Annotated in this window: 81 protein-coding genes (2 of these 81 only partly in view); 37 read left to right on the top strand and 44 right to left on the bottom strand. The window is 64.6% G+C overall.

All coding sequences use genetic code 11. The annotated features are described in order from the left end of the window. The 5 genes in view from V474_RS08810 to V474_RS08790 are tightly spaced (at most 44 nt apart) and all read right to left on the bottom strand, a layout consistent with a single transcriptional unit that may run on beyond the window. Positions 1 to 649 carry the 5' portion of an aldose 1-epimerase gene (locus V474_RS08810; RefSeq protein ID WP_059151137.1) on the bottom strand. The gene continues 218 nt to the left of window position 1, outside the view, so only the first 649 of its 867 coding nucleotides appear in the window; the start codon lies at positions 647 to 649; its stop codon lies off the left edge, out of view. Beyond that, the gene (locus V474_RS08805) at positions 646 to 2,067 is read right to left on the bottom strand and encodes a sugar porter family MFS transporter (RefSeq protein ID WP_059151136.1); all 1,422 of its coding nucleotides are present in this window, start codon (positions 2,065 to 2,067) and stop codon (positions 646 to 648) included. The genes V474_RS08810 and V474_RS08805 overlap by 4 nt, the downstream gene beginning before the upstream one ends. Positions 2,068 to 2,111: 44 nt before the next feature. Then, a complete protein-coding gene (locus tag V474_RS08800) occupies positions 2,112 to 2,867 on the bottom strand; it encodes an SDR family NAD(P)-dependent oxidoreductase (RefSeq protein ID WP_059151135.1) in 756 nt (251 codons plus the stop codon). Positions 2,868 to 2,878: 11 nt separating this feature from the next. Beyond that, positions 2,879 to 4,006: a fumarylacetoacetate hydrolase family protein gene (locus tag V474_RS08795; protein WP_059151134.1), complete on the bottom strand. Its 1,128-nt coding sequence runs from the start codon at positions 4,004 to 4,006 to the stop codon at positions 2,879 to 2,881. Positions 4,007 to 4,017: 11 nt separating this feature from the next. After that, a complete protein-coding gene (locus tag V474_RS08790; RefSeq protein WP_407938327.1) occupies positions 4,018 to 5,628 on the bottom strand; it encodes a family 43 glycosylhydrolase in 1,611 nt (536 codons plus the stop codon). Positions 5,629 to 5,797: 169 nt separating this feature from the next. Between V474_RS08790 and V474_RS08785 the strand changes: the two genes are divergently transcribed. Further along, entirely contained in the window at positions 5,798 to 6,832 is a 1,035-nt protein-coding gene (locus V474_RS08785) for a LacI family DNA-binding transcriptional regulator (protein ID WP_059151133.1), read from the top strand. A 22-nt stretch (positions 6,833 to 6,854) separates the two neighbouring features. Here the strand turns inward: V474_RS08785 and V474_RS08780 are convergent, their stop codons facing one another. After that, positions 6,855 to 8,285, bottom strand: coding sequence for a mannitol dehydrogenase family protein (locus V474_RS08780; RefSeq protein WP_059151132.1), 1,431 nt, complete (start codon positions 8,283 to 8,285; stop codon positions 6,855 to 6,857). Continuing rightward, positions 8,282 to 9,730: a glucuronate isomerase gene (uxaC, locus tag V474_RS08775; RefSeq protein ID WP_059151131.1), complete on the bottom strand. Its 1,449-nt coding sequence runs from the start codon at positions 9,728 to 9,730 to the stop codon at positions 8,282 to 8,284. The genes V474_RS08780 and uxaC overlap by 4 nt, the downstream gene beginning before the upstream one ends. 85 nt (positions 9,731 to 9,815) lie before the next feature. Here uxaC and V474_RS08770 point away from each other — a divergent pair, with 85 nt between their 5' ends. Then, complete coding sequence (locus V474_RS08770; RefSeq protein WP_059151475.1) at positions 9,816 to 11,342, top strand: UxaA family hydrolase; 1,527 nt, start codon at positions 9,816 to 9,818, stop codon at positions 11,340 to 11,342. Between the two features lie 13 nt (positions 11,343 to 11,355). On the opposite strand, the gene V474_RS08765 is transcribed toward V474_RS08770, so the two are convergent. The 4 genes from V474_RS08765 to ptsP are packed head-to-tail and all read right to left on the bottom strand — an operon-like array spanning position 11,356 to position 17,960. After that, a complete protein-coding gene (locus V474_RS08765) occupies positions 11,356 to 12,735 on the bottom strand; it encodes a carbohydrate porin (protein WP_059151130.1) in 1,380 nt (459 codons plus the stop codon). Between the two features lie 52 nt (positions 12,736 to 12,787). Next, a complete protein-coding gene (locus tag V474_RS08760; RefSeq protein ID WP_059151129.1) occupies positions 12,788 to 14,500 on the bottom strand; it encodes a fructose-specific PTS transporter subunit EIIC in 1,713 nt (570 codons plus the stop codon). Further along, positions 14,497 to 15,447 carry a 1-phosphofructokinase gene (pfkB, locus tag V474_RS08755; RefSeq protein WP_059151128.1) on the bottom strand — a complete coding sequence of 317 codons (951 nt, stop codon included), beginning with the start codon at positions 15,445 to 15,447 and terminating at the stop codon, positions 14,497 to 14,499. The genes V474_RS08760 and pfkB overlap by 4 nt, the downstream gene beginning before the upstream one ends. After that, positions 15,447 to 17,960 carry a phosphoenolpyruvate--protein phosphotransferase gene (gene ptsP / locus V474_RS08750; RefSeq protein WP_059151127.1) on the bottom strand — a complete coding sequence of 838 codons (2,514 nt, stop codon included), beginning with the start codon at positions 17,958 to 17,960 and terminating at the stop codon, positions 15,447 to 15,449. The genes pfkB and ptsP overlap by 1 nt, the downstream gene beginning before the upstream one ends. A 147-nt stretch (positions 17,961 to 18,107) precedes the next feature. Here ptsP and V474_RS08745 point away from each other — a divergent pair, with 147 nt between their 5' ends. The 3 genes from V474_RS08745 to V474_RS08735 all read left to right on the top strand — a co-directional run bounded on the left by V474_RS08745 (position 18,108) and on the right by V474_RS08735 (position 21,130). Beyond that, complete coding sequence (locus V474_RS08745; protein WP_059151126.1) at positions 18,108 to 19,127, top strand: LacI family DNA-binding transcriptional regulator; 1,020 nt, start codon at positions 18,108 to 18,110, stop codon at positions 19,125 to 19,127. Further along, positions 19,124 to 19,966 (top strand): shikimate 5-dehydrogenase, encoded by an 843-nt coding sequence (locus V474_RS08740; RefSeq protein WP_082699685.1) that lies wholly within the window; start codon positions 19,124 to 19,126, stop codon positions 19,964 to 19,966. The genes V474_RS08745 and V474_RS08740 overlap by 4 nt, the downstream gene beginning before the upstream one ends. Before the next feature lie 138 nt (positions 19,967 to 20,104). Continuing rightward, on the top strand, positions 20,105 to 21,130 hold the full coding sequence (locus V474_RS08735; protein WP_059151125.1) for a class 1 fructose-bisphosphatase: 1,026 nt from the start codon (positions 20,105 to 20,107) through the stop codon (positions 21,128 to 21,130). Positions 21,131 to 21,247: 117 nt separating this feature from the next. Here the strand turns inward: V474_RS08735 and V474_RS08730 are convergent, their stop codons facing one another. Together V474_RS08730 and V474_RS08725 are read right to left on the bottom strand one after the other, a co-directional pair. Beyond that, positions 21,248 to 22,435 (bottom strand): M24 family metallopeptidase, encoded by a 1,188-nt coding sequence (locus V474_RS08730; RefSeq protein ID WP_059151124.1) that lies wholly within the window; start codon positions 22,433 to 22,435, stop codon positions 21,248 to 21,250. A gap of 8 nt (positions 22,436 to 22,443) precedes the next feature. Next, on the bottom strand, positions 22,444 to 23,664 hold the full coding sequence (locus V474_RS08725) for an NAD(P)/FAD-dependent oxidoreductase (RefSeq protein WP_059151123.1): 1,221 nt from the start codon (positions 23,662 to 23,664) through the stop codon (positions 22,444 to 22,446). A 258-nt stretch (positions 23,665 to 23,922) separates the two neighbouring features. On the opposite strand from V474_RS08725, the gene V474_RS08720 reads away from it, so the two are divergent. The 3 genes from V474_RS08720 to V474_RS08710 are packed head-to-tail and all read left to right on the top strand — an operon-like array spanning position 23,923 to position 27,595. Next, a complete protein-coding gene (locus V474_RS08720) occupies positions 23,923 to 24,579 on the top strand; it encodes a GntR family transcriptional regulator (RefSeq protein WP_059151122.1) in 657 nt (218 codons plus the stop codon). Between the two features lie 21 nt (positions 24,580 to 24,600). Next, positions 24,601 to 26,022, top strand: a complete 1,422-nt coding sequence (locus V474_RS08715; RefSeq protein WP_059151121.1) for an amino acid permease — start codon at positions 24,601 to 24,603, stop codon at positions 26,020 to 26,022. Positions 26,023 to 26,077: 55 nt separating this feature from the next. After that, entirely contained in the window at positions 26,078 to 27,595 is a 1,518-nt protein-coding gene (locus V474_RS08710; protein WP_059151473.1) for a glycoside hydrolase family 27 protein, read from the top strand. 209 nt (positions 27,596 to 27,804) lie between these two features. Here the strand turns inward: V474_RS08710 and V474_RS08705 are convergent, their stop codons facing one another. The 8 genes from V474_RS08705 to V474_RS08670 form a co-directional block, all read right to left on the bottom strand. After that, positions 27,805 to 28,803, bottom strand: coding sequence for a 4-hydroxyproline epimerase (locus V474_RS08705; RefSeq protein ID WP_059151120.1), 999 nt, complete (start codon positions 28,801 to 28,803; stop codon positions 27,805 to 27,807). 10 nt (positions 28,804 to 28,813) lie between these two features. Next, a complete protein-coding gene (locus V474_RS08700) occupies positions 28,814 to 29,728 on the bottom strand; it encodes a dihydrodipicolinate synthase family protein (RefSeq protein WP_059151119.1) in 915 nt (304 codons plus the stop codon). Positions 29,729 to 29,818: 90 nt separating this feature from the next. Next, positions 29,819 to 30,244 carry a hypothetical protein gene (locus V474_RS08695; RefSeq protein WP_059151118.1) on the bottom strand — a complete coding sequence of 142 codons (426 nt, stop codon included), beginning with the start codon at positions 30,242 to 30,244 and terminating at the stop codon, positions 29,819 to 29,821. A gap of 101 nt (positions 30,245 to 30,345) precedes the next feature. After that, positions 30,346 to 33,015 carry a TonB-dependent receptor gene (locus V474_RS08690; RefSeq protein WP_169795044.1) on the bottom strand — a complete coding sequence of 890 codons (2,670 nt, stop codon included), beginning with the start codon at positions 33,013 to 33,015 and terminating at the stop codon, positions 30,346 to 30,348. Between the two features lie 275 nt (positions 33,016 to 33,290). Continuing rightward, positions 33,291 to 34,847 carry a family 43 glycosylhydrolase gene (locus tag V474_RS08685; protein ID WP_082699683.1) on the bottom strand — a complete coding sequence of 519 codons (1,557 nt, stop codon included), beginning with the start codon at positions 34,845 to 34,847 and terminating at the stop codon, positions 33,291 to 33,293. 4 nt (positions 34,848 to 34,851) lie between these two features. Beyond that, entirely contained in the window at positions 34,852 to 37,674 is a 2,823-nt protein-coding gene (locus V474_RS26530; protein WP_082699682.1) for a DUF885 family protein, read from the bottom strand. After that, positions 37,671 to 40,028, bottom strand: coding sequence for a glycoside hydrolase family 127 protein (locus V474_RS08675; RefSeq protein WP_059151115.1), 2,358 nt, complete (start codon positions 40,026 to 40,028; stop codon positions 37,671 to 37,673). Before V474_RS08675 ends, V474_RS26530 begins: the two co-directional genes overlap by 4 nt. An 84-nt stretch (positions 40,029 to 40,112) precedes the next feature. Then, complete coding sequence (locus tag V474_RS08670; protein WP_059151114.1) at positions 40,113 to 40,850, bottom strand: FadR/GntR family transcriptional regulator; 738 nt, start codon at positions 40,848 to 40,850, stop codon at positions 40,113 to 40,115. A 179-nt stretch (positions 40,851 to 41,029) separates the two neighbouring features. Here V474_RS08670 and V474_RS08665 point away from each other — a divergent pair, with 179 nt between their 5' ends. The 3 genes from V474_RS08665 to V474_RS08655 are packed head-to-tail and all read left to right on the top strand — an operon-like array spanning position 41,030 to position 48,034. Next, a complete protein-coding gene (locus tag V474_RS08665) occupies positions 41,030 to 43,387 on the top strand; it encodes a S9 family peptidase (RefSeq protein ID WP_059151113.1) in 2,358 nt (785 codons plus the stop codon). 23 nt (positions 43,388 to 43,410) lie between these two features. Further along, the gene (locus V474_RS08660) at positions 43,411 to 46,167 is read left to right on the top strand and encodes a DUF5695 domain-containing protein (RefSeq protein ID WP_059151112.1); all 2,757 of its coding nucleotides are present in this window, start codon (positions 43,411 to 43,413) and stop codon (positions 46,165 to 46,167) included. Position 46,168: 1 nt separating this feature from the next. Continuing rightward, on the top strand, positions 46,169 to 48,034 hold the full coding sequence (locus V474_RS08655; RefSeq protein ID WP_059151111.1) for an Svx/AvrXca family virulence/avirulence protein: 1,866 nt from the start codon (positions 46,169 to 46,171) through the stop codon (positions 48,032 to 48,034). Positions 48,035 to 48,050: 16 nt separating this feature from the next. On the opposite strand, the gene V474_RS08650 is transcribed toward V474_RS08655, so the two are convergent. Continuing rightward, positions 48,051 to 49,241, bottom strand: a complete 1,191-nt coding sequence (locus tag V474_RS08650; protein WP_082699680.1) for a TetR family transcriptional regulator — start codon at positions 49,239 to 49,241, stop codon at positions 48,051 to 48,053. A gap of 194 nt (positions 49,242 to 49,435) precedes the next feature. Between V474_RS08650 and V474_RS08645 the strand changes: the two genes are divergently transcribed. Together V474_RS08645 and V474_RS08640 are read left to right on the top strand one after the other, a co-directional pair. Beyond that, positions 49,436 to 51,973 (top strand): TonB-dependent receptor, encoded by a 2,538-nt coding sequence (locus tag V474_RS08645; protein ID WP_082699679.1) that lies wholly within the window; start codon positions 49,436 to 49,438, stop codon positions 51,971 to 51,973. A gap of 16 nt (positions 51,974 to 51,989) precedes the next feature. Further along, entirely contained in the window at positions 51,990 to 53,042 is a 1,053-nt protein-coding gene (locus tag V474_RS08640; protein WP_059151108.1) for a tyrosine-protein phosphatase, read from the top strand. 53 nt (positions 53,043 to 53,095) lie between these two features. On the opposite strand, the gene V474_RS08635 is transcribed toward V474_RS08640, so the two are convergent. Together V474_RS08635 and V474_RS25540 are read right to left on the bottom strand one after the other, a co-directional pair. Beyond that, entirely contained in the window at positions 53,096 to 53,887 is a 792-nt protein-coding gene (locus tag V474_RS08635; RefSeq protein WP_059151107.1) for a transporter, read from the bottom strand. 258 nt (positions 53,888 to 54,145) lie between these two features. After that, positions 54,146 to 54,388 carry a hypothetical protein gene (locus V474_RS25540; protein ID WP_148649332.1) on the bottom strand — a complete coding sequence of 81 codons (243 nt, stop codon included), beginning with the start codon at positions 54,386 to 54,388 and terminating at the stop codon, positions 54,146 to 54,148. Positions 54,389 to 54,703: 315 nt separating this feature from the next. On the opposite strand from V474_RS25540, the gene V474_RS08630 reads away from it, so the two are divergent. The 12 genes from V474_RS08630 (at position 54,704) to V474_RS08575 (ending at position 73,463) form a co-directional block, all read left to right on the top strand. Continuing rightward, positions 54,704 to 56,869: a polysaccharide lyase 6 family protein gene (locus V474_RS08630; protein WP_236710974.1), complete on the top strand. Its 2,166-nt coding sequence runs from the start codon at positions 54,704 to 54,706 to the stop codon at positions 56,867 to 56,869. Further along, positions 56,866 to 59,073: an alginate lyase family protein gene (locus V474_RS08625; protein ID WP_059151106.1), complete on the top strand. Its 2,208-nt coding sequence runs from the start codon at positions 56,866 to 56,868 to the stop codon at positions 59,071 to 59,073. Before V474_RS08630 ends, V474_RS08625 begins: the two co-directional genes overlap by 4 nt. 5 nt (positions 59,074 to 59,078) lie before the next feature. Beyond that, positions 59,079 to 60,350: an MFS transporter gene (locus V474_RS08620; RefSeq protein ID WP_059151470.1), complete on the top strand. Its 1,272-nt coding sequence runs from the start codon at positions 59,079 to 59,081 to the stop codon at positions 60,348 to 60,350. A 4-nt stretch (positions 60,351 to 60,354) separates the two neighbouring features. After that, on the top strand, positions 60,355 to 61,107 hold the full coding sequence (locus V474_RS08615; protein WP_059151105.1) for an SDR family NAD(P)-dependent oxidoreductase: 753 nt from the start codon (positions 60,355 to 60,357) through the stop codon (positions 61,105 to 61,107). Between the two features lie 8 nt (positions 61,108 to 61,115). Beyond that, positions 61,116 to 62,015: a rhamnogalacturonan acetylesterase gene (locus V474_RS08610; RefSeq protein WP_236710971.1), complete on the top strand. Its 900-nt coding sequence runs from the start codon at positions 61,116 to 61,118 to the stop codon at positions 62,013 to 62,015. A 202-nt stretch (positions 62,016 to 62,217) separates the two neighbouring features. After that, complete coding sequence (locus tag V474_RS08605) at positions 62,218 to 65,091, top strand: TonB-dependent receptor (RefSeq protein ID WP_201786013.1); 2,874 nt, start codon at positions 62,218 to 62,220, stop codon at positions 65,089 to 65,091. 84 nt (positions 65,092 to 65,175) lie between these two features. Continuing rightward, entirely contained in the window at positions 65,176 to 65,916 is a 741-nt protein-coding gene (locus V474_RS08600; RefSeq protein ID WP_059151104.1) for a FadR/GntR family transcriptional regulator, read from the top strand. Positions 65,917 to 65,941: 25 nt separating this feature from the next. Beyond that, positions 65,942 to 66,952: a sugar kinase gene (locus tag V474_RS08595; protein WP_059151103.1), complete on the top strand. Its 1,011-nt coding sequence runs from the start codon at positions 65,942 to 65,944 to the stop codon at positions 66,950 to 66,952. A 47-nt stretch (positions 66,953 to 66,999) separates the two neighbouring features. After that, positions 67,000 to 67,710, top strand: coding sequence for a dienelactone hydrolase family protein (locus tag V474_RS08590; RefSeq protein ID WP_059151102.1), 711 nt, complete (start codon positions 67,000 to 67,002; stop codon positions 67,708 to 67,710). 142 nt (positions 67,711 to 67,852) lie between these two features. Next, a complete protein-coding gene (locus V474_RS08585; protein ID WP_059151101.1) occupies positions 67,853 to 68,980 on the top strand; it encodes a metallophosphoesterase family protein in 1,128 nt (375 codons plus the stop codon). After that, entirely contained in the window at positions 68,977 to 71,595 is a 2,619-nt protein-coding gene (locus V474_RS08580; RefSeq protein WP_059151100.1) for an AAA family ATPase, read from the top strand. Before V474_RS08585 ends, V474_RS08580 begins: the two co-directional genes overlap by 4 nt. A 560-nt stretch (positions 71,596 to 72,155) precedes the next feature. After that, positions 72,156 to 73,463 carry a M20/M25/M40 family metallo-hydrolase gene (locus tag V474_RS08575; protein WP_059151099.1) on the top strand — a complete coding sequence of 436 codons (1,308 nt, stop codon included), beginning with the start codon at positions 72,156 to 72,158 and terminating at the stop codon, positions 73,461 to 73,463. Positions 73,464 to 73,470: 7 nt separating this feature from the next. Here the strand turns inward: V474_RS08575 and V474_RS08570 are convergent, their stop codons facing one another. Both V474_RS08570 and V474_RS08565 read right to left on the bottom strand, forming a co-directional pair. Further along, positions 73,471 to 73,854: an OsmC family protein gene (locus V474_RS08570; RefSeq protein ID WP_059151098.1), complete on the bottom strand. Its 384-nt coding sequence runs from the start codon at positions 73,852 to 73,854 to the stop codon at positions 73,471 to 73,473. 11 nt (positions 73,855 to 73,865) lie between these two features. Next, positions 73,866 to 74,762, bottom strand: coding sequence for a pirin family protein (locus V474_RS08565; RefSeq protein ID WP_059151097.1), 897 nt, complete (start codon positions 74,760 to 74,762; stop codon positions 73,866 to 73,868). Between the two features lie 241 nt (positions 74,763 to 75,003). On the opposite strand from V474_RS08565, the gene V474_RS08560 reads away from it, so the two are divergent. Beyond that, positions 75,004 to 75,888, top strand: coding sequence for a toxic anion resistance protein (locus V474_RS08560; protein ID WP_169795043.1), 885 nt, complete (start codon positions 75,004 to 75,006; stop codon positions 75,886 to 75,888). Between the two features lie 56 nt (positions 75,889 to 75,944). Further along, positions 75,945 to 76,415: a hypothetical protein gene (locus V474_RS08555; protein WP_236710968.1), complete on the top strand. Its 471-nt coding sequence runs from the start codon at positions 75,945 to 75,947 to the stop codon at positions 76,413 to 76,415. Positions 76,416 to 76,417: 2 nt separating this feature from the next. On the opposite strand, the gene V474_RS08550 is transcribed toward V474_RS08555, so the two are convergent. The 12 genes from V474_RS08550 to V474_RS08495 all read right to left on the bottom strand — a co-directional run bounded on the left by V474_RS08550 (position 76,418) and on the right by V474_RS08495 (position 87,968). Further along, the gene (locus V474_RS08550) at positions 76,418 to 77,209 is read right to left on the bottom strand and encodes an AIM24 family protein (RefSeq protein WP_059151095.1); all 792 of its coding nucleotides are present in this window, start codon (positions 77,207 to 77,209) and stop codon (positions 76,418 to 76,420) included. Between the two features lie 43 nt (positions 77,210 to 77,252). After that, positions 77,253 to 78,176: an HpcH/HpaI aldolase/citrate lyase family protein gene (locus V474_RS08545; RefSeq protein ID WP_059151094.1), complete on the bottom strand. Its 924-nt coding sequence runs from the start codon at positions 78,174 to 78,176 to the stop codon at positions 77,253 to 77,255. Further along, the gene (locus tag V474_RS08540) at positions 78,173 to 79,279 is read right to left on the bottom strand and encodes a cysteine protease StiP domain-containing protein (protein WP_236710960.1); all 1,107 of its coding nucleotides are present in this window, start codon (positions 79,277 to 79,279) and stop codon (positions 78,173 to 78,175) included. Before V474_RS08540 ends, V474_RS08545 begins: the two co-directional genes overlap by 4 nt. Further along, positions 79,269 to 80,015, bottom strand: coding sequence for an HAD family hydrolase (locus V474_RS08535; protein ID WP_236710959.1), 747 nt, complete (start codon positions 80,013 to 80,015; stop codon positions 79,269 to 79,271). Before V474_RS08535 ends, V474_RS08540 begins: the two co-directional genes overlap by 11 nt. Then, complete coding sequence (locus tag V474_RS08530) at positions 80,015 to 81,133, bottom strand: phosphoribosyltransferase domain-containing protein (protein WP_059151092.1); 1,119 nt, start codon at positions 81,131 to 81,133, stop codon at positions 80,015 to 80,017. The genes V474_RS08535 and V474_RS08530 overlap by 1 nt, the downstream gene beginning before the upstream one ends. After that, on the bottom strand, positions 81,127 to 82,317 hold the full coding sequence (locus V474_RS08525) for a trypsin-like peptidase domain-containing protein (RefSeq protein ID WP_059151091.1): 1,191 nt from the start codon (positions 82,315 to 82,317) through the stop codon (positions 81,127 to 81,129). The genes V474_RS08530 and V474_RS08525 overlap by 7 nt, the downstream gene beginning before the upstream one ends. A 22-nt stretch (positions 82,318 to 82,339) precedes the next feature. After that, positions 82,340 to 82,915, bottom strand: coding sequence for a TerD family protein (locus tag V474_RS08520; RefSeq protein ID WP_043970109.1), 576 nt, complete (start codon positions 82,913 to 82,915; stop codon positions 82,340 to 82,342). Positions 82,916 to 82,939: 24 nt separating this feature from the next. Continuing rightward, positions 82,940 to 83,518: a TerD family protein gene (locus V474_RS08515; protein WP_059151090.1), complete on the bottom strand. Its 579-nt coding sequence runs from the start codon at positions 83,516 to 83,518 to the stop codon at positions 82,940 to 82,942. Between the two features lie 46 nt (positions 83,519 to 83,564). After that, the gene (locus tag V474_RS08510) at positions 83,565 to 84,620 is read right to left on the bottom strand and encodes a DUF475 domain-containing protein (RefSeq protein ID WP_059151089.1); all 1,056 of its coding nucleotides are present in this window, start codon (positions 84,618 to 84,620) and stop codon (positions 83,565 to 83,567) included. Between the two features lie 26 nt (positions 84,621 to 84,646). Further along, positions 84,647 to 85,822 carry a TerD family protein gene (locus V474_RS08505; protein ID WP_059151088.1) on the bottom strand — a complete coding sequence of 392 codons (1,176 nt, stop codon included), beginning with the start codon at positions 85,820 to 85,822 and terminating at the stop codon, positions 84,647 to 84,649. Between the two features lie 48 nt (positions 85,823 to 85,870). Further along, complete coding sequence (locus V474_RS08500) at positions 85,871 to 86,455, bottom strand: TerD family protein (protein ID WP_059151087.1); 585 nt, start codon at positions 86,453 to 86,455, stop codon at positions 85,871 to 85,873. Positions 86,456 to 86,954: 499 nt separating this feature from the next. Then, positions 86,955 to 87,968 carry an ATP-grasp domain-containing protein gene (locus V474_RS08495; protein ID WP_059151086.1) on the bottom strand — a complete coding sequence of 338 codons (1,014 nt, stop codon included), beginning with the start codon at positions 87,966 to 87,968 and terminating at the stop codon, positions 86,955 to 86,957. A 236-nt stretch (positions 87,969 to 88,204) separates the two neighbouring features. Here V474_RS08495 and V474_RS08490 point away from each other — a divergent pair, with 236 nt between their 5' ends. From V474_RS08490 to V474_RS08475, 4 genes are all read left to right on the top strand, one after another. Next, positions 88,205 to 90,268, top strand: a complete 2,064-nt coding sequence (locus V474_RS08490) for a prolyl oligopeptidase family serine peptidase (protein ID WP_059151466.1) — start codon at positions 88,205 to 88,207, stop codon at positions 90,266 to 90,268. Between the two features lie 770 nt (positions 90,269 to 91,038). Next, positions 91,039 to 93,702, top strand: a complete 2,664-nt coding sequence (locus V474_RS08485) for a TonB-dependent receptor (protein ID WP_236710956.1) — start codon at positions 91,039 to 91,041, stop codon at positions 93,700 to 93,702. An 86-nt stretch (positions 93,703 to 93,788) separates the two neighbouring features. Beyond that, positions 93,789 to 94,880, top strand: coding sequence for a glycoside hydrolase family 43 protein (locus V474_RS08480; RefSeq protein ID WP_236710955.1), 1,092 nt, complete (start codon positions 93,789 to 93,791; stop codon positions 94,878 to 94,880). Continuing rightward, complete coding sequence (locus V474_RS08475; protein ID WP_169795042.1) at positions 94,877 to 95,629, top strand: ThuA domain-containing protein; 753 nt, start codon at positions 94,877 to 94,879, stop codon at positions 95,627 to 95,629. Before V474_RS08480 ends, V474_RS08475 begins: the two co-directional genes overlap by 4 nt. A gap of 217 nt (positions 95,630 to 95,846) precedes the next feature. On the opposite strand, the gene V474_RS08470 is transcribed toward V474_RS08475, so the two are convergent. After that, entirely contained in the window at positions 95,847 to 96,935 is a 1,089-nt protein-coding gene (locus tag V474_RS08470; protein ID WP_082699675.1) for a LacI family DNA-binding transcriptional regulator, read from the bottom strand. Positions 96,936 to 97,081: 146 nt separating this feature from the next. On the opposite strand from V474_RS08470, the gene V474_RS08465 reads away from it, so the two are divergent. Beyond that, positions 97,082 to 99,667, top strand: coding sequence for a glycoside hydrolase family 3 C-terminal domain-containing protein (locus V474_RS08465; protein ID WP_059151082.1), 2,586 nt, complete (start codon positions 97,082 to 97,084; stop codon positions 99,665 to 99,667). 276 nt (positions 99,668 to 99,943) lie between these two features. Here V474_RS08465 and V474_RS08460 read toward each other — a convergent pair whose 3' ends face one another. The 4 genes from V474_RS08460 to V474_RS26170 all read right to left on the bottom strand — a co-directional run bounded on the left by V474_RS08460 (position 99,944) and on the right by V474_RS26170 (position 108,392). Then, positions 99,944 to 100,606, bottom strand: coding sequence for a LamG domain-containing protein (locus V474_RS08460; protein WP_059151081.1), 663 nt, complete (start codon positions 100,604 to 100,606; stop codon positions 99,944 to 99,946). Continuing rightward, a complete protein-coding gene (locus tag V474_RS08455) occupies positions 100,606 to 104,460 on the bottom strand; it encodes a LamG-like jellyroll fold domain-containing protein (RefSeq protein ID WP_082699673.1) in 3,855 nt (1,284 codons plus the stop codon). The genes V474_RS08460 and V474_RS08455 overlap by 1 nt, the downstream gene beginning before the upstream one ends. An 805-nt stretch (positions 104,461 to 105,265) precedes the next feature. Next, complete coding sequence (locus V474_RS08450) at positions 105,266 to 108,055, bottom strand: bifunctional aconitate hydratase 2/2-methylisocitrate dehydratase (protein ID WP_059151080.1); 2,790 nt, start codon at positions 108,053 to 108,055, stop codon at positions 105,266 to 105,268. Positions 108,056 to 108,254: 199 nt separating this feature from the next. Then, the gene (locus V474_RS26170; RefSeq protein WP_169795041.1) at positions 108,255 to 108,392 is read right to left on the bottom strand and encodes a hypothetical protein; all 138 of its coding nucleotides are present in this window, start codon (positions 108,390 to 108,392) and stop codon (positions 108,255 to 108,257) included. A 307-nt stretch (positions 108,393 to 108,699) separates the two neighbouring features. Here V474_RS26170 and V474_RS08440 point away from each other — a divergent pair, with 307 nt between their 5' ends. Beyond that, the gene (locus V474_RS08440; RefSeq protein ID WP_148649331.1) at positions 108,700 to 110,016 is read left to right on the top strand and encodes an NAD(P)/FAD-dependent oxidoreductase; all 1,317 of its coding nucleotides are present in this window, start codon (positions 108,700 to 108,702) and stop codon (positions 110,014 to 110,016) included. On the opposite strand, the gene V474_RS08435 is transcribed toward V474_RS08440, so the two are convergent. Beyond that, a complete protein-coding gene (locus tag V474_RS08435; protein WP_082699671.1) occupies positions 109,979 to 110,926 on the bottom strand; it encodes a LysR family transcriptional regulator in 948 nt (315 codons plus the stop codon). The two genes, V474_RS08440 and V474_RS08435, sit on opposite strands and share 38 nt — an antisense overlap. A 274-nt stretch (positions 110,927 to 111,200) precedes the next feature. Here V474_RS08435 and V474_RS08430 point away from each other — a divergent pair, with 274 nt between their 5' ends. The 4 genes in view from V474_RS08430 to V474_RS08415 are tightly spaced (each overlapping or abutting the next) and all read left to right on the top strand, a layout consistent with a single transcriptional unit that may run on beyond the window. Continuing rightward, on the top strand, positions 111,201 to 111,806 hold the full coding sequence (locus V474_RS08430; RefSeq protein WP_201786012.1) for a sugar dehydrogenase complex small subunit: 606 nt from the start codon (positions 111,201 to 111,203) through the stop codon (positions 111,804 to 111,806). Beyond that, positions 111,803 to 113,449, top strand: coding sequence for a GMC family oxidoreductase (locus V474_RS08425; protein ID WP_059151077.1), 1,647 nt, complete (start codon positions 111,803 to 111,805; stop codon positions 113,447 to 113,449). Before V474_RS08430 ends, V474_RS08425 begins: the two co-directional genes overlap by 4 nt. Beyond that, positions 113,446 to 114,873: a cytochrome c gene (locus V474_RS08420; protein ID WP_082699670.1), complete on the top strand. Its 1,428-nt coding sequence runs from the start codon at positions 113,446 to 113,448 to the stop codon at positions 114,871 to 114,873. Before V474_RS08425 ends, V474_RS08420 begins: the two co-directional genes overlap by 4 nt. After that, positions 114,870 to 115,343, top strand: partial view of a carbohydrate porin gene (locus V474_RS08415; RefSeq protein ID WP_059151076.1) — the beginning only. It continues 861 nt past the right edge of the window; the window shows 474 of its 1,335 coding nt (coding positions 1–474); the start codon lies at positions 114,870 to 114,872; its stop codon lies off the right edge, out of view. Before V474_RS08420 ends, V474_RS08415 begins: the two co-directional genes overlap by 4 nt.

Below are 115,343 nucleotides of genomic sequence, written 5' to 3'. Positions count from 1 at the left end.
GCGCTTCGCCGCGCCAGCCAAAGTAGCAATTGTCGATCAGCCGATGGTTATCGGGGACATGCCCTTGCGCAAAATCGCCGAACGCCTCGGCGGGAAGCGTCTGCACCGGGATCATCGCCTCGTCATTTTCCCAGACACCGGCAGCCGAGAACGCCAGCTTTTGGGCCACCCCCCGCACGAAATAGGGATGCTGCCCCAGCCCGGACGGCATCGCTTCGGCCGAAGTATTGATCAGTTCGAGCGAGACATTCAGCCCCGCGCCATCAAGCGAAAAGTGCTGGGTCGCGGACCAGCTCCATGGCCAGTGTTCGTCCGCCAAATGCGAACAGGTGATCGCGGCGCTCGCCGAAGTCGCTTCCGTCACGTCCCATCGCTTGACCCAGCCCAGGCCGTGCAGCGGATGCACGAACCCTGCGAAGTTGGACGGCAGCACATGCTCGGCCCCAGCGAAAGTGAAACGGCCCCCGGCGATGCGGTTGGCATAGGGCACCAGCGGGAAGGACGCCGTTTCCAGCACGTTCGCTGTACCTTGCGGCGTCGGACGCAGGATGGGGCGGCCCGCCACATCGAAACGTCCGATAGCGCCGCCTAGCCGGGGCAGGATCTCCAGTTCATAGCTACCCTGCCGCAGGACAAGCGTATCGCTCATCCCGCCATTTCCTCCAGCGAGCGGCCGCGTGTTTCACGCACCATGGCGCGCACGAAGAAGAACGAGAGGAACGCGCTGGCGGCGTAAAAACCGTAAGTGACCATCAGGCCCAGCCCCGCCGCCATGGCGGGAAAGCTGACCGAGATGCCGAAATTGGCGATCCACTGCGCAAAACCCGACACGGCCAGCGCCGACCCCCGAATCTGGTTGGGGAACATCTCCCCCAGCATCACCCACATTACCGGCCCCCAGCTCAGGTTGAAGAATACGACGTAGGCGTTGGCGGCGATCAGGGCAACGACGCCCACGTTGTCAGAAAGGACAAGGTGTCCGCCCGCGAAAGTGCCGGTGCCGAAACAGACGGCCATCGTTCCCAGCGTCACCGCCATGCCCGCCGAGCCGACAAGCAGCAGAGGCTTGCGGCCCAGTTTGTCGATCAACGCCACCGTCACGAAGCACGCGAGGATCGAAAGCGTGCCCGAGAGGATGTTGATAAGCAACGCGTCGCTCTCGCTGAAGCCCACCGACTGCCACAGCACCGCGCCGTAGTAGAAGACGATGTTGATGCCTACCAGCTGCTGAAACACGGCGATGCCGATGCCCGCCCAGACCAGCCTGCGCAGGCGGCCGGTGGCAGGATCGACCAGATCGGCGAAACGCGGGCGGTGGTGGTCGGCGGCGAGGCTCGCCCGGATTTCCGCAACCAGCGCGGTGGCGCGCGGTGGCCCGAAGATACGGGTCAGGGTCGCCAGTGCCTCGGCGTCGCGGCCACGCGCGACCAGATAGCGCGGGCTTTCCGGGATCATCATCAGCGCGAAAAGGTAGATCAGCGCCGGGATCACCTGCATCCAGAACATCCAGCGCCACGCAGGCAGGTCGAACCACAAGGGAGCGGTGCTGCTGCCCGCGTTCCGCGCCAGCAGGTAGTTGGCGACGAAAGCCCCCGTCAGCCCGGTGATGATCATGATCTGCTGCAGGCTGGACAGGCGCCCCCGGATCGAGGCGGGCGTCACCTCGCTGATATAGACCGGTGCCAATACGCTCGCCGCGCCGACGCCCACGCCGCCGATGAAGCGGGCGATGATGAACATTAGCGAACTGCCCGCCGCGCCCGCGCCGATGGCGCTCGCCACGAACAGGGCCGCGCCGATCATCATGACGCTGCGCCGGCCAATGAGGTCCGCCAGCCTTGCCGCCACGAAAGCACCCACCGCGCAGCCCAGCAGGATCGCGCCCACGTTCAGCCCGGTGCCCAGCTTGGAGAGGCCGAACGCACTTTCCAGGCCGTCCTGCGTGCCATTGATGACGCCGCTGTCATAGCCGAACATGAAGCCACCGATCGTCGCCACGACCACGATCATGGCGACGAAGGCGAGGTTAACCCTGCCCTCTTCGCCGCCTGCCTGCGCATCACTCATCCCATTGATCCTCTTTTTGTTTTTGATCGGGCCAGGTGGCCGCGTCAGCGCCAGCCGGCGTCGACGAAGTATTCGTGGCCCGTACACATGCGCGCATCGTCGGAGGCCAGGAACAGGGTCAGTGCCGCCACGTCATCGGGCTGGACGCGGCTTTTTAGGCACTGTGCATCGAGAATTTCGCGCTCACCCTCGGGGGTGTACCATTTCTCCTGACGCGGGGTCTGGACGTTGCCCGGCACGATCGCGCAGACGCGGATACCCTTGCCGCCCAGTTCGCGGGCCATCGCGCGGGTCATGCCCTCGATCCCGGCCTTGGCGGTCTGGTAGAGCGAGAGCTGGTCCAGCGCGAGGTGCCAGCTGATCGACCCGAAGTTCAGGATCACCCCGCCGCCTGCCGCCTCCATCAAGGGCACTGCGGCCTGCGCGGCGAAAAACAGATGCCGCAGGTTCACCGCCATGCGCTCATCCCAGTATTCGGGGGTGACCTCGGCAATCGCGTGGCGATCGTCGTTGGCGGCGTTGTTCACCAGTATCTGAAGACCGCCTAACAGCACATGGGCGGCCTCTACCTGCGCCTTGACGAACGCCAGGTCCGTCAGATCGCCGCAGACGAAGCGCGGGGTGAAATCGACCTCGCCGTCCAGCTTCGCGACCAGTGCTTGTGAAGGTTCGTCCGCAATGTCGACGAACAGGACTTTCGCGCCCTGGCGGGCAAATCCCTCCACCAGCGCCGCACCGATGCCCGAGCCGCCGCCCGATACGAATACGCCTTTTCCGCGAAGCGACGGGTAGCTTGCCATCTGCGAAACACTCACGCCCGGCCGCCGATCAGCCCGCGCGCGGCAAGGTTGCGATACAGCGCCGAGATGCCCGTCTCCCACGCCGGTGCATCGCGCGAAGTGGCCACCGTGTTGACCAGTGTGCCCAGCCGCTCGCTGGAGATGGTCACCACGTCGCCCACCTTGTGGGTGAAGCCGCGCCCCTGGGTGTCGCGGTCCTGCGTCGGCGCGAACAAAGTGCCCAGGAATAGCACGATGCCGTCCGGATACTGATGTTCGCTGAACGCCTGGCGCAGCAGATCAAGCGGCGGGCGGCTGATCTCAGCCATGCGGCTTTCGCCTTCGAGCAGGAAGCCTTCCGGCCCTTCGATGCGCAGCAGGACTTTCGCGTTTTCGATCTCGGCCATCGTGTAGCCGGCATCGAACAAGCGCACGAAAGGGCCGATCGAACAGCTTGCGTTGTTATCCTTTGCCTTGCCCAACAGCAGCGCCGAGCGGCCTTCGAAATCGCGCAAGTTGACGTCGTTGCCCAGCGCCGCGCCGACCGCCTTGCCATGCCGGTCCGAAAGGATCACGATTTCCGGTTCGGGGTTGTTCCAGTCGGAATCCGAACGCACGCCAATCACCGCGCCCGACCCCACGGTGGAAAGCACCGGCGACTTGGTGAAAATCTCCGCATCCGGCCCGATGGCCACTTCGAGATACTGCGACCACATGCCGTCCTCGATCAAGGCCGCTTTCAGCGCCGCCGCCTCAGCCGAACCGGGCACGACCGAGCGGATCGAGCCGCCAATGCGCTCCTCCAGCCCGCCGCGCACCGCCTGTGCCTGATCGGCGTCGCCGCGCGCACGTTCCTCGATGACGCGCTCCAGCGCCGAGACGGCGAAAGTGACGCCCGCCGCCTTGATGCATTGCAGGTCGACCGGGCTGAGCAGCGCGGCGCGGGCCAGCACATCCTCGGCAGAACCCAGCACGCTGCCCTGCGCCGGATCGAACGCGCCCAGATCGACAAGATCGGCCACGGTCGGCGCCGCGCCCGACATGTCATGCACCGTGCCGCCCGCCAGCAGGACGGGCACCGGCCCCTCGCCCAGATCGAGGCGGCCAAGGAACGTACCCTCTCGCCAGTCCGGGGGGAGCATCGAAAGTATCGCGGTCATCTGCTGGTCCTTCAAAGCGCGCGGAACGTGAAATTGCGGAAACGGGCGCTGCCCTTGCCTGCGGAATAAAGCCCGGGCCGCAACATCAGGAAACCGCCGCGTACATTATGGTGATAGCCCGAAACTTCCATGCCCCGGTCAAAACGCTTCCATGTCTTGCCGCCATCGCCGCTGGTATGGAAAGATACGATGTGCCGGTCATTGCGCACCCGCATCAGCATCCGGCGGCCGTGCGGGTTGGCCGGGCGGCCCCGCTCCATGCCGTATTGGTGGGTGACGAACTTATCGGCGTCAAAGCCAAGCCCGCAGTAAAGCTGCTGGTCGTAGAACAGCAGAAGGCCCGCGGTGGTACCGGGGTCGATCTCTATGTCGCACTGGAATTCATAGGCCTGATCTCCGGCGACGAGCAGCAGCGGCGAGGAATCAACGGGCGCCTTGCCGCTGGCGGCCAGATGCAGACACTTGTCCGAAACCCGCGCTCGGACGGATTCGTCGGCGGAGGGTTTGAAGAAGTTCCAGCGCTTGCCCAGTTCGAGCGTGGTAAAATCGTCGGACAGCGCGATGCCCTGCGGGCCGGACTTGCTGCCACCCCTGGGCGCCGCGATCGGCTGCGACAGGTCGCCGCCTTCCATGCGGAACCAGCCGTCCGCCGTCCAGGTGATGGGGTCCAGCAGGGTCTGTCGCCCCAGCGTCCAGAAATCGCGCTCATAGCCGTGGTAGACCGACCACCAATCTCCCCCCGGCCCTTCGAACAACGTGGCATGGCCGCGCGACCACCACTTCTCAGCAAGATCGACGGTGCGCACGATCGGGTTGTGGGGGCAGTTCTCCCAAGGCCCGTGAATGGATTTGGAGCGCGCTGCGATCACCATGTGCCCGGTCGGCGGACCGGCGGTGCCGCCCACCGCGGTAATGAGATAATAATAATCCCCATGACGCACGATCTTGGGGCCTTCGGGGGAGAAGCCCTCCACGTCCCAGTCATCGGGATAGTGCCAGGGATCGTAGACATGCTCCACTTTGCCCACGGTGGAAAGGCCGTCCTCGCTCAGGCGGATACGGTCGCCGCCCGACAGGAACAGCCAGCGCGATCCGTCTTCGCCCACGGCATGGCCGGGGTCGATATGGTCGGGCAGGCCCAGGTCTATCGGATCGCTCCACGGGCCTTCGATCCGGTCCGCCCAGATCACGTAGTTGGCGTTGGGGCTGGCCTTGGCGGGGAAGTATATGAAATAGCGGCCGCCGTGCCGGCAGATATCCGGCGCCCAGACCGCGCCGACGTTCTTCGTCAGCGCCGCCGTGATCGGCTGCCAGTTCAGCAGATCGCGAGAATGCCAGACGACCAGCCCCGGATAGGAATCGAAGGTCGAGAAGGTCATGTAATAGTCCTTCCCGTCGCGCATGATCGAAGGGTCCGGGTGATCGCCGGCCATCAGCGGGTTAAGGAACCGGCCGTCCTGAAGGTCTGCGATCCGCTGGTTGTCGAACCCCCGGCGGTAGGGCGGCGGCGCCTTGCCCGCGCTGCCCTTTGCTGCGCCACTGCTTCCTGCCGCAACCCGCGCTGATGCAGGCGCAGCCGCGCCCAGCGCAGTCAGCGATACGGCTCCCAATGCTGCCGACAGCGCCTCGCGGCGATCGATTTTCACGCGTCTCTCTCCGCCTTGTTATCAATTTGTGGTAACGCTATCATCGACAGCCCGCGTGTCAATGGAAATGATCGGACCCTCGTCTTACCGCCAACAATCTTCCCGACCGACTTGATCGCCGCGCCGCAGTCCATAGACAGGGACGATGGACGAAACTCCCGGCAAACCCCGCGCGAACGATCCCACCATCGAGGACGTGGCAGCGGCGGCCGGCGTTTCGATCCGCACCGTCTCGCGCGTTCTCAACAAATCGCCCAAGGTGAATGCCCAGACCCGCGAGCGGATCGAGGATGCCATCGCGCAGCTGAATTTCCGCCCCAGCCTGCGCGCGCGGGCTTTTGCCATGCGGCGCTCGTTCCTGATCGGGCTGGTGCACAACGATCGCAACGCGCTGGTGCTCGATTCCATCCAGCGCGGCATCGTCGCTCGGACCTCCGCGCGTGGCTACGAACTGATCGTCCACGCCGCGCCGCTGGAGGCCGAGGCCGCCATCTGCGACGTGGTGGGCTTTGCCGAAAGGTCGCGGGTGGATGGGCTGGTGATCCTGCCGCCGATCTCGGGCGTGCCCGGTCTCGCCGCCGCGCTGGAGGACGCGCAGGTTCCCGCTATGGCGCTGTCCTCCGTACCGATCGAGGGGTTTGCCGGCGTGATTCTTAGCGAGGAGCGGGCCGCAGGCGCCCAGGTGGCGCGCCATCTGCTGGACCTGGGCCATCGGCGGCTGGCGATCATCAACGGCCCGGCAGACACTGCTTCCGCCATGGAACGCCGCGCTGGATTTCTGGCGGAAGCCGAGCGCCATGGCGGGGTCAGCGTTGCCGAAGCGTCGGGCGACTACGGCTTTGCATCCGGGGTGAGCGCCGCCGATCACCTTCTAAGCCTCGGCCAGCGGCCCACCGGGATATTCGCCGCCAACGATATCATGGCAGCGGGCGTCCTCAAGGTCGCGGCCAGCCGGGGCATCGCGGTGCCGGGCGACTTGTCAGTCGTCGGCTTCGACGGCAGCCTGCTGACGAAGATGCTGACTCCCGCGCTGACCTCGGTACTGCGCCCCTTTTCCGAGATGGCGGCGGCAGCAGCGGACCAGCTGATCGCCCGCATCGAGGGACTTGCCGCGCCCCTGCCCTATCAAGCGACATTACAGATCGTTGCGGCGGAATCGACCGGACCGGCACCGCAGTAACCGGCCCGGCCAACTCCTGCCGTCAGGCTGGCTGCGGCTCCAACCGGCCTGCCTCCAGCGCGGCGAGCCCTGCCTCCACGGCGCGCAGAAAGCGAGCATCCTCGCCCAGATCACCGAAGATTTCCCGCATACCGACGACACGGCGCCAGTCGCCAGCCCGTTCCAGCAGCGGTCCCGACAGCGGATCGGTAATGCTGCCCCCACTACGCGCGGCGCGGTCGAGGAAGCGCAGCCACGCCGCGATCGGCAGCGCAAGGCGATCCACCGGACGCCCGGCGACAAGGGCATCGCGCGTGGTATCGAGCAGGCGGTACGGCAGCTTCTGCGACCCGTCCCACGCGATCTGTGACAATAGGTGCCGGATCGCCGGATTGGCGAAGCGCGCCAGCACGTCGGCGATATAGACAGGCAGGTCCAGCCCCGGCGGCGCGCTGACCGAAGGCGCGATGTCCTCGCGCATCAGGCGCTCTGCAAAGGCGGCAAGGCCGGGGTCGGCCATCGCCTCGGCCACGGTTTCGAAACCCAGGCCCAGCCCGATATAGGCCAGCGAGGAATGGGCGCCGTTGAGGAGTCGCAGCTTGGCGGTCTCGAACGGGCGAACCTCTCCCGCGAACGTCACTCCGGCGCATTCCAGCGCGGGGCGCTCTCCGGCGAAACGATCCTCGATCACCCACTGCGTGAAGCGTTCGCGCTGGATCGGCCAGGCGTCCTCAAGCCCGGTCGCGGCGGCGACGCGGGCGCGCAGGGCGTCGTCGGTGGCGGGCGTGATGGAATCGACCATGGCGTTGGGAAAACACACTTCGCCTGCGATCCAGCGGGCGGTTTCCGGGTCGATCGCCTCGGCCAGCGCGATGGTCGCGGCCTCCAGCTTGCGGCCGTTGTCGGTCAGGTTGTCGCACGAAAGCACGGTGACGCCGAGCAGGCCGGCAAGCCGCCGCGCCCGCAGTCCATGGACCAGCCAGCCGATGAACGATCCGGGCACCCAGTCCGCAGACTTGGCAGCGTCCAGATCGGCGCGGATCGCCGGATGGGCGAAATCGAGCGTGCCGTCAGCGCTCAGGCAATAGCCTTTCTCGGTGACGGTGGAACTGACGATGCGTGTATCGCCATGCGCCAGCGCGCCCAGGATCGCGCCCGGTTCATCGCGAGTGAGCACCCGGCCGATACTGCCGATCACGCGAAATTCGGTCTGCTCCTCAAGCAGCGCCAGCGTGTATAGCCCGCCCTGCGGGTTCAGCGCATCGGCAACCCCGCGCGAATTGAGGCTGACGCCCGTGATGCCCCAGCGCGGATCATGGCCCAGCAGGGTATCGAACGCCGCCGCCTGATGGGCCCGATGAAACGCGCCCGGCCCGAAATGCACCACGCCGCCGCGCAACGCCGCACGGTCGTATTGCGGACGAGCTACGGAGCCGGGGAGCGCAGTCAGCGTGTCTTGCGAAAGCCGGGTCATGCCGGTTCCACCACGCGCGCGGGGGCTTTGAGACCGTAAGCCTTGCGCACCAGACCGGTCGTCAGTTCCTGCGCCAGTTCCGCCGCTTCCCAGTCCGCCAACCGATGCTCGGCCACCAGGCGGGCCAGGAAGCCGCAATCGATGCGCCGGGCCACATCGTGGCGCGCCGGGATCGACAGGAAGGCGCGGGTATCGTCGTTGAAGCCCACGGTGTTGTAGAAACCGGCGCTTTCCGTGGTCATCTCGCGGAAACGGCGCATGCCTTCGGGGCTGTCGTGGAACCACCATGCCGGGCCCAGCTTGAGGCAGGGATAATGCCCGGCCAACGGCGCCAGTTCACGCGCATAGGTCGTCTCGTCGAGGGTGAAGAGGATCACCGTGAGGTCCGCCTCATTGCCGAACAGGTCCAGCATCGGGCGCAGCGCCTCGACATATTCGGTGCCGCGCGGGATGTCGGCGCCCTTGTCGCGGCCATGGCTGGCGAACAGGCGGGCGTTGTGGTTGCGCGTGGCGCCGGGGTGGATCTGCATGGTCATGCCGTCCTCCAGGCTCATACGCGCCATTTCGGTGAGCATCTGCGCGCGGAACAGTTCCGCCTCATCGGCGTCCGCTTTTCCGCCCATGACTTTGCCGAACAGCGCCTCGCATTGCGCCTTCGAGAGATTGGCGGTGCGCGGCGTCAGGAAACCGTGGTCGGTCGCGGTGGCGCCCATCGCACGGAAATCGGCACGGCGCCTGCGATGCGCGGCGAGGTAGCCGGTCCAGCTTGTCACGTCCTCGCCCGAAAGCTCGGCGAAGCGGGCCATGTCACGCGTGAAGGAATCGTGCTCGGGGTCGATCACGGAATCGGGGCGATAAGTGGTGACCACCGCGCCTGCCTTGCCCCAGCCTGAAGCGCGGGTCGCCTTGTGATGCTGAAGATCATCGCCCGCGCCTTCGGTAGTGGCGAGCAGTTCGATGTTGAAGCGCTCGAACAGCGCGCGCGGACGGAATGCCGGGGATGCCAGCGCCTCGCCCATCACGTCGAAATAATGGTCCGCCGTGCCTTCATCCAGCGTGACCTCGATCCCGAATACTTCCGCGAAGACATGGTTCAGCCACATGCTTGACGGCGTGCCCCGGAACAGCTTCCAGTTCGCGGCAAACAGGCGCCATGCCTCGCGCGGGTCCGTATCCGGCATCTGCCCGCCGCGCCGGGGCACGCCCAGCGCGTCCAGCGAAACGCCTTGCGAATAGAGCATGCGGAACAGGTAGTGATCCGGCGCCAGCAGCAGTTCGGTCGCGTTCGACCACGCGGCGTTGCTGGCGAACCATTCCGGGTCGGTGTGGCCGTGCGGGCTGATGATCGGCGCGCCGGCCACTTGCGCATAAAGTTCGCGGGCGATGGCGCGCGTCGTCGGATCGGCGGGAAGCAAGCGGTCGGGGTTAAGCGAAAGCTGTGGCATCGACGGGAGACTCCTTGGCGCATGGCCTTTCACGAGGCTCGATTACCGAGTTGTGCCAGCGCTGGCAATGATGTATTCGGCAGCCATGCCAGAAACCCTCGCCGATACCGCCGCACGCCCCAGAGACGCCGTCAGGATCGCAGCACAGGACGATGTCGCCGTCGCCCTGCGCGCGCTCGAATCGGGTGAAGACGTAGAGGTGGATGGACAGTCGGTGCGCCTGCGCGATGCGATCGGCGCAGGGCACAAGTTTGCCGTGACGCCCATCGCGCAAGGCGCGCCGGTGCGCCGCTACCGCGCGCCGATCGGCGTAGCCACGCGGGACATCGCGGTGGGCGAGCATGTCCACACGCACAACGTCGCCACCGCGCTGGTTGGAGAGCGCGCCTATGCCTTCGCCGGGCCGCAAGCCGGCGCCGAAACGCGCGCCCCGGCCCCCGCGCGCAGTTTTCGCGGCTATGTCCGGCCTGACGGCACTGTCGGCACCCGCAACGAGCTATGGATCCTGCCCACGGTCGGCTGCGTGGGACGGCTGGGTGAGCGGCTGGCGCAGCGTGCGGGCAATGCGCCCGGTGTCGACGGGGTCCACGCCTTCAACCATCCGTTCGGCTGCTCGCAGCTCGGCGCCGATCTTGACGGCACGGCGGCGATCATCGCCTCGCTCGCGCTCAATCCCAATGCCGGCGGGGTGCTGCTGCTCGGGCTGGGCTGCGAATCCAACCAGCTCGATGCGTTGCTGGAGCGTATTCCGCCAGAACGCCGCACCCGTCTGCGGATACTGCGCGCCCAGTCGGAAGGCGACGAATTCGCCGCCGGGGAAGCCCTGATCGCCGAACTGATGGGCCTGATGGCCACCGACCGGCGCGAGGAGGTTCCGCTCTCCAAACTGCGCCTTGGCGTCAAGTGCGGCGGTTCCGACGCGATGAGCGGCCTGACCGCCAACCCCCTGATCGGGCTGATGGCCGATGCGGTGACGCAGGCCGGGGGCGCTGCGATCCTTACCGAAATCCCCGAAGTGTTCGGCGCGGAAACCCTGCTGCTGGAACGAGCGGCCAATCAGGAGGTGTTCGACAAACTCTCCGAACTGGTGAACGCATTCAAACGCTACTTCCTCGACCACGGCGAGCCGGTTTCGGAAAACCCCAGCCCCGGCAATATCGCCGGCGGCATCACCACGCTGGAGGAAAAGTCGCTGGGCGCGGTGCAGAAAGGCGGACTTGCGCCGATCCACGATGTCATCGGTTATGGCGAACGGATGTCGCTCAGCCAGTCTCCCGGCGGGCTGACGGTGCTGGAGGGGCCGGGCAACGATGCCGTTTCCACCACCGCGCTGGCGGCGGCGGGGGCGACCATAACCCTGTTCTCGACCGGGCGCGGCACGCCGCTGGGCAGCCCGGTGCCAACGGTGAAGATCGCCTCCAACCACTCACTGGCGGAGCGCAAACCCGGCTGGATAGACTTCGATGCGGCGCTGGCGCTGGACATCGGCATGGAAGCCGCTGCCGCCGCCCTGCTGGACCGGATCGTCGCCATCGCCAGCGGCGAACCCGCGCGCAACGAGAGCAACGACGAACGCGCCATCGGCATCTGGAAGCGCGGCGTCACGCTTTGATGCGGGCGGGCCGTTACGGCCGGAACACGCTCCCCGCCAGCGCACTCGCATCCACGGTGAACTTGAAGCCCAGCACCCAGGCGTTCGGGATGTCGCTGGTCCGAAACGGGACCGAGGACTGGTCGGGGTGGACGATGTACTGGATGTTGGGCGACAGGCGGATCGCCGGGCCCACCTGCGCGCCGTAAGCCAGTTCCATCATGTACTGATGCCGCGCGATCCCGTCCGTGCCGCCGGCAAAGACACGCGCGGCACGCATGCGCTCCATCGCCAGATCGCTGAAACGCTGATCGTTGATGACGAAGCCCAGCGTATCCTTGTCTCGTCCGGCAAAAGTGCCGGTCTGGACTAGGCCGAGTTCGAGAAAGTGGCTCTCCTCGACCCGGCCCGACAGGTTGGTCATCGCCACCCCGAACAGGCTGAGGCCGCGCTGGGTCATTGGGTCCGGGCGGGTCAGCATCTGGTCGAAGCGGAAATAGATGCCCGAGCGGCCATGACGGGTCTGCGCCGCACGGCCCGATACGGCGGCGATCCCGTCCCGGTCATCGCGCAGAGGATCTGCGTAGTCGCCCCGGTCGAACCACCCGCCCAGGATGTAATGGCGCGGCAGGCGGTCGTTGGTGAAGTCCGTCCCGTAGCCCAGTTCCCACGGCACGATCACGCCCGTGGCGTTCTTCGCGCTGAAGTTGAAGCCGTTGTCGGTAGGACGCTTGCGGTCGGGGTTCACTTCATAGGCGCCGGCGTGAATCCAGACCTTGGGCGTCAAGTTCACTTTGGCATGGGCCATCCAGCTGGAAGCGGGAAAGTAGGTGAAGTTGCTGTTCTTGAATACGAACGTCGGATTTCCGCAGGCCGAATTGCTCTGGAAATTGCAGTAGAGCGGCGAGTTCAGGAAATGGATGTTCGCCTGGCTACGGCCCACCTCAATATCCACCGCGCCATTCAGCAGCTTCTGCTGCCACGTCAGGATCGCCAGATGGGTGTTCTGGGTGCCGTAGATTTCCTGGACCGAGGTATTGTTGCCGATCGCGATGGCGGCAAGGTTCTGGCCGTGACGGTCGGTAACGGCGGCATGGATCGCGGCGCCCCCGATCCCGGCGATCCTGTCCATGTCGAAGTCGGCGCCGACGTAGACCTGCCCGGCATAGGCTGCGTCGCGGCGCACCCCTCCCGAGACGTTCGTCGCAGCCTCACCGGTGTAGCTGAGCGAGAGGGTGATGCCCTCATCCGCCAGCGGCTGCCAGTTGCGCGTATCATCCTGCGCCTTTTCAACGGGCGCGGCGGACTGCGTGGTACGGGCTGTCTCGTCCGCGGTGTCCTGCGCCAGCACGGGTGCGGCGAAGGAGGTAACGGCGCCGGCGCAGCACAAGGCGCGCACAAGGATAGTCGGCATGGGCGATCTTCCAGATGGATCTGTATTGCAGGGTCGAAGCGGTCCAGCCCCGTCAGGCCGGCACAGGTTCCGCCACCGTGACCGGCCGCTTGAGCAGCCCGACCACCAGCGCCGTCACCACGGTTCCCGCCACGATCGCGGCGCCGTAAGCCAGCAGGTGCGTCACCGCACCGGGGATCGGCAGAACGAACACGCCGCCATGGGGCACGCGCAGTTCCACGCCGCTGCCCATCGAGATCGCGCCCGCAACTGCCGATCCGGCCATGAGCGCCGGGATCACACGGAAGGGATCGCGCGCCGCAAAGGGGATAGCGCCCTCCGTCACGAAGGCGAGCCCCAGCACGGCAGCCGCGCCGCTGGCTTCCAGTTCTTCCGTGGTAAAGCGGTTGCGGAACAGGCGGGTCGCCAGCGCGAGGCCCAGCGGCGGCACCATGCCCGCCGCCATGGTCGCGGCCATCGGCGTATAGACCTCGCTGGCGATCAGGCCGACCGAGAAGGCATAGCCCGCCTTGTTCACCGGCCCGCCCATGTCGAAAGCGGACATCGCGCCCAGGATCAGGCCCAGCACGATGGCGCTCGATCCCTGCATGGAACGCAGCGCCTCGGTCAGGGTCGCAAGCAGCGCGGCTACAGGCGTGCCGACCGCGTAGATCATCAGCAGGCCCGTCAGCAGCGAGCCGAGCAGCGGCAGGATCAGCACCGGTTTCAGGCCCTGCAGGTTCCTGGGCAACTGGATCAGGCGATTGAGCCAGTGGACACCGTACCCCGCGATGAACCCCGCGACGATGCCGCCGAGGAAGCCTGCGCCGATATTGGCCGCCAACATGCCGCCGATCATGCCCGGCGCGATGCCCGGGCGGTCGGCGATGGAAAAGGCGATGTAGCCGGCCAAGGCCGGCACGATCAGCGCAAAGCCGCCGTTCGCGCCGATCTGGAACAGCGCATGGGCCAGCGTGCCCTTGGCCGCATCGTCATTGGCGTGAATGCCGCCAAGCGCGAAGGCCAGGGCGATCAGCAAACCGCCCGCCACTACGAACGGCAGCATGAAGGATACGCCGGTCATGAGGTGCTTGTAAGGGCCGACGCGTTCCTCGCGGTCTGCCTTGGCGGCACCGGAGGCCTGGCCGCCCTGCACTTTCGCCTCGGCCAGCGCCCGTTCGATCAGCTTCGCGCCGCCGGTGATGGCGGGCTTGGTGTTGCTGGCGAAAACGCGCTTGCCGGCGAAGCGGCCGCGATCGACCTCACGGTCGGCGGCGATGATGACCACGTCGGCGGCGGCGATTTCCGCGTCCGTCAATTCATTCCCCGCGCCGACCGAGCCCTGCGTCTCCACCCGGATCGGGTAGCCGAGCTGGCGCGCGCCTTCCTGAAGGCCCTCTGCCGCCATGAAGGTGTGAGCGATGCCGGTCGGGCAGGAAGTGACGGCGACGATGCTGGGTGCGCTGGAGGAGGGTAGCGCGCCAGCATCGCCGCCGGCACCGTCCAGCACAGCGGCCGGATCGGAAAGCACCGCATCGATGTCGACGCGGCGGTGGGGTTTGCCCTTCATGACGCCGTCGTCCGCTGCTTGCGGTGCAACGAACAGCAGCATGTCATCGGGCGAAAGGGTTTCGGGAGCGAGCGGGTTCAGCACGCCAAGGTCGGTATGCACTTCGACCTCGATCTCGCGCCCGGCAGCCTGCGCCGCCTTGCGCAGCGCCTCACCGGCAAGGACGCCGGTAACGCCGGATGCACCGGCCTGGACGATGGCGAAAATCCTGCTCACTTTTCTTCTCCCGCCAGAACCGTGTCGATGCGAACGCTGTCTGCCAGCGTCTGCACGGTCTCTTTTTTAGGTAAGTGCGGCCCCGCGCGGCCCAGCTTGCCGACCGCGAAGGCGGTGGACAGGCGCGCGATCCGCTCCAGAGTGCCGCCCTCGGCAAGCGCGGCGGCGATGCCCGCCACCATGGCATCGCCCGCGCCCACGGTGCTGGCCACATCGGCGGCGGCCAGCCTTGCTGTCAGCGCGCCCTCACCGGAGAGGAAGAACGCGCCCTCCTCGCCCAGCGACACCGCGACAAGGCTTACGCCGCGTTCATGCAGGTCGGCGGCAACGCGGTGGACTTCGGCCATGGTTTCCACCGGAGCGCCCAGCCATTCGGAAAGCTCGTGGCGGTTGGGCTTGACGATATCGGGCAGCGCGTCGCTCTCCAGCGCGGCGCGCAGCGAGGCGCCGCTGCTGTCGAGCAGGACCAGCGCGCCGGTGCCGCGAACGCGCCCCACGATCCGCGCGTAGATATCGTGCGGAAAACCGGGAGGCAGGCTGCCGGCAAGGACCATCAGCGCGTCCGGCCCGGCTTCTTCGACGACCGCCGCGATCACCGCCTCGATCTGGTAAGGATCGGCGGGCGTCCCATCCATGTTGACGTCGGTGGTGCCATCGCCGTCCACCAGCTTGAGGTTGACGCGGGTAGCCCCGGCGCGGCGGATGAAGCGATCGGTAATGCCCTTGTTCGCGAACAGAGCCTCGAACGCAGCGGCATTGTCTGTGCCCAGCAAGCCGTGGACAGACACAGCGGTGCCCCAGTCGGCAAGGCAGCTGGCCACGTTGACGCCCTTGCCGCCCGCATCCTGCCGCGCCGAAAGCGCACGGTGGACCGCGCCGGGGACGAGATGGTCCAGCGTGACGGTCTGGTCGATCGCCGGGTTGAAGGTGACGGTGACGACCCGCATCACGCTGCCTCCTCGTTCAGCGCGCGCACTTCGGCGGCCGTCCCGGCCTCCAGCGCCTTTGCCGCCAGCGCGGTCATGTCGGCAAGGCTGGCGCTGCGGATGCGCGCCTTGACCGCCGGAATGTCACGCGGGGTCATCGACAGTTCGCTCACCCCAAGCCCGGTCAGCAGCGCCGCGCCGAAAGGATCGCCGGCAATGCCGCCGCACACGCCGACCCAGCGATCATGCCGCGCCGCGCCCGCCACCGTCATCGCGATCAGGCGCAGGACGGCGGGGTGCAGGCTGTCGGCCTCGCTGGCTAGTTCCGGGTTCTGCCGGTCGATGGCGAGGGCATACTGCGTCAGGTCGTTGGTGCCGATGGAGAAGAAGTCGGCATGCTCGGCCAGCACATGCGCCTGCACGGCGGCTGCGGGAACCTCGATCATGATGCCGATGGGCACCACCGGCGCATCCAGTTCAGCGCGGATGCCCTCGCAGATTTCGCGAAGGGTGAGCAGTTCGGTAACCGAGGTAATCATCGGGAACATGATCGACAGGTCGCCGCCGTCCTTCGCCGCCCGGTACAGCGCGCGAAGCTGCGGCTCCAGCAGATCGGGGCGGCGCAGCAGCAGGCGCGCGCCGCGCACGCCAAGGAACGGGTTCTCCTCGCGCGGCAGGTCGAGGTGCGGAACCTGCTTGTCACCGCCAATGTCGAGCGCGCGCACGATCAGCGGGCGATCGGCGCCAAGCGCCTCGATCATTTCGCGGTAGATCGCATACTGCTCATCCTCGGTCGGGCTGTCGCCGCGTTCGAGGAACAGGAATTCGGTGCGCATCAGGCCCACGCCCTCGCCGCCCTGTGCTACCGCGAAGGAGACCTGATCGGGCCGGTTGACGTTGGCGCCAATCGCCACCTCATGCCCGTCGACGGTGCGAGCGGGCTTCGAGCGCTCGGATTCTTCCTCCGCCCGTTTGCGCGCGATCTCGTCGATCCAGCCCCGCGCGGAGGCAAGGTCTGCGTCCGAAGGGTTGAGCCAGATCCGCCCGCCGTCACCATCGACGATTGCAGTCGCTCCGGCCGCCAGCGAGAGCAGGTCGGTGCCGCCCGCGACCATCGAAGGTAGCCCCAGGGTGCGGGCCAGGATCGCGCTGTGCGATGTCGGCCCGCCCAGCGCCGTGGCGATCCCGGCCACCTTTTCGATGTCGAGCGTCGCCGTGTCCGAAGGCGAAAGGTCGGCGGCGACAAGGATGCACGGCTCGTCCGGCAAGTCCGAAAGCGTGCCGATGCCAAGGCCGGGGTCGATATGCGACAGCACCCGGCGGCCGATATCGTGGAAATCCGCCGCGCGCGCCGCCAGCACCGGGTTGCCCAGCGCCGAAAGCTGGCCCGCCATGCGCTCAACCGCCTGATGCCAGGACCAGGCAACGCCGTGGCCCTCCACCATGATCTGGCAGGTCAGGGTGATAAGATCGGTATCGTCCAGCAGCGCGGCCTGCGCCTTGAAGATAGCCGCCTCGGAAGCGCCCAGGCGGCGCGTTGTATCATCAACCAGCGCCTTCATCTGCGCGCGCGTGCGGACCAGCGCATCGTCGAGCAATGCTCCGCCAGCAGCAAGGTCGACTGGCTGATCGGGCACCACAAGCTGCGTCGCGGCAAGAACATGGACTTTGCCGATGGCAAGGCCGGGGCTGGCCCCGACGCCTGCGATCATCGCGGTGTCGCCGTCCGGTTTCCAACCGCGCACGGGGGCCTTGGCCTTCTCCGCCGCGCGCGCGGCATCGGCCTTCTCCCGCGCGGAAAGGCGTGTCACCGCCTGAAGGAACTGGTCCAGCGCGCCCTTCGCGCCTTCGCCCGAGGCGGAAATCGTCAGGGTGTCCCCCGCCTTCAGCCCGAGTTGCAGCAGCGCGACCATGCTGCGCGGATCGGCCATTTCATCGCCGTGGCGCACCCGTAGCGGCACGCTGGCGGCCTTGGCGGCCTCGCTCCAGGCGGTGGCCGGGCGGGCGTGAAGGCCGGTGGGATAATCGACGGTCCAAGTGACCTGCTCGGCCAGATCCTGGGCGGGCTTTGCCGAGGCAGCGCGCGGCGCATCCTCCAGCAGAGCGTTTGAAATCAGCGCCTTGTCAGCCGTTGTAAACAAACCTTCGAGCCGGGTCTCGTCCTGGATCAGGCGGGTCAGGCGGCGCAGGATGGCGATGTGGCTGTCCGAACTGGCGGCGATGCCCACCACCAGATGCGCGCGCTGGCCCGGGTTCCACTCGACGCCGTCACGCAGCTGAAGCACGACGATACCGTCCTTGCGCACCAGCCCCTTGTCCTCGCCCAGACCGTGGGGGATCGCCACGCCGGAACCGAGGTAGGTGTTCGCAACCGCCTCGCGGCGGATCATGCTTTCCTCATACCCCGGGCCGACGCAGCCAGCGGCAATGAGCAGTTGCCCTGCCTGGCGAATCGCATCTTCCTTGTCGGTAGCATGGGCATCGATCCGCACAAGATCGTCCAATCCCAGCGGATTGCGGGCATCTGCGAACATGAAACGGCCTCTCCAGTCTTGTTCTATCGCTCTAGAAATCGTTTTCTCACAAAATTGTCAAGGGCCTTGCGTTCAGCCCCTCATTTCCAGCATAAGCACCCAAACGGTGCGTAGTTCCTAATGCACTTGGTGGAGAACGATTTCCCGATGGCAGTCGGAATCAAGGATGTCGCGAAAGTAGCGCAGGTTTCCCCGGCCACGGTTTCGCGGGTTCTGGCGGGCCGCGCGGTCGACCCGGCGATGCGGGAACGGGTCATGGCAGCGGTCAAATCCACCGGCTACCGCCCCAATCTGGCGGCGCGGCGGCTGCGTTCGCGCCACACCAACACCATCGGCCTGATCGTCGCCGATATCCGCAACCCCTTCTTCACCGCCGTATCGCGCGCGATCGAGGACATCGCCTATTCGCGCGGCCTGCGCGTCATCCTGTGCAACACCGACGAAGACCCCGAGCGCGAGGCGATGTACCTGCAACTGATGCAGGAGGAGCGCGTCACCGGCGTGGTGCTGGCGCCGTCGCGCGCGGGTTCCGAAAGCGCCGGACGGTTCAGCACCGACTTCCCCATGGTCCTGATCGACCGCGCCGTGCCCGGCGCCTCGCGCGACTGCGTGGTGCTCGATAACGAGGCAATGGCGGCGGGGCTGGTCACTCACCTTCACGAGCAAGGCCATGTCCGCATCGCCGGGCTGTTTGGCGCGCTGAGTGCAACCGGCGTGCAACGCCGTATCGGCTTCGAGCATGCCGCTGCGGCGCTGGGCGTCGACAGCCAGGCGCTGTCAGTCCCCCACGGCGTGGGCGAGGCGGAAAAGGCAGTCGCCGCCGTGATGTCCGGGCCTTGCCCGCCGACTGCCCTGCTCGCCAGCAACGGTGTGATGCTGATGGCCGTCCTGCGCGCGCTCCATGCCCTGGGGCTGTCGGTGCCGGACGACGTCGCCCTTGCTGGCTTTGACAAGGAGGACTGGATGGAGTTCGTCGGCGGCGGCCTCACCGTGATCGAGCAGCCGGTGGAAGAGATCGGCCGCGCCGCGATGTCCATGCTGTTCGAACGTATCGACCATCCCGATGCCGCCGCCCGCCGCGTGGTGCTGGCCGGACGGCTCGTCGCCCGGGCGTCCAGTTCGCCGCCCCATATGGCCCGCACGAAAATTCAGGAGACAAACCCATGAAACCTCCGATCGGCCGTGACACGAAACTGTGCATGTCGCTCTCGGCGCGGCCCGGAAATGCCGGCTCGATGCTGCACAACCGGCTCTATGAACTGCTGGGGCTGGACTATGTCTACAAGTCATTCAGCACCGCCGACCTGCCTGCGGCGATCGGAGGCATCCGGGCGCTGGGCATTCGCGGCTGCGCGGTTTCGATGCCCTTCAAGGAAGCGGTGATCCCGCTGATCGACGCCATGGAACCTTCCGCCAGCGCGATCGACAGCGTCAACACCATCGTCAACGATGATGGGCACCTGACCGGGTACAATACCGACTTCGTGGCCGTTCGGGACCTCCTCGTGCAGCGCAGGATCGACCCGGCCCTGCCCTTCGCCGTGCGCGGCAGCGGCGGCATGGCCAAGGCGGTCGTCGCGGCGCTGCGGGATTGCGGCTTTGGCGAAGGTGTGGTTGTCGCCCGCAACCGGGAGGCCGGGCAGTCGCTTGCCGAGCAGTACGGCTATGCGTGGCAAGCCGAAGTTCCCGCGCGGGGCGCGCCGCTGCTCGTCAATGTCACCCCTCTCGGCATGGCCGGCGCGGACGAGGCCGCGATGAGCTTCGACGACGCTCAAATTGCCGGCTGCGAGATCGCTTTCGACGTGGTCGCCCAGCCCGCCATGACTCCGTTCATCCTCGCTGCGGACAAGGCCGGCAAGAAGATCATTTCCGGCGCGGAAGTCATCGTGCTTCAGGCGGTGGAGCAGTTCGTGCTCTACACCGGCATCCGCCCGGACCCGGAGATGATCCGCGATGCGGCGCTTGCGGCGCACGGACCGCAGGTTGCAGAGCGGCTGATCCTGTAAAATCGGCCGTTAAATTGACCATGTAATCGGTTGTATAGGCCAAAGGCGCGCGGGGGGGCTTCCGAATCCGTCCCCGAACCGCTTATGTCGTTCGCGTCCGCGGCGAAACGTCGCATCCCCAACGAGAGTATGCCAAGGATGAAGCCCCTTACCCTGACCCGGTTCATGATCGAAGAACAGCGTCGCTCCGGCGTCCTGCGGCCCGAACTTCGGCTGCTGATCGAGACGGTCGCACGCGCCTGCAAGACCATCAGCCACTCCATTGGCAAGGGCGCGCTGGGTGAAGTGCTGGGTAGCCTTGGCAGCGAAAACGTGCAGGGCGAGGTCCAGAAGAAGCTGGACGTGATCGCCAACGAACTGCTCCTCGAAGCGAACGAGTGGGGCGGCCACCTCGCGGCCATGGCGTCCGAGGAAATGGAGACGATCCATCGCATCCCCAACCGTTATCCCAAGGGCGAATACCTGCTGCTGTTCGATCCCATCGACGGGTCCAGCAACATCGACGTCGGGCTTTCGGTGGGCACGATCTTCTCGGTCCTGCGCGCACCTGCCAGCGCCTCGGGCCGCGAGATCACCGAGGAGGATTTCATGCAGCCGGGCGCAACGCAGGTCGCATCCGGCTATGCGATCTACGGCCCGCAGACGCTACTGGTGCTGACGCTGGGCACGGGCGTCTACGAATTCACCCTCGACCGTGAAGTCGGCGCCTGGAAGATGACGGACGGACCGTTGAAGATCCCGGCGGGCAACTGCGAATTCGCCATCAACATGGCCCGTCACAAGCAATGGTCGCCCGCGATCACGCGCTATATCGACGAGCGTATGGAGGGTGAAACCGGCCCCTGCGCCAAGGACTACAACATGCGCTGGACCGGCTCGATGGTGGCCGATGTGCACCGCATCCTGAAGCGCGGCGGGGTGTTCCTGTACCCGGCGGACCACCGCACTCCCGGAAAGGCACGCCTGCGCCTGATGTACGAGGCCAACCCGATGGCCCTGCTGATCGAGCAGGCTGGCGGCGCCGCCAACAACGGGCTGGACCGTATCCTCGACATCCTTCCCACCGGGCTGCACGAACGGGTTGGCGTGGTCCTGGGCGACAAGGCCGAGGTCGAGACTGTCGCGGCCTATGGCCACGAAGCCATGGATACCGTCGGAAACTGATGCACAGGCATCCCGGAGCCTCGCGATGAAGCGGGCGCCGGGATGCCCCGCGTGTGGAGTTCACTGATCAGATGCGCGACATATTGCGGATGGATAGGCCGGCCAAATCCTACCCTCTCAGTCCGCTAGGCGGTCTATGGATGCCTGGGGCTGCGTGAACCACTGCGCGCCGGTTGGCGTCACGAACATGTGATCTTCCAGCCGCACGCCGAACCGCTGCGGCACGACGATCATCGGTTCGTTCGAAAAGCACATACCCGGCTCCAGCAGAGTACGGTCACCGCGCACCAGATAGGCCGGTTCGTGGATCGATAGGCCGATGCCGTGCCCGGTGCGGTGCGGCAGGCCGGGGAGCGCATAGTCCGGCCCAAGCCCGGCCTTGACCAGCACCGCACGCGCTGCAGCATCCACGCTTTCACAGGTTTCGCCGGGGCGTACGGCGTCGAAGGCAGCCTGCTGGGCTTCCTTCTCGATATCCCAGATGTCGCGGATATCCTGCGAAACTTCGCCGAACCCGTACGTGCGGGTGATGTCGGAGTGATAACCCTGGATCGTGCAGCCGGTGTCGATCAGCACGAGTTGGCCCTCCTCCAGCGCGCGGTCGCCAGGCAGGCCATGGGGGTAGGCGGTCGCCTCGCCGAACTGGACAATGCAGAAGCTCGACCCGCTGGCGCCCAGCTTGCGGTGCGCGGCGTCGATGAAATGCACCACCTCGCTCTGGCGGATACCGGGCGCGAGGATGCGCGCGGCGGCGTGGTGAATGGACAGCGTCATGTCCTTCGCCTGCTGCATCAGCGCGAGTTCGGCCGCCGACTTGACCATGCGGCACTGCTTCACCACCGGCATCGCATCGACCAGCGCGGCACCGCCCTGACGGATACGCTCGGCAAAGTGGAAGGGCAGTTCGGGGTCGATGGCCAGCGTCTTTGCGCCCACTTGCGCAAGAACGTCGATCACCAGAGCGGCCGGGTCTTCGTCTTCCTGCCACGAACGGATGTCCACCGGGATCGCAAGGTCCGCTTCCAGCGTGCCGATCTCGAAGTGCGGGCAGATCATGATCGGCTCGCGTCCCGGCACCAGCAGCATCGCCACAAGGCGCTCGCTCTGGCCCCAGGGCAGGCCTGAGAAGTAGCGCAGCGAGGCGCCCGCGTTGACCAGCAGCGCGTCGGCACCGAGCGCGTCTGTCAGTTCCTGCGCGCGGGCAATGCGTGCCTTGCGCTCGGCAACGGTAATCGCGGGAGCGCGTTTTGCCCAGGGCTGGAGGCGATCCAGTTCGATCTGCGCGGTCGATCCGCCAATCATCATGTCTATCCTTATGCGAAGCGCTGGAGGTCGAAAGGTGCGAGCGGCAGTTGCGTTTGGCCGCCCCCGACCATCGACCTGACCAACTGGGCGGTAATCGGTGCGAGCGTAAGCCCGAGGTGCTGATGCCCGAAGGCATAGTAGAGATTGCTCGCCCGCGTCGAGCGTCCGATCGCGGGAAGATAGTCCGGCAACGTCGGCCGGCACCCCATCCACCGGCGGAACGGCCCGGAAATCGGCAAACCAAGCTGCGCGACATGGTGTTCGAGGCGTTCCCATTTGCGCGGATCGGCCGGCGCATCGAGCCGGCTGAATTCCACGAAGCTGGCCGCCTGCACGGTCGGCCCATAGCGGGTCACGATCATCGAACGCTCTTCGAACACCACCGGCGGCAGATCCTCCGGCCAGCCTGAGGCTTCGGCGCGGACGTGGTAGCCGCGCTCGGCGATCATCGGCACCTTATGGCCTAACGCTTCCATTAGAGCCCGCGAGTGTACCCCCGCACACACGATCACCCGCTCCGCGTCCAGCCCCGCGATTTCGGCGCGTCCATGGTTCAGGCCAAGCGCAGCGGATGCCTCGTGGATCGTGCCGCCGCGCCCGATGAAAGCTGCGCGCAGGGCAGCACGCAGGGCGCCGAGATCGGCGATCTGCCCGCTGCCTGAAAAGCGGATCGCTCCGGCTACACGTCGATTGCCGAGGGCAGCAAGCATGTCGCGCTCATCCGGCGTCGCGCTGCGGACTTGTGCCGTGCCGGTACGAGCCATTTCCCAGGAAGCGCGTCCGGCACTGGCGGCATCATCGCCGTGCCACACCACGAAATGCCCATCCTGCCGCAGCAATTCCGGCGCGCCGATGCGCGTCGCCATGGATTCCCACGCCGGCATTGACCGATCCAGCAGCGGTCCCAGCGCCGCGCAGCCGCTACGAAAGCGCTCGGGACGGGCCGCCGCCAGCAGGCGCAGTCCAAACGGTAACCATGCAGGCAGCGACAGAGGCGGCAGGCCCACTGCGCCGCCGCGCATGAACAGACGCCTGGGCATTGTGCGCACCGTGTTCATCGAGGCCAGCGGCTCTACCTGCTCGACCGCGATGTGCCCGGCGTTGCCCCAGGATGGGGCCTGCGCGGCGGCATCGTTGTCGATGATCGCCACGCGCTCTCCCGCCTCCAGCAATTCGATGCCGGTACACAGGCCGACCACCCCGCCGCCGACGATCCCGATTAGTCCCACAAAAACTCCGTTGCAATGAACGAGATATCGTATACGGTATATACACCGATCATCGCTGATACAAGGCTCCGCATCCTCAATGACCCCAGGCTTCACCCGCCTTCAGAAAAGTTGCCCTTATCGGGACACTATTCGCGTGGCGATGAGTTCGTGGGCTCTGAAAACGAGGCGCGGATTGCAGGGGCATTCAGGATCATCTACCGTATACGTTAGTGAGGCCGGGTTTCACACGGTTGCTTTCGATATGGAGATATATTGGTGACGATCGTCGTCCGCACGCTTGCAGAACGGATTTTTGACGTGATCCGCGAAAGGATCGTCGAAGGTAAACTTCCCGTAATGGAGCCGGTCCGCCAGGACGCGCTTGCAGCGGAGTTAGGCGTCAGCAAGATTCCCCTGCGCGAGGCGCTGACCCGCCTCGAGCATGAGGGCCTGCTGACCAGTCAGGCCAATCGCGGCTGGTTCGTCCGCCCGATGTCGAGCGATCAGGCCGAGGAAATCTACCTCCTTCGCCTGGCCATCGAACCGGCGGCCGTCGCCTATGCCTGCCGCCACGCCGACGAGGCCGACAAGGAGGCCGCCGTGGCCGCCTTCGAACGGCTCGATGAGGCGGCGCGCGGCGATCTTGCCAATGTCGGCCTACGCAACCGGGAATTCCACGTTGCGCTGGTGCGGCCCGGTAAGCGCCTGCTGACCACCCAGCACGTCGAACGGCTCGAGGTTCTCGCCGAACGCTACGTGATCGCGCATCTCGAACCTGCGGGGCGCGGCGACCGCGCGCATTCCGAACACCGTGACCTGCTCGACGCCTGGCTCGCCGGAGAGGCGGACAAGGTGAAGGGTCTGCTCACCCAGCACATCGCCAGCACGCTCGACGACCTGCGCGCTCATTTCGCCGCCAGCCAGACCGGCTGATCCACATTTTCAGGGGGAACCATGCTCGGACCGCGTAAATCCATAGACTCGTTGCTGAAACGCGAATCCGGGCACTCCCTTGCCAAGACCCTGAGCTGGCCGCACCTGATCGCCTTGGGCGTGGGCGCCATCGTCGGCACCGGCATTTATACGCTGACCGGCGTGGGCGCCGATCGTGCAGGCCCCGCCGTGATCCTGGCCTTTGCGATCGCCGGCGCTGTCTGCGCCTGCGCCGCCCTCGCCTATGCCGAAATGGCCACGATGATCCCGGCGGCAGGCAGCGCCTATACCTTCAGCTATGCCGCCATGGGCGAGACAATCGCCTGGATCGTGGGCTGGAGCCTGATCCTCGAATATTCGCTGGCCTGCTCCACCGTGGCGGTCGGCTGGTCGGGTTATCTGGTCGGGTGGATACAGTCGGCGGGGGTCCACCTGCCTCATGCGCTGCTGGTTGGCCCGCACGGCGGCGGCATCGTCAACCTGCCCGCCGTGGGCGTTGCCCTAGCAGTGATGGGCATGTTGATCGCCGGTACGCGCGAAAGCGCCACCCTGAACATCGTGCTGGTCATCATCAAGCTCGTCGCGCTTTCGGTGTTCGTGGCCATGGCGATGCCGGCATTCCAGTCCGGCAACCTCGAACCTTTCATGCCCTACGGCTTCGTCAGCACCGAGGTTGGCGGTGAGCAGCGCGGCGTCATGGCCGCCGCCGCCATCGTGTTCTTCGCGTTCTACGGCTTCGACGCCGTGGCGACTTCGGCCGAGGAAGCCAAGAATCCGGGCCGTGACCTGACCATCGGCATCGTCGGCTCCATGGTCGTCTGCACAGTGATCTACATGGCGGTTGCCTTTGCCGCGATCGGCGCCCTGCCCTTCCAGCAGCTTGCCAATTCGCCTGAGCCGCTGGCTCTCGTGCTGCGCCAGCTTGGGCAGCCGGTTGCCGCGCATCTGATCGCCCTTGCCGCCGTGCTGGCCCTGCCCTCCGTCATCCTGGTGATGATGTACGGCCAGAGCCGCGTGTTCTTCGTCATGGCGCGCGATGGCCTGCTGCCGCGCAGCCTTGCCAAGATCAGCCCCCGCACCGGTGCGCCCACCCGCATCACGCTGATGACGGGCATCTCGATCGCCATAGTCGCCGGTATCTTCCGTCTCGACGAGATCGCCGAACTGGCCAATGCCGGTACGCTGATCGCCTTTATCTCGGTCGGGGCGTGCCTGATGATCCTGCGCCGCCGTATGCCCGAACTGCCGCGCCTGTTCCGTTGCCCCAAACCGTACCTGGTGGGCACCCTGACGATCCTTGGCTGCGCCTACCTGCTGTTCAGCCTGCCCGCCTCCACGCTGGTGCGCTTCGGGGCATGGAACGTCATCGGCCTGCTGGTCTACTACCTCTACGGCCGGAGCCGCAGCGATGCCGGGCGCGAAGCAGCGAACGCCGCCGCCTGACCGGGCGCTCTTTTCCCACCTGAACCTGCCTCGTCAAAGATCGAAGGAGATCGCGATGCCCCGCGCCCTTTTCACCGCTGCCGTACTTTTGGGAACCAGCCTGTCGCTGGCTGCTCCTGCTCTGGCCAAAACCGCCTACGATGGCGTCTGGCTCTTCGATGAAGCCCCGCCCACGCCCGGCGTGACGATGATGCAGGTCACCTCGAAAGGCGGCAAGATAGAGGGCACCGTGACCACGCAGTGGTACGGACCCGTCGAAATGCTGAACCCGCGTGTCGAGGACGGCGCGTTGAAATTCGACACCCGCAACATCAACGACCGCGAGCACCCCACCCGCCCCTGGAGCGTCGCCATCGAAGGTGGCAAGGCCCACCTCAAGGGCCGCATCTGGGAATCCGAAGTCGATGCATCCGGCTATCGCGGCAACACGAAGGACGCCCGAGCCCGCGCCTTCAAGTTTTCGCCTCCGCTGCCAGCGCTTGGTGCGCCGATCCCGAGCAAGCTGGCGGCCACCCCGCCGATGGGCTGGAGCAGCTGGAACAAGTTCGCCGAGCATATCGACGACAAGACCGTGCGCGCCATGGCCGATGCGATGGTTTCCACGGGCCTGCGCGATGCCGGCTACCTTTACGTCAACATTGACGATGGCTGGCAGGGCAAGCGCGGCGCAGACGGCGTGCTGCAACCCAACGAGAAGTTCCCGGACATGAAGGCGCTGACCGACTATGTCCATTCCAGGGGACTGAAGATCGGCATCTATTCCTCGCAGGGGCCGCGCACCTGCGCAGGGTATGAGGGCAGCTATGGCCATGTAATGCAGGACGCCCAGACGTATGCGGACTGGGGCTTCGACTACCTCAAGTACGATTTGTGTTCGGGTGAATGGTTCTACGACGAAGCCGCCACGGTAAAGCGCAGCTACTACGAAATGGGCGCCGCGCTTCAGGCGACGGGGCGCGATTTCATCTTCTCGCTGTGTGAATATGGGCGCTTCGACGTGGGATCTTGGGGCCGCGACGTCGGCGGTCAGCTCTGGCGCACCACCGGCGACATCACCGACGATTATCCGACAATGGCGAAAATCGGCTTTGACAAAAACGGCAAACCCGAGTGGGCCGGTCCGCACGGCTTCAATGACCCCGACATGCTCGAAATCGGCAACGGCGGCATGAGCGCGGACGAATACCGCACGCACATGACGCTATGGGCGATGTCCGCCGCGCCGCTGATGATGGGCCATGACCTGCGGGAATCCACGCCCGAGACGCTCGCCATGCTCACCAACCCACGCGTGATCGCTGTCGATCAGGACGCAAAGGGAGTGCAGGCCAAGGCGCTGCGTAAACACGGCACGATGGAAGTCTGGGCCAAACCCCTGGCCGATGGCCGGGTCGCGCTCGCGTTGTTCAACCGGGGCGATGCGGCGAGTTCGCTGGCGCTTGTGCCGGGCGATGCCGGGCTGACGGCGGTAACGCAGGTCCAGGACGTGTGGAGCGGCACCAAGTCCGCCAAACTGCCTGCCAGCTACACCGTCCCGGCGCGCGGCGCGGTGATGGTCGTCGTGGGAGACTGAGGGTTAGCGGGGGAGCAGCGAGAAATCGCGCTCCGCCCCACAACCCCACAACCCGCTCAGCCTGAGCTTGTCGAAGGCCCCGAAATGGGGCGCCCAGTCTCGGGGGCCTTCGACAAGCTCAGGCTGAGCGGGGTTCTAGGTATTTGGCGAGCGTTGAAACACCAACTAGCGACGCTAACGCCTCCTCAAGCCAGTACTGCCCGGCGAAATCACGTGACCTGGAAGCCTTCCCAGAAGGTATCGGCCTTGTCGATCCAGATGGTATTGAAACCGGTAGCGATCGCCGATCCCTCGATCGAGGGGATGATCGCCGGCTGGTCGCCCAGCATGACCGACTTCTCGACCCGGCCTATGAAGCGGCTGCAGATGTAGCTTTCGTGCACGAAGCTGTCGCCGACGGACAACCGTCCAGACGCCGCCAGATGCGCCAGACGCGCCGAGGTGCCGGTGCCGCAAGGGCTGCGGTCGATCGCCTTGTCGCCGTAGAACACGGCATTGCGGCCATCGGCGCCCTCATGCCGGGGCTTATCCGCCCAAAGCACATGGCTGACGCCCCGGATCGTGGGGTCCAGCGGATGAACCGGCTCGAACTTCGCCCGAACCGCCTCGCGGACACGCCCGCTCAGGTCGATTATCCGCGCTGCGCCGAGATCGTCGAGGCCGGTGTAGGCGCCCTGCGGCTCGACGATGGCATAGTAGTTGCCGCCATAGGACACGTCGATCGAAAGCGGTCCGATACCCTCCACGTCCACCTCGATGCCGCGTGCGGCGACATAGGCGGGGACGTTGGTGATGCGCACCGAAGTGACCTTTGGCCCTTCGGTTTCATAGGCGATCTCGATCACGCCCGCCGGCACTTCCACGCGCAGGCGGCCCGGCGTGGCGGGCTGGATCAGCCCGTGCTCCAGACCGAAAGTGACGATGCCGATGGTGCCGTGGCCGCACATGGGCAGGCAGCCGCTGGTCTCGATGAACAGAATGCCGATGTCGTTCGCGGCATCGGTCGGCGGATAGAGGAAGCCGCCCGACATCATGTCATGGCCGCGCGGTTCGAAGCACAGGCCAGTGCGGATCCAGTCGAAACGCTCCAGGAAATCCTGGCGCCGCTCGGACATGGACGCGCCCTTCAACAGCGGAACCCCGCCCGCAATCAAGCGGACGGGGTTACCGGCTGTGTGACCGTCGATGCAGAAGAATGTGTGCCGCATCGATGCTCCTTCAGGCTGCCTTTGCGACGGACAGGTCCGGGCGGGTAGCGGCGGCCTTCTCGACCATCGCGATCACTTCGGCGCGGCGCTCGCCTTGCAGAACATAGCGCGGAGGCAGGACGCGCTCCGAACCGCGGCCCATCACTTCTTCGGCCAGCTTGATGGACTGGACAAGGTCGTGCTCGGCATCGAGGTGCAGCAGCGGCATGAACCAGCGGTAGATTTCCATGGCCTTGGCATGATCGCCGCGCGCGAACGCCGCAACCAGCTCCACCGATTCCTTGGGGAAAGCGTTGGTAAGGCCGGAAACCCAGCCCTGCGCGCCCAGGTACAGGCCTTCGAGGGCCACGTCGTCGAGACCGGCGAACAAGACATAGCGATCGCCGAAGGCGTTGCGGAAATCAGTGAAGCGGCGCGTATCGGGAGCCGATTCCTTGACCGCGACGATGTTCGGCACATCGATCAGCTGGGTCAGCACTTCCTGGTCGATCACGGTGCGATACGCCGGGGGGTTGTTGTAAAGCATGATCGGCAGGCCGGTCTGTTCCGCCACGCCCTTGAAGTGGGCGACGAGTTCATGCGCCTTGGGCACGTAGACCATCGGCGGCAGCAGCATCAGGCCATCCGCGCCGGCCTTCTCAGCGGCCTGCGCATAGCGCACCGCGCGGCGGGTGTCGTATTCCGAAACGCCGGTGATGACGGGTACGCGGCCATCCACCACTTCGACGATGGCGGAGAGAACCTGGACCTTCTCGTCGTATTCCAGCGAGTTGTTTTCCCCCACCGTGCCGAGCGCGATCACGCCGGTCACACCGTCACGGATCAGATCGTCGACGACGCGCTGGGTGTCCGCGATATCGATCGACAGGTCCGCGCGGAGCTGCGTGGTGACTGCCGGGAAAACACCCTTCCAACCGATTGCCATGAATTTCGTCCTGTTATACGTTAACTTGAGATATCGTATACGATATTATTTAGCCGAAGGCAATGGTCTTTTTCGCAGCTGCACACTGTGTCACTTTAGCCAATCGGCCGGCAGGGCATCGTCGACATCGCCTGCAAACGGCAGAAGACGGTCGATCGCGCAGGCAGGTCCCGGGACCTGGCTTACCGTCATCACGGCGCGCACCTTGTCGCCTTCGCACACGCGGTCGCCGTCCGATTCCAGACTGACGATCGCCAGCGGGTTGAGCTTGCGGCAAGCTTCGCCCTTGAAGGCCGCGATGTACGACTGCCGTACATCAGGCTGTCCGCGAAAATACAGCAAGCCATCGTCCCGCACCGTGGGCCCGGCCAAGGCAGAGCGCAGGACACACAGCTTAGCCGGATGCGGGGGATTGGAAGCCGAAGTCGCAGCCCCCAGAAGCAGCGCTGTGAAGATGCCGCCGAACGCAAGCGCCTGCTTGGAAAGTCTGGCGGGAAAACGGGATGGTCCGATCATGACAGAAGCTCCGATCCTTGGAACGCGCGTTGAAACGAAAACAGCCGCGCCATCGAAATGGCGCGGCTGTCGGGGTCATGCTGGCAAAGGCGCCGATCCGATCAGAAACGGAAGCGGACACTGCCCTGAAGCGTGCGTGCCAGGGTGCGCACACCCAGCGGCAGCAGGTTCTGACTGGCGTGATAGCGGAACACATCGTTGCCCAGAATGTTCGAAGCCTCAAGCGAGAGCGTCATGAACGGCACCGGGGTGTAGTTCACCGCCGCATCCAGCTTGGACGTGCTGCCGTTATAGGGCGAGTACTCCGGGTTCTCCTGCCAGATGCTCAAGCGATAGGAAGAACGGTAGTTATAAGCCACGCGCGCGCTGAACTTCGGCGTATCGTAGAATAGCGTGGCATTGGCCGTCCACTTCGACGTATTCGGGGAATCGAATGCGCCGGGGAAATCTTCGGGGTATGGATATTCGATGCGGGCCTTGAAGATGTGGCTGGCGTTCATGCTGGCACCGAAGTTCTTCAGGATGCCCGGCAGGAAGTCGAAGAACGACTGCACCGTTCCTTCGAGACCGATGAAGGTGCCGTCACCTGCGTTACGCAACTGTTCGACATAGCCGGTGCTCAAACCATAGTCCGCAAGGTTGATGCCGTAGGCCGCCATCTCGGTCGCGGTCACCTGTTCACGGCTGTAGTAGAGGAAGCCTGTAGCCTTCTTGTAATAGCCGGCAAGCGATACCTGCCCGCCGCGGCCGAAGTAGTATTCCGCGCTGACGTCGAACGCCTGCTCGCGCTGGGCCTTGAGTGCCGGGTTTCCGGCAAAGACAACGGCTGAAGTCGATCCGACATCCACGGTATAGAACGGGCGGGAATCGTAGAAACCGGGCCGCGAGACGTTGGTGGAATAGGACAGGCGCAGCTGGGCCTTGGGAGTGAAGTGAACGACGGCCGAAACGGTCGGAAGCAGGTCGTAATAGTTGCCCGCGCCGGGCGATTGCTCGACGATCTGCTGGTTGCCGTTCGCGGGCGTGCCCGGCCGGAAGTTGAAGCTGTTCGAAGTACCCCAGGTGTTGGTGTAGCGTACACCGGCGAGTCCATCGACCGGGATCGAGCCGATTTCGAAGCCGTAGTTGAACTGGGCATACGCCGCAAAGTTCTTCTCGTTCGAGCTGAACGTCTGACCGCGATCGCTCGACGGATACACGCCGGCGAAATTGTTCGCGTTGGCAGGATCAGTCTGCTGGATCAGTGCACGGATCGCGTCGATATTGCTGAGGACCGATGCGCCGGGGATCCGATACCACTGCGTTGTTGCGCCGCCGATGTCAGGCCCGACCATCGATGCATCATCGAACCCGGGGAACATGCTGAGCGGAGCAAACGCGCCGCCGACGCGCGGGAAGCCATCGCGATAGCCGTAGTAACGGCTGGTCCGGCGCTGGTTGAAGCGACCGCCCACCTGCAGGTTACGCAGGAAGCCGGTGTCGCTGACCTGCAAGGTCAGGTCAGCCTGGGCGGCGAGCTCCTTGTTCTTCGAACCGCCGCGATTGTCCTGGAACCGCTCGACCCCGTAGGAGGACAGGTTGTTCAGGTCGACCCCGTTGAAGGTGATCGAAGGCGCGCCCTTGCTGTAGAGATCGGATGCGAAATCGACGCTGGCCGACCTTATCGTACCAGGCTTCAGGATGCTCTCCACGAAGTAATTACCTTCGTTCGACCAGTTGTACTGCGCGCCGGCATTGATCTGGACCCGATCGGAATGCCAGTGTGCCTCGAGGTTGGTGGTGTAAAGGTTCGAGTGGATCGAATTGAACAGGCTGTCGATGCCCGCATTCAGGCCATTCGGGTTGGTCAGCGTTACCGACTTCACCGTCTTGCCGTCCGGCATGAACACGAGGTCGCTGTAATTCGGCACTACCTGCATGTCCTGCACGTAGAGACGCTCGACCGAACGCTTCTCGCGCGAGCCGAGATAGCTGCCTTCCAGCACGAAATCGAGTTTGTCGCTGGCCCGCCATTGCAGCACGCCGTTGATCGAGGGGCGCTTCACGCTGCCCTGCTCAAGGCCGTACTGGGCACGGTAGGGGATCACCATCTCGCTGCCGCCGGTCGGCGTGACCGAGAACGGAGATTCGCTTTCGATGAAGTTTTCACGATAGTTGGTCTTGGTCATCGATGCGTTGATGAGGAAGCCGATCTCGCCAATCCCGGTTTCGAAACGGTTGGCGACCAAGAGGCTGCCGTAGGGGCTGACCTTCTCAGAGATGTCGTCATAGGACCCGCGCGCACTGCCCGCGATCGTCCACCCCTTTTTCATGTCGAATGGACGGCGCAGTTCGACGTTCACGGCGCCGGCGATGCTGCCTTCCACCTGGTCGGCCGAGCGCGTCTTGTAGACATCGACCTGCTTCAGCAACTCGGCAGGGATGTCCGACAGGTTGAGTGAGCGGCCATCACCTAGGTTGGTGTTGTTGCCGTTAACGGTGGTCTGGACGCCGGACAGGCCGCGGATCGTAACGTCCTGCCCTTGCCCACGCGCGCGGTCGATTTGTACGCCGGTCACGCGGGCCAGCGCTTCGGGCACGTTATTGTCGGGCAATTTGCCGACATCCTCTGCCACGATCGAATCGACGATTTGCTTGGCGTTTTTCTTCTTCGTGACAGCGGCCTCGACGCTGCCCCGCACGCCGGTCACGACGATATCGGCGCGGGACGTGTCCTCAGCGGCAACATCAGCCGTCTGCGCGATGGCAGGCGTACCAATGGCGATTATCATGATGGAAGACAGCGCAGTCGAAAGCTTCAAGGCTTTTAAAGATGTCATCACAAACCCCCTGTTTGAATACCCCGGCGCCTTTAATCTGACACCTTAACTTATATCGTATACTTCTTATGATATCTAAACTGAGTCAAGCCGATTGTGGCGGTTTGGTGAATTTTATGTCCGACAAATGTCTGGATGAAGATATATCGGCAAACACAAAGACTTCGGGGCGCAGGCTCATCACCCGCGCCCCTTTCGGACTTCTAGTTGCAGCGCCGTCCAGGCTTTTATTTACAGGGCGGAGGCGCTGCCTCCGCTGCACGTACGTTGACCGGCGCCGCTGCGGGGGCCAGCGCTTCCCACTCCTGCACCGCAAGCGCGGCGTGCGTCTTGCCGTCTGTCGAGGCGTCCATAACCGCGCGCAGGCAGCGGGTGGTGACCGGGCTGAACGACACGTCCTGATAGGACCCGGTGGCGAGGCCGTAGCCGCTGGCGCCGCGAACCGGTTTCCATCCCTTTTGCCAATATTCCAGATGCCAGGCGGCCGGCGGCGCAACGCCCATGCCGGAACCGGCGGGCTGGTCATTCCAGAACCAGATGCGCGAACCATCGAGCGTGACTGGCTTGTCCCAGCGATACTCGATCCACTGGCGCGTCGGGTTATTGCCCGTCCAGCTGCCCCACATGTCGGGCGGCAGAGGCGCGGACTTGGTGATCCCATCGTTCAGCGACTTGATCCAGAACTGCACCGGCACCGGGTCGTTCGAAGCGCTGGCCCAGGCCGAGCGGGCGACGTTGCGGCTGGGCGCGAGCGGTGGCTGAGGTCGCAGGGTCGGCACTACGGTGCGGATACGCGCGGGGCTGACGCTGTCGTCCCATTCCATTTTGTCCAGCGCGACGCTGCGGCGGAAGTGACCGCCGCCCGCCGCGTCAGCGGTGTGATAGGCCATGTACCACTGGCCCTTGAACTCCACCGCGCCGGGGTGCGACGTGGTGGAAGATACCGGCTTCAGCGCAACGCCGCGATAAGTCCACGGACCCATCGGCGAAGGCGCACTGCCATAGGCGATGCAGGCATGGTAAACCGCCGGGGTGCACTCCGAGCTGGGACCTGCCTTGTTGCCGGCATAGAGCATGTAATAGGTGCCCTTTCGCTTCATGATCCATGGCGCTTCGAAGAAGCCGTCCAGCCCCCCGATCTTCTGCTCCGGGCCTTTAGGGGTAATCATGTCGCGCGCCAGTTCCATGCCGCGCAGCTGCCCGAAGGTGCCCCAGTAGATATAAACCTTGCCGTCATCGTCCATCAGCACGGTAGGGTCGATATTCTGGATAGTATTGGCAACCGGCACGCGCTGCGAGATGATCGGGCCGGCCGGATGGGCATCGCGCCAGGGCCCGGTGGGCCTGTCCGCCACCGCCACGCCGATCGCGAAGCGGTCCTGCGCATCGCTGTTTTTCTCCAGGACCGGGGCATAGAGGTAGTAACGCTTGTCTGGCCCCTGGACGATCTGGCCGGCATAGGCGCGTGCTTCCTCAGCCCAGGCAAAGACCGTCTCCGGCTTGGCGATGGCGGGATAGTGCGTCCATTTGCCCGAGGCGGGATCGGCGGTCTTCAGGAGCTGCCACTCGCCCATGATGAAGTCGTTGACGTCCGGCGGCGCCTGATCGCGGCCCGCAAGAATCCACAGCTGCCCATCCGCCACGAAAGGCGCCGGGTCGGTCGAGTAATAGTCGCCGTCAGCCAGAATCGGGTTGCCCGGTATCGTGAGTTCCCGCGCCTCCTGCGCCTGCACCGGAGCGGCCAGCACAGTGGTCGCGAGAACCGCGGCAAGGATGCGGATCATCGCGTCATTCCTCATTGGGGTAAGGTCCCTTGCCGCCATCCTTGATCAGCTGATCGACGCGGGTATCGAGCACTGGCAGAGGCACTCCGCCGAGTTCGAGTACGGCATCGTGAAAGGCGCGGATATTGAACTTCGGACCTAGTGCCTTCTCTGCCTTGCGGCGCGCGTCGACGAAGGCCAACTGCCCCATATAGTAGGACAATGCCTGACCCGGCCAGGAGATGTAGCGATCGACTTCGGTCTCGATCTCGTGATCGGACAGCGCGGTGTTATCGCGCAGATAGGCTTGCGCCTGCTCGCGCGACCAGCCCATCGCGTGGATGCCGGTGTCGACCACAAGGCGCGAGGCGCGCCAGGCCTGATAGCTCAGCATTCCGAAGCGGTCGTAGGGCGTTTCGTACATGCCCATGTCTTCGCCCAGCGCCTCGCAGTAGAGCGCCCAGCCCTCGCCGTAAGCGGGGAGGTAGCTGTCGCGGCGGAAGGCGGGGAGGTCGGCGTTCTCGGCCGCCAGCGGCATCTGCATGGCGTGGCCCGGCGCGCTTTCGTGCAGGGTCAGCGCGATCTGCGAGTAGAACGGGCGCGAAGGCAGGTCATAGGTATTGACCAGATAGATACCCGGACCGCCACGCCCGCCGGTGTAGAACGGCGCGATATCGTCCGGCACCGGCTTGATCGCGAAGCGGCTGCGCGGCATCCGTCCAAAGAACTGCGAGGCCTTGCCGTCGAAGGTCTTGGCGATCCACGCGGCGCGGTAGAGCAGCTCGTTCGGCGTCTTGGGATAGAACTGCGGATCGGTTCGCAGGAAGTGAAGAAAGGCCTTGAGGTCGCCCTTGAACGCCACCTGCTGCATCACTTCAGCCATCTGCGTGCGGATGCGCGCCATCTCGGAAAGACCGATCTGGTGAATGTCCTCAGGGCTCTTGTCTAGCGTCACGAATTCGCGAATTTTCGAGCGGTAGTAGGCCTGGCCATCAGGCAGAGCATAGGCGGCGAGGGTCTTGCGCGCGCCGGTTTCGTACTCACCGCGCATGAAGGCCAGCAGCTTGACGTGCGCCGGAACGACGCCCTGCGTAATCAGCTTGCCTGCCTCGCTGCGCAGTTTTTCCTGCTCGGCAGCGGGGATGGTAGAGGGCAGCGCCTTGAACGGCTCGTAGAAGGGCGAGGCTTCCGGCGTCTTTGCCTGTGTCACAAGCTCGATGCCCTTGTCGCGCCCGGCCAGCGTGACGTGCGGCGCCGAGAAACCACGGGCGAGACCGGCGCGCATGTTTTCGATCTGCTGATCGTAATAGCGCGGTATCTCGCGCAGCATTTCGAGATAGTCGTCGGCCGCTGCCTTGTCCTTCAGCGGATTGCGCGCCCAGTCGCCTAGATCGCCCCAGAAGCTGGTGTCGGCGTTGAACGGCTTTTCGAAATCACGGTAACGCTGCGATGCCAGGAGCGCATCGACCTGCCCCTTGTAGACGGCGAAGTTGATGCGGTTTTCCAAGGAGAGCCGATCCTGGCGGATCGCACCAAGCTGTTTCTCGACCTTGTCCCAGCACGCGAGGCGGTCAGCCTGCGCTTTCGGACTAAGGTCCGGGAGGACGACCTTGCTGTTCTTCGGGGTGTCCTCGCAAGGGCCGACCTGCTTCTGGCGCCATTCGTATTCGGCGGTATAGATCGCCTCGAATGCCTTGTCGGCGCCAGTTTCCTTAGCTTGCGCCGTAACCTGCTCGGCGGGCGCAGCGGCGGTCACGCCGGGCGCAGCGGCAAGGGTAGCGCCGGCCAGCAGCATCGCGCGGGCAACCGTCTTGTTCACGTCATTTCCCCTTTCGAGAACCTCTATAATATCCTGATGGAGCTTCGCGGGTATCCGCAGCCCCTCTGCCTCGGAGCGGGCGCGGGCGACGAGGCGGCGCGATCCGGGAAGGCGTGCGCCCTGCCCCTCGATCGCCGCGAACATCGCTTCGGCCCGGCTCAGGTGCGCGTCCAGCCCGGTGCCGAGGAACCCGGCAGGGTCGATCGCGACGATCAATTCGCCGCCCAGCGGTGAACCGCCTCGCCCCTCATCCGCTGCAAGCGATTCCGCGCTGGTCATGTCACCAATCAGCGGCCCGGCAACCAGTTCGACCATCGCCGCCAGCGCCGACCCCTTGTGCGCGCCGAACGTGCGCATCGCGCCGTCCAGCACCGCCTTTGCATCGGCGGAAGGATTGCCGTCCGCGTCATAGCCCCAGTCGAGTGGGATCGACCTGCCCGCGCGGCGGTGCAGTTCGATCTCCCCGCGCGCGACCGCGCTGGTGGCGAAATCGAAGACGAAAGGCGAACGGCCTGGGCGCGGCCAGCCGAAGGCGATCGGATTGGTGCCGAACACCGGCACGGTCCCGCCTTCTGGCGCAACCCAGGCATGGCTGGGGGTAAAGGCCAGCACGACCAGCCCCTGCTCCGCCAGCGCCTCGACCTCGGGCCAGAGCGCGGCGAAGTGAACCACGTTGTTCAGCGCCATGGCAGCGATGCCGTAGCGACGCGCCTTTTCGACCAGCAGCGGCATGCCCTGCTGGAACGGCAACTGCGCAAAGCCACCCTTCCCGTCGACGCGCACCAGCGCAGCGGCCGGCTCGCTAACTTCCGGCACTGCATCGGGCACGACGACCCCGCGCTCGACCGAGTTCGCCGCCACCAGCAGCCGGTACAGCCCGTGCGAGGTGCAGCCGTCACGCTCGCCCGAGACCATGGTTTCGGCAACGGCGGCGGCATGGTCGGGCGCCAGCCCCCATGCCTGCAGCACGGTGCGCGCCAGTTCGTCGGCTTCGGCCAACGTCAGGGCAACGTCGCCTGCCACGCTCATTTCGCGGTGAACAGACGGACGCCGAAGACCGGCCCCGCCGAACTTCGATCGGCGGGCACGAAGCGCACCTTCACGCTGCTCTTGCCCTTCGTCAAATCCTCAGGCAGCGGATAATCGACGTCGAAGAACTTGCCTGGCCGATCGTTCTCAAGGCGTTGCGTGGCGACCTTGACGTTATCTATGAGGATATCGAAAACACGCGAACGCTCATCACCCCAGTAGCTGGCCTGGAGCAGCAGCGGACCGGGCTTCACCTTCATCGTGAACTCGAAGAACCCGCCCGAACGCGCGTCGCGGCCGTTACGGCCCCGGTATGAGGTGGGATACGACAGTTCCGAAGTCAGAGCGTGGTCACGCTCGGGCTGCATCTCGCCGAGGTGCATGAAGTCGATCGAACGCGCCGCAAGGTCCTTCTGACGGGCCTGTTCGGCAAGGAAGGCCGCTTCCTCGGTCTTCCACCCGGCCTCGGTGAAGCGCTTGAAGTAGACTGCGCTGCGCCGGTCGTACTGGCTGTAGAACGGCACGAAGGTCAGGTTGCCCGGGCGGATGATGCCGGCCGTCTGGAAGCGCGGGCGATCCGAAACCATCGGCGCAAAGGCGGCAAGCGGGCTGTCGCCGACCATTGCCGGCTCCACGCCCGTCCATTCCGTTTCGGAAGGGCCAAGGTCGGCGGCGAGGACCAGAGGGCCGCGCACCACGGCCACGACGTCCTGAGCACCGGGAGCGGATTCCAGTCGCAGGTCCAGCGGCAGGTGCAGTGCGACAACGTCTCCCCTCTTCCACCTGCGCTCGATGAAGGCATAGCCGTTGGTCGGCGCCGAAGGCACGGGCGCGCCGTTGACGGTGATCGCCGCCTTGCCGCCCGACCATGCCGGAATGCGCAGCGCCAGCGCGAACTTGCCCTGCTTCACCGCATCAAGCGTGAAGCGCACATCGGACTTGAACGGATATTCCGTGTCGATCGTTGCAGCGACGCCCTTGGCCTGCCACTGCACGCTGGAGGGAATATAGAGGTTGACGAAAAGGGTATCGTCGCCCTCCCAGTAGATGGAATCGCCGTGCTTGGCGTGGCTTTCCATGCCCGAACCGACGCAGCACCAGAACGCCTCCTCACCCGGCTGAGAATACCCGCGCGCGGCGCCGCTCATCATCGGCGTCATGTAGGTGAAACCGCCCGTCGCTGGGTTCTGCGCCGACATCACGTGGTTGAGATGGGCCCGCTCATAATAGTCGAACAGCGCACCATCCGGCTGCCAGCCGTAAAGCTGACGGGTCAGCTTGAGCATGTTGTAGGTGTTGCAGTGCTCGCAGGTCGATTCCGTGAGATGCAGCGCCACCGTATCCGGCTCGAAGAAGTATTCGCGGTCGGCATTGCCCCCGATCACGTAGCTGTGGTGCCCGGTCACTCGCTCCCAGAAAAAGCGCGCAGCCTTGCCCGGCGCTTCCTTGCCGGTCAGTTCGTGGATACGGCCAAGGCCGATCAGCTTGGGCACCTGGGTATTGGCGTGGAAGTTGGCGAGTTTGTCCTCCTGCGCTTCGAGCGGAGCCAGAACGCGGCGGTCGAAGATGCGCTCGGCAACCTTCAGCCAGCGCAGGTCGCCGGTGCGGGCATAGAGCTCGGCATAGCTCTCGTTCAGGCCGCCATATTCGCAGCCCAGCAGTTCCTGCATCTGCTTGTCGTCGAGCGCGGCGAAGACCTTCTCGAAGTACCCGCCAAGGCCGATTACCACTTCCAGCGCCTTGGCATTGCCCCAGGCCGCATGAACGTCGAGCAAACCAGCGAAATACTTGTGTACTGTGTAGAGCGGCGACCACGATCCGTTGAGGTCAAACCCGCCGGACTTGATCTCGCCGCGCATGACTTCGGGGAAGATCGCTTCGCCGTCGACGATCGTGCCGTCCTTGGTCTTGCGGCCCAGCGCGCCGATGTAGCCATCGCTGCGCCTGGACTGGCACAGTGCCAGTTCCTCGACGATATAGTCCGCGCGGCGGCGGCATTCCGGATTGCCGGTCTGCTGCCAGCCCAGCACCAACGCCGTCATATAGTGGCCAAGGGTATGCCCGGCGATGGTGTCCGATTCCCAGCCGCCATAGATCGGCGCCTTCGGCTCCAGTCCGGCATACTTGCGGAAATTGTGCAGGAACCGGTCGGGGCTGAGCGACATCAGGTAGTCGATGTTGACTTCCACCGCCGTTGCATAGGCAGAGGGGCGCAGGCGCACGGCGGTCAGCGGCAGAGGCTTCGCCTTGAGCGGCACCTTGGGCGCGACGATCGCGGCAAAACCCTTCAAGGGAACAGAGCAAAGCGCCAGTGCCGCAACACCCGCCATCCATTCGCGCCGACTGGCCTTCATGCCCTCAAAACTCCTATCGAATATCGTATACGTTATTGATAGAAGCCCGGCAAACTAAGTCAACCCCGTTCGGGGCAAGGCAGTTCAGCGCTTGAGCGCGATCTTTGTATCGGAATGCGCCAGTTCGATCAGCGTAATCATCGCCTTGCGCGCCTGCCGGGGATTGCGCTCGGCAATCTGGGTATAAAGCGCATGGTGTTCCGGCATTGCATCGCGCGGCGATCCGTCGCGACTCTGCTTGATCGCCGTGGTCGAGGCAATGGCGGTGGAGATCGAATTGGACAGCGCCAGCAGCATCTCGTTGCGGGTCGCCTCCATCAGCAGTTCGTGGAAACGAATGTCTGCGGCGCGCCCCTTGGGGGTGGAAAGCGTGAAGCGCTCCATAGCATCGAGCGCATTGGCCATGTCGACCAACTGCCCTTCGTCGCGGCGCATGGCGGCCATCTCGGCAGCCTGCGGTTCCACGACCATCCGCAGTTCGAAAAGGTCCCGCAGGAATGCGTCGCTGGCACCGCACTGGATCTGCCAGCCGAGCACATCGGGATCGAGCAAGTTCCACTTGCGCCGCTCGTTGATCCGCGTGCCCGCCTTGGGACGACTGCTGACCAGGCCCTTGGCGGTGAGCACGCGAAACGCTTCACGCAGTACCGAGCGCGAGACACCGAGTATCTCGGCATGTTCGACCTCGGCCGGAAAGACATGCCCGCAAGGCGTCTCGCCGCTGACGATCTGGGTCGCCAGCCGCTGGGCCACCACATGGTGCAACCGTCCACTTGGCAGCGGCAGCCCTTCGATCGCTTCGCCCAACCCCAAATCGGCCATCGTGCTCTCTTTCTTCATCCGTCCGGCCCAGTAACACGCATAGGGCGTGACAGGACCGGAAAAGCGCAGATCATATATCGTATATTTTTCTTGACGCTTTCTCAAGTGGCGGTCATGACAAAGGCGTTCCTCCACAAACTATCGACGGGTCGTAAGCCGTGAGCGCACCACTTTCCCGCATGTCCCGTTCCGTCAGCTTGTTTGCGTTCGCGTGGGCCAGCCTTGGGATAACCCCCGGAGCGCTACCCGCCGCCCATGCGGCAACTGCTCGCACGGTCGCGGCGCCTTCGCAGCCCAGCATCGCCCGGCGCTATGCCACTGCCGACGCCTTTCTGGGAAATGCGCTTGGCGACCTCATCGACAATGCAGACATCGCCCCGCGCTTTGTCGAGGGAGGGCTGTTCTATCGCACCGGCAACCGCCTCGACCAACGCTACCAATTGCTCGACCTCAAGACGCGCGAAACGCGGCAGGTGACGACGACCGCCAACCTCCTCGCCGCACTGTCTGCCGCCAAGGGCAAGGCCGTGACGATCGACGAAGCAAAGATTACGGACGTCGATTACGATCCGGCCAAGGAGGAATTGAAGTTCCACGCCTTCGACGGAGCCCTGTGGAGCGTCGATGCGGGCGGCAAGGCCACGCAGATCGAGGAAGCGGGCCACCGCGAATTTGATCTGCTTTCTCCCGATGGCAAGACAAAGATCATCGCGCGTGATTTCAACCTGATAGCCGTCGATGTTGACAGCGGACGTGAAGTGCCGCTGACCACCGATGGGACGCGCGAACAGCCCTATGGCCGCTCGATCCCCGAATTGTCTGACATCCTGCGGGAAGGCACCGAAGAGCCGGCAATGCCGGTGTCGGCCCAGTGGTCGCCTGATGGCCGCTACCTGCTCAGCTGGCGGCTCGACACGCGCGAGGTGAAGAAGCTTTCGATCACCCAGCAGAACCCGCCGGGCAGCTTCTATCCGCGCAGCTTTTCCTACGTCTATCCGTTGGCAGGGGCCGAAAAGTTGCCGCAGGCGACCCGCTTCGTCATTGACATGCGCGCGGCGATGAAAGCGCGCAAAGCCAAGCTGGTACAGATCCAGATGCCGACTGAATCGCTGCTTTACCCTGCCGAGCCCGACATGGGCTGGGTGGACGGCAAACCCCGGATGCTCTGGACCGAGCGCGGCTACAAGCAGCAAGCCGTCTACATCGCCGATCCCGCAACCGGCGCCGCCCGCATCGCCGCGCATGAGGCGGTCAAGCCGGTGATCACGGTGACTTCCAGCATGATAATACCCTCGCCTGAGCTTGGCGGCGAACTGTCGATCTCCGAGCGGAGCGGCTGGGCGCAGCTTTACCTGGTGAGCCCCGACGCGCCTGACGGCGGCACCGCACTGACGCAGGGGGCATGGGAAGTGCTTTCCGTCGACCACATCGACGAGGACAAGTCCGCGCTTGTGGTGACCGGCGTGGGCCGCGAGGCAGAGCGCAATCCCTACTGGCGGGCGCTGTACCGAGTACCGACCAAAGCGGGAGCCCTTACCGAACTGACGCCCGAACCGCTCGATCACGATGCCAAGGTATCGCCCGATGGCAAGTGGATCGTCGATCAGATGTCCAGCCCCGTCTCGCCCACCCGTGCCGTCCTGCGCGACGGCCGCACGGGGAGGATCGTCATGGAGCTGGCCAAGGCCGATGACAGCCGCCTGATGGCCAAGGGCTTCACTGCGCCCGAGCCTTTCAAAGGCCTGGCGGCAGACGGCAAGACGCCGATCTACGGCATGATCCTGCGCCCCGCAAACTTCGACCCGAAGCGCACCTATCCGGTCATAGACAACGTCTACACCGGCCCGACGACTACCGATGTGCCCGCCACATGGTCCGATGCCCGGCGCGTGAGCGGCAACAGCCTTGCCCAGATCGGTGCCATCGTGGTCATGATCGACGGCACCGGCACATCGCGGCGCGGACAGGCCTTTCGCCTTCCCGCTTTCCAGAATCTGGGCGAAGTCGGATTGGACGATCACATCGCCCTGATCCGCCAGATGGCCGCGAAGTACCCCTACATGGACGTCAACCGCGTCGGCGTGTTCGGCGGTTCGGCGGGCGGCTATGACACCGCGCGCTTCGTGCTGCGGCGACCGGACTTCTTCAAGGTCGGCGTATCGTCCTCGGGCAATCATGACCTCAGGCTGGACAAGACCTGGTGGCCCGAAGTGTCGATGGGCAACCCGGACGAGGCGACCTGGGAACGTAATTCCAACATGTCGGTGGCGAGCCAGCTCAAGGGCCACCTGCTGCTGATTCACGGCGATATCGACGACAACGTGCCGGTGACGGAAAGCTTCCGCCTCGCCAAGGCGCTGATGGATGCCGGTCGCGATGTCGATCTCGTCGTGCTGCCCAATACCACCCACCGGGTGAACCAGCCGTTCTTCTTCAAGAAGCAGCGCGACTACTTCACCCAATACCTTCTGGGCGAAACCCCGCCCCCGCTTGGCCCGGTGACACCCGCCAAGCCTGCCGCCGCCGCGGCCCAGTAAAATCTTGCGTGCGAGGATCTGAAATGAAGCGTCTCCTGAAGCCCTTGCCCCTTGTCGCATTGATGCTGGCCGCTGTTCCGGCCATGCTGCCGATGACTGCAGCCCAAGCCGAAGACGGCGCCGAAAAGCCCAAGCCGGTATTCGCGCCGATCCAGACTACGGCCATGAAAACGCCGACATTCGACCTTGCCCTGCGCGCCGACACCCAGACCCTTGCCCACCTTTCCCCTACCGGCGACGCCGCATTCGACTTTGTGCCCGCATCGCGCGAGGCAGAGCGCGCAGGCGATGGCTATGTCCACATCGGCGACATCCACATTCGTCTGAAGACTGCCGGGTCCGAGTGGCAGGACTTCTCCTCCGCTCATGCGCGCAAGCAGATCACCGCACTTCCAGCCGGCGCCGACGTGCTTGCCGCTGCCGACATCACCGCCTCGATGGGTAGTTCGGTGCCGCTGCGCGTGGAGCGCCGCTGGGTCAACGACCATGGCGTGCTGGCGATGCGCTTCACGCTGGTCAACACCTCCGATGCTGCCGTCGAGATCGGCGGCCTAGGCATGCCGATGGTGTTCGACAACATCATCCTCGACCGCGATCTGGACCAGGCGCACGCGCAGGCCAGCTTCGTCGACCCGTACATCGGCCGTGATGCAGGCTACCTTCAGGTCACCCGCCTGAACGGGCAAGGCCCGGCGCTGCTGGTCCTGCCCGAAACGGGCACCCCTCTCGAAGCCTATCGCCCGGTTCTGGAAAAGCGCGCCGCGCCCAAGGACGATATCTTCACCGACCGCAGCCCGCGCACGCAGGTGTCCGAGGGTTTCTACGACTGGACCGTCGCCAGCAAGGGCTTTGCCGAGAAGGAATGGGCCAAGGCCGGCCAGCAGTGGAACGAGGCGACCAGCATCACCCTGGCCCCCGGCGAAAGCCGCACAATCGGCCTGCGCTTCGTGACATCGCCCAGCGTGCGTGCGATCGAGGACACGCTAGTCGCCAACAAGCGCCCCGTCGCAGTCGGCATTCCCGGCTACGTGGTCCCCACCGACCAGACCGCCAGCCTCTTCCTCAAGACGCCAAGCAAAGTCGCGAAGATCGAGTCCTTCCCGCTGGGCGCGCTGACCGCGACCACCGAAAAGGCCGGGAACGGCTGGGCGCGCTATCAAGTGAAGGCCAGCGGCTGGGGCCAGGCCCGCCTGACCGTCACTTATGCCGACGGCCAGAAGCAGACGGTGAGCTATTACATCACCAAGCCGCTCGATCAGGTCATGGCCGATATCGGCAACTTCACCACCACGAAGCAGTGGTTCGAAGGTAAGGACGATCCGTTCCATCGCTCCCCCGCGATCCTGTCCTACGACCGCGAGGACAACAAGATCCTGACGCAGGACGGCCGCGTCTGGGTTTCGGGCATGAGCGACGAAGGCGGCGCAGGATCGTGGGTGGCAGCCGCCATCAAGCAGCTCGACAACCCGAATGCCGAGGAAGTCGCCAAACTGGAACGCCTCGTCAACGAGACCGTCATCGGCCACCTCCAGGTCGCCGAAGGTCCGCAGGCCGGCGCGGTCAAGAAAAGCCTGTTCTACTACGACCCCAAGGAATTCCCGGACTACTACGACCCCAAGATCAACTGGAAGAACTGGACCGCATGGTCGAAGAAGGATTCGGACGATCTGGGCCGGTCTTACAACTATCCCCACGTAGCGATCGGGCACTGGGTGCTCTACCGCCTTGCGCGCGACAACCAGGGGCTGGTCAAGCAGCACGACTGGAAGTTCTACCTTGAGTGGGCCTATCGTACCTCTGCGGCGATGATGCGCGATGCGCCTTATTACGCACAGTTCGGACAGATGGAGGGGGACATCTTCCTCGACATCCTCAAGGACCTCAAGCGCGAGGGCCTGACCGCCGAAGCCACCAAGATGGAAGGCCTGATGAAAGGCCGCGCCGATCACTGGCGCACGCTGAAATTCCCCTTCGGCAGCGAGATGGCATGGGATTCCACCGGCCAGCCGGAAGTCTATGCGTGGATGCGCTATTTCAACTACCAGCCGCAGGCAGACGTGACCCGCGAAGTAATCCTGGGCTATGACCCCACGATCCCCAGCTGGGGCTACAACGGCAATGCCCGCCGCTACTGGGACTTCCTGTACGGCGGCAAGGTCTCGCGCATCGAGCGCCAGATCCACCACTACGGCTCGGCGCTGAACGCCGTTCCGCTGTTCGACGCCTATCGCCAGAACCCAACCGACCTGCACCTGCTGCGGGTGGCCTACGGCGGCATGATGGGCGGCGTGACCAACATCGATCAGGAAGGCTTCGGCTCGGCCGCGTTCCATTCCTGGCCAGACATGATGAAGTGGGACGTCATCACCGGAGATTACGGCATGGGCTTCTACGGCCATGCGATCACCTCGGCCAGCTACATGGTCAACGATGCGCAGCTGGGCTGGCTGGGCTTTGGCGGAGACCTCAAGACCAAGGGTTCGCAAATTACCATGGCCCCGAAGGACGGCGCTCGCCGCCGTCTGTTCGTGGCTCCCGCAGGCCTGTGGATCACGCTCGAGGCGGGCCGCATCCAGAGCGCGCAGTACGATACGAAGACCGGCAAGGTCGTGCTAACCCTCGACCCCGCCAGCGATACCGCGCCAACCGCGCGGCTGCTGTTCGAAACCACCACGCAGGGCGCCCGCGCCTACACCACGCAAACCGGCACGGCGGATCGCGGCGGCTATGCGATCCCGCTGACAGGCGGCGTCACCACCGTCACGCTCAGCCCGCGCTGACATGAAGGCCCTCCTTCAGGCATCGGCGCTGGCGCTGCTCCCCGTCCTACCCGGCACGGCGATCGCCGTACCGGTGCCTGAGGCCCCCGCTGCCCCCTCCGACCAAGCCTGCATGGCCGGACCATGGGCCGTGGCGGACACCGACCCTTCCGACGCGGTCAACTCCGCCCTGCCTCTGCAGATGCAGAGCGCCCATTTCGCGCTGCACTGGAAGCCGGGCACCGTCACCCAGGCGGATGCGCAAGGCGCGGTGAAACACCTCGAATATGTGTGGGACTATTTCATTGGCACCCTGCACTTCCCCGAACCCCACTGCGGCTCCGCCACGAAGTTCAAGGTCAACGCCTATATCGGAGTCGATTACGGGCTGACCGGCGGCACCGATCAACTCGGCCATATGGGCATGTGGATCGGCCCCGGCGCGTTGAGAGACCGTTTCGGGCTGGCGCATGAACTGACCCACGCCCTGCAGGCCGCCACCGGCCACCTCATGGACTCGCCCTTCACCGGCTGGCTGTTCGAGAGCCACGCCAACTGGATGACCGTCCAGCTGCCGGAATTCCGCGAGAACACCCATTGCTCGGTCCTGCTCAAGCAGTACCCGCACCTCTATTACGGCTCGACGCGATCGCGCTACTGCAACTGGCAGTTCCTGGAATACATCAAGGACAAGCACGGTTTCGAGGCGATCAACGACATCTGGCGCAAGGCGCCCGGCACCGCCGACCCCTCGCACCTTACCGCCGATCCGATCAGCGTCCTGAAGCAGAACATGGGCTGGAGCCAGTCACAGCTCAATGACGCCTTCGGCGACTGGGCGTTGCACAACGCCAACTGGGATTACACCAACCCGGACGGCTCGGACCAGGGCGCCGTCTTCCGCAAGAACTACGGCACATACCACCAGACCACCGACGCCGGCATCCTCTCCGCCACGGTGCTGGATCCCATTGACCTGCCCAAACGGCGCTTCGCCGTCCCCGGGATGTGGGCGCCGCAGCGCTGGGGATACAACATGGTCAAGCTCTATCCCGATGCGGGCAGCAGCCGCGTAACCGTGACGTTCCGAGGCATGGTGCAGCAGGCCAGCGCCGCTGCCTCCTTACCCGGCCTCGCCGACGAGCCTTCCACGATCCCCCCGCCGTCATCGGACTGGCGCTGGGGCCTCGTGGCAGTAGGCGCGGACGGCAAGAGCCGCTACGCCCCGCTGCAACGCGGCGCCAAGGCCGAAGCCTCGATCGCCTTGCAGCCAGGCGACACCGGGCTGTTCCTTATGGTCATGGCGGCGCCGTCGCAGATGCAGCAGATTCGCTGGGACCAACCCTGGTATTCGATCTACCGCTACCCGTGGATGGCTCAGTTCGAGGGCGCCATGCCCGAACGCTACCAGCCCGGCGCGCCCGCGGCGATCCCCGGCGGCCATCGTCACGCGAACGGCGGCGGCTGGGTCGGACCGAACGCGCAGGTGGCCGCCAGCGCTTATGTCGGTCCCTATGCGCGTGTGATCTCGGGCACCGTCACCGGGAAGGCGCGGATCGAGGACCACGCCGTCGTTCTCGACCGGGCGCGGGTGCAGGACAATGCCGTGGTGGCAGGCCTGACCGTGCTGCGCGGTGACACCGTCCTGCGAGACGCCGCCGCCGCGCGCACCTCGATGCTGGCCATCGGTGAGTACGAGAAAGGCATCGTGCTGTCCGGTACCGCGCAAGTGATCGGCGATGTAGAACAGCGAGGCGCCTCGCTTTCGCAAGGTGTCTTCTACGGCTTCGTAGACCCCGATACGGCGAAGGACCCGAAACACGGCGCCGACCTCGACCGCCCTGTTACGGAAGTGACCGCGAAAACTCAGCCGCGCTGGATTCAGTGACAGCGACGCGCCAGATTCAAGCGCCCATCAAGGCGATCACGCACTCCAGTTCACGGCGAATGGCCTCCTCCTCCGGCTGCCTCGACCCCGCCTCGGCGCGGCTCCTGATGAGCGAGGCCGTGAAGCCCGAGAACAGCGCCGCTTCCACAATGCCCACGGCCCGGTCCGGCCCCAGCAGGCCCTGCAATGTGCTGCGCGACGTGCGCCCGCGAAGGTAGCGCAGTTGGAGGCCGAACTGGCGCAGCGAGGCATCGCGCGCCACCGCAACGAACAGCTCGTTGCTGCCGCGCGCGCTGGTGCCCGTGCGCAGCAGTTGGATGATGCCGCTTACCACGTCCTGCGCACCGTGGATCGCCCCCCCGCCGGGGCCCGCCTGCATCCGTTCCACATTGGCGCTATAGAGCCCTTCGAACGCCGCTTCGATCAGCGCGGATTTGGTCTTGAACTTGTGCGAGACCATGCCCAGCGTCAGCCCCGCACGCTCGGCAACCATGCGGTGGGTCAGGCTGGCAACGCCGCTGGTGTCGATCAATTCCGCTGCGGCGGTGACGATCTGCGCCGCCATGGGATCGCGCTGGAGCAGCGTGGGCATGGAGCGGATAGCCTCCTCACGCGCGAATTCACGCCACGGCGCGGGCGGCACCGGTTTGCGGCAGACCAGCGCGCCCAGCGTGCGCGCCGTCTCGTCCAGCCCGGCACGATCGACCAGCCGGCGCCAGCGGATCATATGCAGGAAGCTCTCGTTTTCGAACATGCGGTCCGCAACTCCGGCGAACTCGCCCAACGCGAATTGCTCGCCCGCCTCTTGCCAGAACCACGCCCAAAGCTGTTCCCACTCATGCCCCGCAGCATCGAAAAGAGTATTGCCCCCTGCCAGCAGCCGGCATTCGCGCCAGGCGAAGGCAAGGTCACGCTGACGGATCGCCCAGTCGTCTACAGCTTCGGCGAAGAATCCCGCGAACGACTCGGGACAGCCCGGCAGCCCCTCCGCCTCCGCCAGCAATCCCTTGCACCAAGCCCTCGCCCGGACCAGCTGCGCCTGCTGCGCCGCTACCAACAAGTGTTCCATAGATTCGAAATGATGATAGATCGACGATACCGGAACCCCGGCCGCAACGCTGATCCGGCGGACCGACATTGCCGCCCCCCCCTGCTCCTCCCACTGCTTGTGAACCGTGGCGACAAGTCGATCATATGACGAAGGCATTACGCTTTCCCGAGATTTTACGAACGGCGGCGCACCCGATCGCTTCGCACGGCCTAGCAGACTACCGCGTCACAATCGAGCAATACTGCGCGCCTCTTGCCCGCATTCAAAACCGTCCATAGTGTCACCATACATACATACAAGCGTTCTAGCGGCCCCTCATCCAATCGGGGGAAATCATTGTGAAACTGCCTATGTCCGCTTTCCTGCACTCCACTGCGCTTGCAGGCGCTTTCGCCGCCGCCTTCGCCACCACCGCCGTCGCCCACGCCGACGAGGAAGATAACGTCGGCGAAGACATCGTCGTCACCGGCTCGATCGTCTCGGCACAGCAGGATTCGATTTCGGCCAAGCGCCGCGCCGACAACCTCTCCGACATCGCCGCTTCCGACGCGGTCGGCCGTTTCCCCGATCAGAACGCCGCCGCCGCGCTTTCCCGCCTGCCGGCCGTCGCGGTGCAGCGCGATCAGGGGCAGGAGCGTTACATCCAGGTGCGCGGCGCGCCCAACCGCTGGACCTCGGTAAGCATCGACGGCGTACCCATGGTCGGCGTCGACGAAGGCGGCGACACCCGCGCCTTCCGCTTCGACGCAATCCCGGCCGTGCTGCTCTCGCAGATGGTGGTCAACAAGTCGCTCACCTCCAACCTCCAGGCCGATGCGGTCGTCGCCACGATCGACCTCAAGACCTATTCGCCGATGGAGCAAAAGGGCCTGCACGTCTCGGGCGATGCGGGCTATGGCTTCATGGACCTGGGCAAAGGCGAACAGCGGCAGGGCTCGCTGCGCCTTTCATGGTCGAACGACACTTTCGGTTTCGTCGTCGGCGGTTCGCACTACCGCCGCAAGCAGCTGACCGACAACCGCGAAGTTGGTGCATACGACGCCAACGGGCCGACCGAATTCGACGTTCGCCAATATGAAATCGAGCGCTGGAACAACGGCCTTTTCGCCGGCGTGGAGTATCAGCCGGAAGCAGGCAAGCGCATCTACGCCAAGGCGATCTTCTCGGAATTCAACGACAACGAACAGCGCAACCAGTACGAATTCCGCCTGGACCGCGCTACCGGCGGCACCCGCACGCAGGACAGCGGCACCCTGACCGGCGTGCCTCTGCGCGGCAGCTTCAACTTCGGCGAATACCGCAACCGCAACTACATCGGCACCATCGGCGGCGATTACGAAGGCGACGACGGCTTCAACGCCTCGTTCAAGTTCAACTATGCACGCACCGAGAACAGCACGTTCCTGCCGCTCGTCCAGGCCTCGACCGGCGGCGCGAACAACCTCAACTTGACATATGACAACAGCGACCCGCGCTTTCCCATCGTCGATGTCGCGGGTACCTTCAACCAGGCCAGCCTGAACAATGCCGGCGCCTATGTTCTGCTCGGCCGCCAGAAGACGATTTCCGACAGCTACACCGTCAAGCTGGACCTCTCGAAGCAGATGGGCGACCTGACCTTGTCCGCCGGCGGTCTTTATGTCGACCGCGACATCAGCGGCAACGCCTTGTCGATCTCGAACATGGCGATGCTCGCCAACGGCGCCGCCGTGGGCCAGCCGTTCAACATCAACAGCTACGTCACCGACAAGGCCTGGGACACCGGTTTCCCGCTCGGCGTTCAGCTCAACTACGTCGACAACGTCGCGATGCGCCGGGACATCGACAGCCTGCTGGGCCGCCTGCAAACCGCGGGCCTCTACAACCCGGACCTCGACGTGCCTGGCACCGACCGCTATTTTCAGCGCGAACAGACGCTGGCCGGCTACGCCATGGCGCGGGTCGAAACCGGCAAGTTGACGGCAGTGGGCGGCTTGCGCGTCGAGAATTACGTGCTGGACAATTCCGGCTCGGTGCTGGCCGGCGGCGCATATACAGGGCTTGATCGCCGCACCAGCAAGACCGACTTCTTCCCCAGCCTCAACCTGAAATTCGACGCGACCGACAACCTCGTTCTGCGCGTTGCGGGCCAGCGCGGCGTGTCGCGCCCGGCTTACGGCGCGATCCGCGTCGGCGCCTCGATCAACGACAGCAACAATCCCGGCACGGTCGGCGGTGGCAACCCCTTCCTCAAGCCGGAATATACCTGGGGCGCGGATGCCAGCATCGAATATTACCTGCCCGGCAACGGCATGATATCGGTCGCCGGTTTCAGCCGCTGGGTCGACAATGTGCTGTACCAGACCCAGGCTGTGGTGGGTTCCGACTTCTACAACTTCGGCGGCGTTGACCGTTCGAACTACCTGCTCTCGGGCACCTACAACGGCAGGAGCGGCAAGCTTTACGGCGTTGAATTCAACGTGCTCAAGCAGTTCGACTTCCTGCCCGGCGCGCTGGACGGACTAGGCTTCCAGGGCAACCTGACCCTGCTCGACGGCCAGTTCGACACCCCCACCGAGAAGAACATCGCCTTCCAGGGCATGTCGGACACCATCGCCAATGCCTCGCTCTTCTACGAGAAGTATGGCGTCTCGGCCCGCGTCAGCTACCAGTGGCGCTCAGACTGGCTGGACACGCTGGGCGGCCTGGGCAGCGGCGAATACCGGAAGGGCTACGAGAACGTCGACGTTTCGCTGCGCTATGCGCTGACCGAGAACTTTACCTTGTTCGCTGATCTGGCCAACCTGACGAACGAAAAGTACATCGCCTACCAGGGCACCACCGCAACCCCGACGGAAGTCGAGCAGATCGGTGCGCGCTACCTGTTCGGCGTTCGCTTCAGCTATTGATTGGGAGGACCTGAAAATGAAGAAGACCACCTGCAACGCACTTATCGCGGCCGTCCTCGTGCTCGGGGCCTCGCCGGCCTCGGCGCGCGAGCTGGCCGTGCTGACCCGGATCGACGACAAGACCGTCGAGCTGACCCGCGAGGATACCGCACCGGTCACGGTGTGGATCAGCGCCGATACCCTGCTCGACAAGGGTGATACGCGCTTTGCCGCAGCCAGCAACGATGGCAAGCTGACGCTGCCGATCCCGGTGACGGAACGCCGCTACGTCATCCTCGAAGGCAAGGGTGCGCATCGTACCGTCGTTGCCGAACGTGTGCTGCCGCTTCAGCAGGGCAGCAACTTCCGCGACATCGGCGGCTATGTTACCAAGAGCGGCAAGACGGTGAAGTGGGACAAGGCATTTCGTTCCGGCGCGATGCCACTGCTGACCGAGGCGGACTATGCGCTGCTCGGCCAGCTCGGCATCGGCAACGTCGTCGACCTGCGCTCGCTGGAAGAGCGTGAAGTAGCCCCCGACCTGCTGGACGACCGCACCGGCGCGTTGTTCATCGCCAACGACTATTCGATGAAGCCGCTGATGGCGAATTTCAGCAAGGGCGGCGGCGAGAACGCTTACATGGGCATGGAAAAGATGCTGGCCCCCCAGTTCCGCTCCATTTTCCGCCGGCTGATCGCGGATGAGGGCGCCGTGGTCTACCACTGCTCGGCCGGGCAGGACCGCACCGGCATGGCCACCGCGCTGCTTTACGATGTATTGGGCGTGGACCGCGACACTATCGTCAAGGACTATCACCTCTCCACCGCGTTGCGCCGTACCGAGTGGGAAATGCCCAAGATAGACCCCAAGGACTATCCGAACAATTTCATCGTCCAGTATTACTTCAAAGACGGTAAAGGGCAGCCGCACAAGGCCGAACCGCTGTTCACGCCAAGCGGTGCTTCGCATCTCGTGCAGTTCTTTGCCTATATCGATAAGCAATATGGTGGTTCGGAAGGCTACCTCAAGCAGGCGCTGGGCTTCACCGACCAGGACATCGCCAAGTTACGGGCGACCATGCTCGACTGACCTCGCGGGTTTCTTACGGTGCTGCGAATGGCCTGCCGCCGTTCGCAGCGCTGTCAGAAGCGGCGAGACACGCCAAAATACACTTCCAGGTCAGGCGCATCGTGGTCCAGCCCGGCATTGGCGCCCACATCGAACTGCAGGTTCTCCCCCGGCTGCCATGCCAGAGACAGCCCCGAGACATGCTGTACCTGATGCCCCTGCGGGTCATGGTCGGCCATGACTTGATACTCGGCCGTCGCCGTCAAAGTCTCCGCCACTTGCAGCGACGCGCCGACGACCTCGCTGAATGCCAGATGGCGCCCGCTGCCGTCTTCATCCACGGCGGCGTCGACCTCCGTAGTGGCGGCAATGTTGATCTTGTCGGATAGCTCGTAGGAAAGCGGCAGCAGTGCGCCGGCGCTCCAGTCACCCGCACCGATCGGCTCTCGTCCGACGGGCAGTGTCACGAACGGCATAACCGCCACTGAAAAACCGGACCCGTCAGGGTGTACCAGATTGCGGCGCAGTGCCAACGTCACGTCGCCGGTGCCGCTGTTATGTTCGATGCTGCCCGCCGCGCGGGTTCGAGAAAACCCCAACGCGGTCCAGCCGATCTGCACTTCGGAATGGTCTGCCACACCGTAGCGAACCAGGAAGTCACCTGCGAGGAACGTATCCTCACGTTCCCCGGCGCTGCGCTCCAGCGTCCAGTCGCCGATACCGGCTTCCACATAGACCTGACCCGGCGATACCGTGCAGGCCGGCGTGCCGATACCCGGCCGGTCGGAGCAGAAATCACGCTCCTGAGCGCTGGCCACCTTGGGCACCAAAGCAAGCGCCACCAAAACGACTATTCCAATCCGCATGATATCACGCTCCCCAGTACGCAACGGAGTATGTCTCGGCCGCCGGGCATGTTCCCGCCAACCGGCGAAAACACACGTTTTTTAAGCCGTCCGCCACCTTCGGGCCTGCCCCGCTGCCGTGACAACGGTGCGAGCCAAAATTGTCCACCCAAGGGGCCCAGCAACACGGCGAACTGCGTGGCTAACGAGTGCAAACTGCTTGGCAGGCCAAACACGGCTGGCATCCCCGAGCGTTACAGGCGAAATAGCGCGAGAACCTCAGCGGCTTTCCGCTGCCTGGAAACGCGGTTGCGTTTTTGTGTTGTAGAAAACGAATTCCCAGGTGCAAAACGCGCACTTGTGCCGCACCGCAGCATCGGCCAAAAGGAGCTCGCCTTTCAGGCATCCTCTCCCAAAACTTTCAAAGCCGGCCCTTGTGGCCGGCTTTTCTTTTGCTTGTGCGCCGCTCAGAGTGAAATGGCGCCATTGATGCCCCGTATCTTGCTGCGACCATGCCGGCACGATCCTCCTCGCCAAAGACCCATCGCGCGCGGCTAGGCAAAGCCGCCGGCCGCTTTCGCGCGGACATGACTCACGCATACACCGAGCTACAACCGCACCGCGAATGCGCAGGCAACATTATATTACCAGTAAGATATACCAATATCTGAAATCTGGTCTGATATGATATTGCCATAAAAAGAGATCCGATGTAGTCCAATCATCAAGACCGGGATTTAGCCGGCAGGAATGGTGACGGAAGGGGATTTTTGCGTGAAAGGCCGCTCGATTCGTTTTGCGTGGAGCATCGTGCTTCTCCCGGCCCTGCCCTGTCCGGTGCTCGCAGCTGAATTTCTCGTGCACGATCAGGCCGAATATCGCGCAGCCATAGTAAAGGCCGCTCCTGGAGATATCGTCAGGCTTGCGGATGGCGAATGGAAAGACTTCCCACTCCTGTTTGAGGGAAAGGGCACCGAAAAACGTCCCATTACCCTAACCGCGCAGACCAAAGGCAAGGTCGTGCTATCGGGCACCTCCAGTCTCAAACTGGCGGGAAGCTATCTCGTCGTGTCTGGACTGGTCTTTCGTGGCGGCCATGCGCCGGGTGCTGAAGTCATCAGTTTCCGGCGCGATTCGCAGAATGTCGCCGCGCATTCGCGGCTGACCGAAATCGTCATCGACCATTTCAACCAGCCCGATCGCCGCAAGGAAGACCGCTGGGTCTCTCTCTACGGGCATGATAACCGCGTCGACCACAGCTGGTTCGCGGGCAAGGGCAATGCCGGCGTCACACTCGCCGTCATCCGCCCCAAGGGGCAGGCCGGGGCCAACAACCACAGAATAGACCACAACTATTTCGGCCCCCGTCCGCCGCTGGGCTCGAACGGCGGCGAGACGATCCGCATCGGCACCAGCGAGGAGTCCCTTTCCGATTCCGCCAGCATGGTCGACAGCAACGTGTTCGACCGCTGCGACGGTGAAGTCGAGATCGTCTCGGTGAAGTCTGGCGGCAATATCATTCGCGGCAACCTGATCCTGCGCTCGCAAGGGTCGATCGTGCTGCGCCACGGCAACGGCAATCTGGTTGAACGCAATGTCTTCATGGGACACGGCAAGCCCCATACCGGCGGCGTGCGGGTCATCAACATGCGTCAAACCGTGCGTGACAACTACATGGAGGGTTTGGCGGGAACCGATTTCACCAGCGCGCTCGCGGTGATGAACGGCGTGCCCGGCTCCGCGATCAACCGCTATCACCCCGTGTCGCAGGCAGTGATCGCGGGCAATTCAATCCTGAACGCGGGCCGCATCACGCTGGGCGCGGGCGCCGATGCCGAACGCACCGCAGCGCCATCCCATAGCGAACTTCGCGGCAACCTGATGACGGGCGCGAACGCGGACACGCTTTTCCAGATCGAGGCCGACACGCGCGGCATCGTTTTTTCCCGCAATGTGACCAGCGCTGCTGTGCCTGCCCCCCTGTCCCCGGGTGTCCGCCAGATCGCCACGGCACTCGCAAGGGCAGGCAATGGCCTGCTCTACCCCGCCGACCCGCAACTGGCGCAAGTGGGTGCTCCGCGCGATTTGAAGCCGCTCGCCCTGAAGGATGTCGGACCAGACTGGTATGCAAAGCCGGCGGACCAGACCGGTTTCGGCACCGGCCGCAGCGTTACCGTGTCGGCGGACGGCCTTGCGACTGCCACCGCGCAGGCCACACCAGGCGAGGTCCTGCGGCTCAAGGCGGGGCGTTACACCGTCAACGCCCCTCTGAACATCACCGCTGCGCTGACGATCACCGGGCCGGCAGCCGCCGAGATCGTCTTTTCATCACCCACCCTTTTTGCGCTGGCGGAAGGCGGAAGCCTGCGTCTGGAAGGGCTGACCATCCGGGGCGACAAAGCCCCGCGCCTGCCCGGCAACGCCGCCGTGCGCGCCGCGCAGGTATCCACCATCGCCAACTATGCGGTAGAAATGGACGGCACCGTTTTCACGGGCATGGACGCAGCCCCCGACTTCGACCTCATCGCCACCGCCCCCGCCACTTTCGCGGACCACATCGATCTCAACGGCATCTCCGTTACCGGCCTTTCCGGCAAGGTTCTGGCCGCCAGCGCCGAAACCAGCGGCAGGGGCCTTTATGCCGCTGAGCACATCCGTATCATCAATTCGCGCTTTGAACGCATCGGCGCCCTCGCCGATATCCTGCGCGGCGGGACCGACGAAAGCACCTTCGGGCCGGAAGTGACGATCACCGGCAATACTGTCGCGCAAAGCGGCCGCGTGCTGCTGACCCTGTCGGGCGTGCAGTCCACCCTGATCGAAGACAATACCTTCCGCAGGGGCGGCGCCATCACTCTGGCGCACAGCGTCGGATCGCCGGACACCCGCATTCGGGGCAACCGACTGGTCGAAACCCCGGAGCCGCTCATCAAGAAACTTTACCCGCAAGGCACCCCGAAAGTTCAGGTGTCGGACAACACGCGCAGCGGAGACGCCTCATGATTGCCCGCTCTTTCCTCATCGGCGTGGCAGCCATCGCCATGTCGCCGCTCACGCTTCCCATGGCCGCGCAGGCCGCGGCGGACGATGCCCACCCTGTACTGATGAATGCCGGCAAGCTGTCCGCCCTCGGTGCGAATGCGCAAGCCTATCCCCTGTTTGGCGAAGAACTGGCGCGCGTGCGCAAAAGTGTCGATGCCGCGATGAAGGCCGGCATCAGCGTGCCCGTGCCCAAGGATGCGGGCGGCGGTGCCAGCCACGAACAGCACAAACGCAACTACACGGCGCTCTACGGCGCCGGGCAACTCTATCGCATCACGGGAGAGCGCCGCTACGCCGACTTCGCGCGCGACATGCTGCTGGCCTACGCCAAGCTCTACCCCACCCTGGGCCCGCACCCGGCGGCGTCGAACCAGGCCGCCGGGCGCCTGTTCTGGCAGAGCCTCAACGACAGCGTCTGGCTAGTCTACGCCGTCCAGGGCTACGATGCGGTGCGTGATGCGCTAACCCCGCAGGAACGCCAGACGATCGACGACAACGTCTTTCGCAAGACGGCGCAGTTCCTCTCTACCGGGTCGCCCAAAGTCTTCGACCGCATCCACAATCACGCAACATGGGCCAATGCCGGCGTAGGCATGACCGGCTACGTCCTGCGCGACCCCGACCTTGTCGAAAAGGCGCTTAAGGGCCTCGACAAGAGCGGCAAGTCCGGGTTTCTGCGCCAGCTCGACCTGCTGTTCTCGCCCGACGGCTACTATGCGGAAGGGCCGTATTACCAGCGTTACGCCCTCCAGCCCTTCGTCATTTTCGCGGCCGCCATCGAGGCGAACGAGCCGCAGCGCCGCATCTTCGCCTATCGGGACGGCATCGTGCCCAAGGCCATCCGCACCACGATCCAGCTGACTTATGACGGCTATTTCTTCCCGCTCAACGACGCCATGCCGGACAAGAGCCTGCGCACCGAGGAACTGTATCAGGCCGTCGCCATCGGGTACGGCGTGACCCACGATCCCGCGCTGCTTTCCATCGCGCAGTGGCAGAAGCGCACGGTGCTGACGCCTCAGGGCCTTGAAGTCGCGCGCGATGTCGCCGCGGGCAAGGCCAGGCCCTTCCCCTTCGCCTCTATGCTGCTGCGCGATGGGCCGGACGGCGACAAGGGCGGCCTTGCCATCCTGCGCGCCGGGCCGGGCGACAAGGATCAGGTGCTGGTCGCCAAGAATACCGCGCAAGGCATGGGCCACGGCCATTTCGACAAGCTGAACTGGCTGCTCTACGACAACGGTCAGGCCATCGTGACCGACTATGGCGCCGCGCGTTTCCTCAATATCGAGGCCAAGGACGGCGGCCGCTACCTCCCCGAGAACGAGAGCTGGGCCAAGCAGACCGTCGCCCACAACACGCTGGTGGTGAACGAGACCAGTCACTTCGGTGGCGACGCCAAGCTGGCCGAAACCCTCGCCCCGCGCCAGCTTCACTTCTCCGGCGAAGGCCCCACCCGCGCCTCGATCGCAGAGATGGACGGGGCCTACCCGGGCGTCACCTTCCGGCGCGCGCTGGTGCAGCTCGATATCAAGGGCCTGAAAAGCCCGCTCATGGTCGATCTGCTCAAGGTGAAGGGCGGCAAGCCTGCCCGCTACGACCTGCCGCTGCACTTCGCCGGGCACATCATCGACACCGGCTTTCCCCTGCAATCGAACGTGACGACGCGGCCCTTGCTGGGCAAAGCGGACGGCTATCAGCACCTCTGGGTCGATGCCACCGGCAAGCCCGGCGCTGATAACGGCGTTCTCACCTGGATCCAGGACGGCCGTTTCTACAGCTACCGGATCGCCACGCCCGGCGTCACCATGATCCTGGGCGAAAGCGGCGCCAGCGACCCGCGCTTCAACTTGCGGCGCGAACCTTTCGTAATCCAGCGGCTGGACGGGGCAACCGACGCCGCCTTCGTCAGCCTGCTGGAGCCGCATGGCCGCTACGACGCATCGGCCGAGACCACCACCGGCAGCGAAAGTGCCGTGCGCGGTTTTACCCATGCGCGTCAGGGCGACCTCGACGTCGTTACCCTGACCCTGCGTGATGGACGGCGCGTGATGCTGGTCCTGGCCGACGACACCGACCCAGCCCGCAGCCATTCCCTGCAGGTCGGCGGGAAAGCGCAAAGCTGGAAAGGCCCGGTCGGCCGCTTCGACGGGGAGAAGGCCAAGTGAAGAACATGCGCTGGTTGGTCATTACCCTGATCGGGTTGGCCACCGTCATCAACTATATCGATCGCAACGCGCTGGCCGTGATGTGGCCCGCGGTCTCCAAGGAGATCGGCGCGGACAAGTCCGACTATGCCCTGCTTGTGACGATCTTCATGATCGCTTACGCCTTCGGGCAATCGGTGTTCGGCAAGATCTTCGACGTGATCGGCACCCGCATGGGCTTTGCCGTGTCGATCCTGTTCTGGTCGCTCTCGATCGGGCTGCATTCGGTGGTCCGCTCGCTGGGCCTGCTGTCGCTGCTGCGCGTGACCCTGGGTGTCAGCGAGGCGGGCAACTGGCCCGGCGCGGCCAAGGCCAATGCGCTGTGGTTTCCGCAAAAGGAGCGCGCACTGGCACAGGGCATCTTCAATGCCGGAGCTTCGCTGGGCGCCATCGTCTCGGCGCCGCTGGTAGCGCTGCTGTTTACCGGCTTCGGCTGGCGCACCACGTTCCTGCTGATCGGCGTGCTGGGCTTCCTCTGGCTGCTGCCCTGGCTGTTCTTCTACCGCGCCGACCCGGATGGCCACCCGTGGCTGACCCAAGCCGAGCGCGACCATATCATGGGCACCGCCGGGGATAGCGCAGCGCCCAAAGCCCCGGCCTACGCCCCCGGCTGGACCGAGATGCTGCGCCACAGCGAAAGCTGGGCGATCATCCTCAGCCGCTTCTTCCTCGATCCGGTCTGGTGGCTGTTCGTTTCGTGGCTGCCGATCTATCTGGCCGAGACCTTTGGCTTCGACGTTCAGCAGATCGGCATGTTCGCCTGGGTTCCCTTCGTGGGCGCAATGGCGGGCAGCCTGACCGGAGGGTGGCTGTCGGGCAAGCTGATCGCCCGCGGACGCACGGTGAACTTCGCCCGCAAGACGGCGATCACGCTGGGCTGCGTCATCATGCTGCCCCCGCTGCTGCTGACCATGCATGCCGCAACGCCGCTTTATGCCGTGCTGCTGATCGCGGTGATCCTGTTCGGTTTCCAGATGGCAATCAACAACATCCAGACCCTGCCGGCCGACTATTTCGGCGGCGGCACGGTCGGCTCGCTGGCGGGCCTTGGCGGCACGGCAGCGGTGGCCGGAACCCTGGTCACCACTTGGCTGGTGCCGTCGATGACGCAGGAAAGCTATGCCCCGATCTTCGCACTGGCCGCCGCGCTGGTGCCGGTATCGCTCCTTTGCGTCTGGCTGCTCGGCGGCCGGATCGCCCCTCTCACCTCACCCTCCCATCTCAATAACGAGGCCTAACATTATGCGTTTCAAGGACAAGATCGCCATCGTCACCGGCGGCGGCCGCGACATCGGCAAGTCGGTATCGCTCCAGCTTGCGCGCGAAGGCGCCAAAGTGGTCATCAACTACCGCAGCAACCGCGAGGAAGCCGAAAAGACCCTGGCCGAGATCGAGGCCGCAGGCGGAACTGCAATCATCCACCAGGCAGACGTCAGCATAGCCGCAGACGTGACCGGTCTGATCGCTGCTACCGCCGCCGCCTTTGGCGACCGGATCGACTTCGTGGTGAACCTCGCTGGCGGTATGGTCGCGCGCAAGACGCTTGCCGAGATGGACGAAGCGTTCTTCGACCACGTCATGGACCTCAATCTCAAGTCCGCCTTCCTCGTCACCAAGGCCGCGCTGCCGCACCTCGCCAAGGGCAGCGCGATCGTCAACATCGCCTCGCTCGCCGGGCGTGACGGCGGCGGTCCGGGCGCCAGCATCTATGCCACCTCGAAGGGCGCGCTGATGACGCTGACGCGCAGCTGGGCCAAGGAACTGGGTCCGCAGGGCATCCGCGTGAACGCCGTTTGCCCCGGCCTGATCGGCACCAGCTTCCACGACATTTTCTCTAAGCCCGAGGGCCGCGCCGCGACCGCCGGCAACACCCCGCTGCGCCGCGAAGGCCACCCCGATGAAGTGGCCACCACCGTCTCGTTCCTGCTCTCGGAAGACGCCGCGTTCCTGACCGGCGTAAACCTCGACATCAACGGCGGCCTGGCCTTTTCCTGAGGTATAACATGATGTTGCGACAGGTATGGATGATCGCGGGGGCAGCGGCAACGCTGGCCCTGCTACCCCCCACCGCGCAGGCCCAAGCGGCTGCCGCCAACCCTGACAGCAGTAAGGGCCGCACGGTTCGCACCGACGCGGAAAAGCTGGCGGCGGACAAGATCGTCCTTGTGGGCGATTCCACCATGGCCCCGACCAGCGGCTGGGCATCGCTTTTCTGCGCGCATCATGTGAAGTCGTCGGTCGCCTGCCTCAACCTGGGGCGCGGCGGCCGATCGACCCGCAGCTACCGACAGGAAGGTTCATGGGACATCGCCCTCGGCGAGGCGAAAGTGCCGGGCTATCGGCGCACCTACGTTCTGATCCAGTTCGCCCATAACGACCAGTCCACCGTCGCCGAACGCTGGACCGAGATGGGATCCGAGTTCCCCGCCAATCTGCGCCGCATGGTGGAAGAAGTGCGCGCGGCGGGCGCCATGCCCGTGCTGCTCACCCCGCTGACCCGCCGCGAATTCGTGAAGGGCAAGCTCAACAACACGCTGGAGCCGTGGTCCGCCAAGGTCCGCGATGTAGCGACCGCGATGAAAGTTCCGCTGGTGGACCTCAATGCCGCCAGCGCCGCAGCGGTTCAGGCCATGGGGCCGGAGGCATCAATGACCCTGGCCCAGACGGCACCTAACGACACTGAACGCGGTGCGGCACGTACCGGAACCACCCTGAAGCCGCGCCCGGCGGCAGAAGCGCGTCTCCCCGACGTACCAACCACCGCTGACGGCCCGCGTGCGCAGTTCCAGCGAAAATTCGATTACACTCACGTAGGCGATAAGGGCGCCGACCTGTTCGCTGCCCTGGTCGCGCAGGGCCTCGCAAAAGCGGTGCCTGATCTACGCAGCCAGATCGCACCCTGATTCACAGGCGGCTCACGCCGCTTACCACCAAGCCTGCCGATCTCGAACGTGCTTATGCGCGCGGCACCGTCGCGCAGCCTGACTAAAACTGTTCATACCAATTATGCATTACAATTATTTGATAATTGGACCATACATTGGGTTGACGCGAATCTTAAATTTGGTCAGCAAGAATAAAAATACCCATACGGGAAGAGGAAACATGATGCTGTCATCAAAGTGGGCGTCACAGCGCCGCGCCATCCGTTGTTCGCTGCTTGCCGGCATCGCTTTCACCGGCGCACCGGCCTTCGCTCAGGACACCGCCCCCCAGCCCGCCGAGCAGCCGCAAACCATCGGGGGCGCCACCGCGCCCGACATCATTGTCACCGGCTTCCGCGAGACGCTGCAAACCTCGATTAGCGAAAAGCGCCGCGAAACGGCGATCGTGGACTCGCTTTCGTCCACCGAAGTGGGTGATCTGCCCGCGCTTTCCGTGGGTGAGGCGATCCAGACCATCACAGGCGCGACCTCGCACCGTGAAAAGGGCGGCGCTTCGGAAATCTCGCTGCGGGGCCTCGGCTCGTTCCTCAGCAACACCACCTTCAACGGGCGCGATGCCTCTAACGGCAGCGGCGACCGTGCGGTCAACTTCAACCAGTTCCCGTCCGAACTGGTCAACGGCATCAAGATCTACAAAACCCAGCAGGCCGACCTCGTCGAAGGCGGCGTTGCCGGCACGATCGAACTGGGCACGATCCGCCCGCTATCCTTCAAGAAGCGCCGTGTGCAGTTGGAAATGAAAGGCTCCTTCAGCCCCTATCAGGACCGTGTGGTCGGCTCTGACGGCCTTGGCTGGCGCGGCACTGCCAGCTATGTCGACCAGTTCGACGCCGGTTCGCTGGGCGAGATCGGCGTGGCCGTCGGCTTCCAGCGCAACAAGACCAACAACCCCGAGGAAACCTACGCCGCCAGTTCCACCTGGGTCGCCTGCAACCCCGCCGTCGCCGTCCCGGCCGGCAACTGCTCGGAAGTCAGCCGCGAACAGGCCGCCGCCGGCACCCCCTTTGCTCTGGTCCCCAATGCGGCGACCTTCCGGCAGATCAGCGAAAGCGACAAGCGCGACGCCGTCTTTGGTGCCATCCAGTGGAAGCCCAGCCCGACTCTCGATATCAACCTCGACGTTCAGTATTCCAAGCGCGACTATTCCGAAAACCGACGGGACTTGAACCTGTCGGAACTGCGCTACGGCCTGACCAACATGGAGTATGACGAGAACGGCGTCCTTAGCCATGTCGAAGGCAAGACCTCGCTGGAAGCGGTCGGCACCCTGCTGGAACGGCAGGAGGAATACCTCGGCGGCGGCATGAACGTGGAGTGGCAGGCCACCGACCGCCTGACCATTAAGGCCGACGCATCTTATTCGCGCACCGTGCGTACCGACGTTGAACGCTCCGTTCGCCTGCGTACCGATCCGCTGGATATCTACGGCAATCGCACCGCGATCAACAACCAGCGCGTCGGCTATATCTATGATGTGGCGCCGGGCAGCTACGCCCCCACCCTCACCATCGACCCGCGTTTCAACGTGAACGACCACAGCCTGTTCAGCGACGACGCCCGCATACGGCGCGACGAACTGCAGCGCCGAAACGAGATCATAGCCGGGCGCCTCGATGCGACGTACGAGATGGACGGCTTCCTGCGCGGTATCGCGACAGGCGTGCGCTGGTCCAAACTTACGTATTCGGACTACGACGACCGGGTAGAAATCACCCAGGATGATCGCAATGTCGACCGCGACGTAAACCTTGGCTGCCGCACGATCTTCCCCCAGCGCGACTACCTTTCCAATGCGCCCGGCGGCCAGCTTTCCAGCTGGGCGACCTTCGATCCGGTCTGCCAGTTCCAGGGCTATCTCGGCACCGAAGACCCTGGCCGCAACGACGACGTCCGCTCTGTCGCGAACCGCGACGTGACGGAAAAGACCTTCGCCGCCTACCTCATGGCCAACTATGAGGGTGACCTGGGCAACATGCCGATCCGCGGCAACTTCGGCGTGCGCGCGGTGCAGACGCGGGTGACGTCGAAGGGCCTGCGCAGCGATCTTGAGGTCGTGACCAATGGCGACGGTTCCATCCGTCTGGTCGACAGCGGCGTGTTCGACACGGTGACGATCAAAAGCAAGAGCACGCGGTTCCTCCCCAGCCTTAATGCTATCTTCGAACTGAGACCAGACCTGCTGCTGCGCGTCGCCGGTTACCGCGCAATGTCGCGCCCTGCGCCCAGCGCGCTCGGCGCGGGCCGCACGATCCAGCTGGAGGACGGCACCAACTTCAGTTCCGTGGCCGATGCCATCAGCCTCATCACCGCGAACGGGTCGCCGCGCCTTAAACCGCTGATGTCGTGGAACGCCGACGCGTCGCTGGAATACTATCTCAACAAGGACTCGCTGTTTTCCGCTACCGTTTACTACAAGCAGTTCTCCGGCGGCTTCATCCCGGTCGTGCTCAACGAGAACTTCTCGATCGGCGGGCAGGACTATTCCATACCGGTCGTGCAGACCCAGAACAGCAGCCAGAAAAGCCGCGTCTACGGACTGGAAGTGACGCTTGCCAACCGCTTCTCGTGGCTGCCCGCTCCCTTCGACGGTCTGGGCGGCAAGGTCAGCTACAATTACGCCAACTCCAACTTCAAGAACGAGGATATTCGCCTTGGCGCGGTGCTAGACCCGGAAACGGGCGTGACCACGCCAGGTATGATCCCCGCTGCGAACCTTTCGGGCTATTCCAAGCATGTCGTCTCGGCGCAGCTTTATTATTCGCTGGGCGGGCTGAACCTTCAGGCGATCTACAACTACCGCTCGAAGTATTACCAAGACTTCGTTGGCGGCAATTCGCAGCTTCGTTATGTGCGCGGTAACGATACGGTAGACCTGCGCGCCTCGTTCGACATCAACAAGAGCGTGCAGCTCCAGCTTCAGGCCGTGAACATCTTCGATGAGCCAAAGATCACCGACATGCCGGTGCAGGGCAGCATCCGACAGTATCACTATTACGGATCGCGGTATTTCGCCGGGGTTCGCGTGAAGCTTTGATCGAGCGGTTAGCGAATTGGTCAGGCAATTGCTTCGATTTGGCATGGAAGCTATAGGCGGACGTGTAACGAGAGAGAAGAACCCATGGCTGACAGGTTGTTTCAGGGCATTGCCGACCAAATCGTCGCACTCATCGATGAAGGAGTGTTCCCTCCCGGAACACGCCTTCCCGGCGAACGTGAACTGGCAGAGCGCTTCAACGTCAGCCGCGTGACCATTCGCGAGGCGGAAATCGCGCTTCAGGCCGTGGGTGTCATCAAGATCAAGACCGGCTCGGGCGTCTACGTTGCGGACCGGAACGACCGCAGCGACGATACCCTGCCCAAGGTCAGCGCTCTGGAACTGACCGAAGCGCGCTCATTGTTCGAATCCGAGGCGGCGGCTCTGGCCGCGCCCGTCATCTCGGACCAGACACTGGCGCGGCTGGACGAACTGCTAGCCGAGATGGCGACGGAGACCGACGATGAGAAATCGACGGAGATCGACCGCGAATTCCACATGGTCATCGCGTCGGCATCGGGAAATGGCGCGATCACCCATGTCATCCGTACACTCTGGCGGCTGCGCACCGAACTGCCAGAAGTGCGCCACACCCACGAAAGCGTATGCCATCACGACGGCATGACGAGGCAGGACGAACACGCCGCCGTGGTTGAGGCACTGCGCCGCCATGACCCGCAGGGTGCGCGGCTTGCCATGCGCCAGCACTTTCAGCGGCTGCTTGGCTCGATGCTGGACGCTACCGAGGAGCACGCCATTTCCGAACTCAGACGCAAGGCACAGGAAAGCCGCGAGCGCTTTTTGATGAGCGCCAAAATCGGCTGAACCGGCAATCTACAGGAGCTTTCCCATTACCGGCCACGTCACCTGCTTCGGCGAAGTATTGCTGCGCTTTGCCACCCCCGCCGCCCGCATCACCGTTCAGTGCGATGCGCTGGACATGGTGGTGGGCGGCGCCGAGGCGAACGTCGCGGCAGGTCTCGCCTCGCTCGGACATAGTGTGAGGATGGTGACGCGCCTGCCCTCCAGCCCACTGGGCGATAAAGCCCGCGCGGCGCTGGGCGGCGCCGGGATCGATACTACCCACGTCGCCCGCGCCCCGGGCCGCATGGGACTCTATTTCCTTGAGAGCGGGGCGGGGCTGCGCCCCTCGTCGATCACTTATGATCGCGCGGGAAGTCTTTTCGCATCCTCCTGCGCAAACGACTTCGACTTCGCGTCCGCTCTCAAGGGAAGCCGATTGCTGCACCTCTCCGGGATCACGCCCGCGCTCGGCCTTGGCGGCGTTGCGCTGGCGCAGGCCGCCGTTGCTGCAGCCAATGCTGAAAGCGTGCCGATCTGCTTCGACGGCAATTACCGCGCGTTGCTATGGGATGCGTGGGACAGCGATCCGTGCAGCATCCTGACCGACCTCATGCAATCCGCAACCGTCATGATCGGCAACCACCGCGACATCTCGCTGCTACTGAACAAGCCATTTTCCGGCGACGGGCCTGAGCGCCGCCGCGAAGCCGCGCTGGCCGCTTTCGATGCGTTCCCCAAACTGCAACTGATCGCTTCCACCGCGCGGCATATCGTAACCTCAAGCCACCACCGCATAGCTGCTCGTATCGATGCACGCGATGCGGGCCACCAGACCGCCGAAGTCGACGTGACTGGCATCGTCGACCGCATCGGCACCGGCGATGCTTTTGCGGCAGGCGTGCTGCATAAGTGGCTCGAAGGCGCGGACATCGCCGCCACCGCGCGGGCCGGCCTCGCCTACACTGTCCTCAAGCATACCCAGCCCGGCGACATGTGCCTGATAGGGCCCGGCGAACTCGATGCTTTCTCGGCAAGCGGGGGTGACGTGCGGCGATAAGATGGTACGACGCGCCTTTCGGTTCACTAACGGAAGGAAGGTCGACGATGACCGTCGAACGGCATGTGCGCGTATACCAGGCACCCGGCGGAACTTACGAGGCGATGGCGGTATACGATCCCGCTGCAGGCGAGCAGCCCGGCCTGCTCTTCTTCCCCAATTTCATGGGCACCAAGGAGTGGGATTTCGCCAAGGCGGAATTGGTAGCGGCTCTGGGCTTCAAGGTTCTCGTGGTCGATTTCTACGGTCAGGGCAAACGCGGCACCGACATGGAATCTGCCAGCAAACTGCTGCAGGAACTGACTGCCGACCGCTCGCTGATGCGTGACCAGTTGCTGGCGCACCACGCCGAACTGTTCAAGTTGCCCGGCGCCAAGCCCGGCCGCGTGGCTGCCGTTGGCTTCTGCGCCGGGGGCAAATGCGTCCTCGACCTCGCGCGGGCCGGTGCCGATGTGGCCGGCGTGGTAAACCACGGCGTCTACGACGCGCCCGAATTTGCCAATGCGCCGATGAACGCCAAGCTGCTGGTGTGCCACGGCTGGAATGACCCGCTCTGCCCGCCCGATGCGACTGTGGCCCTCGCCACCGAACTGACCGAAGCGGGCGCGGACTGGCAACTCATCGCCTATGGCGACACCGGCCACGGCTTTACGGCAGAGAGCAACCCGCTCAACCCGGAAAAGACTTTCGGATTCCAACCCGCCACCAACCGCCGCAGCTGGCAGGCCATGGTCAATTTCTTCGAAGAGAGCTTCTGAGCGTTCGTTTGATAACGGGCTTTGCCCATCGAGCGGCGCCGGGCCGGTGCCGCTTCAAAAAGACGCCTGCGACCGTTCCTGACGCACCGGGGATGTGGATAAGGTCCTGCACCTGTCCCCATCCCCTGCTAAGGCCCTGATCATGCGCTTCATCCACACCGCCGACTGGCAGCTCGGCAAGCCCTTTGGCCGCTTCGATGCGGACACCCGCGCCGCACTCACCGAGGCGCGCTTCGACGCCATCGACGCGATCGGCCGCGCCGCTGTCGAGCAAGGTGCCGGCCACGTCCTTGTCGCAGGCGACGTGTTCGACACCGAAGGACCGGACGATCGCACCATCGTGCAGGCGGTGACGCGCATGGCGCGCCATGACTGCCGCTGGTGGCTACTCCCCGGCAACCACGATTTCGCCCGCAACGGCGGTCTGTGGGACCGCGTCCGGCGGCGCGGCGCGGGCAACGTCACCGTGCTGGCCGAAGCCCGCCCTCACGAGATCGAGGACGGAGCCTGGCTGCTGCCCGCCCCCCTCATCCATCGCCACACCCTCGACGATCCGACCCAGGCGTTCGAGCGCATGGAGACTCCTGGCGCAAGACTGCGCATCGGCGTCGGCCACGGCTCGATCCGTGATTTCGGCACGCAGGGCGAGGCAAAGAACCTCATCGCACCCGACCGCGCGCGCCGCTCCAACCTGGATTATCTAGCGCTGGGCGACTGGCACGGGATGCTCACCGTCGATGCGCGCACATGGTATTCCGGCACCCCCGAGACCGACCGTTTCGGCCGCGACGAGCCCGGGCACTGCCTTGTCGTCGATGCCCAGCCGGGCGCGGCGCCGGTGGTCACCCCCTTGCGCACCGGGCGTTTCCAGTGGCTGACACGCGACTGGACGGTGGCGGACGCAGTAGGCTTCTCCGCCCTGTGCGGCGATTTGCTGGCAGGTTGCGAACCGGCCGCCACGCTGCTCCAGCTGTCGCTGGCCGGTATCGTGCCCCTGACCGACCGCGTGGCGATGCTGCGCCGGATCGAGGATGATCTCATGCATCAGTTGCGCCATCTCGACGTGCGGGACGCAGACGTTGTCGCCCGCCCGTCGGAAGACGATCTCGCCGCGTTGTCGACAGAGGGCATGCTGGGCCGCGCCGGGGCCATGCTGCGCGAGCGGATCGAGGCAAACGGCCCCGATGCGCAGCGCGCCCGCCGCGCGCTGGAGCGCCTTTTCGTCGAAGCGCTGCGAGAAGAAACGCTTGCCGGGGAGAATGCAGCATGAGCCTGCTGCTGCGCCGCATGTCGCTGGAAAATTTCCGCAAGTTCCGTGCCCCGCATGAGATCGCCGGACTGACGGACGGGCTCAACGTGATCATCGAGCCGAATGAAACCGGCAAGTCCACGCTGCTTGAGGCCGTGCGCGCCGGGCTGTTTCTCAAGCACAACTCGAAGACGCAGCTCATCACCTCATTCCAGCCTCACGGCGACGAAGTGGGCCCTGAAATCACGCTTGATTTCGAGGTCGACGGCGCGGCTTATGCGTTGAAGAAGCGCTTCATCAGCCGCGCCATGGCCGAACTGTCCGGCCCGCGCGGGCGCAGTCAGGGGTCCGAGGCGGAAGACGCGTTGCAGCGCCTTCTCGGCTTCGAACAGGGGCGCGGGTTCGATACCGGGATGGCCGGCGCGCTTGGCATGCTCTGGGTTTCGCAGATGGACGGCCTTTCGGTAACCCCGCCGGGCGAACGCGTGCGCGACCTGATCGGCGCAACGCTTCAGGGCGAGGCCGGGACCATTCTTGGCAGCGCCGCCTTCGAGCGGGTGCGCGGACGGATCGAGAGCCAGTGTCGTGAATACCTCACCGCCACGGGGCGTCCGACTGGACGCTACACGGCAGCGCAGCAGCGCGCCGCAGCCGCCGCTGCCGCGCTGAACGAAGCGGAGCAGAAGGAAGCCGCGCTGGAAGCGGCTTTCGACGACCTTGCGAAAGTACGCGCCCAGCTCGCCACCTTGCGCCGCGAACTGGAAGACGATCACGACGCCGAGGAACGCGCTGCCTTGCTTGCCCGGCTCGATACCGCCCGCAGCGCCGCCCAGCAGCTTGCCACGCGGCAGGCTGAAGCGATCGGCGCGGCCGGGCACCTGGCCGCTCTGGAAGACCTCGCCGCCCGCGGCAGCCAGGCGTCAACCCGGCAGGCCGCTGCGCAGACGCGGCGCGACAAGGCACGGGCCGAGCGCGGCGCACTGTCGCTGCGGCTGGGCGAAGCGCGCAGCAAGGCGGCTGATGCCGCCGAAGCGCTGACTGCAGCGCGCACCGCACGCGGCGATGCCCGCACCGCTCTGGCGGAGGCGCGCAGCTTCGACGCGGCCCGGCAGCGCCGCGAGGCGGTCGCCGCCGCGCACGAACGCCATGCCGGCATCCTCGCCCTGGAAGCCGAGCGAAAGGCGCTGGAGGGTAGCGCCGCGCACCGTGTCCCCGCCGAAGTTCTCGCCGATCTGGAAGCCGGCGAGCGCGAAGCGATCCGCCACCGCACGTTGCTGGAAGCGGACGGGACACGCGTGGAACTGGTCGGCCCCGCTGTCGCGCTCACCCGCGACGGCGGGCCGATGGAGCCCGGCGAATGGATGCTGACGCGCGAGACGCGCATCGGTTTGCCCGGCGGCGGCGAACTCGTGCTGCGTCCCTCACAGGCGCTGGCCGGGGCGCAGGCCGCGCTGGACAAGGCAGCCACGCGGCAGGCAACGCTGCTTGCACAGTGGCAGCTGGAGAGCCTTGCCCAGGGCCACGCCCGCAACGAGGCCGCACGCGAAGCGCAGCGCGGCGCCGAAACGCTCGCCGCGCGCATCGCCGCCGCCGCCCCGGTCGACCGCGACCTGGGCCTGCTCGCCGGAGCTGATGCACTCAAGGTCTTCGTGGCCGCGCATCCCCTTATCGAGGCGGACGAAAGAGCCGAAAACCGCCCTGTTGCGGATTTCGAACGGATCGCCGAGACGTGCGAGACCGCATACGCACGCGCGGAAGCCTTCCTGAAGCAGGCCGACGACGATCTGCGCGCAGCGGAAAAGGCCGAAACCCCGCTTGCCATCGACGAGCAGACCGCTCTCAACGACCTTTCCGGCATTGCCGATGAACTGACCCGCCTTGCCGCCCATCCCGATTTCGCCGCGCTCGATACCGCGCTTCCCGCCGCACGCGAGGCCGGCGCGACAGCCTCGGTAGAACTGGAAAAAGCCCGCATCAACGCGCAGGCGTTCGACGAAGACGCCCTTCGCCGCCGCATAGCAACGCTCGCCGCTCGCCGCAAAGCCGCCGAGGACAGCAGGGGCGAGTTGACCACCCGCATCGCCGCGCTCGAAGCCAAAGTGGAAAGCGAAGGCGGCAAGGGCCTTGCCGAACACGCTGCCGCTGCGCGCGAGGAAGACCTTGCCGCCCGCGCAGCTCTGGTCCGCATCGAGGAGGAAGCCGAAACCTTGCGCCTCCTGCGCGACACCCTGGGCGAAGCGCAGACCGAGACGGCGCGCACCATCACCGGCCCCGTGGCGGCACGCGCCGCGCGCTATGTCGGCCGCATCCTGCCCGGCGGCGAACCCGCTTTCGGAGAGGACCTGGGCCTTGCGGCGATTCGGCGCGGCGGCACGGACGAGGCCTGCGAGCAGCTTTCACGCGGTACGCAGGAACAGCTCGCCATCCTCACCCGCCTCGCCTTCGCCGATATGTTGCTGGAGGAAGGCCGCCCGGTTTCGTTGATCCTCGACGATCCGCTGGTCTATGCGGACGACACCCGCCTGGACGCCATGATCGAACTTATCATCGAAGCCTCGCAGCGCATGCAGGTTATCTTGCTGACCTGCCGCGAACGCGCCTTCCGCCATGTTCCGGGTAACCGCATCCGGCTTTGAGGCGCGGTCCATCAGCCGCCTTTTCGTGCCCGCTCCGGAGACGTCGACGGGCTGTAAAGGGCCCCGGTTGGCAGCCATGAAGCGCAGACCCCCGCCGCCGGCAACACAGCGACGGGCGGAAACTGCACCGACTTGTCAGCCGCGTGCCAGCGGCGCGCTCAGAGCTTGTCGACAGGCTTGCGGGTCACGGCCATGACAGCGGAACTTGCGGCAACGCCAACAGGGGCTGAAGGCTTGGTCTTTGATGCCTTGGGTTTGCGAACTTCGCGTGTACTGCGTTTTTGCGATTTCGCCATGGTAGTGCTCCTGCGTCAAGCGGGGGCACGTGATATCCCTCAGCCGCGAGCAGCTCGGGTTCGAAGGCGCGCGATAGCGGGCTTCTAGCACCGAACCGTGATCGCCCTCGCATCAATTCGTTGCGCCTTGGAGGCTCTCTTGTTCCGCGCGAACTGGCCAATGGCGGCGCCGTATTGTCCGGCCACCTCCGCTAAGCCGCCCACTGCGCGTTCTGCAGCCAGACCGGCCCTTGCACGGCGTTGCAGCCCGGCTATCGTAAGCGGATGAACCGCGCACCTCTCGCCGCCCTGACACTCCTTCTGTTTCCGGGGCCGGCACCGGCCGCCCTTTCCGCACCTGAACAGACCATCGTCACCGCGTCCGACGAAGGGCAGACCCGCGACATTGCGCTGCTTGAAAAACTGGTCGCGCAGAACAGCGGCACCCGCAATGTCGAAGGCGTGCGCAAGGTCCGCGACATGGTGGCGCCCGAATTCGAGCGTCTCGGTTTCACGGTGAAATGGGTGCCGATGGAGGCGGTCAACCGTGCCGGCCACCTGATCGCAGTGCACAAGGGCAAACCGGGGACCACCCGGATGCTGCTCATCGGCCACCTCGACACGGTGTTCGAACCCGGTTCGCCCTTCCAGACCGCAAAGCGTGAGGGCGACAAGCTGCACGGCCCCGGCGCGGCGGACGACAAGGGCGGGATCGTCGTGATGCTGGCAGCGCTGCGGGCGATGAAGGCCGCCGGAACCCTGAGCGGCGCCAACATCGAGGTCGTGCTGACCGGCGACGAGGAAGCAGCCGGCGAGCCGACCCGGATCGCGCGGGCAGACCTCATCGCAGCGGGCAAACGGGCCGACGTAGCGCTCGATTTCGAGGGTCTGGTGATCGCAGACGGACTCGACCACGGCTCGGTCGCGCGGCGTTCGGCGGGCGACTATACCATCACCGCCAGCGGGCAAACGGCGCACTCCAGCGGTATCTTCTCGGCGGGGACAGGCTACGGCGCCATCTATGAACTGACGCGGATCATCAACAGCTTCCGTGAAGAGCTGCCCGAGCCCAATCTCACCTTCAACATCGGCATCATCGGCGGCGGAGCCACGGCCACGCTCAGCCCCGATGAGGCAGAAATCAAGGCAAGCGGCAAGACCAACATCATTCCGCCAGTCGCCATCGCAAAAGGCGACTTTCGCGGACTGACGCCGGAGCAGGTCAACCGGGTGAGAGCAAAGATGACAGCGATCGTCGCCCGGCACCTGCCGCAAACCGACGCCCGGATCGTTTTCAAGGACGGCTATCCGCCAATGGCGCCCACCGCCGGCAACGAAGCGCTGCTGGACAAGCTCAACACAATCAACGTCGATCTCGGCCTGGCGAAGATGCCCGCACTCGATCCCTTGAAGCGCGGTGCGGGAGACATCAGCTTCGTCGCGCAATACGTCGACGGGCTGGCAGGACTGGGGCCCGCCAGCAGCGGCGATCACACGCCCGAGGAGCGCGTCGATCTCTCCAGTTTCCCGCGCCAAACCAAGCGTGCTGCCCTACTCATGTCCCGGCTCGCCCGCGAAAAGGCGAAGCGCTGAGCACGGTTTACGCCAGATGCGTTTCGATGGGCAGACCCGCCTTGAGCGTTAACGTCACTGGCGTGCGTTCGGCGATATCGGCCAGCCGAGCCTTCTGCTCGCCGTCCAGACCGACGATCGACAGCTTGCGCACGATGCTCATCCCGTCCTTTCCGCCCGACAGCCGCAAGTCGACATCGAGCGATTGCAACAGCCAACCCTTGCGCGCGGCGTACATCTTCAAGGTAATCGCGGTGCATGCGCCGAGACTGGCGAGCAGCAGGTCGTAAGGTGCCGGGCCCGCCCCCTGCCCGCCAAGAGCAGTCGGTTCGTCTGCGGTGATGGCGTGGCCGCCGACGACGATGTCGGTGCGCCAGGGGGTTTCGCCGATATGCGCCGTTCCATGTGCCACGGACTTGCTCCTCAGGCCGGGAGGGGGATGAATTCGTGCTCTTTGGGCACGGCGGCGAAACGCTGGGACTTCCAGTCTTCCTTGGCCTGTTCGATGCGATCGGCCGAGGATGATACGAAGTTCCAGAAGATATGGCGCTTTTCAGGCAGCGGCTCACCGCCCAGCAGCATGAGGCGCGTGGCTCCACCGGCGCGGAGCACCACTTCCGCATCGGGCTTGAACACAACAAGTTGGCCGGCCGCGAAGGCCCCGGTCTGGCCTTCAACCTCTATCGCACCGGAGACCACGTAGACCGCGCGTTCGACATGCTCCGCCTTCACCCGGTAACGCGCGCCGTGCTGCATCACGATATCGGCATAGACCATGTCTGAATGGGTCTTGAGCGGCGAAACCATACCGTCGCCGCTGCCGGCAAGCAGGGTAAGCCGCGTTCCGGCGTCCTCGGTTACGGGGAGTGCCTGCGCCTTGTGATGAGCGAAGGCAGGGTCGATCTCCTCAGCCTCACGGGGCAGCGCGATCCATGTCTGAAGGCCGAACAGCTTGCCGCCCTTGGCGCGGTTTTCGGCTGAGGTCCGCTCGGAATGGACGATGCCGCTGCCCGCCGTCATCCAGTTCACTTCGCCCGGGCGGATAGCCTGGAGCGAACCAAGCGAATCGCGGTGCAGGATCTCGCCCTCGATCAGGTAGGTCAGGGTCGAAAGGCCAATGTGGGGGTGGGGGCGAACGTCGAGGCCCTCCCCGCTACGGAACACCGCCTCGCCCATCTGGTCGAAGAAGATGAACGGCCCGACCATCCGGCGCTGCGCACTGGGCAGCGCGCGGCGCACCTGGAAACCATCGCCCAGATCACGGACCGGGGGGAGGATGACGAGATCGACACCTTCGATCGCTGATGAGTGAACGGTCATGGGAGCAAGCCTTTCGCAGTAAGTCTTGATGAGGGGTCGTCCTCTTGAAGCCGTCTTACCCTCGGCGGACGTTCCAGTGCAGGCCGATAAGATCGACGCAACCGTTCAACTTTCTTGAAATGTTGGCACCGCTGCCTACCCGCCGCCCTGACCGCGCACGTCCGCATTCCAACGCAGTATGGAAATTTCGGTTCTTCATACCTAAGGATAATATCAGCATCGGTTCGAGGAAGTGTGATTGGTGACCTCTGAGTCGAGACGAACGCCTGATGCCCGCGCAGAAGCCCGGCTTTTGCTTCGGCAATGGCTGGTCGGCAGCGAAAACGACGTCCTTGCCGCCATCGAGACACTGGGCCGGCAGGCCATCCGCGACGCGTCTCAGGCTAGTGGGCGATTGGAGCGCAGTACGTCTTCAACAACTTCGGCGCAGAGCGTCCTGCTGGAACTACAAGCGTTTGCAGAGACATTCGAAGCGCCAGCCCCGCGCAGGCGCCTATGGTTCTCCGCGCGCGTAGAGGACAAAACGCCGGACCCGGCGAACCTGAATACCCTTGTCGCCAGCCTCGAACGCGAGCGGGATGCAATCGCCCGCACCTTGATCGGCATCGAAGGTGACAGGGCAAAACTGCAACTCGCCGATGATGCGCTTGACCACGCACTGCAACTGATCCGCGCATGTGGGCTCGCCGCGGAATCGGCAGCCCGCGAACTTGCGCTGTCCAAGCCACCGCAAGCGCTATTCCTGCGCGAAACCGTCCCCGCGCGGCTGCTTGCACGGGAACAGGACTTGCTGACGCAGATCGCCGTGACGCGGCAGGGCATCCTCGCCCTGCAGTTGGTGGCGGACGGGCAGACCGCGCTGGCGCAGGCGATCGACCGCGCCCGTGACACCAGCGTCGCGGCGCTGCGCACCGCGCTGGCGGCCCGGCAGGCCGTGACTGGCAGCCAAGACCTCACCAGGCAGGCGCAGGCGCTGGAAAGCACGGTGGAAGCTGCCGGCAAGGCCTCCAACTCGGGACGCGACGTCGACCGGCCGCTGGCGGACGCAGCCGCGCAGATCCGCCGCGCGATCGACGCCGCGCAGGCCGCCGCGCGCGATCCCCGAACTCCTCGCCAAGAAACCTAGCGCAGCCCGGCCAGCTTGGTCTAGGCTTACGCTTGACGCTCGAATAGGATGTGAATGTGGCCGGTTTCCTGGAACGATTGGCGGGTTGGCTTGGCGGCGGAACGCCGCCCGCGCCGCCCCCGGCACCGCGAGAGGCGCAGAAGCCCACGATTTCGGCCGAGGACTCCCGGCTGCCTGACGCTTCCCGGCCGCTGGTTGCGCGCCTGCTCTCGCTGATCGCAGACATCGAGGCACGCACGCACGACGACAGCCTGATGGTCTCCGCGCTCACCGAAGTGCGCCAGATGCGCGACAGCCACCTGCCGCAACTGGTCACCAGCTATGCGGAGATCCCGGCTTCGCACCGCGCCGAAATCTTTCGCCAGACCGGTAAGTCCGCCAGCTACAACCTCAATCAGGGGTTCGAGCGAATGATTTCCCGGCTGGAAACGCTTTCACGCTCGCTCGCACAGGAAGACCTCGACAGCTTCGCCGACAACCTGCGCTTCATCGAGCACCGGTACGGCGACGACGACCCGCTGCGCTAGGGTCAGCCCAGCCGCATCGTAGGGGTCAACCAGACGGTGCCGCGTCCTCTGAACGAATAGACGAGGCCTTCGCCCGTGCGCATCGCATTGCGCAGGCCGCGCACCAGCGGACGCAGTTCGACCTGCAATGAGGCCGAATACATCAGCATCAGGTCGCCATCTACGATCAGTTCGTTCTGCCCGTCGAGCTCGATGACCTCGATCTCGTCGACCGGAACGGGTGCTTCAACCACAAAAGCACCGGAGCCGGTCAGCTTGGGCTGCATCAGGCCATTGCCCGAGAGGATACCCTGAACCGAACGGTGAACATGGGTCGAAAGCGCGATGTTGGCATCGCAGGCGTAGAAGGCGCCGTCGTCGAGGATCAGCGAATCCTGCGGCCCGTCCATCGCGGCAAGGATGAAGTGCTTGGTCGTCGCCTCTGTCCAGACCTCGCCCTGCCCGGAATAGCGCGTGGCGAAGGCACTTTCGCCCGTACCCGCCGAGGTTATGGCGCGCTGGAGAAAATTGCCGGCGCCGGCATTCTTCTGCACGTCGACCTGCAACTTGCCATATGCGTACTGCAAGGCGCCGGGCTCGAGCAGCGCGCCGCCGCCTTCCAGAATGATCCTCACCTGCCGCGCCGTGGCAGCATGGGGAAGTACGACTTGCGCCATCGGGGCGGCCTGGCTGGCGGCCGCCATGGGAAGGTGGATGGAAGGCCCAAGCGCATGGCTCTTGCGGGTGAACTGATACAGTTCGAACCGAACGCCGGAACTGCCCTGTTCGTCGATCTTCGTGCGATATTCACTCATCGTCTACTCTCCTTCCGCAGGCACCATTCTCAGTCCGTCAAGTTCAGGCGCGCAGCGGCAGCGGATCGGCGATCCCGAACATCTCCGCGCGTTCCAGTAGCCGCCCGGCCCAGCCCCTGTGGGTTGCCGGTTCACACATCACGCCTTCGCGCGCGAAGACTGCCGGGCTGTCTTCCGCAAGCATCATCCGCGCTTCCTCGGCCTGATCCGCCGGGACCGCCAATGCGGCCTGGATCACGCCGATCTGGGCGGGGTGGATAGCGGTTTTGGTCAATAGGCCGTGTTCGATATCGAGGGCCACTTCCTCGCGCAGCAGGGCAGCATCTGCAAAACGCTCCATCACCGGCGCGCTGAGCGCAAACCCCCAGGGCGCAAACCCGGCGACGAGGTTGGCGATGATGTTGCCCAACGGTCCCTCATAAGCGGTACGATGGGATGCCCGGCGCAAACCCATCGCCTGAAGCAAGTCGTTGCCGCCGATCCGCAGCGCCAGAATGCGGTCCTGCACCGCCAGCAACTGATCGCGGAACCGGCGCATCGACTGAGGGTCGCAGGCCTCGCGTGTCTCCAGCGTGGGCATGAGCCGGTGACGGTCGTGCAGCGGCAGGGCCAGATAGGCGGGCATCGTGTCGGCATGGGCCTTGGGGATCACGAAGCCGTCGATATGTTCGACCCCCGGCATGCACAGGATATGGTCCAGCATCGCGGCGGAGCGCGGACGGATGAATATCAGCGGATCGGCCGGGCTCGGCTCGCGCGCTGCCATCGTGCGCAGCAGCGCCGCCAGATGCGTCAGCGCCAGTTGGAGATCGCGTTCGAGGACCGAATCCTCAAGGCACAGCACTGCCGAGCGTAGCCCGGGTATGCGCCGCACCCCGATCAGCGCCGAGAAAAGATCGTCGCGCAGACACGGCATATAGAGTGTTGCGCCCAGCGAAATGGCGGAAATCGAACCCGTAACGCTCATGACTCGTTTCCCAGGCCGCGGATGATCGCCACGGCGCGATATTGTGATTGCTTGTCCAGCCGCTCCACCGGAATACGGTGGCGGGCGGCAAGGTGGATCAGATGCGCGACGTCTTCGTCGCCGGGATCACGAACCAGAAGCCGCTCTGGCACCCGCCGCAGCAGCGCCCGTGTGGCCTCGGCTATGCCGGGCTTGATTCGGTTGCGGTCCCCCGCCGCGCAGTCCGCCAGCAGCGATCCCAGCATGGCCTCGCACCCGGCCATCAGCCCGCCGCGCCGACCGGCGTGGCCGGTAATCTGCAATGGCGCCGCCGCCGCTGCGATCGGTGCGATTGTATCCACGAAAGCCCGCGACAAATCGGCATGGGCATAGTGGGGATACGTGACACAAGCATGAAAATCCCCCTTTTCCACGTACTGCGGATTAAGGATCGAGCGGCTTACCAAGCCGGACACGATCCCGTTGAGCAGTCCGGAGGCGATGAGATAGTCGTCGTCCGTCGCAGCGATATCGGCCTGGCCCGCAGGGTCCGCGATCACCGCCAGTTCGGGCACGAAGCCCAGCGCATTTGCCGCCAGCGAGGCCCGCAGTTCGCCCGCGATGGCGCCCTTGCCGGTCCATCCGTCGACGAAAAACGCGTCCTGCGGATCGTGCCGGCCAGCAATATGGGCCAGCGCGGCCTGGTCGATGCCCCGGTCCCGGATGATGCTGACGGAATAGTGAACGGCGCAATGCCCCCAGGCCCGCAGAGTCCGCGCAAGAAGAACGCCGATCGGAGTGCCTGCCCGCGCCAGCGAAACCAGCACGATCTCGCGCCCTGACCTGCGCTGCGCCAATCCGGCGGCAAGGCTCGCCACGTCCTGCGCCAACCGGGCACCATTTCGCGCCAGAGCGGCATGGTACAGCGAAAGGTATTCGGCATCCGGCAGCGGCTCTGGCGCGATCATCTCCGAGTAGTGGCGGCGGCCGGACTGGATCGCCGCTTCCTTGTCGGCAACGGCGGTGGGCGCCATCGTCACCGGCTTGAGCAGGAAAGTGACGTCCGCCGGATCGTAGCTGCCCGAAAAGGCGGGCACGGCCGCTTCACGCAGGTCAGCGGGCACCGAACATGTCCCCTGCAAGCTGCGAGCGCGTGGGCATCATCGCAAAGTCGCACAGACCCATGAACGGCGCATCGGTGATGCTGTCGCCGATGCCGATCACCGTTGCCTCGGGGAAACGCGCGCGCAAGGACGGCAAGATGTGCGCCACCGCATGGTGCTTGCCCAGATAGGGCGGCATAAGCGCCACGTTGTTGCCGTTGCGGTGATCGGTCCACCCCTCCGGCAGCGATGGCACTGCCGCATCGACAACGGCATACATCGCCTCATGATCCGCATCGGCGTGCTTTGCCAGAGTGTAAAGCGGCATATCGCCTTCGGTCAGAACGCCGGCGTTGATGGCTACCCCGCGCGCGTTGGCCTCAGCGGAGATGGCCTGCGCCAGCACCGCGAGTTCGTCGGCATGGCGGGCGGCATGGGCAGCGATACCGTCTGCCCACTGCGCATCCACTTCGCCGGCCTCGTCCAGCACCACGCCGCCATGGGCGCAGACCGCCGCCGCGAAGGGTATTCGCGCCCGGTGCAGCGCATCGAGGCTGCGCGCGGTCACGGGAACCATATGCGTCGTCTCGGCCAACCAGTCGATGAAGCGCATCTGGCGCGGCGTTGCGTAGCTTAGCGGGTCGCCGTCGCGCGTGAAGCCGAGCGGGGTAAGCCGATCGTGCGGCACGTCGGGCGGGCATTTGCGAAGGGTCTGGAACAGCGTATCGTCGAGATCGACCAGAGCGATGGCCCGCATCAGGCGTTCCAGCCGATCACGCTTGCACCCAGCGCCGCAACCAGCCCGGGGTCGATCGTGTCCGCCCCGGTTTCATGCGCGATCCAGGTGGTGCGACCGTCCGCCGGATCGGCATTGTAGAGATAGTTGGGCACACCGGTTCCATAATTGTCGGAAAAGCTCAGCTTGGTCTTCATCGCCGCGCCGACCCGCGCCGGACTGCGGCTGGTCGCCTGGACGACGACATCGTGCCCCTCTGCCTCCATACGTTCCGCAAGACGAAACGGAAGGTAGGTGAATTCGCCGGTGCCGACGATGCGCAAAGGTCCGGTCAAGGGCGGCAGCGGCGTCAATGGCAGCGGTGCGACAGAGGCCTCCAGCCCCAGCCGTCCGAAATTGCTGTGCGTTGCCAACCGGCCAAGCGAGGCTGCGGCCATGTCGAACGCGGCCGTCGCGGCAATCGTTTCGCCTTGCGTCCATTCAAGGCGGCCACTAAGCAAGGCAGCGACTTTCGTCGGACGCGGCATTCGCTCCTGCCAACCACGGCCTACCGACCAGTCGGTCAGCACGGCGACGACGATCCCCTCGACGCTGGGACAGGCGGCGACCAGTGCATGAGCGAGGTTGCAGGTGGTCGTGCCGGTCGAAATTTCATCGTCGACGATGACCAGCGATCGCGGCGCAGGCAGGGCGCTGCGATAGATCAGGTGCGCGGAAGCATGGCTATGCGGTTCCTCGAAGCGGCAGAGCAGCGCTGTATCCAGCGGCTGGTCACCCAGTTGCTGGCGCGTCGAATGCAGGAAATGAATGTCTTTCCGGCCGGTCTGCAGGCGCAGTTCCTCATGCACCGTCTGGCCCAGACACACGGCAGTCTCCGCCAGTCCGAGTACCAGAACCGGGCCCGGCAAGTCCGCTGGAATACGCGCGGCAAGATCACGCACGCTGCGGCGCATCACCTGCGGCGAAACGGGCAGGTGCCGGCCGAGCACGCGCGAGACGACAAGGAAACCGCGCTTCGGGTTTTCGCGCGCGGCAAAGTCGCACAGGGCGTCGAGAGGCCAGGCGGCCTCGTCCACTGTGATGTCGATCTGCCCGGTCGGCAGGACGATCGAACGGGTATCGGCGGCAAGGGTCAGCATTCGCAGGTTATCCGGGCAATCGTGTCACGCGCCTGCCGCACAACGGCGGCGCGGCCGATCTGGCTTGGGCCAGTAGGGGAATATTGTGCCATCGGCGGTTCGATGCCGAAGGAATCCAGAAAACTGAGGATGATGGCCCCCTTGATGCCAAAGTTGATGTTTTCAGCGCTGCCGCCGGACTGGCGGATACGGTCGAGATTGAGCGAGGAACTCACCAGCCCGACCAGATGGCCGGCCATGTCGAGGATTGGCCCACCGCTGTTGCCGCTGGCGATCGGCGCGGTGAACTGGAACACGGTGCTGTCGTTGCCGATGCCGCACAGCGCAGCGATGTTGCCCGCGCTGGCCTGAGGCCCGGTGCCGAGCAGGCCCTGAAGGGGAAAGCCCAGCGCGACGATGTCTTCGCCAAGGTGTAAGCCGATTTCAGAGCGGAACTGGGCGGTGCCGGGAAGCGCCGCCTCGACACGAAGCAGGGCAAGATCGTTGCGCGGATCGGCGAACACGACCTGCGCGGGAAGTGGACGGCCGCCGGCATGAACCGTCACGGCGCGGGCGTCCTCGACAACGTGGGCATTCGTCAGGATGTGGTTGCTCTCAATCGCCACACCGCTGCCGCTGGACGTAGCCGATCCGCCCGAACCCTGCCGCGCGCCAGCGTCGCCCTCGCCATTACTGACGCCCGGCCGCAGACGCGGGATCAGCCGCATCACCCAGCCGTGATCGATGCCGTGGGCGCCCGCAATCGCGCCCAGGCCCATGGCAAAGCCTTGCCCGTTGGCCGCCATCCGCCATGCGCCCTGATGGCGGTAGCATTCGACCAGGATCACCGCCGCATCGCTGCGCCCGCCAAGCTCTACAGCAAAGCGCAAGTCGCCGGTCTCGATGTTGAGGGTGCGCCCGATCGGCTGATTGCCGCGGTCGAAAGCGACCAGCAGCAGCCTTTCGACCTCGCCTGCAACGCTATGAAGGTCCAAGACCAGCCGGTGCGTATCTTCAAACCGCGCTGCGGCGCGCATTTCCCGCGTCACGCCGTCGATCGGCGGGAAGGCAGGCGCGGTGCGGCGGTCCGCCCCCAGCGCGATCAGCGCCAGAGTCGGCAGTTCACCGCCCTGCCCATCACCGACAAGCAAAAACGTCTGCTCACCGGCAATGGGCGCCCGTTCGCCCGCGATCAGATCACGCATGAGCGGGCGCGGTCATGGGGTGTCAGATATTCACGCCGAAGGACGAGGCCAGCGGCCCCAGACCACCTGCAAAGCCCTGACCGATCGCCTTGAACTTCCACTCGCCGTTGTGGCGATAGAGGTCGCCGAAGATCATCGCCGTCTCGGTCGAGGCGTCTTCGGACAGGTCGTAGCGGGCGATCTCGGTGCCGCCATCGGCGTTCAGCACGCGGATAAAAGCGTTCGAAATCATGCCAAAGTTCTGGCGGCGCGCATCGGCGTCGTGGATCGTCACGGCGAAGCTGAGGCGCAGGATCTCGGCCGGAACCTGGTCGAGCGTCACCGCCACGACTTCGTCGTCGCCGTCGCCCTGTCCGGTCAGGTTATCGCCCTGATGGACGACCGAACCGTTCGCGCCGTTCTTGTTGTTGTAGAACACGAAATCCGCGTCCGAACGGACCTTGCCCGCGTCGTTCAGCAGGAACACGCTGGCGTCGAGGTCGAAATCGGTACCATCGGTGACGCGCGTGTCCCAGCCCAGTCCGACCCGGACGCCCTTGAGGCCCGGAGCTTCCTTGCTGAGGCTGACGTTGCCGCCCTTGGAAAGCGAAACTGCCATCTTGATTCTCCTAATCCGCCGGCTTCAGCCGACACTGACACCGTAATTACGTGCGAGCGGCGCGAGGCCGCCCTTGTAGCCCTGCCCAACGGCGCGGAACTTCCATTCGCCATTGTGGCGATAGACCTCGCCGAAAACCATCGCGGTTTCGGTGGATGCATCCTCGGCCAGGTCGTAGCGCGAAATTTCGCGGCCGGTCACGGCGTTGACGACGCGGATGAAGGCATTCGACACCATGCCGAAGCTCTGCCTGCGCCCCTCACCATCGTGGATGGTGACAGCGATCGCCAGTTTCTGCACTTCCGCCGGAACCTGGCCCAGTTCGACCGTCAATGCTTCGTCGTCACCATCACCCTCGCCGGTCCGGTTGTCGCCGGTGTGCTCCACCGAACCTTCAGGCGAGCGCAGGTTGTTGTAGAAGATGAAATCGCTGTCGCCGCGCACCTTGCCTGCATCGTTCAGCAGGAAGGCGCTGGCGTCGAGGTCGAAATCCGCGCCGTCGGTGGTGCGGGTGTCCCAGCCTAGTCCGATGAGGATCTTCGACAGGTTGGGTTCTTCCTTGGACAGGCTGACGTTGCCGCCCTTGGACAGACTTACCGACATGATGCTCTCCTGCTTTACGGGTTATGATGCAGTATGTGGCGCCAGCCTAGACCAGCTTCGCGTCCTTGCGATTACTGCGCAGCGAATCGTAGAAGGCGAGTCCGATCAGGGCCGCGCCGATAAGGCCGGTGATCGTCTCCGGGATCTCGAAACGGACCGACAGCAGCATGATCGCGGCCAGCGCCACGATCGCGTAGAAGGCGCCGTGTTCGAGATAGCGGTATTCGGCCAGCGTACCCTTGTCGACCAGCATCACCGTCATCGAACGCACGAACATCGCCCCGATGCCCAGGCCCAGCGCGATGATGAACAAGTTGTTCGACAATGCGAAGGCGCCGATGACCCCGTCGAACGAAAACGAAGCGTCCAGCACTTCGAGATAGAGGAAACCGGCCAGGCCCGACTTGGCGACGGCCACGGCCGCATCCTGCCCGGAATGGCTGACATGCTCCTCCTGCTCCAACAATGCACCCACCGACTGGACGGCGATGTAGGTCACCAGGCCGAAGATGCCCGAAGTGATGAAGGTCATGGCCTCGGCCGGATCGATCAGGCGCGAAATGCCGTAAAGCGCCAGCAGTACGAGGCCGATGGCAAGACCGGAAATGCGCGAAAGTTCGGAGAACGGCCGCTCGATCAGGCCGATCCAGTGCAGTTCCTTCTCTTCGTCGAGGAAGAAACTCAGCCCGACCATCGCCAGGAAGGCTCCGCCGAAGCCGGAGATACCCACATGCGCGGCAGTGATGATGTGTTCATAGCGCACAGGGTCGGTAGCAGCGAGAACCACCGCGTCGATCGGCCCCATCTGCGCGGCGATGGCAACGATCGCCAGCGGGAAGACGATCCGCATGCCGAACACGGCGATGAGGATGCCCCAGGTCAGGAAGCGCCGACGCCATACCGCGTCCATGTCGCGCAGCACGGTGGCATTGACCACCGCATTGTCGAACGACAGCGAGACTTCCAGCACTCCGAGCACCGCGACGATCCACAAAATACCCAGCGTCCCGCCGAGTGTGCCGGTGATATCCCAGCCCAGCCATGCGGCAAGCGCCATGCACAGCGCCGTGAACAGCAGCGAACCCTTGTAATACTTGAACACTTTAACCCCCGTTCGCCGCGTACGGCTCAATCCTTACGGCCAGCGACCCAGCGCAGGCCCCAGCCGAGACTTTCGTCCAGCACCTTCTGGTCGCGGACGTAATCGACGATGCGCGTGACCTTCAGGCGGCCGGCATCGTTCTCGATCAGCACGATCCCGCACAGACGCCGATCGTTCTGACCTTCGGTCATGCGGACCTCGATCGGCGGCTGGTCGGGCATGCTCACCAGTACCACGCCGTCGGTCTGTTGCCAGTTCGGCACGCCGTCATAGATGTTGGCGAAGATCGCGATGCGGCGGATATCGGCCCAGCGGGCGCCGTTGATCCGCATCGTCTCGCCTTGCGAGACGTCGCCGGTGCGGTCGTCGCCAGAGAGGGCGATGAAAGGCTCCTGCGCAAAGGACCCGAAGGCATTGCCCAGCGCCTGCACCACGCCCTTGCGCCCGTCAGAAAGTTCGAACAGGCAGCCGAGGTCGAGGTCGATCGCCGAACCGCCGCCAAAGAACCCCTTGCGTCCACGCGACCAGTTGAGGTTGATCGTGATCTCGCCAAAGCTCGACCCGCGCTTTTCGAGGCTGACGGTCTGGCCCGCCTTTTCCAGGGTCACCTTGCTGAGGCTCACCGGCTTCGGGGCCGGAGGGGGCGGTGGCGGGGCGGCAGCGGGCGCATCCTCGGCCACGTCGATCCCGAAGGATCGCGCCAGCGGCGCCAGACCGCCGGTGAAGCCTTGCCCGACGGCGCGAAACTTCCACTGCCCATTGCGAAGATAGAGTTCGCCGAAAGTCATCGCCGCCTCTGCCGCGCCGGCAAGACTGGGCACGAAGCGCAGGGCAGACCCGCCGCCTGATGTCGCCACGTCGATCAGCGCGCCTTCCAGCAGGGCCAGGGTCTGTCCCTTGGCCTGCGCTTCATGGATGGTCACGCAGAATACCACTCGCTCGATCTCGGGCGGCAGGCAGGAAAGATCTACCTCGAACGTGCCTTGCCCGGGCCCGGTTACGAAGCGCACGCCGCCGTCCCCGCCTTGCGGTTGGTTGTAGAACACCATGTCGGCGTCGCTGCGAACCTTGCCGGAAGCCGTCAAGAGATAAGCCGAGGCGTCCGCATCGACCTCGCGCCCGGCGGTCGGCGTCCATGCGAAGGACACTGTTAGCCGGTCTGCCGGAACGGACGCGTTGCCGCCCTGCTGGAGATCAGTCATACTTGCCCCTATGCCTTGTTCAGGCGTTTTGACGTTCGCCGACGTGCGTCACAGCGCGCCGATGATCTGGCTCATCATATCCTGGAAGGTGCGGCCGGTGGTCCGTTCGCCCAGGGCCTTCATTTCCCAGCCTTCGCCCACACGGACCACTTTGGCCATGATCTGACCGGTATGCGTGCCCGAGCCGGTCAGGTCGTAACGCGCGAGTTCCTTACTGTTGGTGGAATCGACGACCCGGCAGTAGGCATTATCGATGCGGTCGAAACTGTCGCCTAGAAAACTGTTGACGGTGAACAGCAGCGTCTGGACGTTGGCAGGCAGCCGCGTGAGATCGACGTTGATCGTCTCGTCGTCGCCGTCCCCGGCACCGGTACGATTATCGCCGCTGTGGACGATGCTGCCGTCGTGACTGGCGAGTTGGCGGAACCAGACCTGGTCGAGCAGGTTGCGCTGAGCATCGAACAGCAGGCACGATGCGTCGAGATCGACCTCCCCGCCGCCACCACCGGTCAGCTTGGCGAATAAGCCTTTGGCTTTGCGCACGTCCCAGCCAAGGCCCATCGAAACGCGGGTCAGCGAGCCTCCGCCAGACTTTTCAAGACGAACCGACTGGCCTTTTTGCAGACTAACCACGCAACGCTCCCGTTTCCGAACCGATATGTCGAATTCACCACTGACTATTACGATTAGGTCAGCGTCCGCAATAGCCGCGCGGCGTATTTACGCTTTCCAAATCAAGCGTTCACCGGTTATCCCCTTGCTTCCTTAGCGGTTCGACGGTGGCACTTTTTTGACATGCTCCCGCACCGGGTCCTCTTTTTTTAAGCGGATCCACCGAACCGATGATGGTCGAGATTGATCGGCGGCTGCTGGGTTGCTGGACTATGTCGAAGCACCGAGCGCGATCGCCCGCCGGCGGTGCTGGATATGTCCGATTATCCCAGATTCCACTGCTTGGGCGGTGATGTCATCAAGTTAGCGGGCGTGCTCGTCAACGTGTGGGGCAAAGATGACCATGTCTGCCCAAGCAGGTTCTCATCGTCGGCGGCGGCGACCGCCAGGTCAGCCCAGACGCATGTTTCCGCGAGGAAAAGTCGGTGCCCTATGCATGGCTGGTCACTGACCGTCCGCTTTAGGCTGCTAAGGCCGACATGGCGTGGACAGCGCGGGTGACAGCGATGATCTCCACATCGACCTCAGCCTCGAAAGGCCGCGCATTGCCAGTGACGACGTCGATCCACGTCGTGCAAAACGGGATAGCGACCTCGTCGCAATAGGACGCTCCGCCCGCCGCGCGTGAATTTATCTCGAGGATACGCCACTCGCCGCGGCGGTCCTGTTTGTACTGCACGTTGATGGCGCCGTGCAGGCCGTGCCGCCGGACGAGCTTGGCCGCGTGCGCGATCAGGGAATGACGGGTCTGTATCCGCTGGCGATTGGCATCCAGCTTCGTGCGGACCGCCGCCAGCAGCACAATGCCGCGTTCGCACACCATGTCGACCGAACACTCAAGCCCAGAAAGGTGCTCCATTACCAGAAGCGAGAACGCCTCGCCGCGCTGCTCCGCTTCGACCAGGGCCGCAGCGTAGGCCCGTGGCGATATCCGGCGCGCGTCGGGATCGGCAAGATGCGTCAACGGGCCTTGCGCATCCAGCGTCCAGTACCCCGCGCCGTAAACGCCGCGTGAAGGCTTCACGCAGGCGCTGGCACCATTCGCCGTCAGCGCCTGCACGGCGTCCTCGAAGCCCTGCGCGCAAGTCACCGCGAACGTCGGACATAGGTAAGGGTCGCCGGCCATGGAAACAGCGAAAGCCGCCTTGTCGTCGAGCAATTCCATCGTATCAGCGTCAGCCGCGACATGCACCGCGATACCGTTTGCGGCGAACTGGTCGAGCATACGGGCCACGCCGCGTTTGCCGCGCTGCGGCACCAGGGCCTCCACGCCGCGCGCCATGGCGGTATCCAGGACCCAAGCGGCATAATCGACCGTACCACGCGCCGGTTCTTCCCAGAACACCGGAGCCACATCGCGCACCGGCGAGCGGCTGTCGATGGCGCTGACCAAAAGGCTGACAGACGGTCGCTCGCTGACGATCCGGCTGACGACGTTACGCATGGAAAACGACTGATTGAACCATATTTTCATGGGTTTCAGCGCTATCGAACGTGAGGGAAGTGTCAACCGAAGACACCGGCACCGATGCCGCTTCTGCCCTGTCTCCCCGGATTTGCAGGTTCGCTCGCATTGATAAATACACGGCGGCTTGCGTCATCCGCGCCATCCACTACCTTCAAGACAATCAATTGACGAGGAAATCATCCTTGAAGAAGACGCTGCGCATTGCGCTTGCCACCACTCTGGCCCTGTTGAGTTCCACATCCATGTCCTTTGCCGCAACGCCCGCCCCCGCCGATCCGCGCGACCCTGCCGACCCTTGGATCTGGCTGGAGGACGCAAACGGCCCGCGCGTGATGGACTGGGTGAAATCCCATAACGCCACAACCGAACAGCGCCTGGAATCCGATCCGCATTACCAGCCCTTCTACAACGACGCGCTGGCCATTCTCGGCGCGAAGGACCGTATTCCCTCCCCCAGTTTCCTGAATGGCCAGATCTACAACTTCTGGCAGGACGAGGAGCATCTGCGCGGCATCTGGCGCAAGACCTCGCTCGACGAGTATCGCGGCGGCAAGCCCGCCTGGAAGACCGTTCTCGACATCGACGCGCTGGGCAAGGCCGAGGGCAAGAGCTGGGTTTACAAGGGCGCGGACTGCCTGGAGCCGGAACAGCGGCGCTGCCTCATATCCCTGTCGAACGGCGGCGAAGATGCGGTCGAAGTGCGGGAGTTCGACCTGGCTTCCGGCACTTTCGTCGAAGGTGGATTCCACATTCCGCGCGCGAAGCAGGGCGTGACATGGGAAGACGCCGATCATCTGCTCGTCGCCACCGAATGGACACCGGGCGAAGTCACTACGTCCGGCTATCCTTACGTTGTCAAGCGCGTCACGCGCGGACGGCCATTCACCGAAGCGGTGGAGGTCTTCCGGGGCGAAAAGAGCGATGTCGGCATGTTTCCCGCCGTGCTGCACGACGGGGAAGGCCATACGCTGAAGCTCATAACCCGCGCGATCGACTTCTTCCACCAGCGCAGCTTCGTGATCGCCGCCGATGGCAAGATGCACGAACTGGCGATCCCGCAAAAGGTCTCCGTCGCCGGGCTCGTCGCGGGCCGCGTGGTGTTTCGTCTGGACGAGGCCTGGGGCGATCTGCCCTCCGGCTCGGTCGCCGCCGCCCCGCTCACCGAAGTGATGCAGCGTCCCGAGGGATTTTCCGCAAAGCTGGCATGGAATCCCGGCCCGCGCGAGGCGCTGGAAGCGGTTTCGGCAACCAAGGGCCGGCTGCTTGTTTCCATTCTCGACAACGTCAATGGCCGCCTGCTCTCGCTGGCCCCGGCCGCCGGCGGCGCATGGACCACGGCAACGCTGCCCCTGCCCGACAAGCTGGCCTTGCGCTTCGGCTCGGCGCAGACAGACGGGGACCGCGTGTTTGCCTGGGCCGAAGGGTTCACCACGCCCAGCAGCCTGTACCTCGTCGACGCGGCCGCAGCCACGGCGCAGCCGGTACAGAGCCTGCCGCCACGTTTCGACAGCAAGGGCCTCGTCGTCGAACAGCGCGAGGCTAAGTCCACGGACGGGACGGCGATCCCCTACTTCCTCGTCCACCGCAAGGACATGCCGCTGGACGGTTCGACGCCGGTCCTGCTTGACGCTTACGGCGGCTTCCAGGTCAACTCCACGCCGTCCTACTCGGGCACGATCGGCAAGTTGTGGCTGGAGCGGGGGGGCGCCTTCGCGCTCGCCAACATCCGGGGAGGCGGCGAGTTCGGTCCGGCGTGGCACGAAGCCGCACTGAAGACCAAGCGGCAGGTCGCCTATGACGACTTCGCCAGCGTGGCCCGCGACATGATCGACCGCAAGATCACCTCGCCGCGCCGGCTGGGCATCGTCGGCGGTTCGAACGGCGGCCTGCTGATGGGCGTCGAGATGACCGAATTCCCAGAACTATACAGCGCGGTGGTCATCCAGGTGCCCCTGCTAGACATGATCCGCATCAGCAAGATCGCGGCGGGGACCAGCTGGCAGGGCGAATACGGTGATGTCTACGCCGACCCCGAAGCGCGGGCATTCTGGCTGAAAAAGTCACCCTATCACGCACTGCGCAAGGGCGTGAAATACCCCGAGCCCTACATCTTCACCACCACGCGCGACGATCGCACGGGGCCCCAGCACGCGCGCAAGTTCGCAGCGCGGATGGAGGAAATGGGACTGCCCTACTACTTCTACGAGAACACCGAAGGCGGGCACGGATCGGGCGCGGACATCCGCCAGTCCGCCAAAACCACGGCCTTGTGGTTGACCTACCTGACCCGCAAGTTGATGGACTGACAGCGACAGAGGCGGGGCGATCCCAATGTCTGCCCCGCCACCGATCAGTCGTCCGATCGGCCCGCGCCGTCCTGAAACTGTGTTTCCTTCACGAAAGCCGCAAAGGTGGGCGACCGGTCATCCAGGCGGATCGCGATCGCCAGACTGGACGTAGGGCCCTGCGTGATCTTTGAATCCAATCATCAAATGGCGTGCGAAAGATCTTCTGCTCCGCTGCGGGAGTCGTGAGCTCAGATTCTCCAGCGGGGCGCGCCCCAGGTTTCCCAAAAACCATGTTTAAGCGGCTTGTGGAAAACTGCTGCCGTTCCTGATCGACCGTTGAGGCAATCGGCAATAGCGGGCGGCCGCTATTCAGAACGACGGCCATACTCGTCCTTCGGTCAACCACGCGTAGGTCCGCGTCCATATGCCGCGAGGCGTGCTTGATGGGGGCCGTTGCCATTAAAGCCATGATCGTCGCCGACGACGATTGCGGCGCCCGTACGTGAATGTGACGGCGCTGCAATATGGCTGGTTCCAATCGACTTGTAAGTCATCCGAAAATACCGTTGAACCTCGTTGACACCGGTTACCATTGGATGATAGCGCTATCTCCATAAAGAATATGGGAGCAGGATATGGTTGGCATTTGTTTGCGCTCGGCAACATCGCGAGCATCGACTTCGTTTCTCGCGTTGGCGGTGGGCATCATACCTACGTTCAGCCACGCGCAGGATACAGCGTCCCCTCCCGCGCAACCACAGGAAGCAGTCGCCGACGCGGATGGGCAAGTGGCGGCTCCGGAAATCATCGTTACGGGATTTCGTAAATCGCTTGATGCGGCGCTCAACGTCAAACGCGACTCGATCGCCGCTGTCGATGCCATTGTTGCTGAAGACATCGCGAAATTCCCGGATCAGAACTTGGCAGAATCCCTTCAGCGCATTCCGGGCGTCGCCATCAGCCGCGAAGGCGGGGAGGGAAATCAGATAACGGTGCGCGGGCTTGGCGGCGAATACACCAAGGTGACGCTCAACGGACTGGAGACTGTTGCAGCAGCGACGGTGAACCGCGGGCGCGGCTTTGACTTCAACATCTTCGCCTCGGATCTGTTCCGCTCGCTGGTGGTTCACAAGACGGCCGAGGCGAACCTGGATGAAGGTTCGCTGGGCGCCGTGGTCGATCTCAACACCGGCAATCCCCTGTCCTACAAGGATGGGCTTACCGTGGTCGGTTCGGCCAAGGTTCAGTATAATGACCTCAACGACAACGTCGGCCCGCGCGTGGCGGCCCTTGTCGCGTACAAGGATCCGGGCGGCGTATGGGCAGCCTCGGTGTCTGCAGCCTATGCAAAATACAAGACGGTGGAAGCTGGTAACAACACCGTGCGCTGGCAGCAGTCACGCTTCAACTCCGTGGACGGAACGCCCTGCTTCACGCAGAATCGTAGCGGCGGCACGTATGTACCGGGCACTGCCTGCAACGACGTCGCGCTCGCATTCCATCCTCGAATCCCGCGCTATGGCCAGATCGAGTTCGAGCGCGAACGTCTGGGTCTGACCGGCTCGTTCGAGATCAAGCCGGCGGACGGCACAGACATCAACATCAACGCGCTCTACGCAAAGTACACCGAGAACCGCCGCGAGAAGTTCGCCGAGGTGCTGTTTCGCGGCAACGAACGAGGCATCGACGTAATCAACCCGGTCATTGATCCGACCACCAACAACCTCGTTTCGGGGACGTTCAACAACGCCTGGGTGCGGATCGAGGATTATTACCGTCAGTCGAAGAACAGCTTCTACCAGTTCAGCGGCAGCATCGACCAAGAATTCTCGGACACCTTCAAGGCGACCCTGATCGGCGGCATTTCCCGTTCCGAGGCGGACGTTCCGTTCGAGACGACGATCATCTTCGACGACCGCGACATGAATGGCTATTCCTACGATTACAGCCAGAACAGTCGTGCGCCGCAATTGACGTTCGCGGATTCGATCTCCGATCCATCCTCGTTCCAGTTCGCCGAGTTCCGCGACCGCCCATCGAACGTGGTCAATGACTACAAAACGGTGAAGCTCAATACCCAGTGGGACGCTGCCGAAGGATTCACTATCCTTGCAGGCGGCATCTTCCGTGAGTTCAACTTCGACAGTCAGGCCGGATCGCGAGATTCCACTTATTGCGCCGCGTTCGCCTGCGCGCCGGGGGCTTACGGAATGACCGTGACCCCTGACATGGCCCAGACCTTCAACCTGCCGAACGTCGGCAATGTGCCGGCTGGTACGACCACCAGCTTCGTCGTGCCGAACCTGGGCTATGTCGCCGACCTGATCGACCTCTACGGCCGCCCTCTCAACCGCAGCGCCGGGGATACCCGAAGCGTGCGCGAGCGGACCACCGGCGGCTACGTGCAATTCAACGTCAAGGGAGATCTGCTCGGCCTTGAATATGCCGCCAACGCGGGCATGCGCTACGTACATACGCAGCAGCGCGCGATCGGCATCAACAATGCACAGACCATCGGTGTCGGCCGAAGCTATGACGACTGGCTGCCGTCGGTGAACCTGGCGGTCTATCCCGCCAGCAACCTCATCGTGCGCGGCGCCATTGCCAAGGTGATGCGTCGTCCGGGCCTCGGCACGTTATCGCCGGGCGGCTCGGTCGATGGTTTCAACTATCGCGTGAGCTTCGGCAACCCCCTCCTCGACCCGACTCGCGCCACCACGTTCGATCTCTCGGTCGAATGGTATTTCGCACGCGAGTCGCTTATCTCGGTGGCGCTGTTCAAGAAGGATATCGAAAGCTTTCCGATCAGCCAGACGATTATCGGAACATATGCTTCCACCGGCCTGCCGCTCTCGCTGATCATCCCCAGTTCGCCGGCAGCCGCCGATCCAGAGGGGCAACCCTGGCAGATTGCAACGACGATCAACGGACCCGGCGCCTCGATCAAAGGCGTGGAGGTCGGCCTGCAGCTTCCTTTCACGTTCCTGCCGGGACCGCTCGATGGCTTCGGTTTTACCGGTAACGTGACGTACGTCGATTCCAAGACGACCTACGCATTGCAGGGCGCCGCCACCAACCCGCTTGCCACCAGCTTCCCGACCCTGACGCCCGTGCAGGTGACCGAGCGCCTGCTGGGCCTGTCCAAATGGTCCGCGAACGCCACGCTGTATTACGAGAAGGACAAACTGGCCGTCCGTTCTTCACTGGCTTACCGCTCGGGTTATCTCGACACCACCGGCGGAAACGGCAATCTGTTCGACGGCTTCCATGGCACCTATTTTCTGGACGCTTCGGTCAGCTATCAGTTCACCGACTGGCTGCAGGTGCGCGTGGACGGCAACAACCTGCTCGACACCTACCAGAACAGCTTCACCGACCAGGATGCCGATCGCAACTACTCGTACCAGCATACTGGCCGCGTCATCCAACTCGGCGCACGCGTCACGTTCTGACCGGTTTGCTCGTCCCCTCCAAGGCGAGCCGCCGGCCGCGGCGAACCCCTCGTGCCGCGGCCGGCATTTTTTAGAGGAGCATAACGATGCGTTTTCACAGAACCATGGCGCGCAGACTGCCCTTGGCGCTGGCTGCCTTGGGCACTTATGCCTACGCGGAAGCGCCCCCGCCGGCCGGCAATGTCCATGCGCCCCTCGTCGAGGAAATCTATACCGCCGACCCTTCCGCTCATGTCTTCGCGGGCAAGCTCTACGTCTATCCCAGCCACGATATCGAGGGACCCCCGCTTCCCGACATTGCGCCGTTCCTCAATAGCCAGGGCAACGCGTTCAAGATGCGCGATTATCGCGTCTTGAGCATGGACCATGTCGGTGGGCCGGTTACCATCCACCCGGTGGCGCTCGACATCAAGGACGTCCCCTGGGCCGCCCGCCAGATGTGGGCACCCGATGCGGCTTTTCGGAACGGCACGTATTACCTCTACTTTCCAGCCAAGGATTGGCAGGGTGCCTTTCGTATCGGAGTCGCCACTTCCAGCTCGCCGGCAGGACCGTTCAAGGCACAGCCCCAGCCGATCCAGGGCAGTTTCTCGATCGACCCCAGCGTCTTCACCGACGATGATGGCCGCAGCTACATGTACTTCGGGGGCCTTTCCGGCGGACAGCTCCAAAAGACCGTCGACGGTGTGTTCCACCCCGGCGGGCCGCGCGAAGCGGACCGTGCGCCCCTTGAGGCGGCCTATACGCCGATGGTTGCCCCGATGACGGACGACATGCTGGGCTTCGCCAAGCCGGCCCGTGCGGTCGACATCCTGGACGCCGACGGAAAGCCGATCCGCGCGGACGACGCGCAGCGCCGGTTCTTCGAGGGAACCTGGATGCACAAGTACCGTGGCCGCTATTATCTCAGCTATTCGACAGGCGGCACCCACTTCATCGCCTATGCTATCGGGGATTCGCCCACCGGACCGTTCACCTACCAGGGGCGCGTCCTCGAACCTGTCGACGGGTGGACCACGCATCACTCGATCGTGGAGTACGAGGGACAATGGTGGCTGTTCTATGCTGATAGTCATCTGTCTGGAAAGACATGGCTACGCAACGTGAAGGTCGCGCCGCTGGAATACGACGCCGAAGGACGCATCAAAACCGTCAAGCCGATCGTCACCGGCAAATGACGATGAAGCGGTTAGCCCTCATCGCGTTCGCGGCTCTGCTGCTCGCGTCCGAGACCGGGGCGGCGAAGACAGCTGCCGATACCGTGCTCATTGTCACCCACACGACAGGCTACCGTCATGACTCCATCGAACAGGCAGCCATCGCTATCGCTCAATTGGCGCGAGATGCCAGCATGACCGTCGAGAATACCGCCGATCCGACGCGGTTCGACCAGCCCCTTGACACGGTGCACACGATTGTCCTGGTCAGCACGACCACCCGCCGCAACCAACCTGAGACCGAATGGCTGACCGGCTCCCGCCGTAAGACATTCCAAAACTTTATGCGGCGCGGCGGCGGCGTAGTGGCGATCCACGGAGCGGCCGATTCCCATTATGCCTGGGACTGGTATGGCCGGATGATCGGCGCCCGCTTCGCCCGGCACCCCAAGGGCACGCCGACCGGCACGGTGCGACGCGCTACGGTCGCTCACCCCAGCCTGGCCTGCCTGCCGGGGCAGTTTTTCCATACCGACGAATGGTACTGGTTCGCCGATGTCGATCCGGCCCTGCGCCCGCTCCTGACTTTCTCACCCGCCTCTATCGGCGAGACGGGTGCCGAAGATCATCCGGTTTCATGGGCTCATGACTTCGAGGGCGGACGGGTGTTCTACACTTCGCTCGGGCATACCCCGGAAGCCTGGCACAACAGCCTGATCCTTGCGCATGTGCGCGGCGGCCTGCTCTGGGCGTCGGGCCGCCGCCCCTAAGAGACCGTTTGAGAATGGGCTTTGGCCATTTTGCCGCACCAGCCCACTCCCCCACCCGGCCACCCAGTCGAGCGGCGAGCAATCGCCGTTGCAGCGGCGGCGCAATGTCCGCCATGAGAAGCATGTACGGCGCGGCGGGCCAAAGATTTCCGCTCTTGCGTCGCTATAGCGATCATGGATTTGCGCAATTCTGAATCGGCCGCGTGTTCGCGGTCGCTCACCCCAGTGGCGAGGCGTCGGACTCGCGGGAGATCAGCTCGAAGCTCATCTGTATGTGCCGGGGCGCGAAGCGGAGGCCGTCGCGGCGGATGCGGATGTCCTCGACGAGTTGCACGACTGCTGCGCGGGACATGTCGGCGATGGGCTGGCGGATCGTGGTCAGCTCGGGCCAGGTCGTCGTCGCCTGCGGGGCGTCGTCGAAACCGACCACCGTCAGGTCTCGCGGCACGTCCAGCCCCATGCGATGCGCGAGCGAAACGACCGCCGCCGCCATGTCATCGTTGCTGGCGAAGATCGCGGTCGGCCGCTCGGCGCGCTCCAGCAGTTCATGCGCCGCGCCGAGGCCGGAACGGTAGGTGAACAGCCCCTGCACAATCATTGCAGGATCGGAAACCAGCCCGGCCTCGCCCAAGGCATCGATATAGCCATAGAGGCGCAGCGCGGAAGCGGTCTGGTCCGGATTGCCAGAGATGAAGCCGATCTTCCGGTGGCCCAACCCGATCAGGTGGCGTGTCATCGCCGCAGCCGCCGCGCGGTCATCGATGTTGACCGAGGAGAGGAAGATCGCGGGGCGGCCCGATGCTACCGCCACACCCGGCATTTCCGCCTTCACCAGCAGCCCGTGGATGTCCTCTGAATCGCACAGCGGCGGCGGCAGGATGACGCCGTCGATCCCGCTGTCGATCAGCCGCTCGACGGTGTCGCGGCGTTCTTCCTCCTTCTCGCAGAGCTGGACCACGAGTTGCACGTTCGAGCGCGCTGCCTGGTCGAGGCTGCCTACGAGGAACTCGTTGAGATAGCCCGCGCTGGGGTTGCTGTAGAGCAGCCCGATGCGGATCTCGCTGGCTGCCGCGAGGTTGCGAGCCGCCGCGCTGGGCGAATAGTTGAGTGCCTTGATCGCCACGTTGACGCGCTCTCGCGTCTCCTCGCGCACGTTGGCCTTGCCGTTCATCACGCGCGAAACCGTCATCAGCGACACCCCCGCTTCGCGCGCGACGTCGGAGATCGTCGCCCCCGCGCGCGATCGGCGGGAGGACCGGGGCAACGTCTGCGGCGGTGTCGGCGATCCGTCGTTTTCGTCAGCCACTCTTGTTCTCCTGCCCTGTGGCGAAGCTGCTACCCCGCCCGCAGGGCGCTTGCAATGTAACCTCGTCATTGATAGCGCTATCAACAATAATGGGAGAGGGCATCGTGAAGCATCGAATCGGATTGCTGTTATGCGTGGCGACCAGCATGCAAACTGGGGTTGCCGCCGCGAAGAACGCGGCCCCGCAGCCATCCGCCGCATCGCTGGAAAGCCGCGCCGTCGATCTTGTCGCCCGCATGACACTTGAAGAGAAGGCCGCCCAGTTGAAAGCCGAGGCGCCCGCGATCCCCCGCCTCGGCATTCCCGCCTACGACTGGTGGAGCGAAGGTCTGCACGGCGTCGCCCGCGCCGGCGAGGCAACCGTGTTCCCGCAGGCGATCGCGATGGCCGCAACTTTCAATGTGCCCCTGATCCACCAGGCCGCCGACACAATCGCCACCGAATTTCGCGCCAAGTACCTCGAGACTCTCGGCGCGGACGGCAGTTCGAAACGCTACCGCGGCCTCACCGTCTGGTCACCCAACATCAACATCTTCCGCGATCCGCGCTGGGGCCGGGGGCAGGAAACATTCGGAGAGGACCCCTACCTCACCGGCCGCATGGGCGTCGCCTTCGTCAGCGGACTGCAAGGCGATGATCCGGTGTTCTACAAGACTGCCGCCGTCGCCAAACACTTCGCGGTCCACAGCGGGCCGGAAGGCAACCGCCACCGCGAGGACGTCCACCCCTCGCCCTACGACCTTGAAGACACCTACCTCCCCGCATTCCGCGCGACGGTGACCGAGGCCAGACCCAGCGGCATCATGTGCGCCTACAACGCGATCGACGGCGTCCCGGCCTGCGGCAGTCCGCTGATCGCCCAGCGCCTGCGCGGCGACTGGAGCTTCGCCGGGCACGTCGTCACCGACTGCGCGGCGATGGCGGACTTCTTCAACGCCGATGCCCACGCCTTCAGCCCCGATCCGGTCGAGGCGGCGGCGAGCGCGGTGCTGGCTGGAACCGACCTCATCTGCGCGGAGTTCGGCCGCGACAAGTCCGCCGATCCGGCGGTCATCGTCGATGCCGTCAGGCAGAAGCTGCTGCCCGAAGAGCTGCTCGACCGCGCGGTGACACACACCATGACCGACCGCCTGCGCCTCGGCCTGCCGGGAGAGGCCACGCCCTATTCGGCAATCACGCCCGCGCAGAACGACACGCTGCAGAATGCCGAACTCAACCGCCGCGTGGCGCGCGAATCGATAGTCCTGCTCAAGAACGACGGACTGCTGCCGCTTGCGAAGGCACCGCGTTCGATCGCGGTGATAGGGCCGAATGCCGACAGCGTCGACGCGCTGGTTGGCAACTACAACGGCACGCCCTCGCGTCCCGTCACCGTACTGGAGGGCCTGCGCCAGCGCTTCCCCGATGCGAAGATCACCTACGTCGCGGGCACCGGCCACGTCGGGCCGCCGCTGAAGCCGGTGCCGGGCGCAGTCCTGTGCCTAGACGCCGGATGCGCCGCCAGGGGCGTGGCGGTCGAGGAGTTCGCGGGGCCCGAAGCAAAGGGCAAGGCGATCGGCCGCCAGACCCGCGCCGACGTGCGCTTCGACTGGGGCCGCCCTGCCCGCGCCCAGCGCCGCAGCGCGATGCGGTGGAGCGGCTGGATCAGGCCAGACGTCACCAGCGAATACCACTTCCGCATGAACATGGACGACGGCTATCGCATCCTTGTCGACGGCCGAGAGATCGCCGATGCGTGGGACCCCGGCGACCCGCCCTCGATCCACAACGACGGGGTGACGCTCACCGCCGGCAAGGCGCACGCCATCACCGTCGAGGCAAGACAGGAGGGCGACCGGGGCGACCAGTCGCTGTTGTGGACGGACCTGCGCGAACAGGAAGGCGCCGCAGTCGCTGCCGCCAAGGGCGCCGACCTCGTGGTCTTCGCCGCCGGGCTCAATTCGAAGCTGGAAGGCGAGGAAATGCGCGTCAACGCGCCGGGCTTCGCGGGCGGGGACCGCACCAGTCTCGACCTGCCCGCACCGCAGGAGAAGCTGCTTGAACAGCTCCACGCGACGGGCAGGCCAGTAGTGCTTGTGCTGCTGAACGGCAGCGCGATGAGCGTGAACTGGGCGCAGGCCAACCTGCCCGCCATCGTCGAGGCGTGGTACCCCGGCGGTGTCGGCGGGCGGGCGGTGGCGGACCTGATCGCGGGCGACTTCAGCCCGGCCGGCCGCTTGCCGGTCACGTTCTACGCCTCCGCCCTGCAGCTCCCGGCCTTCGGCGACTATGCGATGCGCGGGCGGACCTACCGCTATTTCGAGGGCAAGCCGCTCTATCCCTTCGGCTATGGCCTGAGTTACACGAGCTTCGCCTATGCCGCGCCCAAAGCCGCGGCCCGGGTGACGGCGGGCGGTTCGCTGGCGGTTTCGGCCAAGGTCACCAACACCGGCCAGCGCAGCGGCGACGAGGTCGTGCAACTTTACGTACGCGGCGCGCCGCCCTCGGGAGGCACCGCGCCGCGCCATGCCTTGCAGGGCTTCTCCCGCATTCATCTGGAGCCGGGCGAGAGCCGCGAGGTTCGCTTCATCCTTGATCCCCGCGCACTCAGCAGCGTCGATGCGGAGGGCAGCCGGGCGGTGTTGCCGGGCGAGGTCGCGGTATGGGTCGGCGGCGGCCAGCCCGATACCGGCGCGCCCGGCGGCTGGGCGCGGGTGAAGGTGAGCGGCAAGGCACTGCCCCTGCCGAAGTGACGCGGCAACGGGAGAGGACGATGCGCAGACTGAAAACGATACTCCTCGCCGCAGCGCTGTCCGCCCCCCCCACACATCGACGGCGCGGGCAGCGGCGGCATACCGCTCGATCGTCCGGCGGGCTGGTGTGCGGGGGGCTAGGCGCGACATGTCACCGCCAACAGTCGGCTTCCAGGCCCCCATCACCCCGGCCGAACTGCGGTCGGGGAAGCGCATCGTGGAGATCGGGCACGAGGACCCGCGCCCCTTGACCATCCTCACCCGCGACAGCTTCCATTACGGCAGTAATCTGAAGCGAGAGGGTGTCAGCGCGCGATCGGTGAAACGGGTCATCCGCACAGCGCCATGAAAGAAGTTCACCCCGTTATAGCGCACGCCCACCGAGGTATTGCCGGGGCCCTGCGGCGTGAAGCCGTCAACCCTCGCCTCACCTTCCAGAACACCGTCGACGTAGCTGCGGTAAGTAGTGCCGTCGAAGGTTTGGGCGACGTGATACCAACGGCCGATGGGATGCAGCTTCTCCGGGTCGATCAGAACCTGAGAGTAGCCCCTCCCCTTGATGAAGCTGTCGAGATACCACGAACTGTCGACCACGCGGATTTCGAACAGCAGCCGCGTCTGGTTCGCCGGATCATTCGAGGCCAGATGCAGCCAGCGCTGCTCGAAGGCGCCACCGTCCGGGCGGAACACCGCCTCGACCGTGAACTGGCGCGCTCCGGCAAGCGGGTGGCGGGGGAGGTAGATCGCATCGTCCACTCCGTCAAAGACCGCGGCCTTGCCGCCCGGCGCCGGTTCCACCTTCGGATTGCCCGCCACTTGAGTCTGCAGCCCGCCAATGCGGTCGAGGCGGTCGAACTTCCAAACCGTGCGACCTTCCTTCGCTTGCGCGCCGGCTGGGAGCGCGACCAGCGCGAGCAATACCGCCATCCCCGCGCGCATCAGTTCGTCCCCCCCAGCACCACGACATTGTTTCGCTGGGTGACTTCCGGCGCGCCCGTCGACACCTTCACATGCAGTACCTGCGGCGCGCCGCCTGGAACGGTGAGCGCGACCTCCACAGTTTTGGCCGTCAGATCACGAGGAGCTTCCAGAGCCGGCACGGCAGCAGATGCCAGCACCTTGCCCTCGGTCGTCTCCAGTGTGACCCTACCGGCAGGCGCCCCGACCGAGCCAAGGCTGTGGACCGTGACCGCGACACGGTTGCCCTGGCGCGTCACGTCGTCTGCGCCGATGCCGAGGTCCGGCCGATGTTCGGGCTGCGTTGCGGCCTTCTGCTTGAGGCGAAACGTCATTACGGTTGTAGTGCCCGGCGAAAACGTGACCGGCAGCGAACCGCTGCGCTCCAGTTCGACATCGCGGATCGTGACGTCGCCTTGCGCCGTGTCACCGCCGTCCCCGGCAAGGCCCTTCGTCATTTCCCAGGTGCCGGCGACGACGTTCCACGTTCCCATTTCCGCGCGCTGCTCGGCCGCGCTCGTATTATATGCAACCACCGTGAACGCCTCGGGCGTCGCATCGCGCACCAGGATCGCGACCTTCACCGCCGCATCCGGGTCGGCGAAGCGCCAACTCACCGCGTTGCCCGGATAGGTCTGGTTGCGCTTGAGGGCGATGCCGCCGAGGCGCTCGCGCTGCAGGTGCTCGTTAGGCGCATCGACACGGTCGCTCCACCAGTGCCCCTCGGTGTACATATACATGTGCTGGCTTTTGTCCGAGATGCCGTGGGCGTTGAGCGCTTCGAGCCAAGCCCGGTCGCCCGTAGTGTTCCATGCCTCGAAGCGCGCGAAATCGTCACCGCCCCCAGCCTTGCGCAGCACCGTGTCCTTCCAATCCGCGCGCTTGCCGAGCACGGTGATGGCGTTCTCGTTGATTTCGGTGAGCGCGCTGAAATTGTCCTTGCCAACTCGGCCGAGGATCGGCCTCAGGTACTTGTCGTCGCCGGTGAAGCGCCACGCCGCCCAGGCCGACTGCATGGGAAGCGACGCGCCGCCGCCGTCGCCCGCCCGCTCTGTGTCGTGGTCGAAGCTGATATCGTTCGGGAAGGTCCAGAACCCGTCCGCGCCCCGCTTGCCGTGCGACAGCAACCCGTCGATCAGCCCCGTCACCAGCCCGCGCGCGGTCGGGTCGGCGTTGAACGTGCCCAGCAGGACCGGGGTGTGCATGATAACGAAGCCATAGGGCTTTTGCCATGCCCACGGCTCGTCGGTGTAGATCTTGCGGGCGCCGTACCAGCTTGAGGAGATGTGCATATGCCCGGCGGAATTGGCGCGGATCACCCGGCCCAGTGCCTTGACGGTGGCCATCATGCGCTCGACCGCCTTGGGCTCGCCCCAGTTGAGATAGAGCCGCTCCGCGTCAGAATTGATGCCCTCCTCGTAGACGTGCAGCTCGTCGGTGGAGATGTAGCTCAGCCCATCGACGATCATGCCGTTCTTGTAGACCGCGTCCGACAGCGCCCGCAACGAGCGGTTGATCTTGTCCGGATCGACGCCCATCAGAGCAAGGCCCGGCCACTGCTGCGTCAGGTCCGTATCGTCCGAAATGCCGCCGCCGAAGTCCCCGTAAGGCACCTGCCGGTGATCGATCCACCAGTTCACGAACTGGCGCGTGAGCTTCAGGTCCTCCAGCTGGCGGAAAGCCCAAAGCGGCGTTCCAGGCGGCGCCTTGGGCTGGACGAAGGGCGGTAGCTGGTCTTCGGAATAGCCGATGTCGGCCCAGTAACGGCGCGCCTCCAGGTTGTCCGGATCGATGCGCAGCAGGTCGGTGATGTCGCCGTAGAGGCGCCGGTACAGCCCCGCCCTCTTGGAGGCGGTGTGCTCTTCCACCAGGAAAGCCCAGTTGTCCTTCACCTGGTTGAAGCGGTCGGCGACATGCTCGGCCTTGGCTTCGGCGCGGTCCTTGAAGACCATGCGCACGGTCATCCCGTCGAGCGACTGGGCCCCGAAGTCCGGTGCAGCGGAAGCGACGGTGAGGTAGAGGCTGTCCGCCGTCAGGATGCGGTCGCGCAGGTCGAGCCACAGCGTGCGCGGCTGGCCCGGGCGGACCGAGACCTGCAGGTCGATCATGTCGCGCTCCGGCCAGATCGGGTCCTTCACACGGATATCGAGCGGGATCACGCCTTTCGCGTTGGGCACGGCATTGATCGCGGGCAGGTCGATGGCGATGCCGTCGAGACCGTCGTGCGCGTTCTCCCAGCCGTAGTTCCACGCGCGCGCCAGCGCACGGTCGGCCGGGGCATCGCCAAAGTTCGACGGTATCAGCACGTGAACCAGCGGGAGGTCGTCACCGCTGCGCCGCGCGGTCCCGGAGGCACCCGCGCTGCCCGCCCCGACCGCGGCCTTCACGCCGCTGGTGGGCAAGGCCACCACCGTCGAGCGCTCGTTCGCGGGATAGCGGCCGGCGATGTGCCTATTGAGTCGCTCCAGCGCGCCAAGGTCCGATGCAGCGTCCGCGCGCACGGTGTAGCTTAGTTGGAAGGTCCCCTTGGGCACTTCGCCGGCTTGGATGTCATAAGCCCAAATTTCCTGGATCGGCTGCTCCTGCATCACGTTGGTGAAGCGCAGAGTGCCGCCCGTCTTCGTCGGCGTGTCGGTAAGGGAGCGCACCACGCCCTTCTGCCGCGCCGCCAGCTTGCCCCATGAGGACTTGCCGTTGCTGGACCATTCGAGCGCGCCATAGGCCGCGCCGCGAATTTCGACACGGTTGAAGGCGGCGTCCCCCGGCAGTGTCAGTTCGTAGGTCTTGCCGCCCTCGACGTAGACGTTCCAGTCGGGCAGTTGGAAATAGTCGTCGCGGCCCGGCAGGCGAGAGCGGTTGTAGACGCCGGGCCAGGTGGTTTCGGCGATGCCATCGATGCCTTTCCACATCCATTCCTTGAGGTCCTTGGCGTCGGCGAACTCTACCTTGCGCACGACCGTGACCTTGTCCTTGAGCGCGGCTGGGCTCTGCGTGTCCCATCCGAAGCGGTGGAGCCAGGCCTTGCGAAGGTCTGCGGATGCGGGGGCGAGGCCAGTGGCTGGTTCCTGTTTCGCCGCCAGCGCCGCCACTTGCGCACCACCCAGCATGTGGTCGTAGACGCGAATGTCATCGAGGTCGGAGCCGCGCATGAAGTTGTAGCGGCTCTGCACCTGGTGCGGCGCGATGACGCGGCCGGCGAGACCGAACTGGTCGAGCGCCATGTCGAGATCGGCCGCCTGCCGGTTGGCCGCGACCTGCTGCCCGTCCCAGAACAGCTGCACGCCCTGCGTCTCGTCCCAGGCGAACGCGACGTGGTGCCAGGCGTCCGGGCCTGGCGGGGTGGGCATGGTCCAGCTGACGCGGACGCGCGAGAGGTTGGCGTCGGTAACGAAGGCATCGAAGCCGTGGCCGTTCCAGTCGATGCGCAGGAAGGCCATGTCCCAGCTCGAATGGTCGCCCGCACTCGCACGGAAGATGACGAAAGGCGCCTCGCCCACTGGGGTATGGCTGCGCCAGAAAAACGAGAGCGTGCCGCGCTGAGCCAGCATGTTTCCGGGTGCCTCCCAGGCGACGTAGCCGCCGTCCGTCCAGCGCCCAGCACCGCCAAGCGCGCCATCGGCAACGATGGAAACTTCGCTTTTGAAATTGGGAGCGGAGGATCCGCCCGCGACAGTCGCATCAAAATCGGTGTCGAGAGGCGCGCGGAACACAAGGCCGTCAGACTGTTTCGCATATCCCGCCGAGCCAACGGTCACAGCGATGCTGAAAATCGCGATCGCCAGCGACACCCGCGAACAGGCGTGATTCGTGACGGTGCGTTTTGGGGGGTACGACACTTGTTTCTCTCCCTCGCAGGCCTTGGTGCCTGTCCCATCTGATCTCATGGCACGTTTAACGCTCCTTTTATGACACCGGTATCATTTTCATCAACCCTGTTTCAAGACTGGCAAAGATGGTGACAGAAACCACGCCGCGATTGCCGGCGCCCTAGCTCCCGAGAGGCAGGGTATATGGGCAGCAAGACGACGAACGGGTTTGCCTCTCAGGTTGCGGATTTCACCAATGTCGCGACTTGGCAGAGGCGATCAACGGCATCTGCAAAGTCGAGGTGATCCACAGGCCAGGACCTTGGCGATCGTTTGAGGCCGCCGGGTACGCCACGCTGGAATGGGGCAACCGGTTGTTTTGCGCGGTTAGAAAACGGCGCCGCATGATCGTCTTCGCAGGAATGGCCAGCCTATGCGGAACACGCAGAGTTCGCGAATCTGCGTCAAGGCTTAAAGGAATGGACAGACCCGCGCCCGCAGCAGGGTCGTCCCGTGCGCTTTCGGTGCCTTGCCTCTTTGATGCCGTGGGCCGGTGTCTGACCGACCATCCGTCCATATTCGCGGGTGACCTGGGACACGCTTTGATACCCCAAGACATGCACGGAATGGTTGATGGTCGCGGCGTCCGACATCGTCAGCGGCCGCACCTCCATCAGGTGCACGTGCTTCTGGGACATATCGCAACCGGCCCGAGATTGGCTTGGGACGATGTGAGCCCGAAATCACCAGTCGACCCGAAGCGGCGGCGCATGCGAACCGCATACGCCGCCGCTTCTAAGGACGCGTGTAAGTGCTGACCGATCCAGTCCGAGTCTTAGAACTGAACGGACTTGGGGTCGATCACAGGGCTCTTTGGCGGAGCGAACTTGGTCAGATCGATCCCGACGACGGCAGCCTTGTATTCCTCGGTGCTCGGCGTGCGGCCGAGGATAGCCGACAGCACCACGACGGGGGTCGAAGCCAGGAGCGATTCGCCCTTCTTCTCGGCGCTGTCCTCGACGACGCGGCCCTGGAACAGGCGGGTGGAGGTGGCGAGGACGGTGTCGCCCTTTTCCGCCTTCTCCTGGTTGCCCATGCACAGGTTGCAGCCGGGGCGTTCGAGATAGAGGATGTTCTCGTACTCTACGCGGGTGGAGGTCTTCGGCTTTACGTCATCGAATTCGAAGCCCGAGTACTTCTGGAGGATTTCCCAATCCCCTTCCGCCTTGAGCTCGTCGATGATGTTGTAGGTCGGAGCCGCGACGACGAGAGGCGCCTTGAACGCGACCGTACCTTCGGTCTTCTCGATGTTCTTGAGCATCTGCGCGACGATCTTCATGTCGCCCTTGTGCACCATGCACGAGCCAACGAAGCCGAGATCGACCTTCTTGGTACCGCCGTAGTACGAAACCGGGCGGATCGTATCGTGGGTGTAGCGCTTGGACACGTCGGCGTTGTTCACGTCGGGGTCGGCGATCATCGGCTCGTCGATCAGGTCCAGGTCGACAACGACCTCAGCGAAGTACTTCGCATTGGCGTCGGGAGCCAGCGCTGGCTTCTCGCCCGAACGGATCTCGGCGATGCGGGCATCGGCCTTGGCGATCAGGCCGCGAAGCGTGCCGGCGGCATTTTCCATGCCCTTGTCGATCATGATCTGGATGCGCGACTTGGCGATTTCCAGCGACTCGATCAGCGTCTCGTCCTGCGAGATGCAGATCGAGGCCTTGGCCTTCATTTCGGCCGTCCAGTCGGTGAACGTAAAGGCCTGGTCGGCCAGCAGCGTGCCGAGGTGGACTTCGATGATCCGGCCCTGGAACACGTTGTCGCCGCACTGCTTGAGCATCTGCGCCTGGGTGCCGTGCACCACGTCGCGGAAGTCCATGTGCGGCTGCATCGAGCCCTTGAACGTCACCTTCACCGACTGAGGAATCGGCATGGTCGCCTCGCCGGTGGCCAGCGCCAGCGCCACGGTGCCGGAGTCTGCACCGAAGGCCACGCCCTTGGACATGCGGGTGTGGCTGTCGCCGCCAATGATGATCGCCCAATCGTCCACGGTGATGTCGTTCAGGACCTTGTGGATCACGTCGGTCATCGCGTGGTAGACGCCCTTGGGATCGCGCGCGGTGATCAGGCCGAAGTTGTTCATGAAGGACATGAGCTTCGGGATGTTGGCCTGCGCCTTCTTGTCCCAGACGGATGCCGTGTGGCAGCCCGACTGATAGGCGCCGTCCACGATCGGCGAGATGACGGTAGCCGCCATCGCCTCAAGCTCCTGCGCGGTCATCAGGCCGGTGGTGTCCTGCGAACCAACGATGTTCACCTTGACGCGCACGTCAGAACCGGCGTGCAACACCTTGCCCGGCGTCACGCCGACGGCGTTGCGGTTGAAGATCTTCTCGACCGCGGTCAGGCCCTGGCCTTCTTCGGTGATTTCCTTGTTCGGAGCGTAGACCGGGGTCGCCTCGACGCCCAAGGTCTCGGCGGCGAAGGTCTGCAGCTTCTTGCCGAAGACGATGGCATAGGAGCTGCCGGCCTTCATGAACTCCATCTTCTGGGGCGTGAAGGCGGCGGCTATATCGACTAGTTCGTTGCCGTTCTCGTCGCGCAGGGTCTTGCCCTTGACGTCGATCTTCAGGACGGTGCCGGTTTCGACCGAGAAAGCCTGTTCGAGGACCGGGTTGCCGTCATTGTTGATGATGGGCTTCCCGTCTTCGCCGACCTTCTTGACCCAATTCTTCAGGTTGACGCCAATGCCGCCGGTCACGTCGACGGTGGTCGCGAAGATCGGCGAGATGCCGTTGGTGCCAGCGACGACCGGGGCGAAGTTGACGAACGGCACGTAGGGGCTGGACTGCTTGCCGGTCCACAGCGCCACGTTGTTGACGCCGGACATGCGCGACGAGCCAACGCCCATCGTGCCCTTTTCGGCGATCAGCATCACGCGCTTGTCGGGGTGCTGGGCCTTCAGCGCCACGATCTGCTGCTGTGCTTCGGGCGTGATCATGCACTGGCCGTGCAGTTCGCGGTCCGAGCGCGAGTGCGCCTGATTGCCCGGCGAGAGCAGGTCGGTCGAGATATCGCCTTCGCCGGCGATGAAGGTCACGACCTTGATCTCGTCCTCTACTTCGGGGAGCTTGGTGAAGAACTCCGCCTTGGCGTAGCTTTCCAGAACGGCCTTGGCGACCGCATTGCCGGCCTTGAAGGCATCGCGCAGGCGGAACATGTCAGCGTCATAGAGGTAGACCTGGGTCTGCAGCACGTCGCCTGCGCGTGCTGCGATTGCGGCGTCATCGCCAAGGGCAATGTCGAGCAGCACTTCGACCGAGGGGCCGCCCTTCATGTGCGAAAGCAGTTCCAGGGCGAAAGTCGGGGTAATTTCCGGGACGATCGTTTCGCCCAGAATGACCTGCTTCAGGAACGCCGCCTTGACGACAGCCGCGCTCGTGGTGCCGGGCAGAGTGTTGTAGACGAGGAACTTGAGGGCATCGGCGCGGTGCGCGCTGCCGGCATCCGTGATGAGAGCGATAATTTCAGCGATCAGCTTGCCGTCGTCGATCGGCTTGGGAGCAAGCCCTTCAGCTTCGCGGGTTTTGATTTCGGCCAGGTAATCTTGATATACGCTCATCGTAATCCCAACATCATGAGGTGCACGGACCCGGATTCGGCGCTGCGTTCCGAAAACATTGACCGGCGTGGAGACAGATGGGGTCCCGGTAAGCCAACCAAGCCGGGCTGGCAAGGCACCGAATGCCGACAAAAATGGCGTTTGGGATGGCACCTGGAGCGGTTGAGAATTGCTCGCAAGCAGGGGTGCCGAATTGCCATTATGAAAAACGCCAATACTGCACGGCCCGGTCTTTGCCGGTTGGGCCGATAATGAAGTTTTGGTTGGCTATCCGGCCAAAGGCCATGGTCAGTTCGCGGGAAGTCGTCACCTGGTCTGTTTTTCTGTTGTCCTTCAAGGTGGTAAGGACCTTCCACGCCGGTCTGTTGCTAATGGTGAATTCGCGGGTGCAAAGTACACACTTGTGCTGCATTGCAGCATGGTCGAGAACGCGACCGCCTTTCAGGCATCCTCTCCCAAAACTTTCAAAGCCGACCCTTGTGGTCGGCTTTCCTTTTTGCAGGAGCGGGCGATCATTGCGTCTGGGCCAAAATTCCGTCGATCACCAAGCTTGCGGCCAGACACAACATAACTCGGCAGAAAATGCGGCATCAGCACAGCGCCTCGATTGCCAGTCATTCGGCCACCACCATCAGGAGTAGATTATGAAAGCCGGCAAGATCCAGATCGTGATCGTCGGTGGCGGTGCGGCAGGCCTCGAACTGGCTGCCAAGCTAGGTAGGCGATACGGGCGAAAGCACCACGACATCATCCTCGTCGATCGCACCAGAACCCATATCTGGAAGCCCCTGCTTCACGAAGTTGCAACCGGTTCACTCGACGCCAACATGGATGAAGTGGGCTATCGCAGCCACTGCCACCGCTGGGGCTATCGCTACTTCTACGGCTCGCTGGCGTCGATCGACCGTACGGCGCGCCAGGTCCATCTTGCCCCGGTCAACGACGACAAGGGCAACGAAGTCGTGGCCGCTCACGTCATCCGCTACGACTATCTGGTACTGGCCTACGGCTCGGTCACCAACGACTTCGGCACCCCCGGCGTCGCGGACAACTGCACCTTCCTCGACAGTCACAAGCAGGCAGACGCCTTCCGCGACCGCCTGCTGGACCAGTGCCTGCGGGTTTCGCGCGCAATGACGGCCAGCCCTTCCGACAACGCGCGGGTGCGGATCGCGATCGTGGGCGGCGGCGCGACCGGCGTGGAACTGGCGGCGGAACTCTTCAACGCAGCCGAAGCGCTCGGCTATTACGGGCTTGAAGTGTTCGACGGCAGCCGCCTGGAAGTGACCCTGATCGAGGCTGGCCCGCGCATCCTGCCCGCCCTGCCCGAGCGGCTTGCTGCCGCCGCGCACCATGAACTGGAAGCCCTGGGCGTCCGCGTGCTCACCGACACGCAAGTGACTGCCTCCACTGCGCAAGGCATGGATACCCGTCAGGGGGAAGTCATCACGGCGGACCTTCAGGTCTGGGCCGCCGGCGTAAAGGCGGTGCCTATCGCTGGCGGGCTCGATGGGCTGGAACTCGCCCGATCGGGACAGGTCGTCGTGCGCCCGACCCTGCAATCGATCACAGATGAACGCATATTCGCCATGGGGGATTGCGCCTTCTGCCTGCTGCCCGGCGAGGAACGTCCGGTGCCGCCCCGCGCGCAGGCCGCCCACCAGATGGCCGACGTGGTCTTCGACAATCTCAAGCGCCTCATGACAGACAAGGCCCCCGTTCCATTCGTCTACAAGGACCACGGGTCGCTAGTGTCGCTCAGCCGCTTCTCCACCGTAGGGTCGCTGATGGGTAATCTCGTCGGCGGCAAGCTGGCGGTGGAAGGACGGCTGGCCCGATTCATCTACCTCTCGCTTTACCGGATGCATCTGATCGCCATTCACGGATGGATCAAGGGCGCGGCGCTGATCACCGTCGGTCACGTCAACCGAATCGTTCGACCGCGCCTGAAGCTGCATTGACGTCGCCTTCCACGCCCCACGGTTCCATGGCATGAAAACTACGGATGAGTTCCTGGCGCGCGCTCGCAGTTCTGGGATTGCGAAGCGCACTGGGAGCCCAGACCAGGTAGTAGGACATCAAGGGGTCCTCCATAGGCCCGGCAATGGCTCGCAGCCGCCCCTCCGCGATCTGGGACCGACAGAAATACTCGGGCATCACAGTCCAGCCATAGCCGCTCATGGCCAGCGTTCGCAGCGCGTGAAGATTATGCGCCATGAAGGCGACCGGTTTCGTCCCTACCGTGATCGCCTGCCTGCTCGCCCAGAAATCGACCAGCGATCGTTCGAATGTATAAGCCAGCAGCGGCTGCGATTGCAGCCCCGCTTCAAGATCGGCCGCCTTCTCGATCTCCGCAACGACTGCGGGTGCCGCCACCGCACGAACGCGTTGGCGCAGTAGTTTTTCGCTGCGCAAGCGCTTGTCGTTCACCACGAAACCCGAAATTCCGAGGTCGCAGTGCCCATCGAGAAGCAATTGCTCTAGCTGACCGGGCCCAGCCGCATGAAGCCGTACGAGCATTCCGCTGTCCAGCAGCGGCAGCAGGTGCGGCGTCACGAATTCAGAGAGAAAGTCGCTTTGGCCGACGATCTGGATTGTCCCGGCCAGTTCTTCCGACCGAACCCGCGCCGCTGCCAGAGCCATTTCAGCCGCATCAAGACGATCGCCAAGGTCTTTCGCCAGTTCATGCGCGGCTGCGGTCGGTACGACGCCCTGATTGCGCCTTTCGAATAAAGACCGCCCGATCGTCCCCTCAAGCCCGGCGACATGCTGCGAGACTGCGGGCTGGGAAAGGTCAAGCGCACGCGCGGCAGCACTGATCGAACCGTGCCGATAGACTTCGATGAAAGTGCGTAGACGTTGCAAGGACATGTCCTGCCATAAAATACTTTATGGCCGTACGCCAATAGCATTGTGGGGCCTTTGCATCGCGATGCGATAAGGCCGGCAACCATGACGGATCGGTTTTCGGCCAAAATCCATAACTTTGGAAGACCGATCCCCCATGGCATGACGTACCCGGTGCCAGAACACCGTGCGTTACGGTCGGATAATGCGATCGGCGGGCATTGGCCCGATTAAATTTCTTATGACCGCTGGGGTTAGCCTGCCTTTTGGCCTGCTGCCTCATCGTGGAGGCAGTTCGATGGATCAGGCAAGTGATCTCGCTTTCGAGGGAACCGGAGATATTGCCAGCGGCATGACGCGCCGTGCGTTTGCTATCGGCACGGCGGTGAGCCTGATGCTCGCTGCGTGCCACGGAACGGCGCCATCGCAAATCGATGGCGCCGAAGGCGTCGTCGCGGTGCCCGAGGATCCGGTATTCCTCGCGCTGTCGCAGGCGATCACGGGTCATCCCGACCTCGATCCTGTCATCGCTGCAAGGACCGCACAGGCGTTTCGTCAGCTTTTCCCGGACATCGCGGCCACGTTTGCCGCGCTCGCCGCGCTGGCCCGCCAGCACCCCAACCCCACCGCCCTGCTGGATGCCACTACTCCGGCCCAGCACGAGGCGGCGCTGGCCATCGTCGCCGCCTGGTACACCGGCACCGTCGGCACCGGAGTGTCCGCGCAAGCCATTGCCTATGCCGACGCGCTGATGAACCGGCCGGTCGCGGACGCCCTGTTCCCGCCAACCTATCAGCTTGGCGGTCCCGCCTGGTGGACCGCGTCGCCGCCCTCGGTGGAGATATCAGGCACTGCTGCCCGCCCGAACGGCGCCAGACAAACTGCAGGAAAGTCGCAGAAATGAGGGAAGTTGATTTCATCGACGGCGATGCCGCCGCAGACGTGGTGATCGTCGGTTCCGGCGTTGTCGGGGCATTGATCGCGGATCAGCTGGCTGGCGAAGGTCATGCGGTCCTGGTGCTGGAAGCCGGCCCGCGCCTCAACCGCGCGGACGTGGTCGAAAACTGGCGCAACTTCAGTTTCGAACGGCGGGCCGGCAACGATTTCCAGGGCCCCTATCCGCAATCACCCCATGCCACCGCACCGCTCTATTGGCCGGCGAACGACTACATCCACCTGACAGGGCCCGACGCCAAGGGCTTCAAGCAAGGCTATATCCGTGCCGTGGGCGGCACCACGTGGCACTGGGCAGCGTCGTGCTGGCGCCATCTGCCGGTCGACCTCAAGATGCAGTCCACTTATGGCGTGGGGCGCGACTGGCCGATCAGCTACGACGATCTCGAACCTTACTATTGCCGCGCGGAGGAGGCGATGGGCGTCTCCGGTCCTCACGACCCTGCGCGCCAGTCACCGCCGGAGCGCAGCCGGCCCTATCCTTCAGACATGGTACCTTGGGGTCACGGCGACACCGCGTTCGCTGAAGTGGTAAACCCGCATGGCTACAATCTGGTACCGATCCCGCAAGGCCGAATGGTCAAGCCCTGGAAAGACCGCCCGGCCTGCTGCGGCAATAACAACTGTCAGCCCATCTGCCCGATCGGAGCGATGTACAACGGTATCCATTCGGTGGAATCGGCCGAACGCAAGGGCGCCAAGGTTCTGGCTGAATCGGTGGTCTACAAGATCGACACCGACGACAACAACCGCATCACCGCAGTCCACTGGTACGATGCCGACAAGGTCAGCCACAAAGCCACGGGCAAAACCTTCGTCATTGCCTGCAACAGCGTGGAGACCCCGCGCCTGCTGCTGCTCGCGGCGAACGCACGCAATCCGCGCGGCATCGCCAACAGCTCCGACCAGGTCGGGCGCAACATGATGGACCACTCCGGCTTCCACTGCACTTTCCTGGCCGACCGCCCGATCTGGCTCGGCCGCGGCCCGGCCCAGTCGAGCTGCATGGTGGGCCCGCGCGACGGGGCGTTCCGCTCGGAATACTCGGCGAACAAGATCATCCTCAACAACATCAGCCAGATCCACAACGCAACCAAGAAGGCGTTGGCGATGGGCCTTGTAGGCGAGGCGCTCGACACCGAAATCCGCCGCCGCGCCGCCTATGGCGTCGACCTGTCGATCAGCCTGGAGCCGCTGCCCAATCCCGCCAACCGGCTGACGTTGTCCAAGACCCGGCGCGACGGGCTGGGCCTGCCCTCCCCCGACATCGCATACGAACTGGGCGACTATGCCCGCAAGGGCTACGACAAGGCCTGCGAGCAGCTTGAACACATCGGCAAGCTGTTCAACGCCGACGAATTCCACATCACCACCGACCTCAACGCCAACAACCACATCATGGGCGCCGTCATCATGGGGTCAGACAAGCGCGATTCCGTCGTGGATGGCGATTGCCGGGCCCATGACCATGCCAACCTGTGGCTGCCGGGCGGCGGCGCGATCCCTTCGGCCAGCGTGGTCAATTCCACGCTGACCATGGCGGCGCTTGGCATCAAGGCTGCGGATTCGATCTCGCGGAGCCTGGCGGCATGAGAGCCCTCGCGATCCTTTCAGCCGCACTGCTTTCGCTTGCCGCGCCGCTGGCGGCGCAGGCGCAGCCTACCGCGCAGTCCCGCTTCACCGCAGCGGAAATCGAGCGCGGACGCTATGTCGCCACCGCCGGCGACTGCGCCGCCTGCCACAATGCCCCCGCATCGGCGCCAGGCAGGGAAGGCGCCGAGATGGCCGGCGGCTATCCCATCGTATCGCCGCTGGGCAGCATCTATTCCACCAATATCACGCCTTCGCGCACCCACGGCATCGGCGCCTATTCCGAAGCCGAGTTCGCCCGCGCCCTGCGCCAGGGCATCCGGCGCGACGGCGCGCCCCTGTACCCGGCCATGCCTTACACCTCCTATGCCGGACTGAGCGACACGGACGTCCACGCTCTCTATGCCTACTTCATGAAGGGCGTGCGTCCGGTTGATCGCACGGCGCCGGCCACCAGCCTGCCCTTCCCGTTCAACATCCGCACCTCGATGCGGGCCTGGAACGCCCTGTTCCTCAAGGACGAGCGGGTGAAAGTCGATCCGGGCCACGACGCGAAGTGGAACCGAGGCAGGTATCTTGCCGAAACGCTGGGGCACTGCTCGACCTGCCATAGTCCGCGCGGCTTCCTGATGGAGGAAAAGACAGGCTCCGCGCTTGCCGGCGGTCCGCTCGGCGCGTGGTATGCGCCCAACATCACGTCGGACAAGATCAGCGGCATCGGCGGCTGGTCGCAAGCTGAAATCGCCCAGTACCTGGCCACCGGACACGTTGCAGGCAAGGCGCAGGCCGCAGGCGACATGGCCGAGGCCGTGACCCACAGCTTCTCGAAACTGACGCGATCCGACATCGATGCCATGGCCGCCTACATCGCCACTGTTCCCGCCGTGCGCGACGAGGGCGACAAGCAGCCTGCCTACAGCTACGGCAAGTCCGGCACTTTCGAGGCGGCGATCCGGGGCGGCACACAGCCCGCCATGGCAGGCGCCCGCCTTTACAGCGGCCTGTGCGCCGCCTGCCACGGCCGCGACGGTGACGGTTCACCCGATGGCGCGATCCCCTCGCTCCACCACAACAGTACGGTCGGCGCCTCGCGTACCAACAACCTGATCGCGGTGATCCTGCACGGGGTCGATCGCACCGTCGGCGACCGTCATGTGCTGATGCCCGGCTTCGGGGAAAACTCGTTCGTTCAGCCTCTCAGCAACCTGCAGATCGCCGAACTCGGGACGTTTCTTCGCCAGACGTTCGGCCCCGGCGACGCCATCAGCGAGAAGCAGGTCGAGATCGCCCGTTCGCAAAGTTCGCTGTCGATCCTCCTGCTGATGGCCCGCACCGGCATGGTGTTGCTCGCCCTGATCCTCATCGGCATTGTCGCCTGGCGGCTGCGGCGCGGCGGTCTTCGCCATGCAAAGGCAACCCTGGCATGAAGCGCACCAGCCTGATCCTGGCCGCGCTGGCCGCCAGCGTGCCGGCCCTGGCATCGGCCCAACCCGTCAATGCCACCGCGCAAACGCCCCCGGCCGCGAGCGACGCCGGCGACGATGGCGCTGCAATGGCGCAACCCGCCGCCGCCGCGAGCGGCCCGCTGGACAGCGTGAAGCAGGAGCCATTGCTGCGCAACTGGGCTCTGCGCAGAAAGCTGGCCGCCGATGGCGTCACCCTCAACGGGCGCTGGGTGGTGGAACCGGCGGTCAACACGCGCGGCTACAAGGGCAGCGGCCTCAACGTGGTGAGCAGCATCAATATCGGTGCGGACCTCGACATGGGCAAGCTCATCGGGGTCGATCACGGCACCGTGCGGATCGTGGTGACGGACCGCTTGGGCGATGCCACCAACAGCCGGCGCACCGGCGCCTATATCCAGAACCAGGCGTTCACCGGCCAGGGCAAGAACGTG

It is taken from the genome of Novosphingobium barchaimii LL02 (genome assembly GCF_001046635.1).
GTDB lineage: Bacteria > Pseudomonadota > Alphaproteobacteria > Sphingomonadales > Sphingomonadaceae > Novosphingobium > Novosphingobium barchaimii.
Note: the sequence above shows the minus strand (reverse complement) of the source record. Positions and strands in the feature narration are given on the sequence as shown.

What these genes read in the sequence shown, in the direction of transcription:
- V474_RS08675 (WP_059151115.1), bottom strand. Translation starts at nt 40,028, where the DNA reads ATGAAGGCCAGTCGGCGCGAATGGATGGCGGGTGTTGCGGCACTGGCG.
- V474_RS08425 (WP_059151077.1), top strand. Translation starts at nt 111,803, where the DNA reads ATGAGGGAAGTTGATTTCATCGACGGCGATGCCGCCGCAGACGTGGTG.
- V474_RS08420 (WP_082699670.1), top strand. Translation starts at nt 113,446, where the DNA reads ATGAGAGCCCTCGCGATCCTTTCAGCCGCACTGCTTTCGCTTGCCGCG.
- V474_RS08465 (WP_059151082.1), top strand. Translation starts at nt 97,082, where the DNA reads ATGCAAACTGGGGTTGCCGCCGCGAAGAACGCGGCCCCGCAGCCATCC.
- V474_RS08550 (WP_059151095.1), bottom strand. Translation starts at nt 77,209, where the DNA reads ATGAGTGAATATCGCACGAAGATCGACGAACAGGGCAGTTCCGGCGTT.
- V474_RS08505 (WP_059151088.1), bottom strand. Translation starts at nt 85,822, where the DNA reads ATGACTGATCTCCAGCAGGGCGGCAACGCGTCCGTTCCGGCAGACCGG.
- V474_RS08435 (WP_082699671.1), bottom strand. Translation starts at nt 110,926, where the DNA reads ATGTCCTTGCAACGTCTACGCACTTTCATCGAAGTCTATCGGCACGGT.
- V474_RS08770 (WP_059151475.1), top strand. Translation starts at nt 9,816, where the DNA reads ATGCCAGAAACCCTCGCCGATACCGCCGCACGCCCCAGAGACGCCGTC.
- V474_RS08650 (WP_082699680.1), bottom strand. Translation starts at nt 49,241, where the DNA reads ATGCCTTCGTCATATGATCGACTTGTCGCCACGGTTCACAAGCAGTGG.
- V474_RS08780 (WP_059151132.1), bottom strand. Translation starts at nt 8,285, where the DNA reads ATGACCCGGCTTTCGCAAGACACGCTGACTGCGCTCCCCGGCTCCGTA.
- V474_RS08705 (WP_059151120.1), bottom strand. Translation starts at nt 28,803, where the DNA reads ATGCGGCACACATTCTTCTGCATCGACGGTCACACAGCCGGTAACCCC.
- V474_RS08685 (WP_082699683.1), bottom strand. Translation starts at nt 34,847, where the DNA reads ATGATCCGCATCCTTGCCGCGGTTCTCGCGACCACTGTGCTGGCCGCT.
- V474_RS08660 (WP_059151112.1), top strand. Translation starts at nt 43,411, where the DNA reads ATGAAGCGTCTCCTGAAGCCCTTGCCCCTTGTCGCATTGATGCTGGCC.
- V474_RS08665 (WP_059151113.1), top strand. Translation starts at nt 41,030, where the DNA reads ATGTCCCGTTCCGTCAGCTTGTTTGCGTTCGCGTGGGCCAGCCTTGGG.
- V474_RS08695 (WP_059151118.1), bottom strand. Translation starts at nt 30,244, where the DNA reads ATGATCGGACCATCCCGTTTTCCCGCCAGACTTTCCAAGCAGGCGCTT.
- ptsP (WP_059151127.1), bottom strand. Translation starts at nt 17,960, where the DNA reads ATGTTCGCAGATGCCCGCAATCCGCTGGGATTGGACGATCTTGTGCGG.
- V474_RS08475 (WP_169795042.1), top strand. Translation starts at nt 94,877, where the DNA reads ATGACGATGAAGCGGTTAGCCCTCATCGCGTTCGCGGCTCTGCTGCTC.
- V474_RS08590 (WP_059151102.1), top strand. Translation starts at nt 67,000, where the DNA reads ATGACCGTCGAACGGCATGTGCGCGTATACCAGGCACCCGGCGGAACT.
- V474_RS08490 (WP_059151466.1), top strand. Translation starts at nt 88,205, where the DNA reads ATGTCCTTTGCCGCAACGCCCGCCCCCGCCGATCCGCGCGACCCTGCC.
- V474_RS08535 (WP_236710959.1), bottom strand. Translation starts at nt 80,015, where the DNA reads ATGCGGGCCATCGCTCTGGTCGATCTCGACGATACGCTGTTCCAGACC.
- V474_RS08450 (WP_059151080.1), bottom strand. Translation starts at nt 108,055, where the DNA reads ATGAGCGTATATCAAGATTACCTGGCCGAAATCAAAACCCGCGAAGCT.
- V474_RS08600 (WP_059151104.1), top strand. Translation starts at nt 65,176, where the DNA reads ATGGCTGACAGGTTGTTTCAGGGCATTGCCGACCAAATCGTCGCACTC.
- V474_RS08700 (WP_059151119.1), bottom strand. Translation starts at nt 29,728, where the DNA reads ATGGCAATCGGTTGGAAGGGTGTTTTCCCGGCAGTCACCACGCAGCTC.
- V474_RS08520 (WP_043970109.1), bottom strand. Translation starts at nt 82,915, where the DNA reads ATGGCAGTTTCGCTTTCCAAGGGCGGCAACGTCAGCCTCAGCAAGGAA.
- V474_RS08615 (WP_059151105.1), top strand. Translation starts at nt 60,355, where the DNA reads ATGCGTTTCAAGGACAAGATCGCCATCGTCACCGGCGGCGGCCGCGAC.
- V474_RS08735 (WP_059151125.1), top strand. Translation starts at nt 20,105, where the DNA reads ATGAAGCCCCTTACCCTGACCCGGTTCATGATCGAAGAACAGCGTCGC.
- V474_RS08580 (WP_059151100.1), top strand. Translation starts at nt 68,977, where the DNA reads ATGAGCCTGCTGCTGCGCCGCATGTCGCTGGAAAATTTCCGCAAGTTC.
- uxaC (WP_059151131.1), bottom strand. Translation starts at nt 9,730, where the DNA reads ATGCCACAGCTTTCGCTTAACCCCGACCGCTTGCTTCCCGCCGATCCG.
- V474_RS08740 (WP_082699685.1), top strand. Translation starts at nt 19,124, where the DNA reads ATGAAACCTCCGATCGGCCGTGACACGAAACTGTGCATGTCGCTCTCG.
- pfkB (WP_059151128.1), bottom strand. Translation starts at nt 15,447, where the DNA reads ATGCGGGTCGTCACCGTCACCTTCAACCCGGCGATCGACCAGACCGTC.
- V474_RS08545 (WP_059151094.1), bottom strand. Translation starts at nt 78,176, where the DNA reads ATGAGCGTTACGGGTTCGATTTCCGCCATTTCGCTGGGCGCAACACTC.
- V474_RS08610 (WP_236710971.1), top strand. Translation starts at nt 61,116, where the DNA reads ATGATGTTGCGACAGGTATGGATGATCGCGGGGGCAGCGGCAACGCTG.
- V474_RS08625 (WP_059151106.1), top strand. Translation starts at nt 56,866, where the DNA reads ATGATTGCCCGCTCTTTCCTCATCGGCGTGGCAGCCATCGCCATGTCG.
- V474_RS08525 (WP_059151091.1), bottom strand. Translation starts at nt 82,317, where the DNA reads ATGCGTGATCTGATCGCGGGCGAACGGGCGCCCATTGCCGGTGAGCAG.
- V474_RS08620 (WP_059151470.1), top strand. Translation starts at nt 59,079, where the DNA reads ATGCGCTGGTTGGTCATTACCCTGATCGGGTTGGCCACCGTCATCAAC.
- V474_RS08495 (WP_059151086.1), bottom strand. Translation starts at nt 87,968, where the DNA reads ATGAAAATATGGTTCAATCAGTCGTTTTCCATGCGTAACGTCGTCAGC.
- V474_RS08515 (WP_059151090.1), bottom strand. Translation starts at nt 83,518, where the DNA reads ATGTCGGTAAGTCTGTCCAAGGGCGGCAACGTCAGCCTGTCCAAGGAA.
- V474_RS08670 (WP_059151114.1), bottom strand. Translation starts at nt 40,850, where the DNA reads ATGGCCGATTTGGGGTTGGGCGAAGCGATCGAAGGGCTGCCGCTGCCA.
- V474_RS08715 (WP_059151121.1), top strand. Translation starts at nt 24,601, where the DNA reads ATGCTCGGACCGCGTAAATCCATAGACTCGTTGCTGAAACGCGAATCC.
- V474_RS08430 (WP_201786012.1), top strand. Translation starts at nt 111,201, where the DNA reads ATGGATCAGGCAAGTGATCTCGCTTTCGAGGGAACCGGAGATATTGCC.
- V474_RS08795 (WP_059151134.1), bottom strand. Translation starts at nt 4,006, where the DNA reads ATGACCGCGATACTTTCGATGCTCCCCCCGGACTGGCGAGAGGGTACG.
- V474_RS08655 (WP_059151111.1), top strand. Translation starts at nt 46,169, where the DNA reads ATGAAGGCCCTCCTTCAGGCATCGGCGCTGGCGCTGCTCCCCGTCCTA.
- V474_RS08690 (WP_169795044.1), bottom strand. Translation starts at nt 33,015, where the DNA reads ATGATAATCGCCATTGGTACGCCTGCCATCGCGCAGACGGCTGATGTT.
- V474_RS08460 (WP_059151081.1), bottom strand. Translation starts at nt 100,606, where the DNA reads ATGCGCGCGGGGATGGCGGTATTGCTCGCGCTGGTCGCGCTCCCAGCC.
- V474_RS08805 (WP_059151136.1), bottom strand. Translation starts at nt 2,067, where the DNA reads ATGAGTGATGCGCAGGCAGGCGGCGAAGAGGGCAGGGTTAACCTCGCC.
- V474_RS08640 (WP_059151108.1), top strand. Translation starts at nt 51,990, where the DNA reads ATGAAGAAGACCACCTGCAACGCACTTATCGCGGCCGTCCTCGTGCTC.
- V474_RS08710 (WP_059151473.1), top strand. Translation starts at nt 26,078, where the DNA reads ATGCCCCGCGCCCTTTTCACCGCTGCCGTACTTTTGGGAACCAGCCTG.
- V474_RS08565 (WP_059151097.1), bottom strand. Translation starts at nt 74,762, where the DNA reads ATGACCGTTCACTCATCAGCGATCGAAGGTGTCGATCTCGTCATCCTC.
- V474_RS08765 (WP_059151130.1), bottom strand. Translation starts at nt 12,735, where the DNA reads ATGCCGACTATCCTTGTGCGCGCCTTGTGCTGCGCCGGCGCCGTTACC.
- V474_RS08730 (WP_059151124.1), bottom strand. Translation starts at nt 22,435, where the DNA reads ATGATGATTGGCGGATCGACCGCGCAGATCGAACTGGATCGCCTCCAG.
- V474_RS08635 (WP_059151107.1), bottom strand. Translation starts at nt 53,887, where the DNA reads ATGCGGATTGGAATAGTCGTTTTGGTGGCGCTTGCTTTGGTGCCCAAG.
- V474_RS08575 (WP_059151099.1), top strand. Translation starts at nt 72,156, where the DNA reads ATGAACCGCGCACCTCTCGCCGCCCTGACACTCCTTCTGTTTCCGGGG.
- V474_RS08800 (WP_059151135.1), bottom strand. Translation starts at nt 2,867, where the DNA reads ATGGCAAGCTACCCGTCGCTTCGCGGAAAAGGCGTATTCGTATCGGGC.
- V474_RS08585 (WP_059151101.1), top strand. Translation starts at nt 67,853, where the DNA reads ATGCGCTTCATCCACACCGCCGACTGGCAGCTCGGCAAGCCCTTTGGC.
- V474_RS08645 (WP_082699679.1), top strand. Translation starts at nt 49,436, where the DNA reads ATGTCCGCTTTCCTGCACTCCACTGCGCTTGCAGGCGCTTTCGCCGCC.
- V474_RS08480 (WP_236710955.1), top strand. Translation starts at nt 93,789, where the DNA reads ATGCGTTTTCACAGAACCATGGCGCGCAGACTGCCCTTGGCGCTGGCT.
- V474_RS08530 (WP_059151092.1), bottom strand. Translation starts at nt 81,133, where the DNA reads ATGCTGACCCTTGCCGCCGATACCCGTTCGATCGTCCTGCCGACCGGG.
- V474_RS08440 (WP_148649331.1), top strand. Translation starts at nt 108,700, where the DNA reads ATGAAAGCCGGCAAGATCCAGATCGTGATCGTCGGTGGCGGTGCGGCA.
- V474_RS08785 (WP_059151133.1), top strand. Translation starts at nt 5,798, where the DNA reads ATGGACGAAACTCCCGGCAAACCCCGCGCGAACGATCCCACCATCGAG.
- V474_RS26530 (WP_082699682.1), bottom strand. Translation starts at nt 37,674, where the DNA reads ATGAGCGTGGCAGGCGACGTTGCCCTGACGTTGGCCGAAGCCGACGAA.
- V474_RS08605 (WP_201786013.1), top strand. Translation starts at nt 62,218, where the DNA reads ATGATGCTGTCATCAAAGTGGGCGTCACAGCGCCGCGCCATCCGTTGT.
- V474_RS08745 (WP_059151126.1), top strand. Translation starts at nt 18,108, where the DNA reads ATGGCAGTCGGAATCAAGGATGTCGCGAAAGTAGCGCAGGTTTCCCCG.